The organism is Nitrospira sp. NS4 (assembly GCF_049546785.1).
Lineage (GTDB): Bacteria > Nitrospirota > Nitrospiria > Nitrospirales > Nitrospiraceae > Nitrospira_D.
In genome coordinates, this window is the sequence record NZ_JBMWAN010000003.1 from 392285 (window position 1) to 507627 (window position 115343).

General features: G+C 59.1%; 101 protein-coding genes, 3 tRNA genes and 1 riboswitch (2 of these 105 running past the window's edge). Of the genes, 74 read left to right on the top strand and 30 right to left on the bottom strand.

What is annotated here, in order from left to right; translation table 11 throughout:
* The 16 genes from ACO9S2_RS10605 to ACO9S2_RS10680 form a co-directional block, all read left to right on the top strand.
* Positions 1–359 carry the end of an eCIS core domain-containing protein gene (locus ACO9S2_RS10605; RefSeq protein ID WP_423722017.1) on the top strand. 820 nt of this gene lie to the left of the window's left edge, so the window shows 359 of its 1179 coding nt (coding positions 821–1179); its start codon lies beyond the left edge, outside the window; the stop codon is at positions 357–359.
* Positions 360–482: 123 nt separating this feature from the next.
* Positions 483–617 (top strand): hypothetical protein, encoded by a 135-nt coding sequence (locus ACO9S2_RS10610; protein WP_423722018.1) that lies wholly within the window; start codon positions 483–485, stop codon positions 615–617.
* Positions 618–628: 11 nt separating this feature from the next.
* A complete protein-coding gene (locus tag ACO9S2_RS10615) occupies positions 629–3136 on the top strand; it encodes a DUF4157 domain-containing protein (RefSeq protein ID WP_423722021.1) in 2508 nt (835 codons plus the stop codon).
* A gap of 284 nt (positions 3137–3420) precedes the next feature.
* Positions 3421–4518, top strand: coding sequence for an eCIS core domain-containing protein (locus tag ACO9S2_RS10620; RefSeq protein WP_423722022.1), 1098 nt, complete (start codon positions 3421–3423; stop codon positions 4516–4518).
* Between the two features lie 65 nt (positions 4519–4583).
* Positions 4584–5612: a M12 family metallopeptidase gene (locus tag ACO9S2_RS10625; RefSeq protein ID WP_423722024.1), complete on the top strand. Its 1029-nt coding sequence runs from the start codon at positions 4584–4586 to the stop codon at positions 5610–5612.
* Between the two features lie 70 nt (positions 5613–5682).
* Complete coding sequence (locus tag ACO9S2_RS10630; protein ID WP_423722026.1) at positions 5683–6450, top strand: hypothetical protein; 768 nt, start codon at positions 5683–5685, stop codon at positions 6448–6450.
* Positions 6451–6663: 213 nt separating this feature from the next.
* Positions 6664–7428 (top strand): N-acetylmuramoyl-L-alanine amidase, encoded by a 765-nt coding sequence (locus ACO9S2_RS10635; RefSeq protein WP_423722028.1) that lies wholly within the window; start codon positions 6664–6666, stop codon positions 7426–7428.
* A 387-nt stretch (positions 7429–7815) separates the two neighbouring features.
* Complete coding sequence (locus ACO9S2_RS10640; protein ID WP_423722030.1) at positions 7816–9015, top strand: ATP citrate lyase citrate-binding domain-containing protein; 1200 nt, start codon at positions 7816–7818, stop codon at positions 9013–9015.
* 107 nt (positions 9016–9122) lie between these two features.
* A complete protein-coding gene (locus tag ACO9S2_RS10645) occupies positions 9123–10943 on the top strand; it encodes a citrate/2-methylcitrate synthase (RefSeq protein WP_423722032.1) in 1821 nt (606 codons plus the stop codon).
* Between the two features lie 112 nt (positions 10944–11055).
* A complete protein-coding gene (locus ACO9S2_RS10650; RefSeq protein WP_423722034.1) occupies positions 11056–13302 on the top strand; it encodes an aconitate hydratase in 2247 nt (748 codons plus the stop codon).
* 24 nt (positions 13303–13326) lie between these two features.
* Positions 13327–15558: an NADP-dependent isocitrate dehydrogenase gene (locus ACO9S2_RS10655; protein ID WP_423722035.1), complete on the top strand. Its 2232-nt coding sequence runs from the start codon at positions 13327–13329 to the stop codon at positions 15556–15558.
* Between the two features lie 92 nt (positions 15559–15650).
* Entirely contained in the window at positions 15651–16361 is a 711-nt protein-coding gene (locus tag ACO9S2_RS10660; protein WP_423722037.1) for a 2Fe-2S iron-sulfur cluster-binding protein, read from the top strand.
* A 61-nt stretch (positions 16362–16422) separates the two neighbouring features.
* Positions 16423–18024 carry an FAD-binding protein gene (locus ACO9S2_RS10665; protein ID WP_423722038.1) on the top strand — a complete coding sequence of 534 codons (1602 nt, stop codon included), beginning with the start codon at positions 16423–16425 and terminating at the stop codon, positions 18022–18024.
* A 143-nt stretch (positions 18025–18167) separates the two neighbouring features.
* Positions 18168–19346, top strand: a complete 1179-nt coding sequence (gene sucC, locus ACO9S2_RS10670) for an ADP-forming succinate--CoA ligase subunit beta (protein WP_423722040.1) — start codon at positions 18168–18170, stop codon at positions 19344–19346.
* A 156-nt stretch (positions 19347–19502) separates the two neighbouring features.
* The gene (gene sucD / locus ACO9S2_RS10675) at positions 19503–20375 is read left to right on the top strand and encodes a succinate--CoA ligase subunit alpha (protein ID WP_423722042.1); all 873 of its coding nucleotides are present in this window, start codon (positions 19503–19505) and stop codon (positions 20373–20375) included.
* 169 nt (positions 20376–20544) lie between these two features.
* A complete protein-coding gene (locus tag ACO9S2_RS10680) occupies positions 20545–22179 on the top strand; it encodes a B12-binding domain-containing radical SAM protein (RefSeq protein WP_423722044.1) in 1635 nt (544 codons plus the stop codon).
* A gap of 5 nt (positions 22180–22184) precedes the next feature.
* On the opposite strand, the gene ACO9S2_RS10685 is transcribed toward ACO9S2_RS10680, so the two are convergent.
* Together ACO9S2_RS10685 and ACO9S2_RS10690 are read right to left on the bottom strand one after the other, a co-directional pair.
* Positions 22185–22931, bottom strand: coding sequence for an FkbM family methyltransferase (locus ACO9S2_RS10685; protein WP_423722046.1), 747 nt, complete (start codon positions 22929–22931; stop codon positions 22185–22187).
* 21 nt (positions 22932–22952) lie between these two features.
* Positions 22953–23915 (bottom strand): VIT1/CCC1 transporter family protein, encoded by a 963-nt coding sequence (locus tag ACO9S2_RS10690; protein ID WP_423722047.1) that lies wholly within the window; start codon positions 23913–23915, stop codon positions 22953–22955.
* Positions 23916–24321: 406 nt separating this feature from the next.
* Here ACO9S2_RS10690 and ACO9S2_RS10695 point away from each other — a divergent pair, with 406 nt between their 5' ends.
* Entirely contained in the window at positions 24322–25833 is a 1512-nt protein-coding gene (locus ACO9S2_RS10695) for a response regulator (protein WP_423722049.1), read from the top strand.
* A 33-nt stretch (positions 25834–25866) separates the two neighbouring features.
* On the opposite strand, the gene ACO9S2_RS10700 is transcribed toward ACO9S2_RS10695, so the two are convergent.
* From ACO9S2_RS10700 to metK, 5 genes are all read right to left on the bottom strand, one after another.
* Positions 25867–27069: a hypothetical protein gene (locus ACO9S2_RS10700; protein ID WP_423722051.1), complete on the bottom strand. Its 1203-nt coding sequence runs from the start codon at positions 27067–27069 to the stop codon at positions 25867–25869.
* A 172-nt stretch (positions 27070–27241) separates the two neighbouring features.
* Positions 27242–27445, bottom strand: a complete 204-nt coding sequence (locus ACO9S2_RS10705; RefSeq protein WP_423722053.1) for a hypothetical protein — start codon at positions 27443–27445, stop codon at positions 27242–27244.
* Between the two features lie 3 nt (positions 27446–27448).
* A complete protein-coding gene (locus ACO9S2_RS10710) occupies positions 27449–27706 on the bottom strand; it encodes a hypothetical protein (protein WP_423722055.1) in 258 nt (85 codons plus the stop codon).
* 213 nt (positions 27707–27919) lie between these two features.
* Positions 27920–29176 carry an adenosylhomocysteinase gene (gene ahcY, locus ACO9S2_RS10715; protein WP_423722057.1) on the bottom strand — a complete coding sequence of 419 codons (1257 nt, stop codon included), beginning with the start codon at positions 29174–29176 and terminating at the stop codon, positions 27920–27922.
* 120 nt (positions 29177–29296) lie between these two features.
* Positions 29297–30445 carry a methionine adenosyltransferase gene (gene metK / locus ACO9S2_RS10720; RefSeq protein WP_423722059.1) on the bottom strand — a complete coding sequence of 383 codons (1149 nt, stop codon included), beginning with the start codon at positions 30443–30445 and terminating at the stop codon, positions 29297–29299.
* 370 nt (positions 30446–30815) lie between these two features.
* On the opposite strand from metK, the gene resB reads away from it, so the two are divergent.
* The 5 genes from resB (at position 30816) to ACO9S2_RS10745 (ending at position 35335) form a co-directional block, all read left to right on the top strand.
* Complete coding sequence (resB, locus tag ACO9S2_RS10725; RefSeq protein WP_423722060.1) at positions 30816–32252, top strand: cytochrome c biogenesis protein ResB; 1437 nt, start codon at positions 30816–30818, stop codon at positions 32250–32252.
* A gap of 81 nt (positions 32253–32333) precedes the next feature.
* Positions 32334–33248: a c-type cytochrome biogenesis protein CcsB gene (gene ccsB, locus ACO9S2_RS10730; RefSeq protein ID WP_423722062.1), complete on the top strand. Its 915-nt coding sequence runs from the start codon at positions 32334–32336 to the stop codon at positions 33246–33248.
* Between the two features lie 145 nt (positions 33249–33393).
* Positions 33394–34032 (top strand): redoxin domain-containing protein, encoded by a 639-nt coding sequence (locus ACO9S2_RS10735; RefSeq protein ID WP_423722064.1) that lies wholly within the window; start codon positions 33394–33396, stop codon positions 34030–34032.
* Positions 34029–34586: a peroxiredoxin family protein gene (locus ACO9S2_RS10740; RefSeq protein ID WP_423722065.1), complete on the top strand. Its 558-nt coding sequence runs from the start codon at positions 34029–34031 to the stop codon at positions 34584–34586. Before ACO9S2_RS10735 ends, ACO9S2_RS10740 begins: the two co-directional genes overlap by 4 nt.
* A gap of 14 nt (positions 34587–34600) precedes the next feature.
* Complete coding sequence (locus ACO9S2_RS10745) at positions 34601–35335, top strand: cytochrome c biogenesis CcdA family protein (protein ID WP_423722067.1); 735 nt, start codon at positions 34601–34603, stop codon at positions 35333–35335.
* 99 nt (positions 35336–35434) lie between these two features.
* On the opposite strand, the gene ACO9S2_RS10750 is transcribed toward ACO9S2_RS10745, so the two are convergent.
* Positions 35435–36319 carry an outer membrane protein assembly factor BamD gene (locus tag ACO9S2_RS10750; RefSeq protein ID WP_423722068.1) on the bottom strand — a complete coding sequence of 295 codons (885 nt, stop codon included), beginning with the start codon at positions 36317–36319 and terminating at the stop codon, positions 35435–35437.
* Positions 36320–36533: 214 nt separating this feature from the next.
* On the opposite strand from ACO9S2_RS10750, the gene ACO9S2_RS10755 reads away from it, so the two are divergent.
* The 3 genes from ACO9S2_RS10755 to ACO9S2_RS10765 all read left to right on the top strand — a co-directional run bounded on the left by ACO9S2_RS10755 (position 36534) and on the right by ACO9S2_RS10765 (position 39354).
* Entirely contained in the window at positions 36534–37526 is a 993-nt protein-coding gene (locus ACO9S2_RS10755) for a 3-oxoacyl-ACP synthase III family protein (RefSeq protein WP_423722070.1), read from the top strand.
* A 99-nt stretch (positions 37527–37625) separates the two neighbouring features.
* Entirely contained in the window at positions 37626–38243 is a 618-nt protein-coding gene (locus ACO9S2_RS10760; protein WP_423722072.1) for a DUF47 domain-containing protein, read from the top strand.
* 118 nt (positions 38244–38361) lie between these two features.
* Positions 38362–39354, top strand: a complete 993-nt coding sequence (locus ACO9S2_RS10765; protein WP_423722073.1) for an anion permease — start codon at positions 38362–38364, stop codon at positions 39352–39354.
* Here the strand turns inward: ACO9S2_RS10765 and pnpS are convergent.
* Both pnpS and ACO9S2_RS10775 read right to left on the bottom strand, forming a co-directional pair.
* Positions 39351–41171 carry a two-component system histidine kinase PnpS gene (gene pnpS, locus ACO9S2_RS10770; protein ID WP_423722075.1) on the bottom strand — a complete coding sequence of 607 codons (1821 nt, stop codon included), beginning with the start codon at positions 41169–41171 and terminating at the stop codon, positions 39351–39353. The genes ACO9S2_RS10765 and pnpS overlap by 4 nt on opposite strands.
* A gap of 111 nt (positions 41172–41282) precedes the next feature.
* On the bottom strand, positions 41283–41981 hold the full coding sequence (locus ACO9S2_RS10775) for a response regulator transcription factor (RefSeq protein ID WP_423722077.1): 699 nt from the start codon (positions 41979–41981) through the stop codon (positions 41283–41285).
* A gap of 180 nt (positions 41982–42161) precedes the next feature.
* On the opposite strand from ACO9S2_RS10775, the gene ispH reads away from it, so the two are divergent.
* The 26 genes from ispH (at position 42162) to ACO9S2_RS10905 (ending at position 72151) form a co-directional block, all read left to right on the top strand.
* Positions 42162–43127 (top strand): 4-hydroxy-3-methylbut-2-enyl diphosphate reductase, encoded by a 966-nt coding sequence (ispH, locus tag ACO9S2_RS10780; RefSeq protein WP_423722079.1) that lies wholly within the window; start codon positions 42162–42164, stop codon positions 43125–43127.
* A 152-nt stretch (positions 43128–43279) separates the two neighbouring features.
* Positions 43280–46969, top strand: a complete 3690-nt coding sequence (smc, locus tag ACO9S2_RS10785; RefSeq protein ID WP_423722081.1) for a chromosome segregation protein SMC — start codon at positions 43280–43282, stop codon at positions 46967–46969.
* 191 nt (positions 46970–47160) lie between these two features.
* The gene (gene shc, locus ACO9S2_RS10790) at positions 47161–49338 is read left to right on the top strand and encodes a squalene--hopene cyclase (RefSeq protein ID WP_423722083.1); all 2178 of its coding nucleotides are present in this window, start codon (positions 47161–47163) and stop codon (positions 49336–49338) included.
* Positions 49335–50180, top strand: coding sequence for a hypothetical protein (locus tag ACO9S2_RS10795; protein ID WP_423722085.1), 846 nt, complete (start codon positions 49335–49337; stop codon positions 50178–50180). Before shc ends, ACO9S2_RS10795 begins: the two co-directional genes overlap by 4 nt.
* Complete coding sequence (locus ACO9S2_RS10800) at positions 50177–50944, top strand: MlaE family ABC transporter permease (RefSeq protein ID WP_423722086.1); 768 nt, start codon at positions 50177–50179, stop codon at positions 50942–50944. The genes ACO9S2_RS10795 and ACO9S2_RS10800 overlap by 4 nt, the downstream gene beginning before the upstream one ends.
* Before the next feature lie 2 nt (positions 50945–50946).
* Positions 50947–51705: an ABC transporter ATP-binding protein gene (locus ACO9S2_RS10805; RefSeq protein ID WP_423722088.1), complete on the top strand. Its 759-nt coding sequence runs from the start codon at positions 50947–50949 to the stop codon at positions 51703–51705.
* A gap of 13 nt (positions 51706–51718) precedes the next feature.
* Entirely contained in the window at positions 51719–52162 is a 444-nt protein-coding gene (mlaD, locus tag ACO9S2_RS10810) for an outer membrane lipid asymmetry maintenance protein MlaD (protein ID WP_423722090.1), read from the top strand.
* 108 nt (positions 52163–52270) lie between these two features.
* Entirely contained in the window at positions 52271–52864 is a 594-nt protein-coding gene (locus ACO9S2_RS10815) for an MlaC/ttg2D family ABC transporter substrate-binding protein (protein ID WP_423722092.1), read from the top strand.
* A gap of 174 nt (positions 52865–53038) precedes the next feature.
* Positions 53039–54088: a BamA/TamA family outer membrane protein gene (locus ACO9S2_RS10820; protein WP_423722094.1), complete on the top strand. Its 1050-nt coding sequence runs from the start codon at positions 53039–53041 to the stop codon at positions 54086–54088.
* Positions 54089–54771: 683 nt separating this feature from the next.
* Positions 54772–56721, top strand: coding sequence for a 1-deoxy-D-xylulose-5-phosphate synthase (dxs, locus tag ACO9S2_RS10825; RefSeq protein WP_423722096.1), 1950 nt, complete (start codon positions 54772–54774; stop codon positions 56719–56721).
* 13 nt (positions 56722–56734) lie between these two features.
* Positions 56735–57919, top strand: a complete 1185-nt coding sequence (ispG, locus tag ACO9S2_RS10830) for a flavodoxin-dependent (E)-4-hydroxy-3-methylbut-2-enyl-diphosphate synthase (RefSeq protein ID WP_423722097.1) — start codon at positions 56735–56737, stop codon at positions 57917–57919.
* 60 nt (positions 57920–57979) lie between these two features.
* Positions 57980–58054, top strand: a tRNA-Cys gene (locus tag ACO9S2_RS10835).
* A gap of 267 nt (positions 58055–58321) precedes the next feature.
* A complete protein-coding gene (hpnH, locus tag ACO9S2_RS10840) occupies positions 58322–59338 on the top strand; it encodes an adenosyl-hopene transferase HpnH (protein ID WP_423722099.1) in 1017 nt (338 codons plus the stop codon).
* A 19-nt stretch (positions 59339–59357) separates the two neighbouring features.
* Positions 59358–59753 carry a hypothetical protein gene (locus ACO9S2_RS10845; protein WP_423722101.1) on the top strand — a complete coding sequence of 132 codons (396 nt, stop codon included), beginning with the start codon at positions 59358–59360 and terminating at the stop codon, positions 59751–59753.
* A 273-nt stretch (positions 59754–60026) separates the two neighbouring features.
* A complete protein-coding gene (locus ACO9S2_RS10850) occupies positions 60027–60572 on the top strand; it encodes a carboxypeptidase-like regulatory domain-containing protein (protein WP_423722103.1) in 546 nt (181 codons plus the stop codon).
* Between the two features lie 215 nt (positions 60573–60787).
* A complete protein-coding gene (locus tag ACO9S2_RS10855) occupies positions 60788–61306 on the top strand; it encodes a c-type cytochrome (protein ID WP_423722105.1) in 519 nt (172 codons plus the stop codon).
* A gap of 38 nt (positions 61307–61344) precedes the next feature.
* Positions 61345–63048: a cytochrome ubiquinol oxidase subunit I gene (locus ACO9S2_RS10860; protein WP_423722106.1), complete on the top strand. Its 1704-nt coding sequence runs from the start codon at positions 61345–61347 to the stop codon at positions 63046–63048.
* A 50-nt stretch (positions 63049–63098) separates the two neighbouring features.
* Positions 63099–63905 (top strand): c-type cytochrome, encoded by an 807-nt coding sequence (locus tag ACO9S2_RS10865; RefSeq protein WP_423722108.1) that lies wholly within the window; start codon positions 63099–63101, stop codon positions 63903–63905.
* Entirely contained in the window at positions 63905–64840 is a 936-nt protein-coding gene (locus ACO9S2_RS10870; RefSeq protein WP_423722109.1) for a ubiquinol-cytochrome c reductase iron-sulfur subunit, read from the top strand. Before ACO9S2_RS10865 ends, ACO9S2_RS10870 begins: the two co-directional genes overlap by 1 nt.
* Positions 64841–64842: 2 nt before the next feature.
* Positions 64843–65958, top strand: a complete 1116-nt coding sequence (locus tag ACO9S2_RS10875; protein WP_423722111.1) for a cytochrome b — start codon at positions 64843–64845, stop codon at positions 65956–65958.
* A 37-nt stretch (positions 65959–65995) separates the two neighbouring features.
* Positions 65996–67000, top strand: a complete 1005-nt coding sequence (locus tag ACO9S2_RS10880) for a hypothetical protein (protein WP_423722112.1) — start codon at positions 65996–65998, stop codon at positions 66998–67000.
* A gap of 26 nt (positions 67001–67026) precedes the next feature.
* A complete protein-coding gene (locus ACO9S2_RS10885) occupies positions 67027–68886 on the top strand; it encodes a cytochrome ubiquinol oxidase subunit I (protein WP_423722114.1) in 1860 nt (619 codons plus the stop codon).
* Between the two features lie 27 nt (positions 68887–68913).
* Positions 68914–69537, top strand: coding sequence for a c-type cytochrome (locus ACO9S2_RS10890; RefSeq protein ID WP_423722116.1), 624 nt, complete (start codon positions 68914–68916; stop codon positions 69535–69537).
* Between the two features lie 10 nt (positions 69538–69547).
* Positions 69548–70267 (top strand): c-type cytochrome, encoded by a 720-nt coding sequence (locus ACO9S2_RS10895; protein WP_423722118.1) that lies wholly within the window; start codon positions 69548–69550, stop codon positions 70265–70267.
* Positions 70268–70319: 52 nt separating this feature from the next.
* Positions 70320–71153, top strand: coding sequence for an ethylbenzene dehydrogenase-related protein (locus ACO9S2_RS10900; protein ID WP_423722121.1), 834 nt, complete (start codon positions 70320–70322; stop codon positions 71151–71153).
* The gene (locus ACO9S2_RS10905) at positions 71150–72151 is read left to right on the top strand and encodes a c-type cytochrome (protein ID WP_423722122.1); all 1002 of its coding nucleotides are present in this window, start codon (positions 71150–71152) and stop codon (positions 72149–72151) included. The genes ACO9S2_RS10900 and ACO9S2_RS10905 overlap by 4 nt, the downstream gene beginning before the upstream one ends.
* A gap of 8 nt (positions 72152–72159) precedes the next feature.
* Here the strand turns inward: ACO9S2_RS10905 and ubiA are convergent, their stop codons facing one another.
* Positions 72160–73053 carry a 4-hydroxybenzoate octaprenyltransferase gene (gene ubiA, locus ACO9S2_RS10910; protein WP_423722124.1) on the bottom strand — a complete coding sequence of 298 codons (894 nt, stop codon included), beginning with the start codon at positions 73051–73053 and terminating at the stop codon, positions 72160–72162.
* A gap of 112 nt (positions 73054–73165) precedes the next feature.
* On the opposite strand from ubiA, the gene ACO9S2_RS10915 reads away from it, so the two are divergent.
* From ACO9S2_RS10915 to ACO9S2_RS10925, 3 genes are all read left to right on the top strand, one after another.
* Positions 73166–75232, top strand: a complete 2067-nt coding sequence (locus ACO9S2_RS10915) for a hypothetical protein (RefSeq protein ID WP_423722126.1) — start codon at positions 73166–73168, stop codon at positions 75230–75232.
* A 123-nt stretch (positions 75233–75355) separates the two neighbouring features.
* Positions 75356–75431 (top strand) — tRNA-Thr (locus ACO9S2_RS10920).
* 277 nt (positions 75432–75708) lie between these two features.
* On the top strand, positions 75709–76197 hold the full coding sequence (locus ACO9S2_RS10925; RefSeq protein WP_423722128.1) for a thermonuclease family protein: 489 nt from the start codon (positions 75709–75711) through the stop codon (positions 76195–76197).
* A 33-nt stretch (positions 76198–76230) separates the two neighbouring features.
* Here ACO9S2_RS10925 and ACO9S2_RS10930 read toward each other — a convergent pair whose 3' ends face one another.
* The 3 genes from ACO9S2_RS10930 to ACO9S2_RS10940 form a co-directional block, all read right to left on the bottom strand.
* The gene (locus tag ACO9S2_RS10930) at positions 76231–76824 is read right to left on the bottom strand and encodes a class GN sortase (RefSeq protein ID WP_423722130.1); all 594 of its coding nucleotides are present in this window, start codon (positions 76822–76824) and stop codon (positions 76231–76233) included.
* 134 nt (positions 76825–76958) lie between these two features.
* Positions 76959–79043, bottom strand: a complete 2085-nt coding sequence (locus ACO9S2_RS10935) for a marine proteobacterial sortase target protein (RefSeq protein WP_423722131.1) — start codon at positions 79041–79043, stop codon at positions 76959–76961.
* An 89-nt stretch (positions 79044–79132) separates the two neighbouring features.
* Complete coding sequence (locus tag ACO9S2_RS10940; RefSeq protein WP_423722133.1) at positions 79133–79933, bottom strand: OmpA family protein; 801 nt, start codon at positions 79931–79933, stop codon at positions 79133–79135.
* A gap of 899 nt (positions 79934–80832) precedes the next feature.
* On the opposite strand from ACO9S2_RS10940, the gene ACO9S2_RS10945 reads away from it, so the two are divergent.
* The 10 genes from ACO9S2_RS10945 to ACO9S2_RS10990 all read left to right on the top strand — a co-directional run bounded on the left by ACO9S2_RS10945 (position 80833) and on the right by ACO9S2_RS10990 (position 88484).
* Entirely contained in the window at positions 80833–81114 is a 282-nt protein-coding gene (locus tag ACO9S2_RS10945; RefSeq protein WP_423722136.1) for a toxin, read from the top strand.
* Complete coding sequence (locus ACO9S2_RS10950; RefSeq protein ID WP_423722137.1) at positions 81111–81437, top strand: hypothetical protein; 327 nt, start codon at positions 81111–81113, stop codon at positions 81435–81437. The genes ACO9S2_RS10945 and ACO9S2_RS10950 overlap by 4 nt, the downstream gene beginning before the upstream one ends.
* 359 nt (positions 81438–81796) lie before the next feature.
* The gene (locus ACO9S2_RS10955) at positions 81797–82525 is read left to right on the top strand and encodes a hypothetical protein (RefSeq protein ID WP_423722139.1); all 729 of its coding nucleotides are present in this window, start codon (positions 81797–81799) and stop codon (positions 82523–82525) included.
* A gap of 357 nt (positions 82526–82882) precedes the next feature.
* The gene (locus ACO9S2_RS10960) at positions 82883–84631 is read left to right on the top strand and encodes a zinc-ribbon domain-containing protein (RefSeq protein ID WP_423722497.1); all 1749 of its coding nucleotides are present in this window, start codon (positions 82883–82885) and stop codon (positions 84629–84631) included.
* A 259-nt stretch (positions 84632–84890) separates the two neighbouring features.
* On the top strand, positions 84891–85463 hold the full coding sequence (locus ACO9S2_RS10965; protein ID WP_423722141.1) for a dihydrofolate reductase family protein: 573 nt from the start codon (positions 84891–84893) through the stop codon (positions 85461–85463).
* 184 nt (positions 85464–85647) lie between these two features.
* Positions 85648–86001, top strand: a complete 354-nt coding sequence (locus ACO9S2_RS10970; protein ID WP_423722143.1) for a nuclear transport factor 2 family protein — start codon at positions 85648–85650, stop codon at positions 85999–86001.
* Positions 86002–86209: 208 nt separating this feature from the next.
* On the top strand, positions 86210–86596 hold the full coding sequence (locus ACO9S2_RS10975; RefSeq protein ID WP_423722145.1) for a nitroreductase family deazaflavin-dependent oxidoreductase: 387 nt from the start codon (positions 86210–86212) through the stop codon (positions 86594–86596).
* A 183-nt stretch (positions 86597–86779) separates the two neighbouring features.
* Positions 86780–87223 (top strand): hypothetical protein, encoded by a 444-nt coding sequence (locus tag ACO9S2_RS10980; protein WP_423722146.1) that lies wholly within the window; start codon positions 86780–86782, stop codon positions 87221–87223.
* 114 nt (positions 87224–87337) lie between these two features.
* Positions 87338–87919, top strand: coding sequence for a methyltransferase domain-containing protein (locus tag ACO9S2_RS10985; protein WP_423722148.1), 582 nt, complete (start codon positions 87338–87340; stop codon positions 87917–87919).
* 58 nt (positions 87920–87977) lie between these two features.
* A complete protein-coding gene (locus tag ACO9S2_RS10990) occupies positions 87978–88484 on the top strand; it encodes an NUDIX domain-containing protein (RefSeq protein WP_423722150.1) in 507 nt (168 codons plus the stop codon).
* A 26-nt stretch (positions 88485–88510) separates the two neighbouring features.
* On the opposite strand, the gene ACO9S2_RS10995 is transcribed toward ACO9S2_RS10990, so the two are convergent.
* The 4 genes from ACO9S2_RS10995 to ACO9S2_RS11010 all read right to left on the bottom strand — a co-directional run bounded on the left by ACO9S2_RS10995 (position 88511) and on the right by ACO9S2_RS11010 (position 92857).
* The gene (locus tag ACO9S2_RS10995) at positions 88511–88870 is read right to left on the bottom strand and encodes a helix-turn-helix domain-containing protein (RefSeq protein ID WP_423722152.1); all 360 of its coding nucleotides are present in this window, start codon (positions 88868–88870) and stop codon (positions 88511–88513) included.
* Between the two features lie 15 nt (positions 88871–88885).
* Positions 88886–89179, bottom strand: coding sequence for a type II toxin-antitoxin system HigB family toxin (locus tag ACO9S2_RS11000; protein ID WP_423722154.1), 294 nt, complete (start codon positions 89177–89179; stop codon positions 88886–88888).
* Between the two features lie 97 nt (positions 89180–89276).
* On the bottom strand, positions 89277–90365 hold the full coding sequence (locus tag ACO9S2_RS11005) for an acyltransferase (protein WP_423722155.1): 1089 nt from the start codon (positions 90363–90365) through the stop codon (positions 89277–89279).
* A gap of 98 nt (positions 90366–90463) precedes the next feature.
* Entirely contained in the window at positions 90464–92857 is a 2394-nt protein-coding gene (locus tag ACO9S2_RS11010) for a glycosyltransferase family 2 protein (RefSeq protein WP_423722156.1), read from the bottom strand.
* A 315-nt stretch (positions 92858–93172) separates the two neighbouring features.
* Positions 93173–93237: riboswitch (Fluoride riboswitch) on the top strand.
* 80 nt (positions 93238–93317) lie between these two features.
* Between ACO9S2_RS11010 and ACO9S2_RS11015 the strand changes: the two genes are divergently transcribed.
* Positions 93318–94523, top strand: coding sequence for a cation:proton antiporter (locus ACO9S2_RS11015; RefSeq protein WP_423722158.1), 1206 nt, complete (start codon positions 93318–93320; stop codon positions 94521–94523).
* 44 nt (positions 94524–94567) lie between these two features.
* Here the strand turns inward: ACO9S2_RS11015 and ACO9S2_RS11020 are convergent, their stop codons facing one another.
* The 3 genes from ACO9S2_RS11020 to ACO9S2_RS11030 all read right to left on the bottom strand — a co-directional run bounded on the left by ACO9S2_RS11020 (position 94568) and on the right by ACO9S2_RS11030 (position 99007).
* Positions 94568–97198, bottom strand: a complete 2631-nt coding sequence (locus ACO9S2_RS11020) for a sigma 54-interacting transcriptional regulator (RefSeq protein ID WP_423722159.1) — start codon at positions 97196–97198, stop codon at positions 94568–94570.
* 9 nt (positions 97199–97207) lie between these two features.
* The gene (locus tag ACO9S2_RS11025) at positions 97208–98467 is read right to left on the bottom strand and encodes a tetratricopeptide repeat protein (RefSeq protein ID WP_423722161.1); all 1260 of its coding nucleotides are present in this window, start codon (positions 98465–98467) and stop codon (positions 97208–97210) included.
* 111 nt (positions 98468–98578) lie between these two features.
* Entirely contained in the window at positions 98579–99007 is a 429-nt protein-coding gene (locus ACO9S2_RS11030) for an HIT family protein (RefSeq protein WP_423722163.1), read from the bottom strand.
* Positions 99008–99153: 146 nt separating this feature from the next.
* Between ACO9S2_RS11030 and ACO9S2_RS11035 the strand changes: the two genes are divergently transcribed.
* From ACO9S2_RS11035 to ACO9S2_RS11075, 9 genes are all read left to right on the top strand, one after another.
* On the top strand, positions 99154–100020 hold the full coding sequence (locus ACO9S2_RS11035) for a hypothetical protein (protein WP_423722165.1): 867 nt from the start codon (positions 99154–99156) through the stop codon (positions 100018–100020).
* Between the two features lies 1 nt (position 100021).
* On the top strand, positions 100022–100444 hold the full coding sequence (locus tag ACO9S2_RS11040) for a secondary thiamine-phosphate synthase enzyme YjbQ (protein WP_423722166.1): 423 nt from the start codon (positions 100022–100024) through the stop codon (positions 100442–100444).
* Positions 100445–100448: 4 nt separating this feature from the next.
* Positions 100449–101579 carry a S1C family serine protease gene (locus ACO9S2_RS11045; RefSeq protein ID WP_423722167.1) on the top strand — a complete coding sequence of 377 codons (1131 nt, stop codon included), beginning with the start codon at positions 100449–100451 and terminating at the stop codon, positions 101577–101579.
* 165 nt (positions 101580–101744) lie between these two features.
* A complete protein-coding gene (locus ACO9S2_RS11050; protein WP_423722169.1) occupies positions 101745–103487 on the top strand; it encodes an AAA family ATPase in 1743 nt (580 codons plus the stop codon).
* A 2-nt stretch (positions 103488–103489) separates the two neighbouring features.
* Entirely contained in the window at positions 103490–105016 is a 1527-nt protein-coding gene (locus ACO9S2_RS11055; protein ID WP_423722171.1) for a proteasome accessory factor PafA2 family protein, read from the top strand.
* Positions 105013–105207 carry a ubiquitin-like protein UBact gene (locus ACO9S2_RS11060; RefSeq protein ID WP_423722172.1) on the top strand — a complete coding sequence of 65 codons (195 nt, stop codon included), beginning with the start codon at positions 105013–105015 and terminating at the stop codon, positions 105205–105207. Before ACO9S2_RS11055 ends, ACO9S2_RS11060 begins: the two co-directional genes overlap by 4 nt.
* Positions 105208–105280: 73 nt before the next feature.
* Positions 105281–106054 (top strand): proteasome subunit alpha, encoded by a 774-nt coding sequence (locus ACO9S2_RS11065; RefSeq protein WP_423722174.1) that lies wholly within the window; start codon positions 105281–105283, stop codon positions 106052–106054.
* Positions 106047–106871, top strand: coding sequence for a hypothetical protein (locus tag ACO9S2_RS11070; protein WP_423722176.1), 825 nt, complete (start codon positions 106047–106049; stop codon positions 106869–106871). Before ACO9S2_RS11065 ends, ACO9S2_RS11070 begins: the two co-directional genes overlap by 8 nt.
* 1 nt (position 106872) lies before the next feature.
* On the top strand, positions 106873–108357 hold the full coding sequence (locus ACO9S2_RS11075; RefSeq protein ID WP_423722178.1) for a proteasome accessory factor PafA2 family protein: 1485 nt from the start codon (positions 106873–106875) through the stop codon (positions 108355–108357).
* Between the two features lie 310 nt (positions 108358–108667).
* Here ACO9S2_RS11075 and ACO9S2_RS11080 read toward each other — a convergent pair whose 3' ends face one another.
* The 9 genes from ACO9S2_RS11080 to ACO9S2_RS11120 all read right to left on the bottom strand — a co-directional run.
* A complete protein-coding gene (locus ACO9S2_RS11080) occupies positions 108668–109774 on the bottom strand; it encodes a YheT family hydrolase (RefSeq protein ID WP_423722180.1) in 1107 nt (368 codons plus the stop codon).
* A gap of 174 nt (positions 109775–109948) precedes the next feature.
* Positions 109949–110024 (bottom strand) — tRNA-Asn (locus ACO9S2_RS11085).
* A 92-nt stretch (positions 110025–110116) separates the two neighbouring features.
* The gene (locus ACO9S2_RS11090) at positions 110117–110386 is read right to left on the bottom strand and encodes a hypothetical protein (RefSeq protein WP_423722182.1); all 270 of its coding nucleotides are present in this window, start codon (positions 110384–110386) and stop codon (positions 110117–110119) included.
* Between the two features lie 76 nt (positions 110387–110462).
* Complete coding sequence (locus tag ACO9S2_RS11095; RefSeq protein WP_423722184.1) at positions 110463–110744, bottom strand: pyruvate ferredoxin oxidoreductase; 282 nt, start codon at positions 110742–110744, stop codon at positions 110463–110465.
* Positions 110745–110771: 27 nt separating this feature from the next.
* On the bottom strand, positions 110772–111479 hold the full coding sequence (locus ACO9S2_RS11100; protein WP_423722185.1) for a 2-oxoacid:acceptor oxidoreductase family protein: 708 nt from the start codon (positions 111477–111479) through the stop codon (positions 110772–110774).
* 22 nt (positions 111480–111501) lie between these two features.
* Complete coding sequence (locus ACO9S2_RS11105; protein WP_423722188.1) at positions 111502–112407, bottom strand: thiamine pyrophosphate-dependent enzyme; 906 nt, start codon at positions 112405–112407, stop codon at positions 111502–111504.
* Positions 112408–112466: 59 nt separating this feature from the next.
* Complete coding sequence (locus ACO9S2_RS11110; protein ID WP_423722190.1) at positions 112467–113678, bottom strand: transketolase C-terminal domain-containing protein; 1212 nt, start codon at positions 113676–113678, stop codon at positions 112467–112469.
* Between the two features lie 40 nt (positions 113679–113718).
* Positions 113719–114354 (bottom strand): carbon monoxide dehydrogenase beta subunit family protein, encoded by a 636-nt coding sequence (locus ACO9S2_RS11115; protein ID WP_423722193.1) that lies wholly within the window; start codon positions 114352–114354, stop codon positions 113719–113721.
* 315 nt (positions 114355–114669) lie between these two features.
* Positions 114670–115343: the 3' portion of a tetratricopeptide repeat protein gene (locus tag ACO9S2_RS11120; RefSeq protein ID WP_423722195.1), read on the bottom strand. Its footprint extends 592 nt past the window's final position; 674 of the gene's 1266 nt are visible here — the last part of the coding sequence; the start codon falls outside the window, past its right edge; its stop codon occupies positions 114670–114672.

The window sequence follows — 115343 nt, forward strand, 5'->3', positions numbered from 1 at the left end:
CCGCGAAGTTGCCTGATATTGGTCTGAATCTTTCCGGTGGGCCGGTAGGTGGGGGGAAAACGAAAAGCGGAACGTTTACGGTTAAGCGAATTGAGGGGATCGGTTATATGAGTAGCAAGTATTCAGATGAATATGAACCTGCCGCTACAAAAGGAAAGGGCCGGAGATATTCAAAGGACAAACAAGGCAATATGAATTTTGCGGTGTTTTTCTACGGCGGCCAAGCGCTGCATTCAGGCCCGGTAGATTTAAGTTCTCATGGCTGCGTTCATGTTGATTGGACCGATGAGACGAACATGCAACAGTTGAACTATCACAGCGTGGTTGGTCTCACAAAAGTGAAAGTGAAATATTCCTGATCCTATTCCAGATCGCTTGGCAGGTATTACCCGTTGTCAGAGATAGCGACCTTTAAGTCCGAATCCACATGTTGACAAAAATAGCTGGCCAATGAGAAGTGCCGTCCCCCCATTTAAAATGTTGTGGCCCAGCAGGCCGGCCGTTCGATCGGCTTTGCCGATCTCGTGGTGGGGCTTCCCGCCGAATATCGCGAGCTGGGGCGGCAGGTGCCGGTCGAATGGCAGCAGGTGTTGAGCAACTCGTCGGATTATGAGTGAAGGGGGTTGCAATGAGCCTTGGATTTGAATCCCGTGAGAGAGCCTGCGGGTGTCAGCGCGGCGGAACTGTCGTGCCGCCTCCACGGACGGGGAATGGTACTGCGCTATCTCTTGCGCAGAGGGCCGGCCGGCTTCCGCTCTTTCTTCAAGCCAAGCTGGCGATCAGCCAACCGAAGGATCCGGCCGAAGTTGAAGCTGATCGGGTGGCCGATCACGTGATGCGGAGGCCGGAGCCCGCAGTGCAGCAGAAATCTTCGGCCTGTGCTGCCGGCGGCCGATCCTGTCCGGTACGTGAGAAAGAGCAGCCGGGGATGGTGTCACGAAAGGCGCAGGGTGACAGGCTGGGCGATGCGCCCGCGTCGGTCCACTCCGTCATTCGCTCACCGGGGCAGCCGCTGGGTTCGGACGCCTGTGCCTTTTTTGAGCCGCGTTTCGGGCGGGAGTTCGGCCATGTCCGTGTGCATGCCGATGGAGAGGCTCAGCAGTCGGCCCGGGCCGTGAATGCCCTGGCCTATACGGTCGGCTCTCACGTTGTCTTCGGTCGTGGCGTCCCGAACATCGGCCAAGCTGCTGGCAGAGCCCTTTGGGCGCACGAGCTTGCGCACACGGTGCAGCAAGGGCCCGAGGGGGATCGACTTCAGCCCCTCAGCGTCGGTCCATCGGGCGACGTGCTGGAACGGGAGGCCGACGCCGCAGCGCTGTCGGTGATCTCCGGGCGCAGTGCACAGGTCCGTGCCGGCAGTGCCCGGACTGGCACTCGGCGCCTACAGCGCGTCGAATACGGCACGTACATCTCGACGCTCACGGATCCGCCACTGAAGATCTTTCTCGACAATGCCGAGGTCTATTACCGAGGCTGGGGATACCCCAATGTCAAACGCATTTCCACGGTGGATGAGGTTCTCAAAGACTTGGAGAAAGCCAAGAATCACATTGATACATTCCGCATTGTGACTCACGCTGGCCCCGGGCATTTGCAGGTGGGGCTGACATCGGCGATCTCCACCGAGGAGGTGTCGCAGGAGGAAATGGGCATGACCACGGCCCAGAGCTTCCGCCCCCTCCTCACCAAGAACAAAGTGGTGAGCAATGCTGCCTTTGCGAGGGAGATGGGCCTCTTGCGCGCGGACGCCACCACTGGCGCATTGCTCACGCGGATCGGCGTCCCCGCGACCAACCCCGGAGACGCCACGCCGCTCGGCATCCTGCTTCGGGCCATTCTGGATGCCGACCTGGTGTCGAGCGCCACTCTCGATGATGGTTCGAAGCTGGTCCTCAAGAACAAGGCGGTTCTCGACCTTTGGAACAGTCAACGCATCCGGGAGTACCGCGCCGTCGTTGAGGATGCCGCCGCGCCGGCACAACAGGCGGCGGTGAAGCAGGCTATCACCGACCTCATTGCCGCTGCGCCAGGGGTGCTGCGGGCCGGCGGAATCGATTGGAGTTTCAACCAGACCCAGGCCGACACCATCGGCAGCGATCTCCTCGATCCTAACAAGCAGCCCGCTACCCTCAAACCTGAGCTGGGTGCCGCCATCACTGAAGGTGCAGGCAAAGGAACCTTTGTGCCCCGGCTGGCCAGGGTTCGCACCCATATCGATGCGAACACACATATCGAGATCCGCGGCTGCAACGCCGGTTCGGACAAGAAGTTTCTGAACAGCGTTCGGTCCTTCTTCGGTCCCGCCGGCAATCTGCCGTCGATCTCTGCGCCGGACCTGTTCCAGGCGTTCTTCAAACTGGGCTTCGAGAGTTACAACTTGTCTGTGCCGGCCGATCAAAAACGGCTACAAGATACGTGGGACGATCCGACCTCGGGAATGGCTGCGGCGTTCGACGATGCCCATCGAACGCGTAACGGCGAGATGATACGGGTGGTATCGGATACGAAGCTGAGCGATCTGCGCTCGCGCTACGGTCTTTCGCAGACAGTGCAGGAACTCACGGACCTGAATCCGGAGCTTAAGCCCGATGCCATTCATGCGGGAGACGTGGTTTGGCTCGTCGGGCACCAGCTGCCGGCCGGCCAGAGCACGAACCTCGAAGACTTCTGTGAGCGCGTCCTCGGCAACAAATACTTGTGGCCCAAGATCTGGAGCTACAATGACCACTGGTCGAAGCCGCCTGTCTTGAAGCCGACCGACATGGTATGGGTGGTATCGGCCGCGATGCGCAAGCGCGTGGCATCGGCGACACGCTCGCTTGCGGATCTCCAGGCGGACCTGCAGCAAGGCAACGCGTTCGGCATGAAGACGCCGACCAACCAGTTTAAGCTCCACGTCGATCACACTCAGCGTGCTGCGAGCGTTGGGTCCTGGTTGGAAAAGCAGGGGTATGATTTCAAAGGTCGGAGTGCGGCAGACTTGAGCAAAATATTTGCCGGAGACTTTCAGAAGAAGTTCTCTCCGGCCATGAGTGGCCACGGAGGCCAGTTCCTGACGCGCGGATTCCCAGACGTGGAGGATCCGATCTTCCCCGACGATCCGCGCTACGCCGGCCACATCATCCGCCAACCGTGAGGCCGGCATCTCAACGATTCCGAGGCAAACAACGGGATCGAGAGTTTGTATGTCGTGCCGGTTTCGGAGGATCCTAAGTGCAGGCGATGAAAATGATGATGGCAGTTGCCTCAACGGGCAGGCACGTACCAGAGGGTCGGCGAAAGCAGACGATCACGTCGTCACTTGCTGCCTTTTCAAAAGGATCTGCATCGAGCGCAACCGCCGCTGGCCTTCCGCTTTTTCTCCAACCCAAACTGGCCATCAGTGAACCAGGCGATGCTTATGAGCAGGAGGCCGACCGGGTGGCAGAGCGGATCATGCGGATGCCGGGGCCCGTGATGCAGCGGCAATGTACGGCCTGTGCGGCGGGGGGACCACCTTGCCCAGCCTGCGACGAAGAGAAGGCGATGCCGGTGTCGCGGAAGGCAGGCGGTGCTACGGGTGGCGAGGCACCTGTCTCAGTCGATTCAGCCATTGGTTCGCCGGGGCAGCCGTTGGCGGCATCGGTGCGCGCGTTCTTTGAACCACGGTTTGGGCAGGATCTTAGTCATGTCCGCGTGCATACGGATGGAGTGGCCCAACAATCGGCGCGAGATGTGAACGCGCTGGCGTACACAGTCGGGTCTCACGTCGTGTTCGATGCCGGGCGCTATGCCCCAGGGACTCCTGATGGACAGCGACTGCTGGCGCATGAGCTGACGCATGTAATGCAACAGTCCGGCACCGGTACCGGTGGAGGGGCGCAGGTTCAACGCACGGTTGCGAGCACGAACTGCCGCGGGGGTGTAAGCAGCGCGCCCGCCGATCCAACAGCCACGCTGACAACCCTTGAGGAGCGGGCGGTCGGGCTCGCGCAAGCGGCGGCGATTCTGGCGGCGGTGGGGTCCGCCGCTGCGACGATGGACATCGACGTGACCACGCATCCGGTCGGACAGTCCTTTGCCGCGCGATTCGGTCTGCCGCCTGCGGTGCGGGGTGGATTTCAGAACCGGTTTACCGGCCGCGTGCATCCCACCCTCAACGAAGCCCTGTCAAAGGAACTGGAGCGATTGTCTGACCGCTTGCAGTCGATCGCGGACTTGTATGCCGGGCCGGTGCGGTACCGGTGCATTACGGGGGCGACGACGTTTGCCGATTGTGATACACATTGCCGGGGGCGAGCCGCCTCTGCCTGTGAAGGAGTGCGCGTGATTTTCCTGTGCCCGACATTCTGGGGTATCACCGGTCCGGAACGGCAGGCCCTCCTGCTGATTCATGAGGGCGCGCATGTGCGTTTCGGCAATCCCAGTCACAGCGTGAGCGGCCGGTTGCATAATTTCCGGCATCCCGAATGCCTGGCGAGCTTTGTGGCCGATTTGTTCGGACATGGGACGAACACGCCTGCGTGCCCGGCGCCATAAACGATCGCAAGGCCTGTCGGCTCACGGCAGTACCACTTAAGACCGTCTTGAAAGGAGAGATGATCATGGCAAAGCGTCCCAAGGTGTGTATCGACCGGATTTTACCCAGAGATCTCATGCGGCTGCAGCAGACGAAGCCGGTGCGAAACGGCATAAGGCGTGCTATTTCGCCGATTGGGAAAACCTGGATGAACGGCTCAACGCTCAGAGTGCGTTTTGTGGGAGGCACTCCGACTGAGCAGACCGTCGCGCGGCAACAGGCCGAGTGGTGGTCGCGGGTGGCGAACCTGAAATTTGACTTCAATAACGCCCTGAATGCCGAGATTCGTATTGCGTTCGATCATGACGACGGGGCCTGGTCCTACGTCGGTACCGATTGCCGCAGTATCCCGTTGGACCAACCGACGATGAATCTGGGATTTCTGGATGGCGGCACGGCGGCGCATGAGTTCGGCCACGCGATCGGGTTGGCTCATGAACACCAAAATCCGGCCGGCGGGATCCAGTGGAACGAAGCGGTGGTGATTCGTGAGGCCGCGAAATCGCCGAATTTCTGGGATGAGGCAACCGCGCGCCACAATATCCTTCGAAAGTACAGCGCGAATCAAATAAACGGTACTGCCTTTGATCCGGACTCCATCATGCTCTATTTCTTTCCTGCGTCCTGGACACTCAACGGAATCGCCACCAAAGCCAATGAGGTGTTGTCTGCGATGGACAAGGCCTTCGTCGCCGGCGCCAAAATGTATCCGAAGGCGGGGGGGACGACAACGAACGCCGTTGAGCTGCTTGTGAATGCCAAGCGCCGCAAGCAGGCATCGATCGGAAAAGTGGGAGAAGAGGACCTGTATCGGTTTACGGCTGCGGCGGACGGGCGCTATGTCATTGACACCCTAGGTCCGACGGATGTGGTGATGAAGCTGTTCGGGCCGAACAGCGAGACCGCATTGATTGCGGAAGATGACGATTCCGGGCTCGATACCAATGCCAGCATTGCAGGTGATTTGATTGCCGGGGAGTATTTCGTGCAGGTCCGTCATTATAGTCGTCAGAGCGGGACCGGAAAGTACTCGATCAAAGTGCGAAAACTGTGAGGGCCTGTGACTGGCCGCAAAGCCATGTTGTGGTCCCTGGGGTGTGCCTTGGGGAGAAGGAGGAAGATCGATGCTTATTTCCATAATCAATCACACCAACGGCAAGATTTCAGATGAGGAGTTGCAAGGAGCTATTCGGGCGATCAATCGCCAGATCAGAGAGGATTACGAGCCGTATTGGAATATTGGAGCGGAACTGCGGCTCGAAGGGCGTAGCGAGAAGAAGCCGTCGAAGCAGAAGATTGCAGACATGCGGGGCGATGCGGTGTTGTATCTCTGGGATTCGGTAGATGTCGAAGACGCGCTCGGCTATCACGATATGACGAATGCCGGGATTCCCTACGGTTTCGTCTTTACTGAACTTGCAAAACAAATGAAAGAAGACTGGACCGTCACCTTGTCGCATGAGGCGCTGGAGCTTGTGGGGGATTCGGAGGTCAATCTCCTGGTGCAAGGGCCCCATCCCGCGGATCCCAAACGGACGGTCTTTCATTGGTATGAAATGTGCGATGCGGTGCAAGCGGAAACCTACGAGATCGATGGAGTCAAGGTCTCGAATTTTCTGCTTCCCTTATACTTCACGGGCGGAGAGGAAAAAGGCGGGCGGAACGATTTTCTCGGGCGCGCCTATAAAGGGAAAACTTTGAGGTCGTTTGGGGTAAACCCCGGTGGGTATGTTGGATTCTTCGATCCTCAAAAGGGAGACCATGAAACCTTTACGGCGCCAGGTGATGCCATGGCGGCGAGACGGTTGAAAATTAAGTCTCAGATGAAAGGCGCGCGGCGCGGGATTCGCTATCAACGCTATGCGAATCAGCAGGCAAAGAAACGCGGCTGATGGGGTTCGGTCATTGACTTATCAGCCTGACGAAAAAACGAGATCGATTGTCGGGAGCGGAGGGATTCGATAATGGCGCGGACAGGATCTTCAAGAAAGCGCAGTGCTCCGAGAAAGAAAAAGACAGCGTTGTCTACAGCCACGATGCGCGCTGCCGCGGTGGCCCCAAGGCCGGGCCTTTCGATCGAAAACGATCGGCTGGTGGGAGATGACGTGTCATTTGTCGAAACTCCGAACAAAGGAGGCGATCTTGCTCCACGCTATCTCGTTTTTCACTATACAGCCGGGAAAAGTGCTCAGAGTTCGATTGATTGGCTGACGAACCCGGAGGCGAAGGCGTCAGCGCATCTCATCCTGGCTCGGGATGGCTCGATTTGCCAGCTTGCGCCATTTAACGTCAAGACCTGGCACGCGGGTGTCAGCAATTGGGAAGGATTGAGCGGGCTGAATAGCTATTCCATCGGCATCGAGATGGACAATGCGGGGCCGCTCAAGAAAGTGGGTGATCAGTATCAGGCCTGGTTCGGGACGCTGTATGCGGAGGACCAAGTCATCTACGCCAAGCACCGGCTCGACGAGGAGCCTCGCTGGTGGCAGGCCTACACGGAAGTGCAGATCCAGCGGGCCTTGGAACTGGCTCAGCTCCTGGTCCGGCATTACGGTCTCAAGGACGTGGTGGGACATGAAGATATCGCTCCTGACCGGAAGAGGGATCCAGGGCCGGCCTTTCCTCTGGAACATGTCCGCGCCATGGTGCTGGGCCGCTCCGAAGAGGAGGAAGAGCACTATGAAGTGACGGCATCGTCGCTGAATATCCGAAGCGGGCCCGGCGTGGAATTCCCGGCGGTTGCTGAACCGCTGAAGAAAGGCACTGCGGTGGTGCTTCTGGAAAAGCGTGACCGATGGAGTAAAGTGGAGTTGGCCGAGAACGGGGACATTGAAGGCTGGGTGCATAATAAGTTTCTCGAAAAAGTCTAAGCCATTGATGAAAGGGGGAGCCGGGGCACCCGTTTCCCCTTTTGCGGAGAGGGATCTGCCACGTTTGCTTCCAGGAGATTTGGAAGGCACCGGCTTGTCCACCGTACAGGCCCTTTGTCCAGGAGCGGTATTCACCCTCACGGAGATTCAATTATTATGCGTATTGTGAGGAGGCGAGCCGCATACGGGACCTAAACTGGGTTGATGACTCATGCCCTTCTTCTGAAGTTTCAGCTAGTTATGTGATGCACTCTCGTCTCGGGCCACGCCGCTAGGTCTTTTGAGCCCCAGGGAGTTAGTTCCTCTGGTGTATTGTGTCACCCGATTGATTTCGCTAGAATCCTGCTCCCTTATCGCTGGTGTGCGCTACGTTGAAGGAGTGATGTCATGGCCAAGGTGCTCGAAGGCCCCGGGATGGGGCTCATGAAGAAGTGGGGCATCAATGTCCCCAACTATGTCGTCGTAACTTCTGTTGATGAACTGACCAAGCTCGGCCAAGCCAATGAGTGGCTGAAGAAATCCAAGCTTGTCGCTAAGGCGCATGAGGCCCTTGGGTCCCGCTTTAAGCTTGGACTCGTCAAGGTGGATCTGGATTTCAAAGCCGCCGAAGCCGCGACGAAGGAAATGATCGGCCGGCAGGTGGGCAGCATCACGGTCACACAGGTGATCGTCTCGGAAATGATTCCCCACAAAGAAGAATATTATTGCGCGGTGAAGTCAACCCGTGAGGGCAGTGAAGTGCTGGTCGCCAACTGCGGCGGCATCGAAGTTGAGTCGAACTGGGAGCGCGTCAAGCGTCTCTGTCTCGAAGTCGGGCAGTCTCCCTCGGCGGAATCCCTCGAAAAGCTCTCGAAAGAAGCGGGGTTTACCGGTCCGCTGGCCAAGAAGATGGCGGATTTTGCCGGCAAGATGTTCGCGTGCTTCGATAATGAAGATGCCCAGTATCTGGAAGTGAATCCGGTCGTCGTTCGCGAGAGCGATGGTGAACTGGTGGCCCTCGACGCGGTTACTCTGCTCGACGGCGACGCGAAGTTCCGTCATCCGGACTGGAATTTTGCCTTTGCCGCGGAGTTCGGCCGGGCCTATTCCAAGAACGAAATGGAAGTGATGGCCGTCGATTCCAAGATCAAAGGGTCGGTCAAGTTTATCGAAATCCCCGGCGGCGATACGGCGATGTTGCCCGCGGGCGGCGGAGCCAGCGTGTATTATTCCGATGCGGTCGTGGCGCGCGGCGGCAAGCTTGCGAACTATGCCGAATATTCAGGCGATCCGCCTGATTGGGCCGTGGAAGTGCTCACCGAAAAAGTCTGCTCGCTGCCCGGCATCAAGAACATCATCGTCGGCGGCGCCATCGCCAATTTCACCGACGTGAAGAAGACCTTCGGCGGCATCATCAACGGGTTCCGCAAGGCCAAGTCGGAAGGGAAGCTGAACGGCGTCAAGATTTGGGTGCGCCGCGGCGGTCCGCGTGAGAAGGAAGGGCTCGACGCCATGCGCGCGCTCAAGGACGAAGGCTTCGATATCAACGTCTTCGACCGCAACACACCGCTGACCGACATTGTCGACAAAGCGCTTCAAGCGAAATGATGCGTAACGAGTGACGCGTTGCGCGTGACAGGACTTCAGGGGCACCCGACCCTTCTCGTCACTTGTCACCCGTCACTCATTCACGGATTTTAAAGAGGGAGATCCTGATGAGTATTCTGGCAAACAAAGACACCCGCGTAGTGATCCAGGGTGGTCAAGCCGGTGTCAACGCCGCCCGCCGCATGGCCGAGTTCTGCTACTTGATCAAGCGCCCGCTGAACGTCGAGGCGTTTGTGTATCCGCCCGACGCCGGCAAGACCAACGAAATTCCCTACGGCAGCGGCCTCATCGCCATTCCGGTCTATAAGACTATCGCCGAAGCCACGAAGAATCATCCGACGATCAATACCAGCCTCGTGTACATCGGCGCCGATCGCGCGATGAAGGGCGGCATGGAAGCGCTCGACGATTCGCACATTAAGGTCGTGTCGATGATCACCGAAGGCGTGCCGGAAAAGGATGCCAAGCTGCTCGGCGCCCATGCGCGCAAGCTGGGCAAGGTGTTCAACGGTCCCTCCTCCATCGGCATCATCTCCGCGGGCGCCTGCCGCCTGGGCGTGATCGGCGGCGCGTTCGACAATCTCGTGCTCTCGAAGCTCTATCGCGAAGGATCGTTCGGCGTCATCACCAAGTCGGGCGGCCTCTCCAACGAAATCATCTGGATCTGTTCGCAGTTTGCGGACGGCATCACGACCGCGATCGGCATCGGCGGCGACGCCTATCCCGGCACCGACTACGTCAGCTATCTCGAAATGTTCGAGAACGATCCGCAGACGAAGGCCGTGGTCATTGTCGGTGAAATGGGCGGCGATCTCGAAGAGCGTGCAGCCGAGTGGTACGGGGCCAAGAAGCGCCGGGTGAAGCTGATTGCCGTGGTGTCCGGCTTCTGTCAGGAAAGTCTCCCGAAGGGTATGAAGTTCGGTCATGCCGGCGCCAAGGAAGGGATGAAGGGCGAGGGTTCGGCCCGTTCCAAGTCGGATGCGTTGAAGAAGGCTGGCGCGCTGGTCCCGGCGACGTTCGGCGCCCTCGGTCCTGCCATCAAGGAAACGTATGAAGAGTTGCTCAAGTCCGGGCAAGTGAAAGCCCCGGTCGAGCCGGCTTCCTTGCCGAAGCTGCCGAAGACCGTCGAAGAAGCGATGAAGGCCGATGAAGTGATGGTGGCTCCGCTGATCCGCACCACGATCAGCGATGACCGCGGCGACGAGCCCTGCTACGACGGGTATCCCGCTTCCGAGCTGATCAACAAGGGCTACGAAATCCCCCATGTCATCGGACTCTTGTGGGACAAACGGCTGATCTCGAAGCAGGAAGCTGAAATCATCAAGCGCATCATGATGCTCTCCGCCGATCACGGCCCTTGTGTCAGCGGCGCCTACGCAACGATTCTCGCGGCCTGTGCCGGAATCGGTCTCTCGCAGTCCGTCGCTGCCGGCATGATCATGATCGGACCTCGCTTCGGCGGTGCCGTCACCGACGCCGGCCGGTTCTTCAAGTATGCCGTGGACAACAAGATGTCGGTGGACGAATTCCTGACCTACATGAAGAAGAACCATGGCCCGGTGCCCGGGATCGGCCATCGTGTGAAGAGCTTGCGGAATCCGGACAAGCGCGTGAAGGAGCTGGTCGGCTATGTGAAGAGCTTGAATATCAAGACCCCGTGCCTCGACTTCGCATTACAGGTGGAGCAGGTCACGGCGGCGAAGAAGGATAACCTGATCCTCAACGTGGACGGAACGATGGCCGCCGTGCTCGTCGATATCGGATTCCCGGTCGATAGCTTGAACGGCTTCTTCATCCTCTCGCGCACGATCGGATTGATCGGCCATTGGGTCGATCAGAAGCGTCAGGAAAGCCGCTTGATCCGGCTGTTCGATTACCTGGTCAACTATGCCGCCCCTAAACGGCGGGAGGTCCCGCCGCTGAAATAGTCGCGGGAAGTGCCGCCATTACAGTAGGCAAGTGGCGAGAGGCGCGCGGCGAGAGGTTCTTCCCTCTAGCCCCTAGCCTCGTGCCTCTAGTCTGAGAGTAAGGAGAGAAGACATGTCGATGGATCTCGCGAAAAATCTCTACAAGAAGATGCCGGATGTGTTTACCAAGGCCAGAAAGAAATTCGGCCGCGGCCTGACACTGGCGGAAAAAGTGCTGGTTTCGCACGCCGACAATTTCGATGCGCAGACCTGGGAGCGGGGCAAGGCGATGCTGGCCCTGCGTCCGGATCGCGTGGCGATGCAGGACGCGACAGCGCAGATGGCCATGCTGCAGTTCATGCAGGCCAATAAGAAGAAAGCGGCCGTGCCCAGCACGATCCACTGCGATCACCTGATCCGTGCCGAAATGGGTTCCGAGAAGGACCTGCTGCGCGCGATGGACGAGAATAAGGAAGTCTACAACTTCCTCGCCTCGGCTGCGAAGAAGTACGGCATTGGCTTCTGGAAGCCGGGCGCCGGCATCATCCACCAAGTCGTGTTGGAAAATTACGCGTTTCCCGGCGGTCTGATCATCGGCACCGACTCGCACACGCCGAACGGCGGCGGATTGGGCATGCTGGCAATCGGTGTCGGCGGCGCTGATGCCGGCGAAGTCATGGCCGGGCTGCTCTGGGAAGTGCTCCATCCGAAGCTGATCGGCATCCGCTTGACCGGCAAGTTGAACGGCTGGGCGTCCCCTAAAGACGTGATTCTTTATCTCTGCGGTCTGCTCACGGTGAAGGGCGGAACCAACAAGATCGTCGAATACTTCGGCCCAGGAGCAGAAACCATCAGTGCGACCGGCAAGGGCACCATTTGCAACATGGGCGCAGAGCTCGGCGCCACGACCTCAGTATTCCCCTTCGATCAGAAGATGGTGGCCTATCTGAACATCACCGATCGTGCGGATCTTGCCAATCTGGCGATCTCCAATAAAGAGCTGCTGGTGGCGGATCCCGAGGTCTATCAGTCGCCGGAGAAGTACTACGATCAGATCGTCGAGGTGGACCTGTCGAAGCTGGAGCCTCATGTGGTAGGCCCTCACACGCCGGATCTCGCCCGGCCCATCTCCAAGATGGCCGCCGAAGCGAAGGAAAAGGGTTATCCGATCGAGGTGAAGGCGGCGCTCATCGGCAGCTGTACGAATTCCTCGTATGAAGACATCAGCCGGTCGGCTCACATTGCGAAGCAGGGCATGAAGGCCGGCTTGAAGGCGAAGGCCTCGTTCCTGGTCTCGCCGGGCTCCGAGCGGATCTATCACACGATGAAGCGCGATGGATTCCTGGAGACCTTTGAGAAAATGGGCGGCACGGTCCTGTCAAACTCCTGCGGCCCCTGCATCGGTCAGTGGAAGCGTGCGGACGGGGTGAAGGGCAAGGCGGATTCGATCGTCAGCTCCTTCAATCGCAATTTCCCGGGCCGCAATGACGGCATCAACGAAACCCTGTCGTTCCTCGCCAGCCCGGAAGTCGTGACGGCCTATGCGCTCTCGGGCGATCTGGGGTTCGATCCGGTCAACGGCACCCTCAAGGGCGCGGACGGAAAGGAATTCAAGCTGGAGCCGCCGCAGGGCGAAGAACTCCCCGCGAAGGGGTTTGCCAAGGGCGAAGAAGGGTTTGTCGCGCCGGCCGAGAACGGCGAGGGGCTCACCGTCGATATTCCGCCGACCAGCGAGCGGTTGCAGCTCTTGCAGCCGTTCCCGCGCTGGGACGGCAAGGATTTCGAGAAGCTGCCGCTCTTGATCAAGACCAAGGGCAAGACCACGACCGACCACATTTCGCCGGCCGGTCCCTGGCTCAAGTTCCGCGGTCACCTCGACAAGATTAGCGACAACATGTTCCTGGGCGCGAACAATGCGTTCTCATCAGAACCGGGCAAGGGCACCAATGTGCTTACCGGCGAGTCGAATCTGACCATTGCGCAGATTGCCCGGGCTTACAAGGCCCAGGGGATCGGCTCGGTCGTGGTCGGCGACGAGAACTACGGCGAGGGCAGCAGCCGCGAGCATGCGGCGATGTCGCCCCGCTTCCTGAACGTGCGCGTCGTAATCACGAAGAGCTTTGCCCGCATTCACGAGACCAATTTGAAGAAGCAGGGGATCTTGGCGTTGACCTTCGCGGATCCGAGGGATTACGAGAAGATCGAGCAGCAGGACCGCATCAGTGTGACGGGGCTGAACAGTCTGGCTCCCGGCAAGCCGGTGCAGGTGACGATACACAAGGCGGATGGGAACGCGCTCACCATCCAGGCGAACCACAGCATCACCGAACAGCAGATCGCGTGGTTCAAGGCTGGTTCGGCGTTGAACGCGCTGAACTAACAAGTCGATACAAGAGGGAGAACCATGAGCACGAACGCGAACAAGATTATCTACACCAAGACGGATGAAGCGCCGATGTTTGCGACCTATTCGTTCTTGCCGATCATCAACGCCTTCTCCAAGGCGGCGGGTGTCACGGTGGAACTGCGGGATATATCGCTGGCCGGCCGCATTCTCGCGGTGTTTCCGGAATACCTGACGCCGGAGCAGAGGCAGCCGGACGCGCTGTCCGAATTGGGCGAACTGGCCAAAAAGCCGGAAGCAAATATCATCAAGTTGCCCAATATCAGCGCCTCCCTGCCACAGCTGCAGGCGGCCATCAAGGAATTGCAGAGCCAGGGCTACAAACTGCCGGAGTATCCGGAAAATCCGAAGGACGACAAGGAAAAGGACATCAAGGCCCGCTACGACCGGGTCAAGGGCAGCGCCGTCAATCCGGTGCTGCGCGAAGGTAACTCCGACCGCCGCGCGCCGCTCTCCGTGAAGGCTCATACGAGAAAGCATCCTCATAAGATGGGAGCTTGGAGTTCGGACTCCAAGACGCACGTCGCCCACATGACGAGCGGGGATTTCCGATCCAACGAAAAGTCGATGACGCTCGCCGCGGCGACCGACGCAAGGATCGAGTTCGTCGGCCAGGACGGCAAGACGACCGTCCTCAAGCCGAAAGTGGCGTTGCAGGCAGGGGAAGTGATCGATGCCACCTACATGAGCGCGAAGGCCCTGCGCAAGTTCCTTGAGGAGCAGATCGAGGATGCCAAGAAGCAGGGCGTCTTGTTTTCGCTCCATATGAAAGCCACCATGATGAAGGTCTCGGACCCCAAGATCTTCGGTCATGCCGTGACGGTGTTCTATAAGGATGTGTTCGAGAAGCACGGGGAGACGCTCAAGAAGCTGGGCGTGGATCCAGACAACGGCATCGGCGACCTCTATGCGAAGATCAAGGCCTTGCCGGACGATCAGCGCAAGGCGATCGAAGCCGACATCCAGGCCGTCTATCAGAAGCGGCCGCCGATGGCGATGGTGAATTCTGACAAGGGCATCACCAACCTCCATGTGCCCAGCGATATCATCATTGATGCCTCCATGCCGCCGGTCATTCGGGATTCGGGCAAGATGTGGAATCCGGAAGGCAAGCTGCAGGACACCAAGTGCGTGATCCCTGACTCCAGTTACGCGCCGGTCTATCGAGAAGTCATCGACTTCTGCAAGAAACACGGCGCGCTCGATCCGAAGACGATGGGCAGCGTGCCCAACGTCGGGCTCATGGCGCAGGCGGCTGAAGAATATGGTTCGCACGACAAGACCTTCAAGGCGCCCGGAAACGGGACGATCCGCGTGGTCGATGCCTCAGGAAAGACGCTTCTCGAGCACCAGGTCGAAGAAGGCGACATCTGGCGCATGTGCCAGGTGAAGGATGCCCCGATTCGCGACTGGGTCAAGCTCGCGGTGAATCGCGCCAAGGCGACCGGTGCCCCGGCGATTTTCTGGCTGGACAAGACCAGAGCGCACGATGCCCAATTGATCGCGAAGGTCGAAACCTACTTGAAGGATCATGACACCAAGGGGCTCGACATCCGGATCATGACCCCGGCCGATGCGACGCGCCTCTCATTGGAGCGGATTAAGGAAGGCAAGGATACGATCTCTGTGACGGGCAACGTGTTGCGTGACTACCTGACCGACCTGTTCCCGATTCTCGAAATCGGGACCAGCGCCAAGATGCTCTCGATCGTGCCCCTGCTGAACGGCGGCGGCCTCTTCGAGACCGGTGCGGGCGGATCAGCGCCGAAGCATGTGCAGCAGTTCCAGGAAGAAGGCTATCTGCGGTGGGATTCGCTCGGTGAATTTCTCGCGCTGGCCGCCTCCTTGGAGCACCTTGCCAAGGTCGGGAACAACCAGGCGGCCAAAATTCTGGCGGACACGCTCGATCAGGCCAATGCGAAGTTCCTGGAGAGCAATAAGTCTCCGGCGCGCAAGGTCGGGGAAATCGACAACCGCGGCAGCCATTTCTATCTGGCGCTGTATTGGGCGCAAGCCTTGGCCCAGCAGACGCAGGACAAGAACCTGGCGGCGCGCTTCGCCAGGATTGCCAAGGAGATGGCGGACAACGAAGCCAAGATTTCCGGCGAGTTGCTCGCGGCTCAAGGCAAGCCGGTCGATACGGGGGGGTACTATCATCCCGATGACATCAAGGCGTCGAAGGCCATGCGTCCCAGCGCGACGTTGAACGCGATCATCGACGCGATTGCATAACAGAGCTACGGGGTGAGAGGCTAGGGGCGAGGGGTTGAACTCCTGATCCTCTAGCCGCTTGCCCAGTGCCTCTAGCCTTCCAGGGGAAATAGATGGCCGAAGAAAACACCAATGTGATCGATCAGCCGGAAGTGGCCAAGCCTCGGATGGTCTCGATCGAAATTTCCGGCAAGAAATACGAAGTGCCGGAAGGCATCACCGTTATCAAGGCCTTGTGGTACACGGGCCAGGAAGTGGTGCGTGGTGCCGGTTGTCTCGGCGGGTTCTGCGGCGCCTGCGCGACCTACTACCGCACGAAAGACGATCCCAAGGTGCGGACCTGCCTGGCCTGTCAAATGGCCGTGCAAGACGGGATGTCCTTCACCATCATGCCGCCTTTCCCCGCGCGGAAGGCGACGTACGACATTCAAGCGCTCAAGGATCCCAAGCAGGACCTCTTCAACCTCTATCCCGAGGCGCCGCTCTGCCGGAATTGCAACGCCTGCACCGAGGCCTGCCCGCAGAAAATCGATGTGCGCGAGGGCGTCTGGAAAGCGGTGTTCGGCGACTTCAAGAGCGTGTCCGAGATGTTCATGGACTGCGTGATGTGCGGCATGTGCACGCCGGTCTGTATCGCCGACATCGCCCCGAATCTCGTGGCCCTGTATGTGAGCCGGGCCCAGGGCGCGCATTTTACCGAGAAGCCGTTGGGATTGGATGCGCGGATCAAGGAAATTCAGGACGGCCGGTACAACGACGAATGGAAGAAGATCCTCAAGATGAGCGAGAAGGAATTAGCCGACCACTGTGCGACGGTGAAATAGCACAACAAGCGGTCAGCCGTCAGCCCTCAGCTTCCGAAGTTGAGGTGGAAGCTGAGGGCTGGTGGCTGAAAGTAAATTCATGGACATTCACGCGCTGCAACAAATCGTTCACCAGACCCGGGATGCTCGACGCAAGCAAACCATTCCGAAATTTTCCCCCGACGATCGCGATCAGCTGATTCATAGATATCACCCCGACTATCGCGCCAGCGCCTATCGCCCGATTCGATTCGGCCCCAATAGCGACGAGAAGACGGCCGTGGAGTTGGCGACGCTACTCGAGGGGGACAGCCTCATTACGGATGACGTCGATCTGACCCCGCACTATACGACCGATGTGCTCGTCATCGGCGGCGGCGGCGCAGGCTGCGCAGCGGCATTGCACGCGCATCATGCCGGGGCCAAAGTGATTCTGGCGACCAAGCTGCGATTAGGCGACTCCAACAGTGTCATGGCGCAGGGCGGGATGCAGATTTCCGTTGCGCCCGAGGATTCGCCGGTCACCCACTTCATTGACACGCTCAAGGGCGGCCACATGCACAATGATCATGACCTGCTTAAGGTCATGGTCGAAGAAGGGCCGTCGATTGCGAAGTGGCTGATCGAGCTGGGCGTGTTGTTCGACCGGCAAGCCGACGGCAACCTCCATGTCAAGAAAGGCGGCGGGAGTTCCAAGCCGCGCCTCGTGACCTGCTCCGACTACACGGGGCTGGAAATCATGCGGGTGCTCAAGGACGAAGTCCTGAATCAAAAGATCCAGCTGCTCGAATTCTGCGCGGCGGTCGAGCTCCTCAGTGATGAACAGGGGCAGTGCACCGGGGCGATCTTCAAGGACCTCGATAACCACCGGCTCGTCGTCGTTGCAGCCAAGTCGGTCATCCTCGCGACCGGCGGAATCGGCCGGCTGCATATTCAAGGCTTTCCAACAAGCAACCACTACGGCGCGACCGGTGATGGACTCTGCCTCTCCTATCGTATGGGCGCCAAGCTGGCCCATATCGATACGTTCCAATATCACCCGTCGGGAGCCGTCTATCCTGAACAGTTGATCGGCGCCTTGGTGACGGAAGGGATTCGTTCCGAAGGCGGGCACTTGGTCAACGCCAAGGGCGAGCGGTTCGTGAATGAACTCGATACGCGCGACGTGGTGTCCTCTTCGATCATTCGCGAATGCGAAGAGGGGCGCGGCATCCGCACGATGTCCGGACGTGTCGGTGTGTGGCTGGATACCCCGCTCCTGGATGCGGAGCATGGACCGGGGACGGTCGAAAAACATTTCCCGGCCATGATGATGCAGTTTGAACGGTTCGGCATCGATATCAGCAAAGATCCCGTGTTGATCTACCCGACGCTGCACTATCAGAACGGCGGCGTGAAAATCGATACCAACTCTGAAACCAACGTGAAGAATTTGTTCGTTGCGGGCGAAGCCTCGGGCGGGTTGCACGGACGGAACCGCCTGATGGGTAATTCGCTTTTGGATCTGATGGTGTTCGGCAAGCGCTCCGGCCTCACGGCGGCATCACGGGCGAGCTCAATGCCGCAAGGGAAACTCACGGTGCAGCATCTGCAGCGGTTCCGTGCCGAAGCCAAGAAGCACGGCAACGTCAGTGGCGTCACCTCTCCGATGATCCTGCCGGCCTACACGAGGAAGGTGGGATAGAGGGCGCCGACGAGAGCGTTTCTTGTGCTCGCCCACCGCGCACACAAGAATCATTGAGATTGTCAGGAAATCGGGCGGTGCTCGGTGGACGCGCGCAGTGAGAAACGTCCCCCTCGTCGTCCTCATACATGAAGAGGTAGAGAATGAACGTGCATGAGTTTCAGGCGAAGCAGCTGTTTGCGCAATTCGGCGTGCCGGTTCCCCGCGGAAAAGAGATTACCTCTCCGGAAGCGGCGACGGCGTGGGCCAACGAATTGAATACACCCGTTTTTGTGGTGAAGGCCCAGATCCATGCGGGCGGACGAGGGAAAGCCGGCGGCGTCAAGATCACCAAGGACAAGGGCGCGGTGGCCGGAATCGCCAAGGAATTGATCGGGAGGACGCTCGTCACCCATCAGACCGGCCCCAAAGGGCGGACCGTGCATCGTCTGTTGCTGGAGGAGGGCGCCAATATCGCGAAGGAGTTGTATCTCTCCATTCTCGTCGATCGCGACTCCGGCTGGCCTGTGTTCATTGCCAGCACCGAAGGCGGAATGGAAATTGAAGAGGTGGCGGAAAAGACACCTGAGAAGATTATCAAGGAATTGATCGATCCCGCCGTGGGATTCCAAGGCTACAACGGGCGCAACATTGCCTTTGGCCTTGGCCTCAATACGATCGAGCCGGCGGTGATGAATCCCTTTATTCAGATGCTGGGCAATCTCTATCGATTGTTCATGGAGAAACACGCGGCGATGGTTGAAATCAACCCGCTCATCATCACCAAGGAAAAATCGCTCGTCGCACTCGACGGCAAGGTGTCCTTCGATGATAACGGTCTGTTCAAACATCCCGATGTCCAGCAGATGCGCGATCTCAATGAAGAAGAGCCGCTGGAGATTGAAGCAACTGCCAGCAATCTGAACTATGTGAAGCTGGACGGTAACATCGGTTGCATGGTGAACGGCGCGGGCCTTGCCATGGCGACGATGGACGTGATCAAGCTGGCCGGCAGCGAGCCGGCGAACTTCCTGGATGTCGGCGGTGGGGCGACGAAGGACACGGTGGCGGCCGGATTCAGGATTCTGCTGAAGGACCCGAACGTGAAGGGCATCTTCATCAATATCTTCGGCGGCATCGTGCGGTGCGAACGCATCGCGCATGGGGTGATTGAAGCGGCCAAAGAAGTGAAGATTACGGTCCCGCTCGTGGTTCGTCTGCAAGGAACGAATGCAGACGAAGGCCGCAAGCTGCTGGCTGAGTCCGGCTTGAAGCTGGAAGTCGCCAACGATTTGTGGGAAGCGGCGCAGAAGATTGTGAAGCTGACCGGAAAAGCAGCGTGAGAGGAAGGTGTGCTGGGCCGGACTCAGTGCTCGCCCACCGCGCACACGGGATTGATTGGAACGTGATCACTAAGGGCGGTGCTCGGTGGATGCGCGCAGTATGAGGCTCAGCCCGGCACCCTTCCAAGAGAGAGAAGATAAGAAAAGAGGTTAATCGTGAGCATTCTCGTCAATAAGAACACGCGGGTGGTGGTGCAGGGGATCACGGGTAAAGAGGGTTCGTTCCACGCGACCCAGTGCAAAGCCTACGGGACGAAGGTGGTCGCCGGGGTGACGCCGGGAAAGGCCGGGCAGGACGTCGAAGGCATTCCGGTCTTCAACACGGTGGCCGACGCGGTCAGGAAAGAGCAGTGCGATACGTCCCTCATCTTCGTGCCGCCGCCATTTTGCGCCGATGCGATTTTGGAAGCCGCCGATGCCGGCGTGAAGTTGATCATCTGTATTACCGAAGGCATTCCGGTGAACGATATGGTGAAGGTCAAGCGTGCCCTCTATGGCCGTGATGTCAGATTGATCGGTCCGAACTGTCCTGGCGTCATCACGGTCGATGAAGCGAAGATCGGCATCATGCCGGGCTTCATTCACAAGAAGGGTGTTGTCGGTGTCGTCTCCCGCAGCGGCACCCTCACCTATGAAGCGGTGCATCAACTCTCCACGTTAGGCCTTGGCGAAACGACTTGCGTCGGCATCGGTGGCGATCCGGTCAACGGCACCGGTTTTGTCGATGTACTGCCGTTGTTCGAAAAAGATCCCGAGACGCATGCCATTGTCATGATCGGCGAAATCGGTGGCGATGCGGAGGAAAAAGCAGCGGAGTTCATCAAAAAGAACGTCAAGAAGCCGGTCGTCAGCTTTATCGCCGGAATCACGGCTCCTCCAGGCCGCCGTATGGGCCACGCCGGGGCGATCATCTCCGGTGGCAAGGGTACGGCGACTGAAAAGATGAAGGCGCTTGAAACGGCCGGTGTGAAAGTGGTCAAGAATCCGGCAGAAATCGGTAACGCAGTGAAAGCGGCTCTCGGGCGCTAGCCCGGGGGCCCCTCCCTCTCCCACGCATTCCATTTATCCCCTTCCCACGTCCTTCCCGGCGTGGTACTCTCTCTACATACATATCAAAGATAGGATCGGCTTCTCCGTCGGAGACACGGTGGCGAGTAGTGGAGCCCCGGTTGCTGTCTACCACCAAGAGAGGCTGCCTATGCTCGTGTTCCTGGTACACGTCCGCGACCCCCAGTTCTACGCACATCCGGCAAAAACCCGCGCCCAAAACGGCAATATTCGTGTCATGGGCTTTCCGCCCATCGGGATCATGTCGCTCTCGTCCGTTCTGAAAGAGGCCGGTCATGATTGCGTGATGTTCGACCAGGCCAATCCTGACACGCCGAACGACGTCATCGTCGATGCCATCAAGAAGCAAAAGCCCGCCCTCGTGGGCCTGAGCTTCTTAAGTACGACGAGTTATCCCTATGCCAAGATACTTGCGCGCCAGATTCGTGCGGCCGATTCCACCGTCAAGCTGGCCTTCGGCGGTGTCTTTGCCAGCCTGAACGCCGGACTCGTGAAGTTGCAATGTCAGGAGGTGGATTTCGTGTGCCGCGGCGACGGTGAACAGCTGTTGCTGGATCTGCTGGATCATCTGGAAGACCCGGGAACGGTTGCGGGTGTGACCTGGATGAAGGATGGGCAGGTCATCAACAATCCGGGTCGTCCGATGGAGCGGCATTTGGATCAATGGCCTTTCCCGGATCGCGAAAGCCTCAAGCTCGATTTTGTCGAATCGATGCCGCTCGATGTCCCGGCTGTTCTCTCGATGGAGCGCTTCACGACGATGCAGACGTCGCGCGGTTGTCCGTGGCCCTGCGTGTTCTGCGATATTCCGGTGTTCAATGAGGGCAAGTGGCGGGCACGGAGCGCGCAACATGTCGTCAATGAACTGAAGTACCTCGAAGATCACGGGTATGGGTCGGTCTACTTCGTGGATGACCATTTTCTCCTCCAGCCCAAGCGCATCGAAGCGATTTGCAACGGTGTGAGCGACGCGGGCCTCAAGATCCAATGGGGAATCGAGGGGCGTGTCGATTCCGTCGCCCAGCATCTGTTTCCTGCCATGGCCAGGGCGCACTGCCGCACCGTCATGTTCGGGATTGAGAGCGGGAGCCAAAGAGTGCTCGATCGTCTGAAGAAAGAGCAGACCCTGGCCGAGGTGACCACGGCGGTGAAGAATGCCAAGAAGGCTGGCATCGAAATCGTGCACGGGTTCTTTACGGTCGGAAATCCCGACGAGACGGTCAGGGACATGCAGGCCACCTTTGACTTTGCGTCGAAGCTGCCGCTCGATACGTTCGGCTTCAACCGGCTCTGCGTCTATCGGGGCACACCCTTGTGGCAGGAATATGTGAAGCGTGGATTAGTCAGCGATGCGACGGATTGGTACAAGTATTTCAAGTGCTCGGAGATCGATCCCACCTGTCTGCCCGGTGAAGTCATCAACGACGTTCGGCAGCAGGGCCTCAAGAAGTTGTTTCTCTACAAACTCACGCACTATCCCCTCCAGACCTATCGGCTGCTGCGCCGGTTTCTCCGCTTCATGCCTGTGCGCGACGTAGCCTATCTGATCGCCAAGCCGTTCATGGGCAAGAAGACAGGCGCGACCAAAGCCGAAGTGCTCTCGCGCGCGGTGGAACATGCCGAGACGAAGGATGCGGCCGCGCAGTTCACCCAGCTCAGCGACGACATGCTGCATGATGTGCTGGAAGCGTCACGGGTCGAGCGACTGCGGATTCAGCAGGAAGCGGAAGACCGGCGCGAACTCCCGATGTTCCAAACGCGCTAGCCTGATCAGAAAGAAGAATCTCGTATGAATAGGATATTCTCTCCTCTCTGTGAGCGGCTGAAATTCTGACCGGTAAGCGCTTGTTCCACTGCTGTCGTGCAGCCAGGTTTAAATCGATCATGGAGTTCCACGATCAAAGCACGTGTCCTTGAGATCCAGCGATTTCTCGCAGGATCCTCAAGCAACTCTTTTTCCGATCCCTCGATGTCGAGTTTGAGCAAGTCGAGCTGATCCATACTTGTTTCTTGCAGCAAATCGTTAATGGTGGTGGTTGGGATGGTCGAATCATCTGCGGAGGGACTTTCTCGCACACGAAATGCATCGGGTTGCCCCGTGGTGTTTTCGATCGCCAGATGAGTGACTCTTGGCCATAAGGCCTTTTGAACGGGACGAATATTCTTATAGCCAACGGTGTTCTGAACCAGAAGACGGAAGTTTTCGGGTTCTGGTTCTATGGCGATGATGAGGGCCTCAGGGAATTGGTGTGCGAAGAACAGTGCTGAATAGCCGACATTGGCACCGCCGTCTAGAATGATACGCGGAGTGAAGCCGAGATCGAAGGCATATTCTCCCTCAACAAAGACCTTCCTGAATGCCTGGTGGTCTGAGGTTTTTCCACGCAAGCTAACCGGATGGCGAAGGCCTGGAACGGTTAAGCAATGCTCTTGCCGAGAATACTTACCTTTTATATATAGCTCCGCCCCTTTCAAGAGTCCAAATTTCTTTACGTATAGATGGAATTTAGATTTCATAATTTGAATCCGCCAGACGTGCTAGGTCGAGATGCCCCATACGAGTTTGGCCAGGATCCCGATACCGTAGCTCACGCCTACAGCAACGGTGATGATGATGAGGTTGAGAGCGATGCGCCGTTTGATGTCCATCCCGGATAAGAACGAGAGTATCGTCGAGACCAGCACCACCATCAAACCCGCAGTGAGGACGGAAAACAAGGCATCCGTTGCTCCGATCAGGACAGGCAGGACCGGGACGACGGCTCCGATCAGGTAGGCCGATCCTACCACGAGGGCCGACGACAAGGGTAGTTCTTCCATCGGCGGCTCGCCAGGTGCTTCCCCCAGGAATTTCTTCCTGGCCGCCTCGGTCGATTTGACTTCTTTCTCAGAATTGAGGGCCAGGAATGCGCCGGCCCCCATTGACAGCGCGCCGGCGACCGCCGTCGTCGAGGCGGCGATCAGCACCATGGTGGCGCTCCCGAACGCGCCGAAGAAACCGCTGACCGCGCCGAGGATCTCCACCAGCCCGTCGTTCAAACCCAGAAAGATGTTGCGGATTTTCTCGGCGTTGATTTTCCGCTGAGTCAGCGCGGTCACGAGGGTATCTTCATGCTTGAATTCATCCATCAGGATGCCTCGTAACGCCTCTGCCAACGGCTGGCCTTGATACTCCCGCCAGATGGCCAGGTATTTTCGTACGCCATGGACTTCGATGGCTTCGAGCACGAGGTGGACGGCGGTCGAGCCGAATAGCCTGCAGACCAGCATCATCACGGTCAATTTGATGCGGCGGCCAAGATCGAGGCGCGTGAGTGTCAGCTGGAAGAACTTCTGCCAGAAGGCTAAGTGCCCTGTTTCCACCTTGATCAACTCGTCCAGCGTCTCATGGACATCCGGCTGAGTCACGTCCCTCAACGCTTTATAGAGCAAGAGGTCGAACAGTTCGTCGAGGATCAGTGTTCGTGCCAGGTCAGGGTCGTGGGGAGAGAAAGATTCCACGTGATCGCCCTCGCAAGCGAGTGAGCGTGTATGCATGAGCGGAAAGTAGCGCCCGGATTATAGCAAACAATCCGATCGGACAGGAGGCTGGAGAGCCGGTGGTCTGATCAGGAACGAGAACTCCAGTGTTATCGGACCGGTCGACGCCCGCTGATCCTTGCGCGATACACGTATCAGATTCAATGCAAGGTGGATCTACGTAGATTCAGTTTTCCAGTGACCGAGGCCTCCCCCTACGAACGTGCTCAAGCCATTAAGCACTGGATATTGCAGGGAGAGAGCAGGTTTGTGCCCCAGCCCGATGGTCCTGGTACGGTGTATGCTCATTTCCAGGGGATGTAGATTCCTGAAGCCTGCGCCTGGCTGCATGGAGTGTTCTTGATGATGATGTGGATTGGAGAGCCCGATGCGGGAGCCTGCAGACTTATCTCAACCCTCCTACGATCCCCGGGAACTCCTAAATGCTCAGCCCGTGATTATCACGGTCGTTGATCCCGCAACTTTTACCGTGCAATTTCAGAACGCGACAGGGCTCAACAAGTTTGGCGACATTGCGGGCCAGACCTGTCACGAGAAAATTGCCGGATGCCCCGCACCCTGCTCCTTCTGCAAGATGCCTGAAGCCCTCAGTACGGGGGCCGTTACGATGAATGAGGTGATGCTACCTAATCAGCAATGGTTGCTCGTTCAATGGTCTAAAGCCGTGACGGTAGACGGGCGCAGCCATGTCATCGAAACAATCACCGATGTCACCGATCGCAAGCGGCTGGAAGAGGCGGCGAACAGGGCCGAAAAGATCGAGGCATTAAGCCGGTTGGCCGGTGGAGTGGCTCATGATCTCAATAATCTATTGACGGTCATCACCGGGGCCAGCGAACAGGTCTCCCGTCAGTTGGCAGACTGTCGGCAGGACCAGGCTTCGATCAGGCAGATACAAGATGCGGTCGGGCATGCGGCGGATTTGACACATAACCTGGTGGCGTTTAGTCATCACCAGGTGGTTGAGGCGACCGTGCTGGACGTGAATCTGACCCTGAGAGAGATGGAGCCGAAGATCCGCCAACTCGCCGGCGACAGCGTCACGACGACGATGGCTTTGGGAGGCTCCTGCGGGTCAGTCCTTATGGCGCATCAGCAGATCGAGGACATTATCCGGCACTTGGTGGCCAATGCCCGGGAGGCGATGCCGCACGGAGGCAAACTGAGGGTGTCTACCTCGCAGAGGATCGTGACAGTGCTCGCGGCCCAGGAGCATGGGGTGAAACCGGGGATCTACGCGGAGATCGCCGTGTGTGACACAGGATGCGGGATTGAACCGGCGATGCAGGTGCATTTGTTCGAGCCCTTTTATTCCAGAGGGCGTGTTCGAACCGGGCGGGGGTTAGGGCTGGCCAGCCTCTATGGCATCGTTCGGCAAATCGGCGGATTTGTCGAGGTGTCGAGCACGCAAGGCACCGGATCGTTGTTTGAGATCTGTCTCCCGCAAAGCGACCAGACGCAGGCGCTATATCGCGCGAATACTCAGCCTGAGGTTGTGAGCGACTCCGGAACCATCTTGCTCGTAGAGGACAATGCGGACGTCCGGTTAGCGGTGGGGGATATGTTGCGGGGGGTCGGGTACCGGGTGTATGAAGCCGACGATGGACTTGAAGCGCTTCGCTTCATGGGAAATTCCGGGGTGTATCCTCAGCTGGTTCTCACCGATGTCATGATGCCCCGCATGACAGGCCCTCAGCTGGCCAGGAGGATTCACATGATGTTACCCGGGGTCAAAGTACTCTTAATGTCGGCCTACACCGATGGCGCGCTTGAGTTGGTTCGCGGAGAGCGCCTGGCCTTTATTCCAAAGCCGTTCAGCTCGTCCGATCTGATTCGAAAGATCCGCGAAACGCTGACGAATGAATCGCCAATTTCCTGATCGTCGGGATTTGCCGTTCCCGGCAGCGCCGCGCTACTCGACGATCGCCTGCTTCGTTTCATCCAGATGCTTCTGCAGATACGTCATGAAGGGAGTGCCGCCAGTCCCGACGGCGGTCGGGTTGCTCGCATGGGCCTGGTGCTGGCGCTGGATATAACTGTCGGCATAGCCGATATGGATCTCGCGAAACTGCGCCAGCAGATCCACGCAGGTGCAATAGGCTACCCATAGATCCCGATGGCGGGCTTTCCGGTCGCGGACATAGCCGGAAAGCAACGGCCGGCCGAGATGATCGGTGGCATTTCCCAGGGCACCCAGGAGTGAACGGTGGCGGGGAGGCATGTACTCGCGCATCTCTTGCAGGTACACGGTCAAAGGATCCGGCGCATGGGCGATCCCGAGCCCGGCATCTAGACAGGGGACGATGGTGCTCTGCGCGCCGGTTTCACCTCTAAACTGCTGCGGCTGTCCGGCATAAGCGGTGACGCCCTCATACAGGAGGCCGTCGGGAAGTGCGGGACTGTTCTTCCAGCCGTGAATGTAGGGCCGTACCCGGTTGTAATACATATAGGGATCGCACCGTTCCTTCATGCGCAGTAGCGTGTCGCGCATCGCGGTTTGAGCGGCAGCGAGCGATTGAAGCCCGGTCAGTACCTCGCCCACTTTGTCGTTGGCCGCTCCCTTCATGGCCCGAAGCAGTCCTGCCAATCCAGGTCCTGCCTGGCGTTCGATCTGAACATGGACCACGACAAACCACTCTTCATCCAAGCCGCCGAGAAAATTCTGGAGCAGCACAATGTTGTCGAGTTGGACGGGCTTGGTAGAATCGAGCCGCCGCCAGTTGTCGAGTGCGTAAGAGGCGTAGGAGAGCACCGGAGGACGCCCAAGCTTATGGGCAACTTCGTGCCAGGGTTTTGCCAGTTGGGGTGGCAATTTGGTAGCAGGCAGGTCTGGGATCTCCCAGACATAGGCATGACCGGTGAACGACAAGATGCGCATCGCTGCCCGATAGTCCTGATCCTGCCACGTGGCAGGAATCGAGGAGAGTAGTTGCGGCTGCTCATCGATAAATTGCCGGACCATTCGAGCACTGAGCAACTTCGGCAGCTCGTGCCCAAGATGGTTCAGTGTGGCCGAGTCCGGAAGCTGTTCAAGCGGGTCTTGCGGGAGAAACCCCTGTTCAGGCGAAATGTCGTAATCGGAAAGCGAGGAGGGGAGGATTGTTGTCGATCGCATTGGAGCCTCCGGTGTTCATCACCTCCGCGCCCGTCTTCACTCTACTCTTCTGTAAGAATTTGATCCAATGAAGCCCGCTCGTTTGCGGTGGGCAGGCCGGCTGCTTCCTGATGTCTTCGCGGGCGACGAGGGAAAAGAGACTCGTGGCTGGATCCGGCGACTAAGTCTTGATTCATTCGCCCCCTCCGTGGCGCGAGATGGTAAAGACGCCAAAGACGATGATGACGGCTGCAGCAATCCCATACCAGGGCATGATAGCCCATGGATCGGTGTTCTTCACGTAGCTGACGATCCAGTGCCCGGCAAACACAAGGCCTAGCACGATCAGCGCGGCAACAACGAGACTCCCTTCTCGAGGTGGCTTCTCACCGGGCATTCGTCAGCTCTTTAGATTCCGCATCTTCGCTTGATAGTCCTGATCCCCCCATGGCTCAGGCATAGACTGGAGTAGTTGGCGCTGCTCGTCGATGAATCGCCCGACCCTTCGCGCACTGAGCTGTTTGGGCAGCTCGTATCCAAGCTGGTTCAGCGTGGCTGAATCCGGAAGATCTTCAAGCGGGCCCTGCGGGAGAAAGCCCTGTTCAGGAGAAATATCGTAATCGGAAAGGTCGAGGGGAGTGAAGGTCGTTGGTCTCATAGGAGACTCCGATCTGTAAGACCTCAGCGCCTGCCGTCACTCTACCATACCTGAGCTGAATCACGATCACTTATATGTGATCATTGTTCCCTGACTCTTACTGAGCCGGCTGTCTTGAAAGCTTGGTCGGGGAGGTTTGCAGAGAACAGAAAGGCCGCCTCAGTTGAGGCGGCCTTTCTTCTTCTCTCTTCGCAGGTGCTGTATGCGTGTGCTCTATGTGCCCATCTCCCAGCTTGCCAAATACTTCTCCTGCTCCTTCGTCAGCTTGTCGATGTTCACGCCCATGCCGGCGAGTTTGAGCCGCGAGATTTCTTTGTCGATCACAGCGGGAACCGGGTAGACCTTCTTCTCCAGCATCTTGTAATTCTTCACGATGTATTCCGCGCTGAGCGCCTGGTTGGCGAAACTCATATCCATGACGCTGGAAGGATGGCCTTCGGCGGTCGCGAGATTAACCAACCGGCCTTCGCCGAGGAGGCTCACGCGGTGGCCATTCTTCAGTGTGAACTGCTCGACGCCGGTGCGGACAACCTTCCGCTTCTTGCTCAGCTTTTCCAGCGCCGGAATGTCCAGTTCCACGTTGAAGTGACCGCTATTGCAGACGATGGCGCCGTCTTTCATCTTGGCGAAGTGCTCGCCACGGATGACTTTCAGGTTGCCGGTCACGGTCACGAAGAAATCGCCGATCGGAGCAGCTTGTTCCATGGGCATGACGCGGTAACCGTCCATGACGGCTTCGAGACCCTTCAACGGATCGACTTCGGTCACCACCACATCGGCGCCCATGCCCTTGGCTCTCATGGCAATGCCGCGTCCGCACCAGCCATAGCCGGCGACGACGACGACGGAACCGCAGACCAACCGGTTGGTCGCGCGGATGATGCCGTCCATGGTGGACTGGCCGGTGCCGTAGCGGTTGTCGAACATGTGCTTGGTATCGGCGTCGTTCACGGAGATGACCGGGAATTTGAGCACTTTCTTCTCGGCCATACTGCGGAGCCGGATGACGCCGGTCGTGGTTTCCTCGGTGCCGCCGATCACATTGCGCAACAACTCTTTGCGCTTGGAATGCAGATGCGAGACGACGTCGGCGCCGTCATCCATCGACAGGTGTGGCCGGTGGGCGATGGCCGACTCGATATGGCGGTAGTAGGTCGCGTTGTCCTCGCCCTTGATGGCGAAGGTCGGAATGCCCTCATGCTGGACGAGGGCGGCGGCCACGTCGTCCTGGGTGCTGAGGGGATTCGACGCGCAGAGGCGGACATCGGCTCCGCCAGCCTTCAGGGTCATGGCCAGATTGGCCGTTTCCGTGGTGACGTGGAGGCAGGCGGTGACCCGTACACCCTTCAGCGGCTGCTGCCGCTTGAATCGCGCGCGAATGAGGCGCAGCACCGGCATAGTGGCCTCGGCCCATTCGATTTTGAGTTTGCCCTGGTCGGCCAGCTTAATGTCTTTCACATCGTAATCCACGGAGCCCTCCTTAATCAGAAAGAAGGCCCAGGTTAAGGTCGAGGTTAAGTGTAAGACCCAACCTCATTCCTTAGCCTGAGCCGCAGTTTGCGTAACCTGAACCTTGGCCTCAGCCTGTCTTTACAGGCCGGCGTCCTTTTGCAACGCCTTCGCCTTGTCGGTCTTTTCCCAGGTGAACTCCGGTTCGTTCCGGCCGAAGTGTCCGTAGGCCGCGGTCTTGCGGAAGATCGGTCGGCGAAGCTTGAGGTGATCGATGATGCCGCGCGGGGTCAGCGGGAAATGCTTCCGCACGAGCTTGTCGAGGCTCTCCACGGCCATCTTCTCGGTGTTCTTGGTATCGACGAGCACAGAGACAGGGTCCGCCACGCCGATGGCATAGGCCAGCTGGACTTCGCATTTATCAGCGAGTCCGGCGGCGACGATGTTCTTGGCGATGTAGCGCGCCATATAGGAGGCCGAGCGGTCCACCTTTGTCGGGTCCTTGCCGGAAAATGCGCCGCCTCCATGGCTGCCATGGCCGCCGTAGGTATCGACGATGATCTTGCGCCCGGTGAGGCCGGTATCGCCCATGGGCCCGCCGACGACAAAGCGTCCGGTCGGGTTGATGTGATGCTTCACGCTGGCCGGATCGTAGAGTCCCTTCGGCATAACGGGCTTGATGACCTTTTCCATGATGTCGCGTTCGATCTGCTTGTTCGTGACATCGGGGCTGTGCTGGGTGGAGACGACGATGGTGTCGATGCGAACCGGTTTGCCGTTCTTATATTCGACCGTGACCTGGGATTTGCCGTCCGGGCGCACCCAGCCGAGAATTTTCTTTTTCCGCACTTCCGCCAGTCGCTTGGTCAGGCGATGGGCCAGGACGATCGGCATCGGCATCAATTCCGTGGTTTCATTGGTGGCGTAGCCGAACATCAGGCCCTGGTCGCCGGCGCCGCCGGAATCCACGCCCATGGCGATGTCGCTGGATTGCTGGTGAATGGCGGTCAGGACTGAGCAGGTGTGGGAATCGAATCCCCAGGACGCGTCGTTATAGCCGACATCCTTGATGACATCGCGGATAATATCAGGAATTTCGACGTAGGCTTTGGTGGAGATTTCTCCGGCAACGAAGGCGATTCCGGTGGTAAGGATGGTTTCGCAGGCGACGCGAGAATACTTATCTTTTGCTAGAATCGCATCCAGGATCCCGTCGGAAATCTGGTCGGCAATTTTGTCGGGGTGTCCTTCGGTCACTGATTCGGACGTAAATAGGTAATTGTTTCTCATTGCCCCCTCTAGATTCTGGTTGTCGAAATCCGTCCGTGGTATCGGCTCAGGTGTGCTGGTTGCCGGGTGACGGGTCCTTCTCGTATAACCGTCGAATTTTAACGGAGATGGCCATCTTTGTCTATCTCTTCCATAGGAAGGGGGATTCCTCTCCGCACTGGCCAGGCTTGCTTGACACTCAAGGAAACCCACTTGTAAGATGACCAAATTTTCGCGGACTTAGGAATACCTCAGCAATACACGCACCCCCGCAGCGACAACGCGAGGCGGAGACCGATCAGCGATGAAGCCCAGGGCTTCACGGGCATGGCAGGCGCTGAACCTTCTTCGCGCAAGGACGCGATCGTTGGGGGAGAAACATACATCCAACATGAATGGTCAATCTGATGCCGTTCCCACGGAACCAGCCGCTCCACGCCCGTCGACTCCCGGCTTAGGCTGGGACGAATTCTCTCGCGAGTTAGTCGACTTTTTTGCGTCGGTCAAGCTCGCGATTTTTCTCTTCCTCTTTATCGCCATTACCGCCACGATCGGGACTGTGATCCAGCAAGGTGAGCGGGCCGAGGTCTATATCCAGGAATACGGGGAGAACGCCTACCGGTGGTTTCTCCGGCTCGGGTTCACCGACGTCTATCACACCTGGTGGTTTACCAGCCTGCTCGGTCTCTTGTGCGTCAATTCCCTGACCTGCTTCTACAAGCGGTTCCCCTCCGTCTGGCGGTCGATGAAACAGGACAAGGTGGGCGTCACGATGGCGTTCATCAAGAACCTGAAGCAGCAGGCGGAGATTCCCGTCGAGAATACTAAGGAGTCCGTCGCCCAGAGCCTGGTGCAGCATTTCGTCTCGAAGGGCTATCGGGTCCTGGCCAAGAACGAGCCGGGCGAGGTCACGGTCTATGCGACCAAAGGCGTGATGGGGCGGGTCGGCGCCCATATGGCCCATCTCAGCGCGACGGTCATCGTGCTGGGCGGGCTGTTAGGCAGCTATTACGGATTCCAGGAATTCGGCGTCTGTCTCGAAGGCCAGACGTACCACATCCCCCGGGGCAACTTCGATCTGAAGGTCGACAAATTTTGGATCGACTATCACGAGAACGGCTCGGTCAAATCCTACAACAGCACATTGACGGTGTTGGAGGGCGGGCAGGCGAAGGCCACCAAGACCATTACCGTGAACGATCCGCTGGTCTACAACGGCATTTGGTTTTATCAATCCAGTTATGGTGATGCCTGGGATCAGGTGGAGGTCGCCCGCATCAACATCAAGGAGAAGGAAACCGACAAGGTCCTGAAGACGATCGACCTCGAATGGCAGAAGGAGCAGGCGCTGGCCGATCTCAAGCTGAAGCTCTCGATTACCGATTTCGTGGCGGACTTCGCCTTCAATTCCACCGAGAAAAAAGTCTATTCCAAGACCATCGAGCACGCCAATCCGGCGGTGAAGCTCGTCATCAACGAGGGGGATTCCGTGCAGGCGACCCCCTGGCTTTTCCAGCAGTTCCCGGACCTCTTTGAAATCAAGGATTCCAAGTACCAGTTCGAGTTGGTCGGGTATAAGCCGAGAAAGTTCACCGGATTGCAGATCGCCAAAAATCCGGGGATCAATGTTGTCTGGACCGGGTGCACGATGATTGTCGTGGGGATTACCCTCTCCTCATTCATCTTCCATCGGCGCATCTGGGCGAAGATCGTGCCTGCGCCGACCGGAGTCACGGTGCACATCGGCGGGACGACCCATAAGAGCCAGATCGATTTCAACAAGGAGTTCAGGAAGCTGACGGAGAAGATTCAAACGTTCAAGGCGTGAGCGAGTGGCGGCTGAGGCCCATGCTTGGGTATGATAGGCAGGCGCAGGCGGCTGCGCGGACGATAGACGGAGGACGTGATCATGATGCGATCGTTGTTCTTGTTCGATATGACCTTTTGGCTCTACCTGGCAGCGCTCGTGCTGTATATCGGCTATCTGTTTGCGCGCCGTCCGGCCATGGCGTTGGCCCCGGCCGGGCATCCCAGCGACGACTTCGACGAGCGCGACGGCGCCTGGGCGACTCAGCTCGGTCAGGTGGCCACGCTTGTGACGGTCTTTGGATGGATGGTGAATACCGGGGCGCTGCTGACCCGTGCCTTCGAGCGCATGGAACATTCAGGAACCTTCGCGCCCTGGTCGAATCAGTTCGAAGCGATGGCCTATGTTTCCTGGGCGATCATCCTCGGGTACGTGCTGCTGGAACTGCGCTACAAGATCAAGGCGATCGGGGCCTTTGTCGTCGGCATCGGGTTCATCGCGATGGGGGCCGCGTCGCTGCTGCCCTATCGGTATCAGACGGCCGAGCCGCTGGTCCCGGCCCTCAACAGCTACTGGATTTACATTCATGTGTCGGTGACGTTAACGAGCTACGCGGCCTTTGCCATGGCCGGCGGGCTCGGGCTGATGTATCTTTTCAAGGAACGGGCGGAGAAACAAGGAAAGACGACCGGGTTCTATGCCGCATTTCCGGACCTCGAAACGATCGATGAGCTGGGCTACAAGGCCATCACCATCGGGTTTCCCCTGCTAGCCTTCGGGATTATTCTCGGCGCCATGTGGGCGAATTACGCCTGGGGCGGCTACTGGAGCTGGGATCCCAAGGAAACCTGGTCGCTGATCGTCTGGCTGATTTATGGCGCCTATATTCACGCGCGGATGACGCGCGGGTGGGAAGGCCGAAAAGCGGCGATCTATGCCGTATTTGGATTCTTGATGGTTATTTTCTGTTTCTGGGGCGTGAATTTCTTGCTCTCCGGCTTGCACGCCTACGCCTAGCGTCAAGCTGAAAATGGCTTCCAGCTGCGTTCTCAGTCATGTGAACGCCTCAACGTACTGGGAGTACGCCTCGGCCTTCACATGCTTTGCGGCCTTGCCGGAAGACCAATTTGAGCATGACGCAAGGTGTTAAGGAGGATTAGGTTTGGCTGATCAGGCAACTTCTTCTCAAACCGCTGCCCAAGAACGACCGAAGGGCGGTTCGCGTGCGGTGATTCTTATCGCCGGGGCGATTGTGCTGGCTGCCACCTTCGTTATCGTGTGGCTGCAAAGCTCCAAGTATGAGCCGCTCGTCGTCGGCAAGGAAGCGCCGGATTTTGCGCTCACCGATCTGAACGAAAAGCCCTACCGTCTGTCGGACTTTCGAGGGAAAGTCGTCTTCTTGAATTTCTGGGCCACCTGGTGCGCACCCTGCCGCGAAGAAATGCCTTCGATGGAGGTGCTCAATAAGAATTTCGAGAAAGACGGTCTCGTGATTCTGGCGGTGAGCATCGATCGCGTTACGACGGCCAAAGACATTCCTCCGTTTGTGAAGGGCCTCAATTTGACGTTTCCCGTGCTGCTTGATTCTTGGGGGAAGACGGACAAGCCCTATAAGCGGATGGGGGTGCCCGAGACCTTCATTATCGACCAGCAGGGCATCATTCGAGAAATTGTTATCGGACCGAAAGATTGGACGAGAGTTGACAATCTCAAGACGCTCACGACCTTGCTCAATGTCACGCCAAAGACGGCGCAAGGAAGCAGTGGGGCTGTACCGGGCTCCAATGGGGGCGGTCTATGAAACGGCTGCTGGCGATCATCGTTATTATCGGAACCAGCGCGCTGGAGTTTACGAGTCTATCGCTGGCCTCCGCGCTTGAATTGATCGGGGCGCGCCCGGAACCTATCGCCGAGCGCGGGATTGTGAAGGTGGGGGACGAAGCGCCGAACTTTCAATTGCGGGATCTCAACGGTAACGTCGTATCCCTCTCGCAGTTGCGGGGGAAGGTGGTGTTGCTGAACTTCTGGGCGACCTGGTGCGGACCCTGCCGGATCGAGATGCCGGCCATGGAGCAGTTGTACCGCAGTTATTCCCGCAAAGACTTTGAGATTCTCGCCGTCTCCACCGACGCGCAAGGGGCGGCGGTCACCAGGCCATTTCAGCAGGAAATGGGCTTCACGTTTCCCATTTTACATGATGCCGAGTATCGTGTCGGTTTGATGTACGGGGCGCGGACATTGCCGATGACGTTCATGGTGGACCGCAAGGGAATCGTCAGGCAGAAGGTGCCGGGAGCCAGAAATTGGGATGCTCCTGAGGCGCGCGAGCTGGTTCAGGCCATGCTGAAATTTTAACGATGCTGCAATCGATGCCACAGATTTCTCTCGTGGCCGCATTTTCGGCGGGACTGTTGTCGTTCGTCTCGCCCTGCGTGCTGCCCCTGGTGCCCTCCTACATTTCCTATATTACCGGCTTGTCGGTGGAGCAACTCACCGATGCCGGCGAGCGCAGCAAATTCAAGACCGCCATCGTGGTGAATGCGCTGCTGTTCATCGCAGGGTTCTCGTCCGTGTTCATCGCGTTCGGCGCGTCGGCCAGTTTTATCGGACAGATGCTGATCACGTACCAGGATCATATCCGCCGCATCGGCGGCATTATGATTATTGTGTTCGGTCTCTATCTGTTGGGCATCTTGAACCTGAACTTTTTGAAGATGGAGCACCGGTATCAGTTTCGCAATCGCCCTGCCGGGTATCTGGGATCGTTCCTGATCGGGGTGGCATTCGCGGCCGGATGGACGCCCTGTGTCGGGCCGGTACTGGGGACGATTCTGCTGTACGCCAGCACAACAGACTCTCTCCTGAACGGCATTGTGCTCCTGGCCTGCTACTCGCTTGGTCTCGGCCTGCCCTTGTTTATCACCGCCTTGGGTGTCGATCGCTTCCTGGCCTATTTTAAGGAAGTGCGGGCCTATCTCTGGGGCGTATCGACGGTGAGCGGGGTTTTCTTGATCGTGGTCGGCATCATGATCTACGCCAACTCGTTGACGCTCATCACGAGCTTCCTTGAGCAGCACGGGATCGGCTGGACCTTAGGACAATGAAGAGCTCTCGGCTCTTCACTGTCAACTCGTCAGGCAAGTCTTTCTGACACAGGTTTTTCCGCGCTCAGCAGGCAATTCTTCGCACTCGTTGCCAGCCGGTTAGCACCAGGCGCCGAGGCGGCAGGTTGTGAAGGCCTGACCGAGCGCGTTTGCCGAGGGGAGTCGCAGCCCGCCTAGTCCGGAAGCAGCATCGGAGGTATCGGGGAGCGAGTTCCCGTTTCCGGATGGGGCAGAGGGAGTGGCATTGAAGAGAGCCGGCGCGCCGGGGTCCTTGGCGGCTACCGTGCCAGATTTTGTTCCGCCGATCTTTGCCAGGAGTATGCGCCCTTCTTTGGCCACTTTGCTGTCGGGATATTTCTCAGCCAGCATGATCAGATAGTCGGCGGCCCAATCATCGGCGCCCATCTCATGATAGCTCATCGCCAGGAAGTAGAGGGCGTCGGGTGCAACCGGCTTGTCGGGATAGATCTTTAAAATCTGCTCGAATCGATGGGCGGCGGCGAGATAGGACTCGCGGCGATAATAGAACTGGCCGACAAGCAGATGGGTCTGGGCGAGCCAATCGTGACATTCCTGGATCTTTTGCTGCGCCTGGAGGTCATAACGGCTGCCGGGGAAATCCTTCCGCATGCGCTCCAATGCGGTGATCGCTTTCTGCAACGGTTCAGGGTCCCGATCGATGGACTTGGCCATCTTGAAGTGGGTTTCGCCGATTCGAAAAGCCGCATATGGCGCAAGGATGTGTGCTTTATGGAGATCGAGGAAGTGGTTATATTCCACCAGGGCTTCGGCGTATTCCTCCTTTTCGAAGAAGGCTTCGCCGCGCTTCATGATGACATTCGGGTCATAATTCTTCTCTGTCCCGAAGGCATCCCCCATAAAAATCTGCTCGTCCGTCCCCCCGATGGGCTTCTTAGCCGCAGTCTTTTCTTTCGAGGTGCTGGAACAGGCTGATATCATGAGAGAAATACAGATAACGCCCATCGCCAGCAGGCCTATGGAACGCCCGCTGTGTGAGCAGTGCCGAGGAGGGTGAGCTTGAGAGGATACCATCACTACGTAAGTTCATAGCAAGAGCTGCGGTGAAAAGCAATGCCGGAGGCTCATTGGTTGACCCGCCTCCAGATGCCCCCTATAATCCCGCCGCCATGAATAGTGTAGACGGTAGGGTCCGGTTTCGTGCCACTGGTTTAATTAGATGAAAAGTCTGAGAGTTATCGGCACCGGCAGCAGTCTTCCAGAACGGGTGGTGGGAAATAGTGAGGTGGCCGCCCCCCTGGGGATTTCTGCTGAACAGATCGAGCGTCTCACGGGGATTCGGGAGCGGCGCTGGGCGGCCGAGGGGCAGGCCTCTTCCGATCTCGCGCTCGATGCCAGCCGCAAGGCGCTGGATGCAGCCGGCTGCCAGGCGTCCTCGGTAGATGCGGTGATTCTCTCCACAACATCCCCTGACATGGCGTTCCCTTCGACCGCTTGTTTTGTCCAGCGGGGGCTTGGTTGCCGGGGAGTCGGCGCGTTTGATGTGTCTGCCTCCTGTTCCGGTTTTCTCTACGGGCTGTCGATGGCCGACGCCATGGTTCGAAGCGGGCAGGTTACGACCTGCCTGGTCGTGGCAGCCGAGGTGAAATCAAGATTCCTGGACCCGGCAGATGAAGCGACCGCGGTCTTATTCGGGGATGGGGCCGGTGCGGTAGTGGTACGGGGAGAGGATGATGGAACGGCGAAGCGCCGTGGTCTGCTGGGTATCCGGCTGCATGCGGATGGATCGAAGCATGACCTGATCCGTGTGCCTGCCGGTGGGTCGCGACGGCCTGCATCGGCAGAGACGGTGTTGAAGAATGAGCATGTGTTGCGGATGCGCGGAGCCTCGCTCTTTCGCATCGCGGTGCGCCGGGTCGAGCAGGCAGTGCAGGACATTCTGAAAGAATTCGGTATCGGGATCGAAGAGATCGGGCAGGTCGTGTTGCATCAGGCGAACGGGCGGATTCTGTCGCAGGTGGCGGGCCGGTTAGGGGTGCCTGCGGAACGGCTTACGTCGGTGATCGAGCGGTACGGCAACACCTCGTCCGCCTCCTTGCCGATCGCTATGGATGCCGCGGTGCGTGACGGCAAGATTGTCTCAGGCGATCTGGTGCTGCTGGGCAGCTTCGGGGGCGGCCTGACTTGGGCAACGGGCCTGGTACGATGGTAGCCGACGATGACGTATAGCCGGGTAATGCGTTCGTAACAATGTTCGCATATTTCGCATATACAGAGGGCGCCAGTTCACCTTTCAGGAGCGCGGATGGCCATGTTTAGTCTTATTCCTAAAGAAGAAGCCTTTTTCGAACTGTTCAAGAAGGCGGCCCACAACATGATCGAAGGGAGCCGCTTGCTTAAGGACATGGTGGAGCAATTTCACGATCCCGCCGCCATGGCTCGAAAGATCAAGGATGTCGAGCATGTGGGGGACGGCATTACCCACGACATTGCGACGCGCCTCAACCAGACCTTCATCACGCCGATCGATCGCGAGGACATTCACGACCTGGCCAGCGCGCTGGACGACATTCTCGATGCGGTTGAGGCCGTTGCCGACCGGTTCGTGATTTATAAAATCACCAAGCCGACGGAGTCGGCGATCCGGCTCGCGGATATTCTCTATCACGCCTCCGTGGCGGTCGGTGAGGCGGTCGATCGCGTCGGGATGTCGCATGCGCAGATCAACGAATGCAGCGTGCGGGTGAATAGTCTGGAGAATGAAGCCGACCGGGTGTCGCGCGATGCGATTTCCGGTTTGTTCGAAAAGGAAACCGACCCGATCGCCGTCATCAAGTGGAAGGAAATCTACGAAACCTTCGAGGCGGGAACCGATCGCTGCGAAGACGTGGCGAATATTCTTGAACGTATCGTGCTCAAGCACAACTAATTTGTGAGGTGGGCGAAGGGTGTGAGGCAAGGGGCGAGAGGCTGCCGGACTCATCTGGCGGTGCTCCTCGATTCAGGCCCCTCCCCTCGCCGCGCGCTTCTTACCACGAGCCTAAATTATGCCTGATCTGACCGGATTATTACTGTTGACTGTCGTGCTGGCGCTCTTGTTCGACTTTTCGAATGGATGGCACGACTGCGCCAATGCGGTGGCGACGGTGGTGTCTACCCGGGTGCTCAGTCCGCTCGCCGCGGTGATTCTGGCGGGCGTCCTGAATGTGGCGGGGGCGTTTTTCTCCACCGCGGTGGCGAAAATGATCGGCGGCGGGATTGTCTTTCATGAGGCGATCACCAGCGCCGTCGTGGCGGCGGCGTTGGCCGGCGCGATTCTCTGGAATCTGGTGACGCTGCTTCTGGGATTGCCGACCAGCTCGTCTCATGCGTTGATCGGGGGGCTCGTCGGTTCGGCGGTGGCCCATGGGGGCTGGGCGGTGGTGCAATTCAAAGGGCTGCGCGCGATTCTGGAGGCGATGGTGCTGTCGCCTCTGTTCGGGTTCGGGATCGGGTTTCTGGTCATGATCGCCATCAGCTGGATGTTCTTTCGTGTCCATCGGGGCGTCGCGACGAAGACGTTCAGCCGGCTCCAGCTGCTCTCGGCCAGCTTTATGGCCTTCAGCCATGGATCCAACGATGCGCAGAAGGCGATGGGGATTATCACGTTGGCGCTGGTCTCGTCCGGCCAGATCACGTCATCCGATGTGCCGACGTGGGTGATCGTGTCCTGCGCGTTGGCCATGGGGTTGGGCACGATGGTCGGCGGGTGGCGCATCATGCGCACCCTTGGGATGCGGATCGTAAAGCTGGAACCGGTGCATGGATTTGCGGCGGAGACGGGGGCGGCCAGCGTCCTGCTCTTCACCGCGCACTTCGGGCTGCCGGTCAGCACGACCCACACCATCACCTCGTCGATTCTGGGCGTTGGCGCCACCAGGCGCTTGTCGGCGGTGCGGTGGGGCGTGACGACCAAGATTCTCTCCGCCTGGCTCTTTACGCTCCCCGGCGCCGGGTTGCTGGGGGCGCTCGTCTACGGGCTGCTCACTTTCCTGAATTAAGCCGACCCGCGGGGTTTCCTGACCGGCAATCGGACGACGAAGCGGCTGCCTTGCGGCTGGTTGCCCTCGACCCACACCTGGCCTCCATGTCCCTCCACGATATGCTTCACAATGGCGAGGCCGAGTCCGGTTCCCCCTAATTCCCGCGAACGGGCCTTATCAACGCGGTAAAACCGCTCGAACACGCGCGGGCGGTCTTGTTCCGGGATGCCCATTCCCGTATCGGCGACGGTGAGCTCAATGGTGGGATTGAGCGACGTATCGGCCAGCTCCTGAGCGGCGACGGTGATGGTGCCTTTCTCGGGGGTGTACTTCACGGCATTGTCGAGCAGATTCGTTAAGACCTGCACGAGCCGGCCTTCGTCCCCGGCGATGGGGGGTAACCGGTCGCTGACGCGGGAGATGAGCTGATGGCCCTTCTTGTCGGCCATGGGTTTGATCATCGACAGGGTGCGCTCGATGAGATTGCGGAGATCCAGGGGTTCCTCCCTGAACGACACGCTGCCGGACTCGATTTTCGACAGCTCCAGGAGGTCTTCCAGAATGAGGTTCAACCGGTCGCTTTGCTTCAGAATGATGGAGAGAAAGTTGACGGCCGTTTCCGGGTCGTCCTTGCCGCCGTCCAAGAGCGCTTCAACGTAGCCTTTGATGGACGTGAGCGGCGTCCGCAGTTCATGCGAGACGTTCGCGACAAAGTCCTTCCTGATTTTTTCGAGCCGGCGCAGTTCGGTGATGTCGTGGAAGACGAGCACGGCGCAGGCTTCGTTCTCGCGTTCTCCTCCGGCGACGGAGGCTTCGATGTGCAGGCACCGGCCTGTGGGGGCCAGCACGATTTCATCTTCATGGTTCGCCCGAGTGCGAAGGATGGCGGCGACCAGATCGATCAATCGGCGATGGCGGAACACTTCCGCGCAGGGACGGCCCCGGGCTTCTGTCCGCGACACCCCGAACATCCGTTCGAGCGCCGGGTTCACTTGCAGGACATGACCCCGGTAGTCCAGCACCATGACGCCTTCGACCATGGAGGTCAGCATGGCAAGCAGTTGGGCGCGATCTTCGGAGAGTTCGTCGATTTTGGCGCGAAGCTGGTCCGTCATCCGATTGAGTGCGTCGCCGAGCTGTCCGACTTCGTCGCGGGAATGCGTCTTGATGCGGATCGTGGAATCCCCGGTGGCGAGCCGGCTGGCCACACCGGCCATATCGGAGAGCGGCTTCGTGATGCTGCGGGCCATCCAGACACTGAGGAGGACGGCCATGAGAAAGGCGGCGCCGAGGGCGATGGCGAGATTGCGCTGGAGCTTCGCGGTTTCCTGCTCGAGCATGGTCATCGGAAGCCCGAGGCGCAGAAAGACCGGCTTCCCCTCATGACGAGGGCCCATGGCGATCGCGCGATACATGGTGCGTTCGCCGGTGGTACGGCTGGCGCGAATGTCCTTGCCCTGTCCTGTGGCGAGCGCTTGCTGGATTTCCGGGCGGGACAGGTGCTTCTCCACCGCCGATAAGTCGGCGTCGGCGACGGCGCTGTCGGCGAGGACGGTGCCGTCCGCTGCGACGAGGGTGATACGGGCCGCGGATCTGGTTCCTAGGTCGCGGACAATCTCTTGGATCTGCCGGGGTAGAGGGGTGTCCGGCGGCGAGGGAAACACGGGTTTGAGCCCGTACTCCACCAGTTTGGTTCTGGCGTCGAGCATCTCGCTCAGCTGCGAGGCTTCTTGTTGTTCGAGTGCCTGGATGGCCAGCATGCCCGCCACGGCCAGTCCGCAGGTGACGGCCAGGAGACTACCGAGTGTGACTTTCCAGCGGATGGAGAGGGTCATGGTCGGCGTGATGAGTGATGGGTGATCGGTGATGAGAAAAAGACAGTCGACAAGAATTGCGGCCTGTTTCTGATCGTAGGGCCCCGCTCATCGCGCGTCACTGATCACCCCTCACAGGTCTTTCAGTTTGTAGCCCAGGGATTTCACCGACACGATGGCCTCATCCAAGAGGGGGAGTTTCTGCTTGAGCCGCCGGATATGAACATCGACTGTCCTGGTCGTGCCATAGTATTCATAACCCCAGACGGCATTCAGCAGGACTTCTCTTGTCAGGACTCGCCCGGGGTTTCGCAGAAGGTGTTCCAATAGTCCGAATTCCTTGGCCGTCAACGGAATTTCCTCTCCTTTGACGGTCAGTTCGTGACGAGTGAGGTCCATCACGAGGTCTCCGTAGACGTAGCGGGGCTGGCCTTGCTCGGGTTTTCGTTCGAGCCGCCGAAACAGGGCCTTCACCCGGGCGACAAGCGTTTTGGGGCTGAAGGGTTTGGTGACGTAGTCGTCAGCCCCGAGTTCCAGGCCGATGATGGTGTCCGACTCTTCCGCTTTGGCGGTGAGCATGATGATGGGGAGCATGGCTGTTTCCGGCGCCGATCGGAGCCGCTTGCAGACTTCAAGTCCGTCGATTTCCGGCAGCATCAGGTCGAGCACCACCAGATCCGGTTTTTCGGCTCGCACCTGCTTGAGCCCTTCCGACCCGGTCGATGCGGTGACGGTGCGATAGCCTTCTTTGTCGAGGTAGAGCTTGACGAGCTGGAGGATATCCTTCTCGTCCTCGACGATGAGGATTTTCTTGGCCGATGAGGTGCTCATGGTAGCGGCCCCAGCCTACGGAGGAGGGGGCAGGCTGTCAAGCCGTCTCCGTGCGGACAGACAGAGGGGCCGAGAGGGCAAATCTGTTGACGGCCTTGGACGATCTGACGTAAGGTGAACCGTCCAAATCGAGTCGCGGGGGCGGGCGACCCCTCCGCCAAGCGTGAAGGAGAACAGCCGATGCTGAAGATATATCTTGCGAATCCTCGGGGGTTTTGCGCAGGGGTTGATCGGGCGATTGATATCGTCGATCTCTCGCTCAAGAAGTACGGGGCGCCCATTTATGTCCGGCATGAAATTGTCCACAGCCGTCACGTGGTGAACTCGCTCCGGCAAAAAGGGGCGGTGTTTGTGGAGGAGTTGAGCGAAGTGCCCGAGGGGTCTGTGGTGATCTTCAGCGCCCATGGTGTGGCCAAGTCCGTCTGGGAGGAGGCCAATCAGCGTCGGTTGCACGTGATCGACGCGACCTGCCCGTTGGTCATCAAGGTTCATAACGAAGTGAACCGGGACTATACTCAGGGCTATGAATTGATCCTGATCGGCCACGCCGGCCACCCGGAAGTGATCGGCACGTTGGGGCAGATCCCCGACAAGTTCCATTTGGTGTCGTCGGTTGAGGATGTTGAAAAGCTCGAGGTGGATAACACCATCAACCTGTCCTATGTCACGCAGACAACGCTGAGCGTGGATGAGTGCCGCGACATTGTCGGCGCGCTCCACAAGCGGTTTCCGAGCATCAAAGGTCCGCATCAGGAAGACATCTGTTATGCGACGCAAAACCGTCAGAATGCGGTGAAGGAGTTGTCCCGGCTGGTCGATGTCATTCTGGTCATCGGCTCGCCGAACAGTTCCAATTCCAACCGCCTGCGCGAGTTGGGCGAGCAATGCGGGATTCCGTCCTACCTGATCGACTCGGCCAGTGACATCAACCCGGACTGGTTGAAGAACGCAAAGGCGGTCGGCATCGCCGCCGGCGCGTCTGCGCCTGAAGTCCTGGTCACGGAAGTGGTGGCCTTTCTGAGAAGCTCAGGTCCCTCTGAGCTGGAAGAGCTCACAGTGATCGAAGAAGACGTGGAATTCCTCCTGCCGAAAGAACTGGTCCAGATCGATTCTTCCAGCAAGCCCGCAGCCACCATTGCCGGCTAATCTGTAAATCCAGCAACGCCATATATCTAGTAGGGGGTCAACTGGCTCCCTACTACCAGCAGTATTTTGGTTTTGATTTCCTCGGTCCCCTATGTTACAAGGGCCGAGCGTTCGCGGGAGTCTTTTTCACTGGCTCAACGAAGGGTGAATCGATGTATCTGAAATCGCTGGACATGCTGGGTTTCAAGTCCTTTGCCGAGTCGAGGATCACGTTCCCCGAGGGGGTCACGGCGATTGTCGGACCCAATGGAAGCGGAAAGAGTAATGTCGTCGACGCCATTCTCTGGGTGCTCGGCGAGCAAAGCACCAAGACCCTGCGAAGCGAAAAAATGGAAGACGTAATTTTCAACGGGACCGAGGTGCGGAAACCGTTGGGGATGGCGGAGGTGTCGCTGATTATCGGCGGGCTCGATCAAACCGCGCTCAAGTTTGAGAGCGGGGCGGGATTGCCGAATCAGTTGACCGAGTTTCAAGAGTTGATGATTACCCGCCGCTTGTATCGCAACGGCGACAGCGAATATCTGATCAATAAGACCGCGTGCCGGCTCAAGGACATTCGCAGTGTGCTGATGGACACCAGGGCCGGCAGCAAAGGGCATACGGTCATTGCGCAGGGGCAGATCGATCAGATCCTGAACGCCTCGCCTCAAGATCGGCGTGAGTTGATCGAGGAAACAGCCGGAATTGTCCGTTACAAGAAGCAGAAGGCCGAGGCGCTTCGCAAGCTCGACGCCACGCAGCAGAATCTCCTCCGGGTGCGCGACATCATTGCCGAAGTGAAGAAGCAGCTGAATTCGCTCGAACGGCAGGCGCGCCAGGCCCGTACCTATCAGACGTTGCAGCAGGAAGCCCGGGGGGTGGAGATCGAATTGCTTACCCGAGAATTCAGAGCCTTGCGCAACGGGCTGCATGAGGTTGAAGCCGAGGTGGTGTCTCTCGATCAGCAGGAATCGGAAACGGCCGCTGAACAAGCGCGCTCGACGACCGATTTGGAGCAGTCCCGGCTGCAGGCGATTACGACCAGCGAAGCGATTGGCAAGATCCGTGAAGAATTGTCGGGGGTCGAGCATCAGCAGGCACAGGCATTGACGGCCGCCGAGGTCGCGCGGAATCGGAGCCAGCTGTTCGATCAGCAGCAACAACAGGAAGCCGGCGAACTGGAGGATTTGGCGCGGGCGCAGGGGGATCTGGCCCAGTCGCTCGGGGGTCTTGAGGCATCGCTGGCGGCGATCGAGCGGGAATTGGCGGAGCGGGAATCGACGTTTGCCGAACTTGATCGTGAGATGGAGCGGTTGCTGGAGCAGCGGGCTGCGGCCGTCGCGGAAGAAGAGCGCGGGCGTCTCGATATCCTGCAACTGGCCGTGCAGGTGGCGAACACCGAGCAGACGGCGGTGCAGTTGACGATTCGGATGAAGGAAGTGACGGAGCGGGGCGCTCGCCTCTCCGCGGAGCAGGACGAGTTGCAGGGGCAGCGGGCCACGGCCGTGACCCGGCATGAAGCGTTGCGCCAGGAGTATGGCGAAGCGGGTCGAATGGTCGTGAGCATTCGCGCTCAGCAGGAGGCGGTGCAAGGAGAATCCGCTCGAGTGGCGGAAGAGCTGCAGGCGCTTGATGTTCAGATTCTCCATCGATCGGAGGAACTGGCCGGAGTCGATTCGCGCCTCCAGGCTTTGCAGGGCGTGGTCCTTGAAGAAATGGGGTATGGACGGGCGGGAAGCGACGAGACCACCGCGCTGAAGTCGTGCGATGGAGTTCGCGATGCCATCGCTGAATGGCTGGTGATTCCACCTGGGATGGATCGCGCGGTGGAGTCGATCTTGGGCGAGCGGGTACACGGGTGGTTCGTCGATGAGCCCTCGGTCGCTCAGCGCGCCATCGGTTTTCTGCAGGAGAAAGCCCTTGGGCGCGGGACATTTATTCCCCAGCAGCCCCGCTGGGAGAGTGCAGGGATTGGAACCCGGTCATGGTGGTCCGCATTGGCGGGTCAGCCCGGCGTGGTCGGTCGCGCGGTGGACCTGGTTCAGACGGATGCGTCCCGGGTCGCGGCCAGGGATTGTCTCTTCGATCGCGTCGTCATTGTCGAGTCGCTGGAGCATGCCGTTCGTTTGTGGGGGCAACAACTCTGGACGGGGCAGGACGGACCCATCCTGGTGACGCTGGCGGGCGAAGTGATGGATGCCTCCGGCGTGATCAGCGGCGGGCATGTCGGCGACGGCCAGGGATTATTGGAACGGCGGCGGGAAGTGGTCAGTTTGGAAGCCAGGCGCGCCGAGTTCACGACCTTGTTGGAGCAAGAGAAGCAGCGCCGGATTGAGTTGCAGGCGTTGGCGCAGGAGCTTGGCCACCAGGCCAGACAGCTGGCCGACTCGTTGCGGGATACGGAGATGCAGGATCTCTCGCTGAGAAAAGACGAAGAAAAGTTGCGGCAATTTCTCGCCGATCTCGATGTGAAGCTAACGGGGATCGAGGCTGAGATTCAAAAAGGGCTTGCCGACCGGCAGCGGTTTGAAGAAGAGGCTCGTTCGGCCGAGGCTCAGCTGGAACAGGTGGCGAACGAAAAGGCGAATCGGGAAGCCGGCCTTCTCACGGTAAGGGAACGGCTGGCGGCCATCGATCAGGAAGGCCGTGCGTTCCAGGAACGGGTGACGGAAGCGCGCCTGCTGTCCGAGGGGCTGCGGGCGAAACGGGGACATGAGCAGGCGAACCGGACGCGCGTGATGCAGCAGCAGGTGGAAACCGAACAGCGCCGGCAGTCTCTGGCGGATCACCTTGAGGGGCTGGTTCAGGCCATTCAGGAAAACCGTGAAGAACAGGCCCGCCAGGAGGCATTGTGCCAGGAGTTTGGCCTTGTTGCCAGCCGCATCAAGGCGGATCTGGTCACGGCACAAGAACAGCAGGCGCAGGATGTGGCGTCGAGCCAGGCGCTTGAGGCGAGGCTGGATGAGATCCGTCGCAGGATGTCGTCGGTGCGGGATGCACGGATGGCCGTCGAAGTCAGGCGGGCTGAATTGCGAACCCAGCTGAGCACGGTCGAGAGCACCCTGTCCGGCACGTATCAGCTCGACCCCGCGACGCTGACCCGCGAGGTTCCGGCGAGCGCCGAGCCTTCGGAGTCGGGAGAGGACACGGTCCGGCCCAATCCGCTGGCCCAGTCGCCCGATGCCGAATTGAAAGAGCAGCTTCAGAAGTTGCGCGACCGCCTCGATCGGATGGGGCCGATCAATCTGGCGGCGATCAGCGAGCACCAGGAGTTGGATCAGCGCTATACCTTCCTCTCCACGCAGGAGCAGGACTTGTCCAATTCCATCAGCTCGCTGAAAGAAATCATTCAACGGATCAATCGCACGACGAAAGACATGTTTGCGATGACCTTCGCGGAGCTGCAACAGAAGTTTACCGAGGTCTTCGGTCAGTTCTTCCCCGGCGGGCGGGCTGAATTGCAGCTGGTCGAGGAGCCGGTGGGGGAAAACGGAGAAAGTGACGGGCGCCAGGAACCGGGCGTTGAAATTGTCGCCCAACCGCCAGGTAAGCGGCTCAAGAGCATTACGATGCTGTCCGGCGGAGAAAAGACTCTGACCGCCATGGCCCTCCTGTTCGCGAGTTTTTTGATCCGGCCGACACCGTTCTGCCTGCTGGACGAAATCGATGCGCCGCTCGATGAAGAAAACATCGGGCGCTTTACCAGTGTGTTGAGAACCATGGCGCAGAGCGCGCAGTTCCTTGTTATCACGCACAACAAGCGTACCATGTCGATCGCCGATTCCTTATTCGGGGTGACGATGGAGGAGCCGGGGGTGTCGAAAATCGTATCGGTGAGGCTCGGCGACTTGCAGCCGGCCTAAGCCGGTCGTAACGCGCGAATATTCAAGAGGACTTTCATCCTTCTTCATCCTCCTTCTCTTGACTCATCTAGAGGCGTCTGTTATAAGCCCAGCGATGGGCTGCTCGCCAAGCAGTGTGGTGCTGACGATGCCGTGAGTGTGCCGTGCACCCTTCCGTCTCTCCGTCCATCTCATAGGTTCACTAGAAATCGATGAAGCTTTTTCGCACACTGTTTTCCCGACTTTCTGACAGTTTCCTCGCCAATATTCCAGGGAAATTCACCCCGGCGGCAGAGCCTGCGACCGCGCCTCCGCTTCGGCTGGTTTCTGACAAGGCCGCATCCCTGTCCTCCGTCGATTCGGCATCGCGCCGGTCCCAGAGCCATGCGGTGAGTCAGCCGGACGCCATTGACGATGCGATCCGCCGAAGCCAGGCCTGGTTTCTCTCGAAGCAGGATCCCGTCGAGGGCTATTGGGTCGCGGAACTGGAGGCCGATACGACGCTGACTTCGGAGTATGTGATGCTCCGGCGGTTTCTCGATTGTGTGGATCCTGTCCGCCAGGAACAGGCCGTCCGGTACCTGAGGTCGATGCAGCTCCCGGATGGCGGCTGGCCGATTTACTATGGCGGACCGGCTGAAATCAGCGCATCGGTGAAGGCCTACTTTGCGCTCAAGTTAAGCGGAGTCCCGGCATCGGAGCCGTTCATGTTGCGGGCCCGCGACCGCATCCTCGCGATGGGCGGCGTGGTGCAGGCGAACGTCTTTACGAAAATCGCGCTGGCGTTGTTCGATCAGTATGACTGGGAAGGTGTCCCCCACATGCCGGTCGAACTCATGCTGCTGCCGAAGCGATTCTATTTTAGCATTTACGCGATCTCCTATTGGTCCCGCGCGGTGTTGATTCCCCTGCTGATCGTGTTTGCCCATCAACCGGTCTGCCGCATCCCGAATGAGCAGGGCATCGATGAGCTCTATACCGTTCCGCGGGCGCAAGTGCGTTTCTGGAAATATCCGCCCTTCAACAAGGATCAAGACTGGTTCACGCCGCATAACCTGTTCGTCATGCTGGACGTGGTACTGAAGCTCTATGACCGGATGCCGCTTATGTGGCTGCGTGAGAAAGCCCTCCATAAGGCGGCGACCTGGATGCTGGAGCATTTAAAAGGCAGCGGCGGACTGGGCGCGATCTACCCCGCGATGGCGAACTCGGTCATGGCGCTGCGCTGCCTGGGCTATGAGATGGACGATCCCCTGGTGCAGAAAGCCCTCCGGGAAATCGAGGAGCTTGAGGTGTATGAGACCGCGACGGTCGATGGCCAGCGGGTGTCCACGCTCCACCTGCAACCCTGTTTTTCGCCGATCTGGGACACGGCGCTGCTGACGAATGCGTTGATCGAGGCGGGCATGCCGCAGGATCATCCTGCGCTGGTCAAGGCCGGGGCCTATCTCATGTCCCGACAGACCAAGACGGTCGGCGACTGGACGATTTCCTCTTCTCATACCGAACCGGGCGGGTGGTACTTCCAGTTTGAAAACGAATTGTATCCGGACGTCGATGACTCCGCCGTGGTGCTGATGGCGTTGTCCAAGCTGAAGATGCCGCAGCCGGCCGAGCAGCGGGAATCGATTCGTCGGGGAATGCAGTGGGTTCTGGCGATGCAGAGTTCCGACGGGGGGTGGGGTGCGTACGACAAGGACAACAACCGCGTCGTCTTCAACTATATCCCGTTCGCCGATCATAAGGCGTTGTTAGATCCGAGTACGGCGGATCTCGCCGGGCGCTGTTTGGAAATGCTGGCGGCGCTGGGCTACGATCGGACTCATCCGGCCGTGCAACCCGCACTGGCGTTTTTGAAAAGAGATCAGGAAGAGGACGGCAGCTGGTTTGGCCGGTGGGGGGTCAATTACATCTATGGCACCTGGTCGGTTCTCGCCGGGCTCCGGGCGATCGGCGAAGACCTATCTGCCCCCTATATTCGCCGGGCCGTGTCCTGGCTGGAATCAAAGCAGAATCCCGATGGGGGCTGGGGAGAATCCTGCCTGTCCTATGCAGAGGCTGCGCATAGCGGGAAAGGGGAGAGCACGCCGTCGCAAACCGCCTGGGCGTTGATGGCCTTGATGTCGGCCGGCGTCACGGATTCGTTCAGCGTCGCGCGGGGGATCCAATTTCTCCTGCGACATCAACTCAAGGATGGATCATGGGAAGAAGTGGCCCACACCGGCACCGGTTTCCCGCGGGTCTTCTATCTCCGTTATCACTGGTACTGCCAATACTTCCCGTTATGGGCGCTCGCGATGTACCGCAACCTTCGATCCCGGGGCCGCATGCGGGCAGAAGAAGTCCGCCAGCAAGTGGAATCGGCCGGGTCCTATCGGTTTGATCGTTGACGGACACGCACCCTTCGTCCGCCCGTGCTCCCCTAGGTTCCGGCTCGACCCCATGCACGCGTATTGCCATCTTTGTTGCAACTGTCTGGGAGTTTGCCGCGGTGCGAGCCGCGTTGCCTGGCGGCAGGGCCGAGCGATGTCTCGGCAAGCCGGTGTATGTCGCCACGGTGGGTTCCGGGGAATGCTGGGTGGTGCAAACCGGTGTGGGGTTAAAGAAGGCCGGCGCAAGCGCGCGCGCGTTGTTTCAGAAGCAGACATTTGCGCTGAGCCTTTCGGCCGGGTTTGCCTGCGCCTTGACGGCCGCGGAGATCGGCGATGTCCTGACGGGGACGGAAGTGGCCGTCGTCGATGCCGGAAGCCCTGGGCCGCTGGAGTATTGTGATGTCGCGGGGCCGTCACGGGACCGTTTCTATGCAGTCCTGGGCGGGATCCGTCCGGCCTTCCGCTGTATCACCGGCCGATTTGTTTCAATCGACCGCATTGTGGGGCGGGCTTCCGACAAGGAGGCGTTGGCTCAACGCACCGGGGCTATCGGGCTGGATATGGAGAGTGCGGCGTTGGCGCGCGAATCCGCCGCAGTGCAGATTCCCTTTGTGATCGTGCGGACCGTATCGGATCTGCTCGAAGAGGATCTTCCTCTTGACTTCAATTTGTTTCTCAGGCCCACTGGGTGGCTCAAAGGGGTCGCTGCAGTATTGGCAAATCCCATGAGCCTGATGGGCCTGGCGAGGCTTCGACGACAAAGCGCGGCGGCCGCGCACAGTCTGACACGTGCGTTGGGCACCTCGATCGAGACGTTTTTCGCGGAGAGGCCGGATCTACACGGACAGACAATGCGATGACGATTCTGCGCTACATCGGACGACCGGTGCTGACATCTGTGCGGGAAATGGGCCGTATGCTCATCTTTCTGCTGTCCTCATTCGGCTGGCTCGCACGCCCGCCGCTGCGCCCGGCACAATTCGTCAAACAGTTGCACTTCATCGGCTATAAATCGACGTTTGTCGTCGTGCTGACGGCCGGGTTTACCGGCATGGTGCTGGCGCTGCAGGGCTATTACACGTTGCGGAAATTTGGCTCCGAAGGGTTGCTCGGATCTGCCGTGGCCTTGAGCATGATTCGCGAACTCGGGCCGGTGCTGGCCGCGCTCATGGTGACGGCTCGGGCCGGGTCGGCCATGACGGCCGAAATCGGCATCATGCGGATTACCGAGCAGATCGACGCGCTCGATACGATGGCCATCAATCCGCTTCAATATCTCATCGCTCCCAAGCTGGTCGCGGGCTTGATCGGGGTGCCGCTCTTGGTGGCGATTTTCGACGTCGTCGGGATTTATGGAGGCTACATCGTTGGTGTCGACCTGCTGGGAGTCAATGCGGGATCGTACTGGAACTCGATCGAGTCGGCGGTCGAGTGGAAAGATGTGTACGGCGGCATTCTCAAATCGATCAGCTTCGGCCTGATCGTCAGCTGGGTCTGTTGTTTCAAGGGGTTCTACACCCGCATGAGCGCCGAGGGCCTGGGAACGGCCACGACGGAAGCGGTTGTCCTGTCGTCCGTGCTGATTCTGGTGTGGGACTATTTCCTGACGTCGGTGTTGCTGTAATCATGCTGAGGCTGGTGGGCGTCAAGAAGCGGTTAGGCGGTCAGCCTGTCCTCCAGGGAGTGGACCTCACAATCCCTCCGGGGAAGCTGACAACCATTATCGGTCCCAGTGGAGAAGGAAAGAGCGTGTTGCTGAAGCATATGATCGGTTTGCTTCAGCCTGATGAGGGGCAGGTGTGGGTCGGCGATGTCGATATTTCCCATCTCCATGGCCAGCCGCTTAACGAAGTGCGCAAGCGGTTTGCGATGCTGTTTCAGGGCGCGGCCTTGTTCGATTCGATGACGGTGTTCGATAATGTGGCGTTCCCGTTGAGGGAAAAGCTGAGGATGAAGGGCCCCGAGGTGGCGGCACGGGTGAACGGCATGCTTGAGCAGGTGGGGCTGGCCGGAATGGGGCATAAGTTTCCAGCCGAACTCAGCGGAGGGATGAGGAAACGCGCCGGTCTGGCGCGCGCCCTCGTGATGCGTCCGGAGATTGTGTTGTTCGACGAACCGACGACGGGATTGGATCCGCTCATGGCCAGATCCATCCACGAGCTCATCACCAGCACCCAGCGGACTTTCGGATTTACCGCGGTGATGGTCAGTCACGAGATTCCCGAGATCTTCGGGATTTCGGATTATGTGGCGATGTTAAAGCGCGGGCGAATTGCAGCCATGGCCCCTGCCGCAGAATTCCAGCGGACGACCGATCCGGAGATCAGGGAATTCATCTCTGTCGGAGGAGCGGAGGCGGTGTCCGGCGTGTCAGCCGGTCTGTAGAAGGAGTCTGGCGATGGAAAGTACGAAGTTGGAATTGGTGGTCGGCGCCTTTGTGCTGGCGGGGATTGTGTGCCTGGGCTACCTCTCCATTAAGCTCGGCAAGCTTGAGGTCATCGGCGGGGACCTGTACGAGGTCGCGGCGCAATTCAATTCGGCGTCCGGCTTGAAGTCCGGGGCGACGATTGAGATTGCCGGGGTCGAGGTCGGACGGGTGCGGGGGATTACCCTCAAGGAAGATCGCGCCGTGGTCACGCTTGCCGTGGGAAACGGGGTGAAGCTGTATACGGACACCATCGCCTCGATCAAGACGCGGGGAATTATCGGCGAGAAGTATCTCTCGCTGTCGCCCGGTGGAGGCGGTGATCCGCTGAAGCCGGGGGATATCATTCGCGATACCGAGTCCGGTCTCGACTTGGAGGAATTGGTCAGCCAGTATGTGCACGGGAAAGTGAACTGATACTGCCTGTGACGTGTCGGGGGATCTGGTGAGGAGGGGCATGATCGGGGGGGGCGAATGATGAACATGCGAAGTGGACAGCCGGGCGGCAGAGGGATTCGGAGAGTGATGGTCGCGCTTTGTGCCGCAATGCTTTCTGTCGGATTGGGCATCGGTACCGCGGTGGCGGGGCCGCCGACGGATTCGATGAAGGTCACAATCGACGAAGTGCTCCGGATCGTGCAGGATAAGGAGTTGAAGCAGCCGGCAAAGGCGGAGGAGCGCCGCTCACGACTGGAGAAAGTGGTGGCCGACCGATTCGATTATCAGGAAATGTCCCGCCGGGCTCTGGGGGCTCCGTGGAATACGTTGTCGGATCAGGAGAAGCAGGAGTTTGTCACGCTCTTTCGAACGCTCCTGACCAATTCGTATGCGGAAAAAGTGGAGACCTATTCCGGCGAAGGGGTGCAATACCTCAATGAACGGACGGAAAAAGAATACGCGGAAGTGCGGACGAAAATCTTGTCCGGCAAGACCGAAATCCCGCTGGATTATCGTCTGGTGAATCGGGGCACCGAATGGCGGGTCTACGATGTGGTCGTTGACGGGGTGAGTTTGGTCAGCAACTATCGCGGGCAGTTCACGAAGATCATCCGTGCGTCGTCCTATTCCGATTTGGTCGATCAACTCCGCAAGAAATCCGATAAGCTCAAAGCCCCGTAACACCATCCAGGCAAAACGTTCATGTCGGCCCTGTCTCGCGTCCTCATTATCGTCGGGTGTCTGTGTGCAGGGGCGGGGGCCGCATGCCTTCCTCCCGCGCGGGCGGATACGCAGGTTTTCCCGGTTCCCGCCGTGTCCACGACACGCAACGACGGAAACGAGGCGGGTTTGATCATGCCGATCATGCTCACGGATCCGGACGGCGAACTGAAGTATTTGATGGCGCCGATGGTCATTCACAATTCGATTGTCGGGACGAGGGGGGTGTTTAATCTCTTCCGGTACGAGCCTGGCGGGCGTGAGACGCGTTTTATCGCATCCCTCACGGAGAAGATCGAGCGGAAAATCCTGTTTTCCTATACCGATCCCGCCTTCAGTAACGGGCGATACTTCCTGCAATTTGGCGGGACGTATTTTAAGAACGCGACCTCGCGGTTTTTCGGGATCGGGCAGGATTCTGTTGCAGCGGACGAAACCAACTATACGGCGCGAGAATATCGGGCCAACTGGCGGTTCGGGATCTATGTCAACGAAGTGACGCAGATTTCGGTGGGACAGCGGTTTCGCGATGTGCAGCTGCAGCCAGGGGCGACGGATCTGCCCTATACCGTCGAGCGGTTCGGTGATGTTCCAGGTGTCAACGGGGAATCCACCATCATCGGCCATCGGGCGAGTTTCCACTACGACACGCGCAACAATCTCGTGACGCCGACGGATGGCATGGCGGTGACGGCCTATGCGGAGTTAGGTCAGAACCTCAGGAACGGCGATCATCCGGTGTACTCACGCTATGAGCTTGAGGTGAAGCAGCTGTTCCCCAGCGAATCGAAGCGGGCGATACTGGTGGTTCGGGCGGACTTGCAGGCGACCATTGGCACCCAGGTGCCGTTTTTTGAGCAGAGTTCGTTGGGGGGGCAGAATAACCTGCGGGGGTTCGGCGTCGATCGCTTTATCGACAAACACCTGGTGGCGTTCAGCATCGAAGAGCGGATTCATATCGCCAGGATGAGAGTGGCCGGCGTGATGGCCGATTTCGAAGTGGCGCCGTTCATCGATTCGGGACAAGTGTTCGGGGACTTTAAAGACGTGAGCTTTAAGGATTACCGGTTTACGCCGGGTGCAGGGTTCCGGGGGATTGTGCGTCCGAATGTGGTCGGGCGTGTTGACTATGGCTATAGCCGCGAGGGCGGCGCGGTTTTCGCGGGGCTTGATTTCCCCTATTGATAGATGTGCCGGGTCGTGACCGAAGGCCTGGCGCGGGTGTCGCTGATCGGCGATCGTTGTGTCGCTGATGTGGTGTGCCGGAGGACATCGAATCGGGTCTCCGCTGAAGGCTTGGGCGTTCAGCCGTCCGCCACTGTCACCCGATTCATGAATAGAGAAACGTCTGGCGCCCGAAGGGGTGCCGTGGGGGAATCCGAAATGAGTCGTGCCTACGCGAAGAATCGCAGGAGTTCTGTGCTGCCGGAGGTTTCGGCTCTGTGGCGGTCGAAGGTCTCTGGGTGGAAAATTTCTCGATCGCAGCACAATGTGAGCATGTCTCTTCGCCGGGCTCTGGAAGAGGGACTCCTGTGCTCGATCGAGGCGTGCCCGAAGTGGTCGGGATTCAGTTATTGGCCCAAGCCCCATCTGTTTTGGGAGGTGCAGGGCGGTGAGAACGTGGGCTTCATTGCCGGTAGTGCAGGCGACTGTACCCTGTCAACGCCGGTCACCTATCATTTCATTTCGGGTCTAGAGTATGGGAGGGAATACAAAATGATGATTGAGCCCGAAGTGCTTGACATGAATGCCACTGTATGTGAGACTGAAATTTAAAGTGGTTGATCTGCGCAAATACCCTGGCAGTCCCTCTCTGAACAGTGTTCTGTTGAAACCAATCCAGCACGTGAGATAAGGGAGACGCTTCTATGTCGATCTTGAAGACTATCCAGAGCCCGGACGATCTCAAGCGGTTGTCGCCCAGTGAGTTTCCCGCCTTGTGCGAGGAAATCCGGGAGCAGATCATCACCACCGTGTCGACTGTCGGAGGGCATCTCGCCTCGAATCTGGGCGTCGTCGAGCTCACTGTGGCATTGCACTACCTCCTCAAAACACCCACAGACAAGATCGTGTGGGACACCAGCAATCAGGCGTACACACATAAGCTCCTTACCGCGCGCCGTGAACAGTTCCATACCTTGCGTCAGTACGGGGGACTCAGCGGCTTCACCAAACGCGAAGAGAGCGAATACGATACGTTTAACGCCGGTCACGCGGGAACGGGCGTGTCGGCCGCATTCGGCATGGTCGCAGCCAGGGAGCAGTTGGGACAGAAGCATAAGGTAGTCTGCCTCGTTGGCGACGGAGCGATGACCGCCGGTATGACGCTCGAAGGTCTGCATCATGCCGGGGGCATGGGGAAAGATTTCCTGGTGATTTTGAACGACAACCAGATGTCGATTTCCAAAAATGTCGGGGCGATTTCTGCCTATCTCAGCCGGACCATTACCGGAGAGTTTTACGGAAAGGTGCGTGAAGAGACTGGGCACTTGCTGGCGAAAATCCCGCATATCGGCCCGGACATGCAGAAACTGGCGCGGCGCGCAGAGGAACTCGCCAAGGGAGCGATTCTTCCGGGATTGCTGTTTGAAGAATTGGGCTTCCAATACAGTGGACCTATCGACGGCCACAATTTCGAGCATCTGCTCCCCACGCTGGAAAACGTGCTCAAGATGAAGGGGCCGGTGCTGCTGCACGTGATCACGAAGAAGGGGCTTGGTTATGAGCCGGCCATGAAGAATCCCGTGTGGTTCCATGCCTGCCCCCCCTTCGTGCGTGAGACCGGCGTGCCGGCGAAGAAGGCCGTCCGCCCGTCCTATACCCAAATTGCCATGGAGTCGCTCACGAAGCTGGCGCGTGAAGATAAGCGGGTGGTGGCGATTACCGCGGCCATGTGCGAAGGGACCGGCCTTACGGCGTTTGAAAAGGAATTTCCTGATCGCCTCTACGATGTCGGGATTGCCGAGCAGCATGCGGTGACCTTTGCCGCAGGGCTTGCGACCCAAGGATTGAAGCCCGTCGTCGCCATGTATTCCACATTCCTGCAGCGGGCCTATGACCAGGTGGTGCATGACGTCGCCACGCAGAATCTGCCGGTCGTGTTCTGCATCGACCGCGGCGGGCTGGTGGCGGAGGACGGCACCACGCACCATGGCGCGTTCGATTACGCGTTCCTGCGCCATGCTCCGAACATGACGGTGATGGCTCCGAAGGACGAAAACGAATTGCAGCATATGATGAAGACCTGTCTGCAGCATGAGGGACCGGTGTCCCTCCGCTATCCGCGGGGAGTCAGTCTCGGGGTGCAGATTGATGCGGCGCCCGCAGCGCTCCCGGTCGGGAAGGGCGAGTTGATGAAGGATGGTTCGGAAGTCGCGATCATCGCCATCGGTGTCTCGGTATGGCAGGCCATGCAGGCGGCCGAGCGGTTGACTCAGGAAGGCGTATCGACAGCTGTGGTCAACGCCCGGTTCGTGAAGCCGCTGGATCACGAGTTGATTGCGGACGTGGCCAAGCGAGTCCGGTATGTGGTGACCGTGGAAGAGGGCTGCAAGATGGGCGGCTTCGGTTCGGCGGTCTTGGAGTCGTTGTCCGATGCCGGGATTACCGATGTGACGACGAAGGTGCTCGGGTTGCCGGATTGGTATATTGAGCAGGGGCCGCAGGATTTGCTGCGTGAGCGGTACGGCCTGACCGCCGAGGGGATTTATCAAAGCGTGAAAGAACTCATCGGGAAGACTCCGGTTGCGAATCGGGAGCGGTTCAGCGTCGGGTCCGTGATGGACCATCTCCCGCACGGAGATGAACAGGGGAGCTAGGCGGGCTCGGACGATGCACATTTCAAGGCGGAAAACCCGGCAGATTACGGTGGGCACGGTAAAGGTGGGCGGCGATGCGCCGGTCTCCGTGCAGTCGATGTGTTCGACTGACACGCGCGATGTCGCGGCGACGGTCGAACAGATCCGTCAACTGGAAACCGCCGGGTGTGAAATCATTCGTGTCGCGGTGCCTGACGAAGAGGCCGCGAAGGCCCTGCCCAAGATTAAAGCGGCGATGACGGTCCCGCTGATTGCCGACATCCACTTCGATCACCGGCTCGCGCTTCAGGCGGCGCAGGTGGTGGATTGTGTGCGCATCAATCCGGGGAACATTGGCGCCTGGTGGAAGGTCGAGGAAGTCATCAAGGCCGTCAATGAGCGCGGGATTCCCTTGCGCGTGGGCGTGAACGGCGGCTCCCTGGAACGACACGTGCTCGAAAAGTATGGTTGGCCTTCACCCGAGGCGCTGACCGAATCGGCCTTAAGCGCGGTTCATGCGCTGGAGGATGTCGGCTTCACCAACATGAAGGTGTCGCTCAAAGCCTCGGATGTGCATCACGCGATTGATGCCTATTGGCTGTTTGCCCACCAGTCCGACTATCCGTTGCATATCGGGATTACCGAAGCCGGTACAGCGATGACCGGAGCCGTGAAGTCTTCCATTGGACTCGGCTACCTCTTGTCCCAGGGTATCGGGGATACGCTGCGCGTCTCCCTTGCTGCCGATCCGGTGGAAGAGGTGAAGGTCGGTTTTGAGATATTGAAATCGCTGGAGCTACGCCATCGGGGCATCAATGTGATTGCGTGTCCGACCTGCGGGCGGGTTGAAATCGATGTAGTCCGGATGGCGAACGAATTGGAAAAGAAGCTGGGGCACATCAAGACCCCGCTCAACGTGTCTGTGCTGGGCTGCGTCGTGAATGGCATCGGCGAAGGGAAAGAAGCCGATATCGGCATCGCCGGCGGAGAGGGGAAGGGCATCCTCTTCAAAAAAGGGAAGCTGGTCAGAAAAGTGCCGATGGAAGAATTGATGGATACCCTCATTCAAGAGGTTGAGCAGCTCGCCAAAGAAAAAGAAGCGGAAGGCAACGGAGCGGCCGTTGCCCACAACGATGGTGAGTGGGAACCTCTCGTGCCTGAATCAGGCCAGCGCTCGACGCTCGGGAAAGAAATTCCTGTCCTCTCAAATAAACAGTAAGTTTTTCCTCCCGCCCCTAGCCTCTTGCCCCTTGCCCGGACTATAATGCCCCCTTCGCGAGGCGCCGTACCCAAGTGGTAAGGGAGCAGTCTGCAAAACTGCGATGCAGCGGTTCGAACCCGCTCGGCGCCTCCAAACGGAACTCGCTCGACCAGGAGCCTGGAGGATGGTTTCCGGCAAGAGGGGCACGCATTCAGTGGACGTCTTTTTCGATTGGTCCGCCGACTCAGCATCGTTGCCTCGCCGAACTTCGAGGATCATCAACGAGGCGCCGTTTTTCAGGTCATGGAAAATTGACGGGGTCTGGGGTAGATGTTAAAATCTGCCGAAGTTTCTATTGCTTCCATCTCCGGCTATTCTAAATAGCCGTTCACGATACAATTTCATCGGAAGGAGAGAGGGATGGCCGTACCGCTTTCCCAGATGTATACAGTGTCGAAGTATGTGCTCACCCAGAAATTCAGGGGGGTGAAGCGCTATCCGCTTGTGTTGATGTTGGAACCGCTGTTCCGCTGCAATTTGGCCTGTGCCGGTTGCGGCAAGATCCAATACCCGGATCATGTCCTCGACAAGCATCTGACGCCCGAGCAGTGCTGGGCTGCGGCGGAGGAGTGTGGCGCGCCGATCGTCAGCATTCCTGGCGGCGAGCCGCTGATCCATCCGCAGATGGCCAAGATCGTTGGCGGGCTGGTCGCGCAAAAGCGGTATGTTTATCTTTGCACCAATGCGATTTTGATGGAGCGCAAGCTCGATGAATACAGGCCGTCCCAGTTTCTGACGTTCAGCGTTCATATGGACGGATTGCGCGACGAGCACGATCTGGCTGTCTGCCGCGACGGGGTTTATGATGTGGCGGTCAAGGCGATCAAGGCGGCGCTGAAGCGCGGACATCGTGTGACGACCAATACGACATTGTTTGATGACGCGAATCCGGAGCGTGTAAGAAAGTTTTTTGATGAAATGATGGCCCTGGGCGTCGAGGGAATGATGATCTCGCCCGGCTACAGCTATCAGAAGGCCCCGGACCAGCAGCATTTTTTAAAGCGTGAGCGCACGCGGGAATTGTTCTCGCGCATTCTGGGCCGCCCCAAGCGCGGCTGGCAATTCAATCAGTCTCCGCTGTTTCTTGATTTCCTGATGGGGCGTCGCGAGTATCAGTGCACACCCTGGGGAAACCCGACCTATAACGTGTTCGGCTGGCAAAAGCCCTGCTACCTGCTGCAGGAGGGCTATACGAAAACCTTCCGCGAGTTGATGGAACTCACCGAGTGGGACAACTACGGGACGGGCCGCAATGAAAAGTGCGCGGACTGCATGGTCCATTGCGGATATGAGGCGTCGGCTGTCGAGGATACGTTTGGTACGGTGTCGGGGTTCAGCCGGACTGTAAAACTGACACTCCTGCCGACGAGCCGCTAGGCGCACCGGCGATATACTCATGACGGACACCAAGACTCACAGCGGATCTATCGGCTCGGGTCCTCTGCAGGGGCGCCGGTTCAGCCCCCAATCATTCAATGAAACGGTTGAAGCGATCGAGTTAGCGTTCGACTATCGCGGGGATGTGACGGTTGGCCTCAAGTCCGGCGAGCAGGTCGGCGGCTATCTGTACAATCGTGAGTTGAAGGGGGCTGATTCCAGCTTCGACCTCTTTCCCGCGGACAGCGCCGAGAGCCGGCGAATTCGCTATGATGAAGTCGCAATGGTGGCATTTTCAGGCGAGGATACGGCATCGGGTAAGTCGTGGGAAAATTGGGTGGCCAAAAAAGAGTCTGAGCGCAAGGCCGAAGCGGACCGAGTTGCAGCCGACGCGAAAGCGCGTGGCTACCTGTAGCGGTCAATCTATCGCTCTTCTCTCCTCCTGCAGTTCAAATATTTCCCGCCGGGCGCGTTCACCTTTCTCGAAGATTCCACGTGCATGCTGTGCAGGCGGTCCTGCCTGAAATTCTGTTTCCCCACGTGGGATTCCACGTGTCCTGTAATTGACAAAGGATAGGGGCTATGTTAGAAGAGTCGGCCTTAAAATCGGCTGATGGCGCATGCGGGAACGCACTGCGCCGCAGCAGGGTCGGTTCGTTCGACGCAATGAGGGGATTGGCGCAGACGAGTGGATTGGAAGCAGATCAGGCAGTCCGGCTCTCGGTGGAATTTCACTGCCGCATTAGTCGGTATCGGTGCCTTCCTGATTCAGCCTGCCATTCTCTATGCGACTCATGAAGCGGACCATCGATTTACAGTCGAAGGATTTGTGTGCGGGGCCGACGGGAAGCCGAGTGCGAATATAGAGGTTCTTGTTAAGGATACGAGAATCTCCTACGGGCAGACCGTTACGACGGGAGAAGACGGGTACTACAAAGCTGCGTTTCACCTGCATAACGATAATTTAGGTGATCCGCTTCTTGTCGAAGCCCGGGGAGAGCAGCAGAATCTCAAGGTTCAGTTCGATCCCAAGGACCTTGAGGCCGAGCGAAAAGTTCAGGTCAATTTCGGGTCGGGATGCGTGCATGATCGAGCTGCCCCTCCGGCCTGGTTGCTGATCGGGTTGGGGCTGTCGGCCGCGGCGGCCGGTCTCTTTGTCGGGCTGAAAGTGATGAAGTCCAGGAGAAAAAAAGCGGCTCAGCGGGAGAGCGGACCGGGGAGGCGGAGAAAATAGGCTGACGGTTCGTATGGGCCCGTCGATGTTGAGTTCGGATCCGATGCTGGTCAGGTAAGGATGTGCATGGCTGGGATGCATTGCGGTGAACGTATGTTGGCGCTTTTGTCGAGGGGGCGGTAATCCTCTGCGGGAGCGTCTTTTTTCTGTCTTTTTACTGCGCGTACGCGACATTGAAAAGAAGACGGGCTGATGGAAAGGAGTGGTGAATTGATATGAAGATGACATGGCACTTGATGTTGGCGCTGGGGATGGGGTTGGCGATCGCCGGTTGCGGCGGCGGCGAAGGCGGCGGTGAAGGTCCGGTTGTTCCTCCGCCCCCTGCTCCGGCTGAATATGCGGACAAGCATATGCCCGCTGGCTGGTGGACCGATGCGGCGAAGCTTGAGGAGGGCCGGAAGCTGTTCATCGGTGAGACCAATCCGGATGTCAACTGCGCCAGCTGTCACGGTAAAGACGGGAAGCCGGTCAAGGCGGGCGCGCGTGACTTCCGCGTCAGCGACCGCATGAAGTTGTATTCTGACTCGGTCTGGTTCTGGCGTATTTCCGAGGGCGTGCCCAACACCAAGATGAAGGCCTGGAAGAGCAAGCTGTCCGATGAGGACCGCTGGAAGCTGGTTTTGTTTGAGCGCAGCTTCGGATTGGCGGGCAAGGGCTGGGATGAAGGGAAGAAGGCGTGGGTCGATGCGGCCAGCGTGGCGGCGGCACCTGCAGCCCCGGAAGCCGGAAAGTAAGTAGGGATTAATCTAGTTAGGAGGAGCGGCGAGGCATCATGAAAACATGGCAGCGCAGTCTCATGGTTCTCTTTGCGCTTCTGGCGCTGTTCGGCGGGGCGGCCTATGCGCAGGCACCGGGTACGCCTTCGGTTGAATTTCCCTACACGGGGAATCGGACGGCAGTCTGGATCGTCGCTCAGCTCCATATCCTTTTTGCGGGTTTCATTCTCGGGGCCCCGATCTTTGTCGTGATCTCGGAGTGGCTGGGGTATCGCAAGCAGGACCCTCGCTATGATCGGCTGGCAAAGGAAGTGACCAAGGTCACCGTCATCCTGTACAGCATGACGGCGCTGACCGGCGGCCTTTTCATTTTCGTGCTGCTGGCCACCTATCCACAGTTTACGACCTGGCTGATCAATCACTTCTTCATGGTCTTCGCCGTCATCTACCCCTTGCTGTTCATCGGCGAAACCATCGTCCTCTACATGTATTTCTATACGTGGGATGCCTGGAAGGGTAATAAGAAGGCCCGCCATATTGCCTTGGGCGTGCTATTGAACTTGATCGGTTCGATCACCTTGTTTGTCATCGACGGTCCGACGTCGTTCATGAATACCCCAGTCAAGGCCGAGGGTGTGTCGCCTGCTGAATTCCTGGCGACGGCTACGATCTGGGACAAGATGTTCAATTACAGCTGGATGCCGCTCAACCTGCACCGGCTGGTTGGAAATGTAACCTTCGGCGGATTCGTGGCTGGGTTGATCGCGGCGTACATGTATATGGGGGCCACCAAGGACGAAGAGCGCTCCTATTATGATTGGATGGGGTTTGTCGGAAACATGATCGGGGTCGGCGCCCTGCTCTTCCTCCCGTTCATGGGTTATCTGCTGGCCTACGAACTCTGCGACTACGATGCGTCGATCTGCCCCTACATGATGGCCGACCAGCTTTCGATGTTCTTCGAAATGCAGGGCGCGATGATCGGGCTGATCTTCCTGGCCAGTAATTATTACATCTGGCTGAGCATGAAGCGGATCGAGGGGGTCGAAAAGGTTCGTATGACCATCCTTGCGCCGATCGTGATGGTGGCCCTGCCGATCGTCATGACCAAGGTGCTCACCGATTATCCGGCGCCCGATCCCAAGTCGCTCATGTTCCTTTTGCCGATGCTGCTGGCGCCGGCGGTTCTCGGTCGTTTCATTCCGATCACTGTTTCTTCCAGGACCGTCATCAAGATCGGTTTCTTGATGGTCGTCGTGGGGAATGCGATCTGGATGACGCCGCATGGATTTGTTCCGACCGGCGCGAAGCTGGTCGCCGAGCTCGAACTCCCGTCCGACTGGAACTTCCTGGCCCTGATGCCGGCGAAAAATTCCGCCGCCTTTACGCTGGTGTTTGTGACGGTCGTGAACTACATCATCTACAACCGTGCGGTCACGCAAGGCACCATCGTCTGGGGGAAGATCGATTACGCCTCCCAGTTTGTGTTGATCTTCCTGGCCTTCAGCGCGATCTGGACCATGGGTCTGATGGGGGCGGTTCGCTCGCTCCTCCGGAAGTACTTCCATACGTATAACCTGCTGCCGGACTTCACGGCGGAATCCTTTACTCCGACGCTGGCCTATTCGGCCTGGTGGATCACGGGAATCACCGTCGTGTTCTATGCGGTCGTCAGTTTTGCGATCGTCGTCACGTTGCGCGCCTCCCATCCGAAAGATCATGCGCACGAGGGCGAGCCTGTTCCGGCGGGGGCAAAGTAGGGCTTCAATTATTCCTGCTGCATTCATAGGGATCTAGTACGAGGAGCACTATGGGCAAGGCAATCGTCAAGATTATCGTCGGATTAGTGATCGGCGCCGGGCTGTGGGTGGCGACGATGGCGTTTGATTTTCCACCCGTGTTCCGATGGCTGTTCTTCGGATATGCCGCTCTCGGCACTGTTGTGTTCTTGATCCTGGATGCGCCGACGATGAAGGTCATGAGCGGCGGCAAGGCGCTCGTCTCCCTTCTCGTGTTCTACGCCATTCTCTGTACGGTCTATATCTCCGGCGCCTCGCTCTGGCCGCAATATGATCCGGAAGACGAGAAGGGGAAAATCGCCAAGCTTCTGAAGGGGAAGCCGAATCTTCTGGATCCCTGGAAGGCCGAGGAAGTGATTGCCAGGGCAAAAGAGCTTGATCAGAAGGCGAAGGAGTTGACCGAGCGCATTAAAGCGCTCGGCGCGGCTCAAGCTCCGGCCGGTCAGGACGCCGGTGGGCCCGGGGCGCCTCCTGCCACGACGGGAGCTGCTGGCGGGGATTTCTTGAAGCTCGGGGAAGAGCAATGGCAGCTGCAGGAGTGCTACAACTGCCACAAGCTCAAGGGCGAGGGCGGCAAGAAGCGCGGTCCTGAGCTCGATAACATCGGCACCTTGCTGCCGCAGGACGAAATCGCGAGAAAGATTCTTGATCCCAAGTCTTATAAGGCCGAAGGCTTCGATGCCGAGTACGAAAAGGGCAAGATGCCTGACAAGTACAAGGATCTCATGGAGCCGAAGGATGTGCAGGCGCTGGCGGCGTGGCTTGCAACGTTCAAGAACACGTCCGTGAACACACCTAAACCCATCAAGATGAAGTAATGATGCAGCCGAAGCTGAAATCCAAGGTCCGTGCAACGGACCGTGAAATCGGAGAAGTGACGCGAGTCATCGTCGATCCGCTCTCGCACGAGATCAGCCATATCGTGGTCTCGATGAACGGCAGCGGAGAGCGTCAGGTGGCGATGACCTTTGTGCAGTCGGTCACCGACGGGCTCGTCGAGCTTCGCGCTGCGGCTGGCGACATTCTGGACCTGCCGCCGTTCAAGCGCGATGAATACGTCACCACGCACGAAGTCGAAATCGCGCATCTCGAAGAGAAAGTGCACGTGACTCCCGGAGAGGTGCTCGTCCCGTTCCCGGAGTTGGAGAAGAGCGTCAAGCGTCGCACCTTCTTCATGAATTTTACCCATGTCATCGGGTTCCTGATCGGTCTTCCGATCGCGTTCCCCGTCCTGCGCTATCTGATGAAGCCGATGTATTCCCCCTTCGACAATGGATGGCTGAAGGTCGGCAATGTCAGCAAGATCAAGCAGGACGATATCGGCTTCCAGTTCAAGTATAAGCGCAAGGTCAAGGAAGCCTACATGCCGGAGTCTGAAATCGAGAAGAACGTGTGGATTCTTAAGGCCACACCGGCGGTCCTGGACAAGGTCTATCAGGGCAAGGACCTGGAGTTTAAGGACGCCTCCGGCAAGGCGGTCTGGACGAACAAGAAGGACATGCCCTACGTCGCGTTTTCGGGGAAGTGCCCTCACTTAGGCTGTGGGTATAAGTGGCGTCAACATAAGGTTCTCGGCCAGGTGTTCCTCTGCCCCTGCCATTTGAGCATCTACGACGCTTCCGGGAAAGTGCTCGATGGGCCGGCTCCCAGGCCGCTCGACTCCCTGCCGATCAGGGTGTCGGCCACGGGAGAGGTGGAAATCATCGACATGGAATTCAAGGCCGGCACTAAAACTCAAATTCGGATCATCTGAGCATGATGGAACAGACACCGCCTTCAGCGACAGGGCTCACCGCACTTGAAAAGGTCATCGCGTTTGTCGATGAGCGGGTTGGTCTTAAGACCATCCAGGCGAAGATGCTCAATGAGCCGGTCCCCGGGGGATCCCGATGGGCCTATGTGTTCGGCTCGATTCTTCTGTTCATCTTCATTATGCAGGCCGTCACCGGCATTTTGTTGATGTTCTATTATGTGCCGACCGCCGACCACGCCTTTGCCAGCACCCAGTACATCATCCATGAGGTCGATTACGGGTGGTTCCTGCTGAGTTACCATTTCTGGGGATCGACGGCGATGGTCGTGTGCGTGTTCGCGCACATGTCCCAGGTCTTTCTCTGGGGGGCATACAAGAGCCCTCGCGAGTTGATCTGGCTTGTTGGTCTGGCTCTCTTCGGCCTGGTCATGGGCTTCGGGTTTACCGGGTATCTGCTGCCGTGGGACCAGCGGGCTTATTGGGCGACAACCGTCGGTGTCGAAATCATGGACAAGACGCCGGTCATCGGGGACTTCATGGCGCGATTCCTCAAGGGGGGCGCCACGCCGGGCCAGATGACCTTGAGCCGTTTCTTCGTGATTCACGTCATGATTCTCCCTGCGGCTCTGATGGGGCTCGCAGGACTCCACATTTTCCTGTTCAGAGCCGCGGGCCCGGCCGGTCCGTTCCGGGGGACGCCGGAGGAAATCAAGGCGAAAACCGACTACTTTTTCCCGCGGCAAATTTGGAAAGACATCGTGGGCATGGTGACCGTGTTCCTCACCATTTGCGCCCTGGCCTTCTGGGAGCCGGTTGTCCTTCTGGAGGAGGCCACCCCAGACCCCGGCGATTATCACCCTGAGCCGGAGTGGTATTTCCTGTTCCTCTTTCAATTGCTGCGTCTCAAGATGTTCGGCGGTGAGTTCGGCCAGTTCGTGGGCGCAATGGCGCTGCCAGGCGCATTCATGGCGCTCCTGGCCGCGTTGCCCTTTATCGACCGCGACCCCGAACGGAATATTTTCAAGCGTCCCATCGCCCTGATCGGGTGGATCGTGGTCATGGCGATGATTCTGCTGTTCACTGTGGCAGCTATTATCAACCGAGAATTTCTGGATTAAACGAGCGAGGCGAAAGCTCCGCGCCTCTGGTTACACTATGACCGATCGAGAATCATCGTCTCCATTGAAGCTGGGATTGAATGTTCTCTGGTCCGCGTTCTGGACCGGGTTCCCTCTCAAACTGGCGTTTGCCCTTCTCTTTCTAGCCCTGGGCATGATGCACTTCGAGGGGCGGATCGGTCTGGCCATGCTCATGTATCTCGCCAGTCCGGTGACCGTCTTCGCGATGCCGATCCTCAGCATGGCGTTCGAGCCGCACCTTGGAGAAGGGGTCGGAATTGCTCTGCTGTTCCTGCTCTGTATCCCCATTGATATTTGGGCAATGGGAGTCGTGTCCAGGACGGTCTTTCTTGAAAAGTTGCGGCTTGAGCCGCCCGATGGGCTTGGTCTTTCTCTCTGGATCAAGAGTGCGCTGGTCGGCGCAGTCTATATGCCGATTCTCTGGCTCGTTGTCGGGTTTGTGACCGAGACGTCGATCAGTCTGTCGCACGCGCTCTTTGAGACCGAAATGCTGAAGGCCGTTCCCGTCGCAGAAAAGATCGGGATCGAGTTGACTCTCTGGGGAAGCGTGTCCTTGGGAGTCCTGCTCGTCATGCTCCTCATCGGGGTCTCGCTGGTCGGACGTGTGATCCGGAGTGCCGCCAAAACCGCGCAACCAGCCGGAGAAAGCTACCAGGGGATCATCACCCGTTGGGATTTGATGCGGGTGCCGGCGGATCAGGGATTGATGCTGACGGCCATCACGCTGGTGGGCGTGGTGCTCTCGATGCTCTTCTGGTCGGCGCTGCCGGTCAGTACGCCACATCCCCACGAGTGCTGTAAAAAGCCGGAAGTTAAGGCGCAGGCTCCGTACAAGCCGGTCGATTCGCTGAATAAGAATGAAAAGGCGATCGGGATCCTGGCTGCCCAGGTTGAGTCGCTTGAGAAGCTCAAGGCGGAAGAAGAGGCAGCAGAGAAGGAAAAAGACAAGGATAAGGGAAAGGCCGTAAAGGCCAAGCCTGCCGATGCTAAAAATTCGGCGCCGGCTTCAGTGACACACTAAGACTGGGCGACGAAGAGGTGAGGGCCATGATACACCAGCGTGGAATAGTTCAACGGCTTGTTCGATCCGTGGCCGAGTCGCCGGCCGCGCTTGCCGCGATCGGCGCGACTTGCGGGCTGCTCAGTCTGCCGGACCTCAGCCTGGCGGCCGACGCCGGCGGGGGATCAGCGGCAGTCGCCTATCGGGACGTTCCCGGGATCGGAAGCCGGAATCTCGTCTGGATCATCGCGCAATTGCATCTCTTGCTTGCCGGCTTTGTGCTGGGTGTGCCAATTTTCGCCTGGCTCTGCGAAGTCGTCGGATGGAAGAGCGGAGAGAAGCGCTATGACAAGCTGGCCAAGGAATTCACGAAGCTCCTCAGCTCCGCCTATTCCACGACGGCGCTTTTCGGCGGGATCCTTTTATTTATCCTGATCGGGGCCTATCCCAAGCTGATGGCCTATCTCAGCGATATCTTCTTTCCCTCTTTCATGGTCTATTGCGCGCTCTTCCTGCTCGAGACGGCCACCCTCTATATGTATTGGTACGGGTGGGATGCGATGTCCGAGGGACGGAGCAAAGTCTTTCACATCTTCCTGGGCTTCATGCTCAATGTCTTCGCGTTCTTCATCATGATTATCCCGAACTCCTGGGCCACCTTCCAGGCCAGTCCCGTCGTCATTGCCGAAGGGTCTGATATGGCCAGAGCCTGGGCGGCCACATGGAATCCGACCTGGTGGCCGGTGAATATTCACCGGCTGATCGCCAACGTCGTGCTCGGCGGATATATTTGCGGCGCCTATGCCGGCATCCGTTATTTGTCCGCCAAGGGCCCTGAAGAGCGCGAGCATTATGATTGGATGGGCTACGTCGGCAACTTCATCGGCGTGTTCGGTCTCCTTCCTCTGCCGTTTGCCGGCTATTGGTTGATGCGCGAGATCTACCAGTATAACCAGCAGATGGGCATCACCTTGATGGGCGGATTCCTCTCGTGGCTCTTTATTCTTCAAGCCATGCTGATCGGGGTCCTGTTCCTCGGTTCGAACTACTATTTCTGGCTGGGTATTACCCATCGAATTCCCGGATCTGAACTGAAGTATCGCCGCCCGATGCTGGCCATGTTGATCATCCTCCTCCTCTGTCTTGGAGTCTGGATGACGCCGCACTCGCTGGTCGCGAGTCTTGAAGAGGCCAGAAAGATGGGTGGAACGCACCATCCGCTCCTGGGAGTCTTCGGGGTCATGTCGGCCAAGATGACGGTGTCGAACCTGATGATCCTGGTTACCTTCATGAGCTTTATCATGTACTGGCGCGCCGGGAAGGAAGACACCGCAACCTGGGCGAAGCTGGCGAAGGCGGTGATGGGCGGAGTGCTGGTCATTGCCGGCCTGGTCGTCATGGTGCTGGGCGTGTGGGGGTATTTCGTCCCCGCCATCGTCCGCATCAACTATTTCTCGACCTCTCAAGTGCTCATCGTCATCTTCGTCATGCTGACCATCACCCCGCTGACGGCCCTCTTGCTCAAGAGTGCCAAAACCACCACGGAAATGGTGTGGGGCAAGATGCCGCCGCGCGCCGGCTACTCGCTCGTGCTGAACGCCATCATGGTCATCCTGTTGATGACGTTGATGGGCTATGCGCGCTCCTCCTCGCGCGTGCACTGGCACGTGTACGGGGTCATGCGGGATTCATCCCAGTACGCTTTTTCTCCCGCCCTCGGATATGCGGCCGCGTTGATGGCGGCGAACACATTTTTCTTCTGCATGATCGTCGCCTTCATCTTCTGGGTCGCCACGATGGGTGATAAGGCCAAGGGGCCCAAGGGCGGCCAGGAGAAGGGCGACCTGGGCCATGGGGCATTGCCAGCCATGGCCGGCGGTTCACCGACATTGGACAAGCAGAGCTAACGCGATCTTCTTGCTCAGAGGAGTCCTATGAGTGAAGTCGTTAAATTGCAGTTAATCGGTCTCTCGGTCATCGGGAGCGGCATCGTCATCCTGCTCTTTATCCGCTCGCAGTTCCTGCGGGTCATCGGATTTGTCGCCATCGTCCTTGGCCTGTTTTCGCTGGTGGCCCTGGCCGTTCCGCAGATGGCGTCGCTGCCGCCGGCCGAGGAGAGCATTGATATCGCCAGCATCAAAACTCCCGCTGACATGGCGTCGATCGGGCAGAAGATTTTCTTCAGCAAAGGCCAGTGCGCGCTCTGTCATACCATCGGTCCCAGCGAGTCCGCCCGCTGCCCGGACCTGAAGGGAATCGGCGCCAAGCTCAGCCGCGATTTCATCTTCGAAAGCCTGACCCAGCCCCAGGCCTACATCTATCTCGATTATCGTCATGAGGGTCCGCCGAAGGAATATCCGGCCAGGATGCCCTACATTAACAAGAATCCCATCGGGCTCTCGAAGAACGAAATTCTCTCCGTGATCGCGTTCCTGCAGCAGATGAGCGGTGAACCGATCTCGGTGAATCCGTCGGAGTTGGAGATGCCAGGGGCGGCCCCGGCGGCTCCCGTGAAGGCGGCACAAGCTGAAACCGTGACTGTCGCGCAAGCGCACTGAGGAGGAGTATATGGGAGGATCGCTGCTCAAGCCGGTCATTCTGATCGGGATCGTCTACGTCATCCTCAAGTTTATTGTGCCGAATATCCCTGGGTCTGCGCCGCTGCCCTCCAGCCTGATCTTCCTCTATCTCATGCTGACGACCACCGGGATAGTGATTTTCGCGACCCTGAGCGGCGAGTCCAAGGACGCCTTCTGGGGACCGATTCAGCGCTTCCTGACCGGCGAGAATATCGGAGGGTTGCAAGCCGTGCGCTATGCGGTCCTGATCATGTTCCCCTTGCTGGTCGGCTGGCAAACCTACGGGAGCACGGCCACCAGTGATGCGCCCCCGGGTGAAAACCGGACCATCCATCCGGCTCCTCCAGGAGAGTACACAGGATTATCGAACCCCGTGGCAAAGACACCGGAAAACATCATGCAGGGCAAAGGATTTTATGCCGCGTTCTGTTCTCCCTGCCACGGAGGGAACTTTGACGGCAAAGGGCCGGCGGCGAGGGGATTCAATCCTCCACCGGCTAACTTCGCCGATCCGACGACCATCGCCATGTTGCAGGAGAGCTATCTCTTCTGGCGCATCAAGAAGGGCGGCGTCGGGTTGCCCATTGAGGGGATGCCCTGGAAATCCGCCATGCCCCGCTGGGAAGTCGAATTGCCTGACGAATGGATCTGGAAGATTATTCTCGGCGAATACGATGGCGCCCATCAATCACCGCGGACGTGGGAATAATGCGATTGGACAGCGTGTTGTCGTCTAGTCGCACATTGAAAACGAGGCCAGCATGAAACCGGCTAATGAGATAAGGCAGTGGGTCGTACGGGGAGGGATCGCAGTTGTGACGGGGCTCCTCCTCGGTGGGACGACCCTGAGCATGGCGCAGGAGAGTGTCGCGGTTCGCGCGCCGATGGTGCAGGGCGCCCTGCCTGTCGATGATCCCAATGCGGCCGCGTGGAGCAGCGCGACTCCTGCCACGTTCCCGATGTCGCCCCAGGTGCATTGGCCGAATCGTATTCAGGAAGTGACCGTGAAGGATTTGTCCGTGCGGGCATTACATGACGGGACGCAAGTGGCCATCATGCTGGAGTATGCCGATCCGACCCAGGATCCCGATGATGCCGCCGCGCTTCAGTTTATGGTGGGAGATAAGAAGGCCCACTTTGCTCATGGGCAGCCCATGGCGCAGGTCGAAGGCGGTCCGGTCAATATCTGGTATTGGAAGAACAAGGACGGCAAGGGCGTGGATATGAACGCCCAGGGATTCGGGACCTTGAAAGTCCAGCCCCATCAAGACGTGAAGGCCAAGGCGGCCTATGCGAACGGGACCTGGAAAGTCGTGTTCTCCAGGCCGCTCTCGACGGAACATGCCGAGGAAGACACGCAGATTGTTCCCGGAGGCTTTATCAATATCTCGTTTGCCGTGTGGGACGGTCGAAAAGACGGAGCCGGAGACATCGTGGAAAAGGGCTCTCAGAAGGCCGTGTCCTCCTGGTGGTATTTCCGTGCCGAGGCCCCGCCCGATTATTCAGGGTACTATTATGCGGCCTTCGCTGCTGCGTTGGCCCTGGGGTTTCAGTTTGTCCTGATCCGCAAATTGAAGAAAGGGCAGGCAGCATGAAGGCGGCAAGACTACAAGTCATCGGGACGGTCGCCGGCCTGATTGGAATCTGGGCGATGACCGCGGGCGGTTGTGCCAACGAGCAGCAGAAGAAGGGCCAGGAGTTGTATGCCCACTACTGCATGCATTGTCACGGCGAGAACGGCCGGCAGAATGAGGGGTTCAACTGGTCCTCCATGCCGGATCCGAAGCCCAAGGATCTCTCGAATAAATCGGAAATGGGCACGTTCAAGGACGAGGATATTTTCAACACGATCTCCCGTGACATGAAGGATACCAGCCCGGGCGGGGATAAGATCGGGGACGACGACTTTGCCGTCCCGACCATGCCGACCTTCAAGTACACCCTCTCCGAGGATGAGATTTGGGCCATCGTCGGCTATGTCAGAACGCTTCACGGCATGAAGCTGGAGTTTAAGGTCGAGGAGCGCAAGAAAGAACTGACTGAAAGCCTGAAGGCGGCGCAGGAGAAGTTCGATCAAGCCAAGCAGACCTTTGAGGCGGCGGAAAAGAAAGCCAGCGAGGAAGCCGACAAGAAAGAAGTTGAAGTGGACGAATCGCTGTATGCCAAAGAGCAGGCGGCGATGGCGGCGGCCAAGAAGGAACTCGATGCCGCACAGGCGGGCCTCAATAACTTCTCCGCGCGTCCCGGCAAGGGCGTCAATGTCCCGCGTCCCGACTTGACGATGACGCCGGACGTGACCGCGCAGCAGGTCGAATTGGGCAAGCGGCTCTACCAGAACAAGTACGGCTGCAATGGCTGCCACAGCATCGGCGAAGAAGGCGGGAAGGTCGGTCCGGCCCTGGACCGTGCAGGGTTCCGCTTGAACGGCACCTGGATTTACCGCTGGCTCAAGAACCCGCAGTCCATGAAGCCGGAGACCCGGATGCCGGCTCTGGGGCTCAGCGATGCCGATGCGAAAGCTGTGACGACCTATCTCGGAACGTTGCGCGCTCCGAAGGCGGAAGAAGCGCCCGCCGAGAAACCGGCGAGCTGAGTCGCTGCTCAGAGCAGAAATCCTGCGATGAGGCCGGCCAGGATCGAAAGGCCGGCCCAGACGTGGGTCTGAAACATCCGGAACGCGTGAGACGGGCTGATCGTTCCTCGCAGGCTGCGCACCTGCGAGGCGAAAAACAGTCCCACCCCGCACAGCGCCAGAAAATACGCCCCGCCGATATCCGTCTGCAGTCCTGCTGCTCCAAGCAGCACCAGCATCATGCTCAGGGCCACGCCAACCGCCAGCCACGTTGACGAACCAAAGAACAACGCGGCCGATTTCACTCCGATGCGCCGGTCATCGTCGCGGTCCTGGAGGGCATAGATCGTATCGTAGGCGATGGCCCAGGCCACGGTGGCCGAAAAAATCAGCCATGCGGGTGCTTCGATCGTGCCGCGCGCTGCGGCCCAGGCCATGACCGCTCCCCAACCGAAGGCGATGCCCAGGACCGCTTGAGGAATGTGCAGGAAGCGTTTGCAGAACGGGTACAAGGCCGACAACAGCAGGGCGACCGGGGCCAGCCAGCGGGTCAGGTCGTTCAGCAGCAGGAGGAGTCCTGCGGCGGCAAGCAGCAGGACCAGGAGCATCGCCGCTGCTTGGGCCGGACTGACTTCGCCTGAGGCGATCGGCCGCGTTCTGGTGCGCGTGACCAGGCGATCAAAGGAGCGATCTGCGAGATCGTTCACGATGACGCCGGCGCTGCGCATGAGAAAGGAGCCGGCGAGAAAAATCAGCAGCAGCCGAAGGGAAGGCAGCCCCCGCTCCGCCAGGACTAACGACCAGAGTGTGGGGAGGACCAGCAGCCAGGTTCCGGTCTGGTTCCGCAGGCGGATCAGCCGGAAGAGCGCAGACCAGGGAATCTCCCGCTGGCGAAGTTGAGGCGGAGCCGGTCGATGGTCCATCCGACGAACCTTAGCCCAGCCGGCCCGTGAAAAACAATTCAGGATCGGGAACGCCGAGGTCGGGCCATGACCATATTGGTTGTGGTCGCCTGCGTGATTCCGCTATAACCCCATGGTGCAACAGCTATTTCGAGAATCATCGGGATACGGGCATGTCAGCTCCCGGCTCCGGAGTCTGCTGGCCGGGATCATGGTCTTATCATTGGCCGGATGCTCCTGGTTCAGCCAGGGGCAGAGCGCGCCGGTCTCTCCTCCTTACTCCTTGACTCCCGCCCTCCGCTTCCATCCTGCCATGCTGGACGCAGTGGGGACCTACCGGAACGCCTGCGGTGCCTCGCAGACGATCGCCATTGGCAGGCCCCTGGCCGCTGCCGTTCAACAGAAGCTCGGCGGTGTGTTCACGGGGATGAGGACGGATGCTGCTCCGAAGCCTGATGGAGTGCTCGAAACAGCGCTCGTGAGCCAGCGAGTCGACCTCGCCATTCCCCGCCAAGCGGCCGCGAACTATCCCGCCACGGTCACCATCGGCCTCGATCTGGCCTATCTCGCCTCGGACGGCGCGACCCTGTTCTCTAAAACGCTTGAACGGACCGGCCATGGCAAGGTCACGGTTCACGAGGGTTCTTGTGAGGTCGCAGGGCTGGACCTGATCGTCAAGGAAGCGGCGGAACTCGTGGCCGGGGCGGTGGTCAAGCCGCTTGCGGCGTCGCGCGAAGTGCGTCAGTTGGCCGCGGCGAAGCAGAGCGGGGAGGCCCCTGTCGGGAGCTCCGCGGTTATTCCGCCGGCCGGGTCAGTGGGGCAGGGCGAGGATCCGTCTCCTCAGGGACCGTCGGACATCAGTGCTTCACAAGGTGATGCACCGTCATCTCAGGCGAGTTCGCCCACACCCTCCGTACCCACGGATGTCGTGCCTTCCACGCTGACCTTCCGGGCGATCATGCGGGACGAGAGCCGGGATCAGATTCTCCAGCCAGACGAACCGCTGACGATCGAGATCGAAATCAAAAACGACGGTCCATCGGAGGTCCAGGCAGTCGAGGTGCTGGTCAGCGGAACCGGACTGTTGATCGCCCAGCTCCCTTCCACCATTGCAGTGGGGAATGTGCAGCCGGGAGAAATCAAACGGACCACCATTACAAAGCCGGTCGCCGGCGTCACGGAGCCGCTCCGCGGGGAAGTGTTGTTGAGCCTGCGCGCGGGAAGCCCGCTGGCCCAGGTGCCGCCGGTGAAGAAATTTGTGGTGCTGGTGAAGCCGGGAGCCGCCGCGGATGCCCAGGCCCTCATGGACCTGGATCAGCCGCCGAAGCCGGTGGCGGCACTCAAACAACCCAAGGCGGTCGTGCTGGCGATCGGGGTGGGCCATTTCCGGGACGAGCGGGTGTCGCCGCTCAAGTATGCCGGCCGCGATGCGGAGGTGATGGCCGCCTATCTCCAGGCGATCACCGGCGTCGGGAACCATCGGGTGCGGGTCCTGCGGGACGGCCAGGCATTGAAACAGGACCTGGCGGAGGCCTTCGAGGAGTGGCTACCGGCGCAGGTCGAGGCCAACAGCGTCGTCTATATCTTTTTCGCCGGCCGCGCGCAGGTGGACGGCGTGACGGGCGCGGTGTCTCTGATGCCGTTCGACGGGACCATGTCAGCGGCGGGGCGGCTCTATGCGGTCAGGCGTATTCAGGAATCGTTGTCGCGGCTCTCGTTGCAGCGGGCCATTCTCATGTTCGATGTGTCGTTGGAGTCGTCGCCCGGCACGGACCCCAAGGGGAGCGCGAGTCCTGTCTGGGATGCCGGAGCGTCAGACGAGAGCCCCCGGACGATGTGGATGATCGGGAACAAGGGACTCCAGGAGGCGCACGCCTATGAGCGGGCCCGGCACGGGCTGTTTACCTATCAGCTCCTCAAGGGGTTGCAAGGGCAGGCCGATCTCGACCGCGATGGAACGGTGGTTGCCGGCGAACTCTGCACCTATGCTCGCGGAGAAGTCGGACGCGCGGCACGCGAGCAATTCGGGAATGAACAGGAGGCCTTGTGCGTTCCCCCTGTCGGTCAAGAAGCGATGGTCCGGATGCAGCCGATGGCCAAGGGCAACAATCCCAAGCCTGCGTCTCCCGCGAAGCAAGACAGTCCCGGTTCCGGCGCATCCCCCACTGTGCCGGCCTTCGGGGTCTTTCCGAAACCATAAAATGGCGGTGGCGGACATCCTTGCGTTCCTTCGTTGACAGGCCGCGCCGTGGGCCGCTATCATGGCCCCCTGAATGTCGATCGGCCTCGAACAGGTCCGGTCCCCCTCCATCAGCCTCAGGATGCCGACGTAGCTCAGTTGGTAGAGCAGCTGTTTCGTAAACAGCAGGTCGCCCGTTCAATCCGGGTCGTCGGCTCCATCCTCACTTTTCAGATCATTGAACGGGCGACCTGGGGGGATTCGAAGGGGGTGTGCCCCCTTCGTGGGGATCGTACAAGGGGGCTGGGCTCCCTTAGTAGGAATCGGTGAGGCAGGTTTCAGGGCCGAACCGATGACAGGTTGCTCCGTTCAATCCGGGTCGCCGGCTCCATCCTGACTCCTTCCGTTGAATGCCTCAAGTCGTCCGCAGGGTCTCCGGGTTGCCGATTTTTACGAATCGTTTGGCGAAGCGGACAACTCCCGCTAAGATAGTCTCCATGATCAGGATAGCCATTGTTGCGCTAGTGACCGGCCTCTGCCTGCTGTCTTCGCTGGCGGAGGCATCGACCGTATTTCCCGCAAGGGTGGTGACCGTCCATGAAGGGGACCGCCTGCTGATCTACCACGACGGCAAGAAAGACACGATCTATCTTCAAGATGTCGATTGCCCGGAGCTCAAGCAGCCGTACGGGTTGCGGGCGAAGCACGTGACTGCAGCCTACGTGGGTGGACGCGAGGTAAACATTCGCTCCTTCCGCCGCGACAAGCAGGGCCGGGTGACCGCCGAAGTGATACTGGCCGACGGGCGCAATCTGGGCCATGAGCTGTTGAAGGAAGGCCTGGCCTGGTGGCGCAAGGCCGACTCGAACGATCCTCGCCTCGGCGAGATCGAGGTGCTGGTGCAAGCCGAGCGAAAAGGGCTCTGGGCCGACCCCAATCCCGTCCCGCCGTGGAAGTGGAAGCAGGCGAAGAAGACGCATCGGTAGTGGTGCCCGGTTCTCCGTCTTTCCAATCCTCTCTCAGTTGACCGGTTCCGACTCCCCTTCCGCCATCACGAGATAGCGCCACTGAGTCCCCGACATCGGGCTGGCGAATGGATAACAGGTCATCAGGGCCAGTTGGCGTCCCTCGTCTCGTAACGGAATGCTGTCCCGCGTGGCGTGGACGATGCGCCTGTCACGGACACGATAGCCCTTGTGCGTGCCGTCGGCGAATTGCAGGATGAGCCGGTCTGCCGCCTGAAGATCCTTCAAGAAGCTGAAGTGCGTATCCCGGTGGCCGGTGAGGATGGTGGTGCCGTTCTCTCCCGGTTGTGCGCTCGATTCGACATAGCCGGGTCCGAAGGCCAGGGTGCGGCCGTACGCGCCGTTCAATACGATCTGATCGACGCCAAGAGCGGGAACGGTCAGCCTTGCGACCGGCCAGGTGTCGGCCCAGGGCCAGGGTTTGAGGCCGGTTTCGCCTGCCAGCGTGCGGGACCAGGCCCGCTGCAGCAAGAGCTGCGCGAGCCCGGCCTTCGCATAGATCCACAATCCTTCCCCGATCTGCCAGAAGCCGACAGCGAGGAGGCACACCAGCAGCCTGTTGAAAAAGACCGCCAGCGGCGTTCTCACAGCGCGAACAGGCTCCACGTACGGCAGAGAGTACGCGTCGCCTCTTCGCTTGCTGTGGCCTTGCTGAACGGCCTTTTTGGACAGGCTGTGTACAGCAAATGCAAACAGAGCACGGGGAGTAGGCCGGATCGGGTTCATGCGACTCTGCCCCGCAGGGTCCACATGAGCCAGGCCGCCAGCAGTGCGGCAAGTCCCAGCAGAATCCGGAGCTGTCCGCTCGTGGCCGTCTGAGGCAAGCCGAAGATGGCCTGAAAGTCCTGCCCGTCAGGCAGATTCGTCTTCATCGCATGGGACTGCAGCGCCTTGTCGTGTGGCCGGATCGGAGTGACATCCACAGCGACCAGGCTGGTGTACTTGCTGACAAGATGATGGGCGAGCGCCACATCGAGGATTGCTTGTCTCGTTGCAGCCTCATTCTGCCCGTATCGCTGCCAGTCCATCAGAGATGCAATCTTCTGCCGCGCCCAGTAGACGGACAGCCCTTCACGAGCTTCGCGATTCTTCAGGGTGATCGACGTCGTCCATGGCGCGGCCCCGACCATGCCGCGAATGGTGACCGTGTCAGGAAGAGACCGGCCCTTCAGCACAACCACGACCGGCTCGCCCTCATAAAGATCGGGGATGCGCGAAGGAAACATCTCGACGTGATCGTCCATTCCATCAACGCGGAGATCCGTCAGCACCGGATGCTCCAGCTTGTGGAAGATCGCATCCATCCGGGCCTTCACTTCGCTCGTGTTGCCGATGTGGGTGAAGGTCCCGCGTCCGAACCCGGAGGCCTTCCGCATGAAGTGGCTGTTCGGCGCTGAGCCGATGCCGATGGTGAAGAGACGGCTCGTCCCCAGTTGCGACCGGATGATTTCAAGCAGTTCGTCCTCGTTGCCGACCTGCCCGTCCGTCAGGAAGATCACCTGGCGCAAGTGGGATGCCGGCGCGCTGCCTTTCAAGGCCATCTTCAGCGCGGGCAGAATCTCCGTGCCGCCGGTGGCTTTGAGGTTGTCGACGTAATGCACCGCCTTGCGAAGGGTCTGAGGGGTAACCGGCTGTGCTTGGGAAAACAACACATGGGTGATGCTGTTGAACTGGATCACGTTGAAGCGATCCTGCGCGGTCAGCCGATTCAGGGCGAGGAGCAGCGCGGCCTTGGCCTGTTCGATGGAGGTGCCGCTCATTGAACCGGACGTGTCGATGACGAAGATGGCCTCGCGAGGAACGGATGCGGCAGGTTGATCCGTTCCAGCAGGAGGCACGGCCATCAGGAAGACGTACTGGTCGTCCCCACGCTGTTCACGAAAAACAGATATGGTCGGAGCCTGGCCTGCTGCCGGTCTCCAAGTGAGAACAAAGTCCCGGTCGGCGGGCACGGTGTCCGCGCGCAATGTGATGGATCGGTGGCCATCCGGATCCGCGAGCGTGAGAATTTCGTGAGAGGGGGACTCGATTGTGCCAAGGGGGAATCCCGGCGCGAGATCGATGCTCAAGCTGAGGGGGTTGATAGGGCCTGCGTTCGGATGTTGGACCGGCGGGGTAATCCGTGACGCATCCGGCACACGATCCGTATCCAGCGCCCAGCCGATGCCAGGCGGCTGATCCTCCATCACAACCGGCGTGCCGGGGATATAGCGCGGGCCCACCACCATGGGAAAGCGCAGGGAGAAGGCGCCCTGGTCGTAGCGGATCGTTTCCTGATACTCGATCTCCACGGTGATGCGCTCCCCCGGGCCGATATTGGCGACGGAGGTGGTGAAGATGTTCGGGCGTTCCTGCTCGATGAGACTGGCCCGTTTACCCTCATGCTTGGCCTGCTCGTAGGCTTTCTTCGCCTCCGTCTTTTCCTTGATCTGGCCTTCGATGATCCGTTCGCCGACCTTCATGCGGAGATGATCGACCGCGGCGGTCTCAGGAAGCGGGAACACATAGAGGCCTTCAGCCCAGGCGTCTTGCTCCAGGGTCGGATTCAGAAACTCCTGCGTGATGGTGGCGCGGGCGATGAGTCCGGTCACGGAGATGCGGACATCGGTCTTAAGCGTGGGAGCGGGAAGAAAGCGGCCGGCGTGAGCCGTCTTGAAGAGCAGCCTGCCGCCTTTCACATCATTCAACGAGATGGTCTGGTTGGTCTGCTCCAGTTCATTGCCGAATGCCGGTGTGAGCAGCAGGTGAGCCAGGCTGACCCATAGCAGGATGGCGATGCTCGCGCGAAGGCAGCGTTGTCTGGTCATAGCGTCCTCGTCTGCGTCAGGAAGAGTGGTGGATGGAGGCAGTTTGCGCGGGGCATGCGCCCCGCGCAGAATCTGTCCCCGGCAATGCGTTAGCTGCCCGATGCCGGGTCAAACGTGGTGATGGCCGGATCGGACGAGGAAGGGGGGACGTTGCCGGTCGAGCCGTCGGCCTGGCCTGAGGCGTTCTGCTCGATGGTCGGTTCAGCCGGATCAACCGCCGTCGTGGCGACCGCCGGGATCACCAGATGCTCCTGGCCGATCTTGCGGATTTCGAGATGCACCCGCCGATTCAGGTGCCGGCAGACATCGCTGTTGTCCACACAGAGCACACCCTCTTCACCGAGGCTCACCACTTTCATCTGGTGTTCGGCGACCCCGGCCTTGAGCAGTTCGGCCTTCACCGTCTCAGCCCGCTTCATGCCCAGTTGCTTGTTGTAGCGTTCCGAGCCCTGCTGGTCGGTATAGCCCTGGATCAGCACCGCATAGTCCTGCTGCTGCTTGAGCAAGTCGCCCTGGGCCGAGAGTTGGGCCTTGGCTTCGTCCGTGAGGCCTTTGCGTCCCACCTCGAAGTAGATGTCGGAATGGATAATGTCTGCCGGGGGAGCCGCCGGGGCCGTGACCGGCGTGGAGTTGGTGGTCGAAGCCTCCGCCTGGTTCAAGGGACTGGCCTTCTTGAAGATGTCCGACACGCTGGCCGGATCGACCTTGTCCGGGGACGAGGTGAGCGCCTTCGGCTCATTGGTTCCGGAGTAGATCCAGGCCACGGCTGAGAGCCCGGCCAGGAGCAGGACCAGGCCGGAGAGGATGACGATGTCCTTGGTCTCCTTCTGGGGCCCCATGACGGCGGGGGTGATATTGCCTGACGAAACCTGTGATGGACCTTTCTGCATGATGGCTTCCTCCTTCATTCGTAAAACGTGAAAAGTGACAGGTGATACGTGATGGGCGCATGCGACTGATTCGGCCTGACCCTTGCGTCACCCCCTTTCCGGCCTGCTGCGCCGCGCGCCGACAGTCAGTTGCTTGAGCAACCGGAGTGCCGGTGGGGGAACGGGATGAAAGCGGTCAAGAGTTGAGGAAAATTCAGGGGTTCAGCGAAAGGCGCAAACTATAGAAGGATGCGGGGAAGCCGGGTCCAGCATGGGATGCGGGGATAGCCCCGCAAGAGGGGAGTGGGTCAGGTAAAGAGCGATCGCATTCTCGCCTCCAGGAGCGACCCTTTCGGACTCCGCCAGGCGGAAGATGCGCCTTGGCTGACGAAGCGGGGGCAGCTCCGGCTTCGCCATGATGCGATGGATCCAGACGCGACATGATCGTTGTCCTGTTGGCCGGGCGCCTCACAGGACGAGAAGAACGGCGCCACGGCATCTGGTTCGCCAATCGGCGGGCATAGTGCGCTATGTCGAAAGCCTCCATGCCCAACCCTTCCATCCGAGGCTGAGAAAAAGAGGGGGGCGGGGGATGGAGTCTGATGATCTTCTGTGCTCGCGCAACGCGCGGCCTCGGAAGGCCCTCGTTGGACGCGCGCAGTGGAAGATCACTCAGCCCCCATCCCTGAGGAGGTGGCGAGCTAGATTGGAGGGAGAGGGGGAGCCGTCAGACCATCCTTCTTGCTCGCCGAGCCTCCACGGTGAAACGGTGGTCGCTTAATGCGCGCAGTGCAGGACGGTCTGGCAGCTCCCTGGGAAAGAAGGTGTGGGGGGAAGAGGAATCAGGATGGCGGTAGACGAGATGATTGGCGTTCGCAGCCGGTGATGACAAAAGGCACACGTTCGGCTAGACTGGGCGCATGAAGCCGTTTCGTTGGAGCCATGAGAAGAATGCACAATTGAAGGCTGAGCGGGATATATCCTTTGAGGAAATCGTGCTGGCCATTGAAGCCGACGGATTGCTCGACATCGTTATGCACGCCAACCCCGGCAAATATCCGAATCAACGAATGTTTGTTGTCGCGATCGAGCACTATGCATACTTGGTCCCGTTTGTGGAAGAGGCGGACGCCTACTTTCTGAAAACGGTTATCCCGAATAGGAAAGCGACCCGTGATTATCTGAAAGGCGGTGGGAAATGAAAAAGCCGAAGCCTTCGTATGAAGAACAAATTTCCGAAGATTATGACAAGGGCCGGTTTACGTCCGTTGCGCCATCAACAGCCGAACTGAAACGCTTCAAGGAAGCGGCCCGGGCTACATTCATCAAGGACCGGAGGGTCAATGTGAGATTGTCCTCACCCGATCTGATGGATATTCAAGCCCGTGCGGCTGAAGAAGGCGTGCCGTACCAAACGCTCATTGCCAGTGTGCTGCATAAGTTCGTGACAGGTCGGTTGACGGAGAAAGCCTCACGCCTCACAACGCGTGCAAGCGGACGCGCCAAACGGCGGCGCGCAGCGTAGCGTCGCGCGAGGCGAGTCGGAGCGGAATGCGCGGCCTCAAGAAGGGAAGATGAGGAGCGGCCAGACCATCCTTCTTGCTCGCTGAGCCCCCACGATGAAACGGTGGTCGCTCAATGCGCGCAGTGAAGGACGGTTTGGCGATTCCCCTAGGGTTGAGATAGACCGCTTATACGGGTGTGGATATCGCCAGGTCTGAATAAAATTTTCTGATAAGAGGTTCAGAGGCGCAACGATTTGAAAGGGCATGGAACCTGGCGTATTGTTGCATGAGCATTGCCAGTTGGTTATACGGACCGCTTGCTGGTAATTGCTGTTCATTTGCCTATTAGTCTAAACATTGTTGGAGCGTTGGAGAGCTGATGGTGCCATTGCCGCCAGAGCAACGAGTCAAGTTCTTCGTGTTCGTCATCGAATCTCCTTCAGCTGTCGACCTTTACCACAGACGCAGCGAAGGCGAGATCGTTCGCCAAGCCGTTGAGCTCAATGGAATCAGTTGCATCGTCAAAACGGCGATTTCCCTTCAGGCCTTCAACGCATGCCTCAAGATCGGTCTATCGGAGGCAATGAGCCTGAGGCCTGGCTTCATACCCCTTCTCCACATCAGTGCACATGGCAATACTGATGGCATTCAGTTGTCAGATGGCTACGTAATGCCCTGGGCAGAGCTGAAGGAGCATCTTCGGCCCGTCAATCAAGCGCTTGGGGGATCACTTGTCGTCTGTATGTCGAGTTGTGAGGGTTACTCGGGCATCCGTATGGCCATGCATCCTGAAGAAAACGATCTCCCGTACCTTGCTCTCATTGGCTGCGGCGCTCAGCCGACGTGGGGTGAAACTGCGGTGGGTTACTCGACTCTTTACCATCATCTGTGGCGGGGCGTGCATATCGCCCAGGCTGTTGAAGCAATGCGTGTCGCTTCGGGGAATGACCATTTCTTCTTGGAACATGCAGAGAAGAGCAGGCAGAGTTATATGGAGTATCTTAGTAAGATAAATCCGGCTCAGGCGCAGGAGAATCTGGAACACATTGTCGCAAGCGAATCTCCGGATCATCAGGCGGATCTTAAGCGCTTGAGCGAGGTGCATTAACATGTCACGTGGGGAACAAAGGGGTCTGACCCCTTTGTTCCCTCCATTGGTTAAGACTCTTGAGGAGTTGGGTCTTTCGATGCCAAGTTTAAACTACTCGCTGTTTCAGGTGCCCTATAAGAAGAGGATCGTCGAAGATCTTCATGGGCGAATGGAGATCAGCGAAAGAGATTTATACGCATTCAACTTCCATGGTCTTTCATCCATGAAAGAGCTCATAAGAGCAATGGAGCCTGCCGTAGGTTGTGTGAAGTATAAGAATACATTAGGCAAATTATTCAGTTGAGTCGCAAAAGTTTATTTCGGATGGGTACGCATGCCCAGCTAGGCTACGCCACTATCCTTTTTTACTTGAATATGAATTACGGGTCCCAAACGAGGAGAGCCAAAAGCAAGGGTCTTTCTGATGATCTGCTAAGGTCCTGGCATACTCTGAAAAATGGTGAGTTTTCTCCTTTGAAGATTTCCCCCATGAGCAATAGGACGGTCTGGTGGACATGCGACAAAGGGCACGAGTGGCAAGCTGTTGTCGCCAACAGATCTGGGAAAAACAAGACTGGCTGCCCATTTTGTGCGGGCAAGAAGGCAACCGAAACCAATAATCTTGCGACGTTATTCCCTCAGCTTCTTGCTGAGTGGAATGTTGAAAAGAACGAGACGATCCGTCCTGAAGATCTGCTGCCCTATAGTCATAGGAAGGTTTGGTGGAAGTGTGAAAAGGGCCATGAGTGGGAAACTGGCATCGCATATCGAACCAAACAGGGGTCAGGATGTCCATATTGCTGTGGAAGGTCTGTTGGTTCTGATAATTCATTGGCCGCGCTGTATCCGTTGCTTGCACAGGAATGGCACGCAGAGAAAAACGGAGCCTTGTCCGCAAAAGATGTTCGGCCAGGTACCGATCAGAAAGTATGGTGGCTATGCAAAAAAGGGCATTGTTGGATGGCTGCCGTATGTCATCGGACACATAATTCAAAGGCAACTGGCTGTCCGTATTGTTCCGGGCGAACTGCTACAGAAGAAAATAATCTGGCCGTGGTTTGTCCTCAGCTTGTTGAGGAGTGGCATATTGAGAGAAATAGTCCGCTCAAACCAGAAATGTTTAAGCCAGGTAGTAACAGGAAAGTATGGTGGAGATGTATCAAAGGACATGAATGGCAAACTTCACCAAACAAGAGGACGGGAGTTGATAAGACCGGGTGTCCTTTCTGTAATCCGCAGACATCTCGTTTGGAGATACGTATCCTATGTGAACTCAGACATCTATTTGATGATGTCCGGTGGAGAGACAAGATAGGCGGTATTGAAGCGGACATTTATATTCCCGAGTATGCCTTTGCTGTGGAGGTGGATGGTTATCGCTGGCATATTGGTAAAGAAGCGAAGGATAGAGTTAAAGACGAGCAGCTAAAAGGAATGGGAGTTAAGCTGCTTCGCGTGCGAGACAAAAGACTTGTTTGCATATCAGACTGTGATGCCGAGTGCAGTGAAAGCGAAGATGATATTGTCATTATTCATCGGCTGTTAAAGAGCATCGCCAAACATATTCCATTGAACGAGCCGGATCTGAGAAAGCTCAAAATCTACTTGCAAGGCAATACGCTTCACAATAGTGAGGAGTATGAGAAGGTCTTGTCCTACCTGCCTTATCCGCCCCCGGAATACTCGCTAGCAGGACGATATAACCATCTGACTCAGGAGTGGCATTACGAAAAAAACGCCCCACTAACTCCGGAACATTTCACTCCTAGTGCGAGAGCAAATGTTTGGTGGAAATGTCCCGTCGGACATGAGTACAAGTCTTTTCTCTACAACAGGATCAAAGGGGTGGGTTGTCCTTATTGTGCAGGGAAAAAGGTGTCCTCCGACAACAACCTCGCGGTTAAGGACCCAAGATTGGCTATGGAATGGAACTTGTTGAGGAATGTTGTGGCGCCTGAGAGCATTTATTTTCGGTCAACAACAAAAGTGTGGTGGATGTGCAAGAAAGGTCATGAATGGTTGGCTACACCTCAGAAGCGAGCGATGGGGCGCGGTTGTCCGTATTGTGCAGGAAAGAGAAGATGGACTGATCTCAGCCAGACAGCTGAATTCTCGGTTGAATAAATCAAAGAGGCTTGACATCTCCGAAAACAAAGAGGGCAGACCTCTTAAATTATTCTCACTCAGTAGTTAGGCTGCGAGAAAACACGGACATGGAAATACGGCCGCTCGATGCGCAGTTTCCCAACGAGATTGTCGTGCGCGAAAGAGAAAACGGGGACATTCTACATTTCTGACGTTGGCGAGCGACGGGCAGGAGCCAGCACTTCTTGAGTGAGGGAATCAAGGTGGTCAGACCTCACGGCGTGCCGAAACTCAAATCATGAAAACTCAGTACTACACAGCCACAAGCCTTGACGGATTCATCGCTACCGAAGATGACTCGCTGGAGTGGCTGTTCCCTCTCGGTGAGCTGAATGATTCCAGCTATCCGGCATTCATAGCGGACGTTGGTGCGTTGGCGATGGGGTCGGCGACCTACGAATGGATGCTGCGCAACGCACACAAGGTTGCCGCTGAGACTGGTTCGCCGTGGCCGTACACCCAGCCGGTCTGGATCTTCTCCCGCCGAAAGCTTCCACTCACTGACGGTGCGAACATCCGATTCGTCAATGGCGATGTGCGCCCAGTCCATGCTGACATGCGAGCGGCCGCCGGCGGCAAAAATATCTGGATAGTCGGAGGCGGTGATCTCGCTGGTCAATTCTACGATGTTGGCCTGTTGGACGAGCTCATCATCCAGATGGGCTCAGTCACGCTTGGCAAGGGTAAGCCGTTATTCCCTCGCAGGGTGTTAAGCCCGCATCTGCGCTTAATGTCTGTTCGGCAGATCGGTACTGGTATGGCTGAGTTGCGCTATGAAGTACATAAAGGTGGCGCTGGCGATGCCGTCTAACGATTCATTCAAGCCGAAGTCGCTTGATGGAGCGGCTTAATTCAGCGGAAATAAGGGGTGCTGACTCCTTCGATTCATTTCGGCCTAACTATTGTTGGGCATAATGCGCAAAGGCATAGGCTGTTCAAAAAACTAAAGGGGAAAATATAGGGGGCAGTCCCCTTTATTTCTTGTGACGAGTCGTATGATCAGTCGAACATTCGGCGAAGCGTTCGCGAAAGAGTGGATCGAGGCGTGGAACAGCCATGACCTCGATCGCATCCTGTCTCACTATGCGGACGACTTCGCGATGTCTTCCCCCTACATCGCGCGGATCGCGGGCGTTGCGTCGGGAACGTTAACCGGAAAGGCCGCGGTCCGTGCCTATTGGGCTGCGGCGTTGGAGAAGATGCCTGGTCTCAAGTTTGACCACGTTCAGACGTTGATCGGTGCGGATTCGATTACGATCTACTACCGCGGAGTCACTGGCATGGCTGCCGAGGTGTTCTTCTTCGGCCCGGATCTCTTGGTCCATCGGGCCGCCGCCCATTATGAGTGAAGATCTCTAACGATCCGGCTCCCGCGCTTTGGGCAAGGAAAGGCTTCAGAGGAGATAATGGTCCCAGGCACTGTTATTCCTTCATGAGTACAGGGGCAGGGTGGGCAATCAATTACTGCCGCCGCACAAAGATCCGGCCGAACGAGGGTACCTGCGCTTCTTCTACCGAGATTGGCGCCCAACCCGATTCGGGAGATTGTGGAGCAGGGTGTTTGCCTGGGTGTCGGGACTTGGTCTGACCCCGCGAATCCTGCTTACCTTGCAGGTGAAGGACCGACGCACCGGTCGCTTCCACAAAACCATCCTCGCCGTCGCCAGCTATCAAGGCCAGCGTTATCTCGTCTCGATGCTCGGGAATAGTTCGGAGTGGGTGCAGGACGTGCGCGCGGCGGGCGGAAAGGCCTGTATCAAGCGCGGTCGGTCTCATCCGGTGATCCTGACGGAGATCCCGGCGAAGGAGCGCGCACCGATTCTCAAAGCCTGGTGCCAGGTTGCGACGAGTGGCCGCCAGCACCTCCCGGTCTCACCCCAGGCGCCGGTTGCCGACTTCGAAGCAATCGCAGACGACTACCCGGTGTTCCGCATCGACGAATGAGAGAAGATTGAAGGGGCTGGACACCGTCGCGTCGTCTCCCGCCGTTTCTCTCGCCTTGACGAGAATCATTCGTGGCGTTACTAATGGCCCAGAAGATACAGGGGGGTGACCCTTCATATTCTGAATGACGCGAGAAGATGCTGGCGGGCCATTTCTGCATCTGTGAGAGGTAGGAGCGTGGCTATGGCGAGTGAGGCGGCGAAGGAACATGCCAGGGGGGTATGGCGGGAATTGGGTTTCTTTTGCGGCAAGGACAAAGCGGCGAAGGAGTGGCGTATTGTCGGATCGGTGAAGGGGTTGAGGGGCTTCGCCGCGCTGATCCGGACGTATGCGTCGGATCCCGCGCACGATCGGCTTTCGGAATACATGCATCTGGGGCCGGCCACGAATCTGGAGATTGGAACCTGGGAGCAACCAGATATCACGGATCAGGGCATTGCCGGTTCGTTGCCGGACCTTTTGAATCTCGCCGGGCTGATCGAGTTGAACGTCAAAGCCAATGTGGTCGGCCGCCGGATCGCCTTGCGCTCGAGTTACTCTCCCCTGGCACCCTATGACCTGATCCTCGATGTGCGCGATGAGGCGTTTGACCCTGCGTCTGCCGATCCCACCTGCAGTGAGAGCTGAGATTGGCCAGCGCCGGCGAGCATCTGGCTCAATCCTGCTTGGGGAATGGCAAAGGGGCTGACTCCTTTGCTTCATGCAATTGAGACGATGCTGACGAAAGGATAACTGGGGCGCATGGACTGGGATGAGAAGTATCAAAAAGGCGAGGCGTTCTGGGATAAGGGCGCACCGGCGCCGGCGATGAAGCAGTATCTGGCGCGTCAGACAGTGCGCGGGCGCGCGCTGGTGCCGGGCTGCGGCCGCGGGCATGAGGTGGCGCTGGCGGTGGAGCATGGGCTGGATGCGACGGGGCTGGACATCGCGCCGACAGGGGTGGCGGAGGCGCGCGCGAAGTATCCCCATCTGGCGGAGCGCTTCGTGACGGGAAATTTGTTTGATCCGCCGGAAGAGATGCGCGGCGCCTATGATGTGGTGCTGGAGCATACCTGCATGAGCGCGTTACCACCGACGCTGCGCGCGGACTACCGGCGCGGGATCGATCTCACGCTGCGGCGCGGGGGCTTGCTGATCGGGGTATGGTTTATCAATCCGGCCCTCGATCCGGGTGAAGTGGGACCTCCCTTCCCCTTTAGCCTGCCTGATCTGACGGCGCTCTTTGCGGAGGGCTATGAAATCCTCGAAGATTATGTGCCGGATGTGGCTTTCCCCGGTCGCGAGGGCCGTGAGCGGGTGCGCGTGCTGCGGCGCGTGGTGTGATGAGGCAGGACTGCGCGCGACTTTCTTCCAGAATAACCATCAACAGATAATCACCAGAATGCCCATCCCAGACTTCATCAAATCCCTTCGCTCCAAGATCGGCACGGAGCTGCTGCAGGTTCCTACTGCGGCCGTCCTGGTCCATGACGACCAGGGGCGGCTCTTGCTCGTGCAGGACAACCGGTCAGGTCAGTGGGGTCTGCCGAGTGGCATCATCGACCCTCATGAGTTGCCGTCTGACGCGGCGGTGCGGGAGACCTGGGAGGAAGCGGGGGTATTCGTTCAATTAACCCATCTCCTCGGTGTCTTCGCAGGGGAGCACTTCTCCCATGTCTACGACAATGGCGATCAACTCGCCGTCGTCTCGACGGTCTTTGCCGCGCGGGTGGTTCGAGGGACACCTCATGGTGATGACGAGGAGACGTCGGACGCGCGGTTCTTCTCTCCCGCTGAAATCGACAGCCTGCCCTGTGCCCGCTATTTTCTCGTGATCCGCAAAGCCATCAGCCAGAACCAATCCCGAGCCTATTTCAAGCCCGCCACCTGGCAGCCGCCAGATGTCTGAGCATTCGCCTGGATTGGGAACGCCCTCTAGGCCGCCGTACCGACAAGGCTTTCGAGTGGGATGCGGAGTTCGCGGTGAAGACGGCGGATCATCTCCAGGGACAGTCCCCGTTTCTTGGTCAGGATTTCGGAGACCCGTCCCCTCCCCCCGAGCAGTGCCTCTAAATCCTTCCTTGTCATGCCCAGTTGATCCATCCGGAATTTAATAGCCTCGATGGGATCAGGCGGACAAATGGCATGATGCTTCGCTTCGAAGGCTTCAAGAAGGGTTGTTAAGACGTCCAGTTCGTCCCCGGCTTTGGTGCCCGGTTTGGCATCCATCAGTTCCTCAACTCGGCGCAAGGCGCGATCGTAATCTCGTGCAGTTTTGATCGGAGTAATTGTCATAACGCCTCCGCTGCTTCAAATGGTCGTGGCATCGATGGCATCGTAGTCTGCATGTGTGCCGATAAAACGAACATACACAATTCGGTACGGATAATTGATTTTCACGATTAAGCGGTACTGGTTTCCCGCAATATTGAACACCACCCGGCTTCCTTGCATCACGCTGGCAGACCTGAAACGGGCCTTCACGGCTGAAGGCGATGCCCAGTCGGCTTCGGCAACTTCTTGATGCCATGCTTCCGACGGCCCCTTCGACTTTGGATGCCGTGCCCAGAATGCACGCAGCGTTCGTTTGGCAATGATGCGCACCGGGTCAATCTACCACGATCCCAATATGGGATCAATTCACTATGGTTGGGAGCCGGAACCGTTAGAGGGGTTTGGCGAGGGCTTCGTCGGCCGGCGGCTAGACGATCCGCCGCAGGCAGGGAATCTTTTGCAGGAGTGCGATGAGTCCGAAGGTCAGGGCGCATGTGGCGAGGAAGGTGAGCAGAATGTAGTAGTGCGGTTGGAACATGATGGGGAGTCTGGTGTGGTAGACATGCCGCAAGAGTTCCACGACGAGTGGATGGGCGAGGTAGACCCCGAGCGTCCATGGCGCCAGCCGCTGTGCGAGGGCTTCGATGCGGGGGGAGATCGGGCCGCGCAGGATGAATGCGAACACGGCGATCGCCAGTGCGATGCCGGTGGGGCTGAAATCCTCAAACGGGTAGAAGCTCCATCGGTCGCCCAGCCCCAGGATCGAGACCAGGTAGATGGAGGTGACGGTCATGACGGCAATGGTTCCCCCGATGATCAGCCCATAGTGGCGAGGCCGGTTGTCCATCACGTGCACGCAATACCATCCGGCCAGGTAATAGGCGAGGTAGGGGACGAACATTGTAAAGGCACTGGATGCAAGAAAGTCGAACAGGTTGGCTGCCATGGCCAGGATCCCGATGATGACGATGGCTTGTCGGAGTTCTGCGGGGCTGAGACGGCTGACGATCGCGGCGAGCAACGGGGTGACGAGGTACAGCCCTGCGATGAGAAACAGAAAATACAGGTGGATGTAGGGTCTGCCGGCGAGGAGATCGTGCACGATGAGGCCCGGTGTGAGCGGTTGTTTCCAGAAAAAGACGCGCCAGGCAAAGTAGATGGCCGACCACACAATCAGCGCAGGCAGGAGACGGTTCAGCCGCTTTGTCCGGAACTCATTCGGGCGCGCATGTTTCTCGGGGTGGAGCAAGAGGGCGCCGCTCAACATGATGAAACCCACCACACACCAGCGCGTGGCGGCGTCTGCCATCACGGAGACGTACCAGCCCGTGGACCAGATCAACTCCCGATCCATCACGATCGTGGCGGAGAGGTGGAGCAGAATCACGGCCAGACAGGCGCCGACCCGCAGGACATCAAATCGGGCCGAGCGTGGATCCGGTCGATTCGCGTTGTCCTGCCGGGGTTCCGGCTCAAGGCTTGCCGGAGACGAAGCGTATGGCAGTGGGAGTATCATGGCCTCTCTGTGGGAGCGAATCGTTCTCGTCTGCGACAGAGGAGTCGATCAGGCCCTTATGGACGAGCCGAAGCTGTCTGCCCCTTGGCCCAATAGTGTTAGGGCTGGAATGTCGTGACGCCGGCCGTTGATGCGTCGCCTTCACTCTCGTGATTCTGCGCCAGCTTGGTCTGGCCCCGGTCGCCGGGGCCCGGCTCGCGATGTTCGATTTGGACCGGATTGCGCGGCGGGAGGGATTCACCGGATGCGAGTCCGGGAGAGACTGTCTCCAACGCCATCAAGAGGCTCCAGAGAACGTATCGGGACGGGAGCCACGCGCGCATGCGCGGGAGCACGAACCCTTTTCTCCACTCACTCACGGAGGCGAACCGGGCTGACGCCCGGCCTGTGAGTCGCGAGTAGGCCTCCAAAGGCCGGTCCGTCACGTTGCGGAGGAGTTCTGTGACACTCAGGCTGAGATCCTGCTGCATTTCGGCGAAGCCGATAAACTGGCGAATGCCGTACAGCAGGAGGCCGGCGTTGATGAGGGCAAAGGCTCCCGAGCTCCATCCCCCGTGGGAGACGTGGAAGAGTCCCATCAGTGTGCTCCCGAACAGCATGCCGAGCTGCATGGCCAGATCCAGCCCCGCCGTTCTGGTTCGTCCGGAGATCTTTGGCGTTCTCCGGAAGGGAATCTTCGTCCCGGCGATCGCCTGCCGTACAGAAGTGAGCGCGCCAGTCAGGTGCACGGGGAGCAGCAGCAAATTCAGGGCATAGAGGCGAAACAGATCCCGGAACGGCCGATACCCGATGTTCTCCAGATCTCGGGCATAGAGAGCGAAGTAGGGGAGCGCGGCTACCAGCATCCACGGAGTCATCAACTCTGATGGAAACGGGATCACAAACAGAAGGAGCACACTCAAAGGGACGAAGGCCAGCGAGGTCAAATAGTGAATCTGAAGCAGGGCTTGCGGCACGGTTCGCGCCTGCTTCGGCGTGCAGCGCAGGAAGGAGAGCAGTTTGGGCAGAATGATCAAGCCCCCGTTCGCCCACCGGGCCCGCTGGATGATCAGCGATCCGAAATCGGGCGGGGTGGCGCTATAGGCCAGCCGTTCGGGGTGGTTATGCAACGACCATCCTTTCGCCAGCAGATCGACGGTCGATTCCGTATCTTCAATGACTGTCCGGTCTTGAATGTAGCGGCGAACGAGGTGCCTTCCTTCGACGGATTCCGTGCAGATCTCTTCCAGCGCCGACTTTCTCAACAATGCATTGGCGCCGACCCAAAAGGTGGCGCCGAAGTGTGTGAAGCCCTGGTGGACCAGGTACTGAATGTCGGTGCTGGCTCCGGCGGTCCGCTCCAGCGCGCCCGGGGCGTTGGGAAAGGCGCTATAGGGAGTTTGGGCGACTGCCACCCGGGCGAATTCCGGCTGTTCCATCAGGCGGACCAGGGTGCTGGCGTAGTGAGGTTTCAATAGACTGTCCGCATCGAGCGTAATGACATAGGGCGTGTTCGGGATGAGGCGGCTGCCGGTCGGCAGGGAGGTTTCTTCCAGTGCGAGACCTGTCGGGTGCGTCATCGGGCGTACGCGTCTGCCCATCAGGCCCAGGTAGCTGTTCAAGTTCATGGCCTTGTTGGGCTCATGGGACAGGTTGCTGTATTGTTTCCGTTCGAAGACCTCGAGCTCCACCTGAAAGCGGGCGGCTAATTGGGCATAGGCGGCGTCGATCTCGTCCAGGAGCCGTTCGTCGGGGGGCAGCGCGCATTCCCTCCGCCGAGCGAACCACCGGGCTCCCGCTTCCCGGCATGCCTCGGCTGGTTGCCTGAGCACCTGCTCGACAAACCAAACATCGGTGTGTGAATCGGTCGGGGAGTCCTTGGCCAGGGTTTCGAACCACTGCGTGGCCAATCGGAAACAATCTGCGAGCCGGATACATTCGTCGGTCGCGGTCACGGCGCCCTTCGAGCGTCTGGCCAGAAATGCCGCGCGGGCATGGGTGATGCGGGTGGCCGGTTCATCGAGCAGCGTCTGTAATTCAACGGAGAGGTTTCGTGCGGCCCAGAGCGCGGCCCGGTCGGACGGGGTTGTGGGGGCAGGAGGATCGTCCAGCAGCAGCACAACCCGTTTATTCGGGTAGTCCTGGAGGGCGGCAGACAAGAGCGTTTGACGGATGACGGGGATTTCTTCCTTGTACGACGGCACCAGGACCGTGATGGCAGGGGCCTGCTGGAGACTGAATGGTGGATCAGACGGCGAGGCATCCATTTCATCGACCGGTCCCCGTTTCAGCCGTCCGAGTCGAGCCAATTCGTAGCAGAGGTTGCCATAGGCCAGGAATCCGGCGAGGGCTCCGAAGAGCATCGCTGCCAGCAGATGACCGATGTGGCCTTGATCCAGGGCCGTTTTGGCAAACGAACCGGTTGACCAGACTAGCAAGGCTGTGGCGGTTGCCGTGACAGCGAGGGAAGCCTGAGTGAAGCGTATTTCTGTGGTCCGGAAAGAGGGTGTCATAGAAAAGTCCAAGGAATAAAAAGATGGTCCAGGGAGCGTGGGGGACATGTGCAAGCCGGGTGCCGAGAAGTGCAATCAAGTTTCTTCATTAAAAGTACAAACTATCAATGACATAGCAGGACTCTGGATCGCCGATCCATTCGAGTTATAGGCAGGGGCCACCACAATGCCTCACGGCCTGTGGCGAATGTGTGAAGGGAAAGAACCGGTGTCCAGCCTCAATATCCGAGAGCAGGGAATCGGCTGGGACTTCCCGTGCAGGGATTTTCACCTCTGAATAGTCTGACTTGCTCCCGGGTATTTGGGCTATACTGTGCCTCACCAGGGGATGGAGTCCCCCGTTGAACCGCCTCGGCCAGGCTGATGACTCCTACGCTACCCTCACTGCCGTAGCCGTAGGATTATGCCAGCGTGGCGGCAACCGGTCTGTGACAACCCGGCCGAAACGGAGGACTCCCGGATGGAACCCATCTTCATCACCGCATCTCTCTGGCTCGCCCTCGCGGTCGTTTCCGCCCTCATTGCGTCTTCCCTGGGTCTCTCGATCGCGCTCGTCGAGATTTGTGTCGGCGTTGCTGCCGCCGCTGCCACGGACTGGTTCGGCCTGGGCGATGTGCTTGCCGCCAATTCCGAATGGGTGCGATTCCTTGCCGCCTCCGGTGCGGTCGTGCTGACGTTCCTGGCCGGGGCGGAACTGGACCCCGATGTGATCCGCACGAAGTTGACTGAGGTGAGCGTCGTCGGGCTGGTGGGCTTCCTGGCGCCGTTCTTGGGTTGCGCCGCCATCGCCCGTTATCTGTTGGGATGGGATGCGAATGCCAGTTGGCTCTGCGGCATCGCGCTTTCGACGACGTCCATGGCGGTCGTCTATGCCGTCATGCTGGAAACCGGCTTCAACAAGACGGAGTTCGGGAAAGGCATTCTCGGCTCCTGTTTCATCAATGACCTCGGAACAGTCATCGCTCTGGGCCTGCTCTTCGCGCCGTTCACCGATAAGACGATCGTGTTCCTTGTGGGAAGCCTTGCGGTGCTGGCGTTGTTACCGTCCATGACCGCGTGGCTGACCCGACACTACGCGCATCGGACGGCTGCGATCAGAACGAAATGGATCATGCTGATTCTGTTCGGGCTCGGCGGGCTGGCTTTGTGGTCGGGGAGCGAAGCGGTGTTGCCGGCGTACCTCGTCGGTATGGTGCTTGCGGGAGGCGCAGCGAGGGATGCGCATTGGATCCGCCGACTGCGGACGCTGACGGTGGGCTTCCTCACGCCCTTTTACTTTCTTCGCGCCGGCACACTCGTGTCTCTGCCGGCTCTGATCGCGGCTCCGTTGGTCTTCCTCATGCTGCTCATGGGCAAGGTGGCGTCCAAGATTTTCGGCCTCTATCCCTTTATCGGCCTCTTCCGGCAGGATCGCAACGAACGCTGGTACTACACGCTGCTGATGTCGACGGGACTGACATTCGGGACGATTTCTGCTCTCTATGGATTGTCCCATGGGTTGGTGACCCAGGAGCAATATTCTTTTCTCGTCGCCGCTGTGATTGCGAGCGCGGTGGTGCCGACCCTCATTGCGGGGATGGCCTTTGTCCCCAGGCACCTCCTGCCTCCAGGCGAGCATCCGGGCAAAGCCCTGCGGCATGGCGATGGCCTGAGCGACGAAGGCTAGGGCAGGTCTCTGTGAGACTCCTGCGCGGCGCCGGGGCTGACGTCTCAGATCTGATGAAAGTGCTGCCGCACCAGTGCCTCGACCGATGCGAAGTGGCGGTCGGGCAGGTTCTTAAAGCGCCGTTTGCAATCTGAAATGGCTTCGTCGGCGGTCTTGAAGGGTTCAATCACGGACAATAAGTGACTGTGGTAATCCATGAGTTTCAGTTCGACGGTTCGCAGGTGCCCCGGATCGCCCGCGATGGCGAGCGCCGCTTTGGCCAGGTCGCCGTTGGATTCAACCAGGGCTTGAAAGCAGAGGCCCTTGAGCCGTTGCGTCACGGTGCTGCGGTCCCAGCCGAGGGTTTTGGCCGTGGCTTGCATGTCGAAGCCGTGCTGCCTCAGGCAGTTCAACACCGCCGCATCGCCGGCCGGCTCGGGGAGCATCTGGCTCTGCTTCGCCCGGCCTGCGGTGAGCGCGGACCCGCTGCCGAGTCGAAGCGACTCTTTCGACAGCAGCGGCCCGTCGTTCAATGCGATGGCCTGTTCCAGGCAATGCCGGAGCTCCCGCACGTTGCCTTTCCACTCATGGTCAACTAAGGATCGTAACGCTTCGTTTGATAGTTGCGGCACCGGTTTGCCCATCTGGCCGGCGATCTCCGTCAGGAAGATGTCGGCAAGCAGCGGTACGTCGCCGGTCCGTTCGCGCAGCGGCGGGAGCCGGAACACGAGCCCGGTCAGCCGGAAATACAAATCTTCCCGAAACCAGCCTTCGGAGACGCCGCGCTGCAAGTCGCGATTGGTCGCGGCGACGATGCGGACGTCCACCGTGGTCGGCATGGTGGCCCCCACACGATAGAACGACTTTTCCTGGAGCACCCGCAGCAGCTTGCTCTGGTGGTCCAGCCGCAGGTCCCCGATTTCATCCAGGAAGATGGTCCCGTGATTGGCCAGCTCGAAGTAACCGCGCCGGTCTGCTGTGGCACCGGTGAAGCTGCCTTTGGTGTGGCCGAAGAGTTCGCTTTCGAACAGCTCCGGTGAAATGGCCGCCATGTTGACCGCGATGAAGGTCCTGCTCGTGCGAGGACTGAGCCGATGGACCGCGCGGGCAAAGAGTTCTTTCCCGGTACCCGGCTCGCCGAGCAGCAGGACGGTGAGGGGCGACTTGGCTCCTTTTTTGAGATCCCGATAGAGGCGCAGGAGTCCTGTGTCCCGGGTGACGATGCCCAGCTGGCGGCACTCGTCGCGGAGGCGATCGAGTTCCACGTCGCCTACCGCGGCCGGTTCCCTCGTGGCGGCGCGCAGACTGTGCAATTGCTGTTCGAGGCGTTCCAATTTTCCGCGCGCCTCTTCTTCCTGTGCCTGCGCCTCGGCAAGCTGGGCACGAAGGGCTTCGGCGGCTCCGGTTAACGCTTCCTGTTGGCCAGTGGATTGCGTGATGGCGGCCCGCGCGGCGGCGAGGTCTTCCTGCAGGCTTTCCGCGCGGGTCTCGCGCAGGACCAGGGCTTCACGCACGGCGGCGGCCTCCTGCTGCACGCGCAGCATGTTCTGCTCCGCCAGCATCAGCCGTTGGTGTGCAGTGAGGTGGCTCCAGATGATCGTGCCGGCCAGCACGAACGCAGCGGCGGTCAGAGGCAAGGCAAGGGGCAGCACCAGGTGGATTGCTGCGAGCGCGAGCAGCATGAGGAGGCCATAGGTTGCGATGGCTGTTCCGGCAAGGAACAGGCTGATGGTCCCCCGGAACCGGAACCGGAGCAGGAGCCAGCCAACCATGCTCGCCACGACCAGTGTCACCAACAACCGGCCGGTTGCGCCGGTCTGGCAGAGCCGATTGTCTGTCAGCAGCATGTTCAGGACATGGAGATGGATCACTTGGCTGGCGACGGTCTGCCCCGTGGGCAAGAGCCAGTTTCCCTCCGTGAGCTGGTTCGGCAGCAACACGACGACTTTCCCCCTGAACCACTCAGTGAGCCGGTCGTTCTCATGTTGCTCGATGGCGCTCCACAGGGCTGAAACCGGAACAGTCGGGAAGGAGGCGATCGTGCCATTGCCGGCATAATTGACCAGGAGCGATCCGCTGCCTGTCGGGGAAAGAGAAGGCTGTATCGGTGAGCCCTGTTTCTGAAACGCTTTGTAGAGCGCAACGCCGAAGGCCGGGGCGGCTTGGGTGTCATCGGTCGATGCCGCTGGTACCGTGCGTGCGACATGATCGGAATGGGGAGCGACCGATAAATGGCTCGCGATCGAGGCATCCGAGGCCAGCGTGGCGTCGGCGCTTTGCACGATGACGACGGGGGAGGCGGTACCGAGAGCCTCCAACAGCAGAGCATCGCTCGCCGCTCCGCCGCGCTGCGCGGGGCTGGCATGATCCAGACGATGGTCGAGGCCGATGGCCAGGGCTCCGGCTTCATGCGCGCTCGTCAGCAGGCGCGCGAGGATGGCCCGGTCCCATGGTCCTGTCCCGAACTCCGCTTCGCTGGCGGGATCGCGCGTGACGATGATGAGGGAGGGGCTGACGGGGATGGGAGCGCGGTAACTGAGCCAGACATCGTAGGCGCTCCAGTCCAGGGCCGCGAAGGTGGCCGGGGCAGCGGCCTGGAAGCCGAATGCCAGCCAAGTCGCGAACAGCCCCATGACGGAGGCTTGGAGCCGGGAGGAACCGAGAAACTGTCGCCACAGGCGTGCAGCATCGAGCATGGCTAATTGCTAACGTCCAACTATCTCGTCCAGAATCGCTGTTGTTTCCCGCTTGGGCAGGCCTTTAAGCATCGCTTTGGCTTTGCGCATATCCACTGTGACCCCGAGCCCTTTGCCGTAGATGCGCGCCAGCGCTTTCTTGGCGGGAATGAAACCGTCGGCGGCAGTCGTTTCAAAACAGGTCAGGATGCGTGTGTCGAACTGCGCGAGGCGGCTATCGAGGCCGCTCTCATAGAGGCGCGCCAGCTCCTCGTGCGCGGGTTCGCTCAGCGCAAAGGCTTCGTGAAACAGCGCGGTGACTCCGTTGGAGGATTCGCTGTTGTTGAGCAGGGCGATGCCCAATGAGTCACCCGGATCGTGTCCCGCGGCATCCGGGTAGTCGTTCCACAGTGCCTCGCGATATCGCCTGAACGCCTCGAGGGCTTCTTTCCGGCGGCGTTCAGGCTGTTCCGGCGAAAGGGCCTGGCGGCGCAGTTGCGACAGTGAGTCCGCCGCGCGCTGGTGGCCGAACTCCAGCGCCATCGTCCACCACCTGATCGCCAGCGCGGGATTCTTCTCCACCCCCTGTCCGTTGCGATAGGCATTGCCTGTGAAGAACTGCGCCTGCGGAATGCCGCCGACCGCCGCTTCCTCCATGAATCGGGCCGCCTCCTGATGCCGGTTCGTCAGCTTCAAGACCAGCGCGAGGCGATAGCGGGCGTCGGGAAAATGCGGCTGCAGCTCCAAGGCCCGCCGATAGGATTGAATCGCGGCGCTGAGGTTGCCCAGCGAGTACTGGACGCTGCCGAGGCTGTAATGGGCTTGCGTCAATGCGGGGTCGAGCAGGATGGCGTCCATCAAGGCGGCGGCCGCGGCGCGTCCATCCTGTTTGGCCATCAACGTGACGCCGAGTTGCAGATGGGCCGCGGCGCTCTCCGGCTCCAGCTTGATGGCGATCCGGCATTCGTCGAGCGCGGCATCCAGGTCGCCGATGCGGTAAAGCCCTTGGGCCAGCTTCAGCCGGTCGCCCGCATCGTCCGGCGACACACGGACTGCGCCACGCAGTTCTCCGAGCATCATGACGGCGTCCTCACGCTCCCGGGGAAGAAGTTCAGGACGCTGGTGCTCATCCTGCTGTGGTGGAGCAGGGGAAGCTTCCGGAGCCGGAGGCGGAGTCTCGATCAAGAGGGGCGGCTCGCTCTCAGGCGATTGGGCGAGGGATGAGTGGATGGGAGGCCGTGCGAGGCAGTAGAGGGACAGGAGGGCCGCAAGCACCAGTCGATGACGCATCGGAAACCTGTAACCCTCCGGATAAGTTGTCAAAATCGGGTTTTCATTATAGCACCGAATTGAGGCGGGTGGGCCCGGCGGAGGTCCCTGCCGGGAGCGGCGATGCGTGGGTCAGCGGGCCTGCTGAATGGCCTGTTGCAGGCGCTGGATCGTACTCAGGAGGTCGGGCCCTGAACGGAGCACCGGCTCATGCTGCACCCGCCACACCGGCTCGAGCGGGGCCGGGTCGGTCGCAAGGCGGGGGATGATGTGCCAGTGGATATGGGGGAGCTGATTGCCCAGCAGTTCGTAATTGATCTTCCTGGCCTCATAGACCCGGCCAAGAACTGTGGCGACCAGGTTTACTTCTTCCATCAGCTGTATCCGCTCCGTCGGCGCCAGGTGAAAGAGTTCCGTCGCATGCCGGCAAAAGACCAGCACCGTCCAGCCGGGAAAGAATTGATCGTCATGGAGATAGGCCCGTGTCAATCCGAGGTCGGCGATAAAGTGATCGGCTTTTGGCCAGGTGCCTGAACAGGCTTTGCAGGTGGAATCGTTCATGGCGGATGAATGAGGCGCAGCATAGCAAAGTTCGACCGATTGAGCGAGTGCCGCGCCGGTGCCGTCGCCTTGACACCCTGTTTCACGCGACGATATTCTGCCGGCCGGTCTTCGCGGCTCACGTGCGTGGCTGCTCGATTGTACGTATGTCAACCCATCGTTCGTCGGCACCGCTCCTGATCCCCCGCCCGCTGGTGGCGGGACTGATGCGGCTCTACGATTATCCCCACCCGAAACAGGAGGGGCGGATCATTCGCGGGTACGATCGTCCGCATGCGGTGCGGACCGCGCGGATGTGTGCGGCCGTGGCCGCGTCGTTAGGCCACGATCCGGAGCGGGTGCGTTCCTATCAGATCGCCTGTCTGTTGCACGACCTGGGACGGGCGGGGCTTGACCGAAAACTGTTTGGATCTATCTGGTCATGGGCCAGGGAGCGGGGCATTCCGACCAGGCCGCGCGAGTGGCGCGCCGTCCATGCCGATACGGCCTATGGCCGGGAAACCGAGGCGTTCCTTTCCTTGTATCGTCGCGATCTGAACGCGGCCGGGATCGAGATGGATCGGTGGGCGGCTGAGCAGGTGGAGATGCGGCTGGGCTATGCGCGACGGCTGGCGCGCCGCCTGCGGGCGGTCCGTCCCGCGATCAAGCAGATGGGGATCACGTGGGCTCCCTGGATGCAGCAGGTGATGCTTTACTACTATTACCCCGAGCGGCTGGCGTCGGCGAAGCCCTGGGTGAAACAGTTGGCGGAAATTCTGGTGGCCTGCGAACAGTTCGAGGCTTACAGCAATCAGCGGCGCGGGCGTGACTATTATGTGCGGAAGAAGGAAACGCTGGCTGATGCCTTCGCGTATCTCGACAAGCTGCAGCAGGAAGGCATTTTGAGCCGGACGGTAATGGGCGCGCTGCGTGGTCTGGCTGCTCAGGGTGCGTTTGACCGCGTCCTGGAAGAAGCGCGGGGATGCCGGCTCTCTTCTTCGGAACGCCGGTTCTTACGCCGGATGGAGCATTGAGATGGCCGTCAATACCGTCGCGTTGCGCGTGAACATGCGGGGGGACACGCAGATCGAGAACCTGACGCAGTCGGTGCGGTCCGCCCTGGCAGAGTCGGAGTTGGAGGCGGGGATCGTGACGGTGTTTGTCAAGCATACGACCGCCTCGATCATGATCATCGAAGATGAGCCGGGGATTCGCGCCGACACCAAAGCCTTCTGGGATCGGGTGGTGCCGGCTGATCCGGCGTGGCAGCACAATAGGAGAAATCCCGGCGAAGATAACGGACACAGCCACCTGCGCGGTCAGCTGCAAGGGCCGTCCGTGACCATTCCCTTCTCCGAGGGCACTCTGCATCTCGGCACCTGGCAGCAAGTCGTCGTCGTCGATTTCGATACGCGGTCCCGCACGCGCGATCTCATTATTCAAATCATGGGGGAGTAAGGCAATGACGCGGCAGTTCATGCGGAGGCTTGTTCGCATCGCGGTCGGAGCCTGTGCGCTCTCCCTCAGTCTCTCTCCCGTTGCCGCGGACTGGGGCAGGCCGCTGGGGGGCGCGTACGACGGCGCCGAAGGGCGGCCGAGGCCGGTGACGCCGCCTCCTGCCGAGTTGGGGCCGGATGAACGGGCGACCATGGCCGTCTTCGAGCGGGCAACCAAGTCGGTGGTCTTCATCGCCAACACGGCGATTCAGCGCGACTTCTGGTCCTTCGATATCATGGAGGTCCCGCAGGGGTCCGGTTCCGGCTTTGTCTGGAACAAGCAGGGCCACATCGTCACCAACTTTCACGTCATTTACGGAGCGGACTCGATCAAGGTGACCTTGGCCGACAGGAGCGAGCATCAGGCCAAAGTCGTCGGCGCCGATCCTGACCATGATCTGGCGGTCTTGCAGATTCAGGTTCCTGAGGGTGTCCTGGAGCCGCTGGCGGTGGGGACGTCGCATGACTTGCGGGTGGGGCAGAAGGTCCTGGCCATCGGAAATCCGTTCGGGCTGGACCATACATTGACGACCGGTGTCGTGAGCGCATTAGGTCGAACCATCAAGTCGATGTCGAACCGGACGATCGAAGGGGTCGTGCAAACCGATGCGGCCATCAATCCCGGCAATTCGGGCGGGCCGTTGCTGGACAGCAGCGGGCGGTTGATCGGCGTCAACACCCAGATCGTGAGTCCGAGCGGCGCCCATGCCGGTATCGGGTTTGCCGTGCCCGTCGATACCGTCAACCGGATTGTTCCCGAGTTGATCAAGCACGGCAAGCTGATCCGTCCCGGGCTGGGCGTGTCGCTGGTCCCCGATGCCATGGCCAAGCGCTGGGGTATCAAGGGGGTGATCATCGGGAAAGTGGCCCGCGGAGGGCCGGCCGATGCGGCCGGGCTCAAGGGAGCGCGGCAGACCTCAAGCGGTCGGATCGAACTTGGCGATATCATCGTGGCGGTCGCCGGCAAACCGGTGGCGACGATCGATGATCTGATGGATGTCATGGAAGCCCGCAAAGTCGGCGAGCAGGTGACGGTCGACATTCTGCGCGGGAACAAACGACAATCAGTGTCGGTCACGCTCCAAGCCGTCAATTAGCAGACTGCTGAAAAAGTCCGCCAGCAGGTTCTGTGCGAGCACTCTTTCAGTGGTCGGAACACACTCGTTCCTCCGTCCTAATAGTCTCCAATCTCCGCCATTTCACTGGTGGCGTCTCGCTCGGACATGTTGTTATGATGACGCCTGATTCGTTGGGAGGAACACATGAGCGACCATCGAGCGGACGACAAGGGGCCGGGAGGCCCTTCGGATACAGGGGCGGGGAAGCGGCCGGCTGCGACGACGGCAGACCCGCTGGAATTAATTGAGCAGTGCCTGGCGTCGTTTCCTGACAACGATCCCCGCCAGCAGATCCTCTACAAGCTCCGCCATTCCGTCATGCTGAATGCCGCCAGCCAGCAGCAGCGGGAGGCCGAATACAAAAAGATCAGCGAGGTGGTGGGGAAGTTGACGGCGCCGGCCAACCGGATCGGCACGTTGCTCGACCTCCCCGGCGAGGGATTGGCCCGGATCGTGGTGGGCGGCGCGGAGTATTACGCGAACGTCGACCCTCGGGTGCCGGCGGATGTGCTGAAGATCGGCACGCAGATCCTGGTCAATGAAGCCTATGCGGTCATCAAGACGCTGGGCTACGACCGGAGCGGGCCGGTGCTCAAGCTGGCCGAGGCCTTGCCGGACGGGCGGTTGCGTTTCGAACAGGACATGGGCCGGCAGTCCATGATTCTGCAACGGTCGAGCGACCTCGCGGGGGTGGACCTCAAGGCCGGCGATGAATTGCGGATCGATCCGGGGCATCGGATCGCCATCGAAAAGCTGGAAGACCGGAAAGGCAAGACCCACGTCCTGGATGAAGTGCCGACGGTCACATGGGAACAGATCGGCGGTCAGCAGGAGGCGATCAGCGCGATTCGCAAGGCGATCGAATATCCCCTGCTGCACGCGGAGACCTTCCAGCAATTCAAGTTCACGCAGCCTAAAGGGTTTCTGCTCTACGGTCCTCCCGGCTGCGGCAAGACCCTCATCGGTCAGGCGGCGGCGGCGAGCTTGTCGAAACTCGTCAGCGAATCGATGCCTGATGGCGGGAAGGGCGAGAAGCAGGTTCCCATCACCGGCGGCGCGTTTCTCCACATCAAGGGGCCTGAGATCTTGAACATGTGGCTCGGGGAATCCGAGCGGATGGTGCGTGACTTGTTTGCCAAAGCGCGAGCCAGGCGGCGGGAAGGGGCCTTGCCCTTCATTTTCATCGATGAGGCGGAATCGATTCTGGGGACGAGACGGGCGATGCGCTCGTTCAACATCTCCAACACGCTCGTGCCGATGTTCTGTTCGGAGATGGACGGGATCGAATCGTTGCGCGACGTGGTGATTATCCTGGCCTCGAATCGTCCGGACCTGATCGACCCGGCGGTTCTGCGTCCCGGTCGCATCGACCGCAAGATCAAGGTCAGCCGGCCGAATCGCGAATCGGCTGCGGAAATTTTGAAAGTGTATCTCAGAGAAGACCTGCCGCTGGATGCTGCCTGTGTCGCGGGGCGCGGCGGGGAGCCAGCGAAGGCGTTTCAGTCGCTCATCGGTGACGTGATCGACACGATCTTCAAGCGGACCGATGAAAACCGGGTGCTCTCGATCCGGCTCCGCAACGGACAGAGCAAGGTGCTGTATCGCGGCGATCTCGTCAGCGGCGCGATTCTTTCCTCCATCGTGCAGCGCGCGAAGGAGAAAGCGATCGACCGGACGATTCAGGCCGGGAAGCCTGCCGGCCTTGTTCCAAAAGATTTGCTGGATGCCGTGTCGGAAGAGTTCCGCGAAGGCGAGATGTTGCCGCCGGACGATGCGGCGGAAGAATGGTTGAAGCTGCTCGACCATCATCCGGACCAAGTGGTCGGCGTATCGTCGTTCCGTCATGGGCGGCAGACCGAGGAACGGTTGATCAATCAGATTATCTAGCGATGCGTTTGTTCGGCATTGAAACAGAGTACGGCATCACGCGCGAGGATCTCGACGTGGTGGATCCGGTCGTCGAGTCGATGGAACTGGTGCGGGCATACCTGACCGCCTCCTTCGAGCGGCGGTGGGACTACAGTGGCGAAGATCCGCATGAGGATTCGCGCGGGTTCCGGGTGTCCGGACTCCAGCAGGACAAGGAAGAGGACGAGTTTGCCAAGGTGGATGCCCACCGGCCCTTTTCGTTTCACGAGATGAAGAGCGACCTGGTGCTGCCCAATGGCGCCCGGTTCTACAACGACCATACGCACCCGGAATATTCCACGCCCGAGTGCCGGACCTTGCGCGATCTGCTGGCCCACGACCGGGCCGGCGAGCGGGTGGTACAACGCGCCGCCGAGCGCAGGAACCGGACGCTGGGCGGCCCGCATGTGCAGGTCTACAAGAACAACTCCGACTTCCATGGCCACAGCTATGGCTGTCACGACAACTATCTGGTCCCGCGCGCGGTTCCGTTTCCCGCGTTGGTGGAGGGGATGATCCCGTTCCTCATCAGCCGCCAGGTGATTACGGGGGCCGGCAAAGTCGGGGTGGAGGCGCAGGAAAGCGGCTTTGTGCCGGGATCGTATCAGCTCTCGCAACGATCCGACTTTATGGAAACGGATTTGAGCGTCGACACGATGCATAACCGGCCGATCCTGAATACGCGGGACGAGCCCCACGCCGATCCCAAGAAATACCGCCGGCTCCATTTGATCATCGGCGATGCGAATATGTGTGAATATGCCACTGCCTTGAAGGTGGGGACGACGCAGTTGGTCCTGGAGTTGATTGCTCTCAACCGCGCGCCGAAGATCGAGATCGACCAGCCGGTCGTGGCCGTGAAGCACATTTCGCGCGACAACGATCTCAAAGCGGCGGTGCGTCAGAAGAACGGCAAGACGCTGACGGGCGTGGAGATTCAGGAACAATACTGCGCGGCGGCGGAGACGCAGTTTGCCGGCTCAGATCCGGACACGGATTGGATCCTGCGCGAATGGCGGCAGACGCTGAGTTTGCTGACGACAGACCGCACAAAATTGGTGGGGCGCTTGGATTGGGTCACGAAGCTGTGGCTGTTGGACACATTCATGCGCGAGGAACGCATCGGGTGGGATGACCCCTGGTTGGCCAGTCTGGATCTTGAATATCACAATGTGAATGCCGAGCGCGGGCTCTATCTGGGGCTGGAAGCGGAAGGCAAAGCCTGGCGGATGACAACCGAGGCCGACATTGAACAGGCCTTGTCGGCCGGCCCCAGCGATACCCGCGGGGGGGTACGCGGATTGTGCGTGCGGCGGTTTCCCGACCAGATTAAGTCGATGCAATGGGAGCGCATTCAGTTTTCCGGCGGGTTGATGCCCAAGACGTTGGAGATGGGCGATCTGTTTGATCCCGAGGATGTGAAGGCCTGTGCGGCAGTGCTGGAGACGGCGACGTCTCCCGCCGATGCGATGACAGCCTGGAATCGACGAAAGGATGCACGATCATGACATACACGAGCATGCCGGAACGACGCGAAGGGCCCGGCGATCCGATGCCGAAAGCACCGAGCCCGTCGGACGAAGGCAGCGGACCCAAGCGGCCGGACACCGGTTCGCCGGACAAAGACAGTTTGATGAAACGGATGAAGAAGGTCGATCCGAAACAGGCCGAGCGGTATCGGCAAAGAACCGGGGAATAGGCACGAGGCAATAGGCTGGAGGCGAGGGGAAGGGGCAGGTGGGGCTCCTCGTGCCCCTAGCCTGGAGGTTTGAATGGGGATGCAAGGTGACTTCTATCAGTTGTTACGGGAGCAGGGGTACACACTCGGCAATCCGGCTCTGGTCGGAAACGGGCAGGAACTGACGAGCGCGACGACGATTCTGGCTTTCAAGTATCGCGACGGGGTGCTGGTCGCGGGCGATCGGCGGGCCACGGCCGGAAACATGGTGATGTATGACCGGACGGACAAGGTCTTGGAGATCGATCGCCATAGTGTGATGGCCATCGCCGGAGTGCCAGCCACCGCCTATGAAATGGTGCGGGTGCTGGAGCACTCCTTCAAATACTACCGGCGTACGCAACTTCAGGAATTGAGCTTCGAGGGCAAGCTGCGCGCGGTGTCCAAGCTCTTAAAGGAGAACGTGGCCGCGGCGTTGGCCGGCACGGGCGCGGTGGTGCCGGTGTTTGCCGGATACGATTTTGAACAGGGTACGGCGAAGATTTATTTTTACGACATTCTGGGAGCCGAGTTTGAAGGGGTCGAATATGCGGTATCCGGCTCAGGCTCTCCGACGATCAGGGGCATTCTCCATTACGTCAATACCTGGGGAGAACGTCCGCTCGTGGCATTGAACGAAGAAGAAGCCACGATTCAGGCGTTGCGACTGCTGACGAGTGCCGCCGAGTTTGATTCGGCGACCGGCGGGGTGAACCGCGAGTCCAACCTCTATCCGATAATCAAATTGATCACGCAGGATGGAGTGCGCGTGGTGCCGGATGACCGGCTGAAACCGCTCTTCGAGTCCAAGGTGGTGCGCCATGTATGAAGAACCGTATCGGTGGGTCGAAGCAGTCGGTAATCGCCGCACTTATCTCGATGAGCAGTTCAAGCAGGGCAGCCCGGTCGTGGCGATGGTCTACGAAGCCGGTATTCTGCTGACGACCGTCAGCAAGGGGACGTCCAAGCTCTACGAGATTTACGACCGGATCGCGCTGGCGGGCATGGGGCATCCGGCGGATCTGGAAAAGCTGCGGTTCAACCTGCTGGAGATGGCGCATGTCGAAGGCTTCAACCGCTCTCCGTCAGATGTGACCGGATCGCGCCTGGTGAAGTACGGTATCGCGCCGGTGATTAAGCAGGCGTTTGAAGAGGTGTACAAGGCGCCCTTCATCGTCCGGATCCTGCTGGCCGAGCTGGGGCAGAAGCCGGAGAAGGACGCGCTGCTCACGATCAACTATGACGGCACGTTTGAAGAGACGAAGAAACATGCGGTACTCGCGGCGACGAAGACAGCTCAGGCGCGCATGCTGGAATATCTGAAGGCGGAGATGCCTGCTCCCTGCTCGCTCGATCAAGGGTTGAGCCTGGCCCTCCGTACCTGGGCCATCGGATCTCTGGCGCATCGACAGGAATCGGCAGAGGAGACGGAGGAGTCCGGACACACCGCCGGCGATCAGAAGGCTGCAGCGGCTCCGGATCAGCCGGCGCTGCTCGCGCATCTGCGGGAGGTTCTCGCGGACAAGACTTTGGAGTGTGCCGTATTGGATCGTCAGCAGCCCGGTTCGTCCAAGTATCGAGCCATCAAGCCGGCCGAATTGGCCCGGTTGCTGCCGGGCGATTTTCAATCGGTCGTGACGGGCTGACATGTTGAACCGTATTTTCGGGCTTGAGACCGAGTATGGCCTCCTGGTCAATCAGGACCGCCCCGACCACACGCCGACTTGGTTTGCCCACCAGATCCGCGATCATCTCTTTCAATCCCAGCGTCGGGGCGTGCTCGATCTGCACCATCGCGGGCATGACGAGCCGCCGGGGAACGGCGGGTTTCTCACCAATGCCGGGCGTATGTACCTGGACATGGGGCATCTCGAATATGCCTCGCCCGAATGCCAATCGCTGGTGGATCTGGTGGCAGTCGATCGGGCGGGCGACCAGGTGCTGCAACAGGCGATTGAGGAACTCGGATTCGGGGAGACGATTTCGCTGATCAAGAACAATATCGATCACGAAACCGACGCCACGTTCGGATCGCACGAGAACTATCTGGTCACGCGGCGATTCCCGTTCAGCCGGCGCGGGTTGAGTCCGCTGGTGACGTTCCTGGTCACCCGTCAGATCTTTACCGGGTCCGGGCGGGTCGGCGCCGCCAGCCCGCAGGATGCCTGGATTCAGATGGACCGCCTGATCATCCCGCGTGCGGCGTTGCATCAGGGTTCGCCGCAGACGATGATCCCCTTTCAGATCTCGCAGCGGGCGGACCACATTGTGAACGACTTTTTCGAGTGGGTGCAGCAGAACCGCGCTATCGTCAATACCCGCGATGAACCCCTGGCCGATCCCAACCAGTACCGGCGCATCCATCTGCTCCTTGGCGATTCCAACATGGCCGAATTCGCGACGGCGCTGAAGATGGGCACGACCGGGCTGGTGTTGCAGTTGATCGAGGAGGGCAAGGCGCCGCGTGATCTGGATATCGACGAGCCGGTCGAAACGCTACAAGAAATTTCGCAGGATCAGGAGCGCCAATGGGTCGTGCGTCTGCTATCAGGCAAAAGCATCTCCGCCATCGATATTCAGGAACGGTTTCTCGCGGCAGCCCGGGACGCCTATGCCGGGCAGGATGAGGAAACCGACTGGGTGCTCGCGCAGTGGGAAGCGGTGCTGACGGACCTGCGCGGAGACTATACCAAGCTGGTGGGACGCGTGGATTGGGCGTCCAAGCTCTGGCTGCTGGAATCCTTCCGCGAGGCCGAACATCTGGAGTGGCACGATCCGACATTGAAGAGCCTGGATCTCGAATATCACAATCTGCGCCCCGATCGCGGGCTCTATTTCGGGTTGTTGGAAGAAGGCCGCGTGCCGCGGATGACGACGGACAAGGCCATTGCGCTAGCGACGGAACATCCACCCCGCAACACCCGCGCCTTCGGCCGTGGGGAACTGATCCGCCATCTGCTCGCGGCCGGCCCGATTGCTGAACCGGGTGACGCGGCTCCGGATGAGCGATACTTTCCCGCCTACGTCATAAATTGGTCGATCTTTCAGGTCCGCGGCCGCACGCCGTTTCCGATGCCGGACCCGTTCAAGACCTACGCGCAGGAAGTCCGCTCCCATCTCCAGTCTGTGTGAGGAAATCCCCGGGTCGGTTCCGGAGCGGATCAGCAGGGTGCGCGCATCGGATGTCGTGCCCTTTCTTGGCCATAGCGGCGCGCTGGTCGTTGCCTGGTTCGGGTCGTGTGGGTTGTCGGTTGATCTCCCGGAGGAGGGGAAGTGGCCGGCCCCTCTCGCGCCCTGATCCTTCACGTCGCCGTGTTGGCGATGGTCGCATTGGCCTACGGGCTGGTGCTCTAGCTCTGCGGGCCGTATCCGAGCAAGTTTGTCAAGGCCATTTATAATTGGGCGTTCATGGTCGGCATCGCGGCCGATGTGGCCTGGCTCATCAGGACCCGGGTGCAGAAGTGTGCGCCTCTGGTGGCTGCAATGACGCCTCGTTGTCTGAACAAAGGGGTAGGGCCGGGGTTCTTCCGAGGGCTGTCTCCCCTGTCGTGGCTGCCTGCCGCGCAGCCTCCTTTCCTTTAAGAAATTCCACAATTCGATTTTCCGCCCAGTAGGGATCTTCTCCGTTGCGGCTCCAGTGAAAAAACCCGCAATGGCCGCCATAGCGGGGATCGAGCAGGGTTATCGCGCGGTTGTTCCTGATCAGGGGCTGGGTGAACATGGAATAGGGGATGAAGGGATCGTCTTGAGCCGTGATGATCAATGTGGGAACGGTGATCTGTTGCAGCACGTGATGCGATCCTGCGCGGTTATAATAATCGGCGGCATCTCGAAAGCCGCCATCGGGGGCGGTGTAGTAATCGTCAAATTGGCTCATTGTCCGGATTGAGTTCAGGCGGGCCAAGTCCCATTTCCCCGGATAGAAGGCCGCCTTCCGTCGCATGCGGGCCTTCAGCCGCGGGAGGAAGTGCTCATGATAGATCCAATTCCGCGGCTGCTCTAATGCAGCCACGCATTGGGCGGGATCGATATTCGGACAGACTGCCACAACGCCCGCCAGCGCCGGATCCGATCCTCCCAGCTCTCCTGCTGCTTTCAGCACCAGATTGCCGCCCATCGAGTAGCCCACGAGCCAGATTCGGGTGAGGCGGTCAACGGTCGCCAATTCACGAACGATGGCCTGGTAGTCCCTGCTGAGGCCGCTGTTATACAGCGTCGGCGAGAGGTGTTCGGTGCCGCCGCAGTTTCGCTGGTTCATCCGTATCACATTAAACCCTGCGCGATAGGCTTTGGCCGCGATCCCGCGCATATAGTGCGACTCGGCGCAGCCTTCCAGCCCGTGCACGAGGATGACGGTTGAAGCGGCCTGTTGACGGTCTTGCCAATGACAGAGTCCCAGTAGTTGTGTGCCGGGTTCCACGGTGAAGAGGCGTGGTACTTGCGGCAGATGCTTCAGTGAGGTGTCTCTCGGCCAATAGCGGGGAAAGATCGTCATCAGGTGGGCATTCCGCAGCAGGCGCGGCGGGTTAAAGGGAGGAATCGCTTGCATAGATTGCCCTATCATAACCAATCAAGGCGCCGTTGCGTACTAGATCTTACTATCCGCTTGAACGGAAAAGGGCTTGGGGCAATGAGCCGCTTGCTTGCGTGACGGCGATAGAGGATCTAGAGGGTCAACAAAAGAGGGCTGGTGGCGTCTCTGCCACCAGCCCTCTTGTTATGTTGGCTCCCCGGGCAGGACTCGAACCTGCGACCAGCCGGTTAACAGCCGGCTGCTCTACCAACTGAGCTACCGGGGAACGTGGTGTGTTTGCTGAGCGGCGTATTCTAGCAAAAGTTTCCGGTTGAGGGGAGTTTTTTTTCAGCTCTTAGTCGTTCGCGGCGTTGCCGGTTAAATGTCGAAATCTTCGGTTTCGTCTTCGTCCGACGAGGCATCCGTGTTGCCCTCGGCCACGGCGGCGTAGTGCTTCGCCCAGGTGAGATAGAGGTTTCCGCTGTCTCTCATGGTATCAGCGGCTTTTACGAGCTTTTCCGCCAGCTCTGGATCCTTCCCCCCTGCATGGATAACAGCCGCACGCTGCTCCAGTGCTTTGGGGTAGGCCTGGGTCAGCCTGGCGATCTCGATCAGGAGTTCGTCGAGGACGTTGTCTTCGCGTTCCATTGGGGTCCTTCCGTTTGCCCGAACAAAAAACCCCATAGCGTGAAACGCTATGGGGCTCATGAAGCGTACCGGTTGGCTAGCCTTGGTAGGCTTGACCAAGGGCTGCGGATTCGGCCTTGTGATGGTGGATGAGCTCTCCCGTAGAGCTGACGGCCTGCATCTCGATGGCCATGTGCTTCGCGGCGTTGCAGACGACCACGCAGAGTTCGCAGCCCTTGCAACGATCGATGTTCACTTCGGCGACCATCTTGGTCGAATTGAGGTCCAAGCAGTTGGCCTCGGGACAGTACATGATACACAGGCGGCAGCCTTTTTTCGCCACGCATTTCTCGTCGATGACTTGCGCTACGTTATACATGCGGGGTGGTTCCTTCTCTTCCTCAGCTTACGCGGCGACGGCGGGATTGCCGACTCGCAGCTCAATCTTGTTCTTTTCAGCCCATTCGCTGGCAATCTCATACGCGCGCTTGACGGTCGCCAGATTCTTTGCAAGCAGCATTTCCTTTTTGGCGAACTTCTTCTTGATGGCTTCGTCCAGTGAGGCGGTACCGCCGGATGCGACGAACTTCTTGCCGAAACGTTCCTGCAACGCGCCATCCAAGGCTTCCATGGAGACGCATTTGGTGATACCGGCGACGGAGCCGATCATCGCCATGTTGGTCGAAAGTTCGGTGCCGGCGACTTCGATGGCCAGTTCGGTTGCCGCAATGTAAAACACGGCAACGTTCAGATCTTTGAGGCGTTGAATGTCTTCCTCCGACAACAGGGGTTGGTCGGAGTTGATGATGACGACGCCGCCTTCCTTGATGCCGGAATAGAACGGCATGGTATAGCTTTTCCCCATGGTGATGACCTGGGGATGAAACACCTGAATGACGTCGGGGAACACCAGCTCGCCGCGATCATAGATCCGCTCAATGCCGATCCGGCAGTAGCTCTCGGCCGGCGCCATGCGCTTCTCGGCGCCGAAGAAGGGATTGGAAATCGAAAACTTTCCGTCACGGTTGGCCGCCATCGCCATGACGTGGGCGGCGGTCACGGCGCCCTGTCCGCCGAGCCCTGACATCCGGATATTCAGTCTCTTCTTAATCATGATCGTCTCCTCAAGGTTCGAGCTAGGCTTCCTGTGAGGCCAATTGCTTGGCGGCGGCTTTCTTTTCCTTGTCCTTTGCGGCCAGCTCGGCCAGCAATTGCTTCGCCGGTTCGCTGACGTATTCTTTGTAGGCAAACCGCTCGGTCGGCTTTTCGGAGTCCCGCATTTCCTGGAGGCCTTCCATGCTGTTCTTGCCGATTTCAAGAATACAGGGGGTGTAGAGTTGGAGATAGGTCGGGCCGATTTCGCGCGCGATATGCACGGCGTTGCGGATGACCTTTTCAATCAGGGACGGCTTGCTGACCGTGCAGTTCACGACATAATGACAGCCGGACTCACGCGCGATTTCAGGCAGCCGGACCTTGTCGAAAAGCTTCCCGACCGGTGCCATTTTTGCCACGAAGCCCTTCTGCATCAGGCCGCTCTCCTGGCCGCCGGTGTTGGCGTAGAGTTCGTTGTCGAAGCAGATGGTGGTGAATTTCTCCTGGCGGAACCAGGCTTGAAGGGTCATATCGAGACCGATGTCGACCGTGGCTCCGTCGCCGGCAAGCACGACCACATCTTTTGTTCGACCCGGGAAACGCACGCTCAGGGCGCGCTTCAGGCCTGAGGCGATGGCGTTCTGGTTGCCGAACAGCGAGTGAATGTTGTGCACGGCCACCATGGGAAACACTAAGCTGGTGCAGCCGGTCGATCCGACCATGACGGTGTCTTCCGGGTTCGGGAGCGAGGCCAGGATGTATCGGAACGCCATGGACTCAGGGCAGCCGGCACAGAGCGAATGCTGCTCGATCAATTCCTTGCTGTTTCCGATATCTTTCCAGCCACGATCTTCTTTGCCGTAGGTGGCGCTCTTCACCAGGTCCTGATAATCCGACGGCATGATGTCGTAGAGCGCTTCTGAAATCTTGATCCGTTCCTTGCTCATATATGCCTCCTCAAGGGCTGTTCCTCGGAATTAAGTAGTTTTGACGCGATGCGATCCTCTCAGCTGCCGCGACCGGCCATAGAAACTGTCTTCATTCCAAGGACCGTCTTAATTTCCTGCACGATGACTTCCGGCGGCATGGTCATGCCACCGCAGACGTGCGGGCCGGCATGCACACGCTGGGGATTCGGAATCGTGGCGCGAATTTCTTTGGCCAGCCACCCCGTCACGTTGAATTCCGGCACGAAGATGTGCTTGGCATTCTTCGTCGCTTCGCGGATTTCTTCTTCCGGCCAGGGACGCAAGGTTTTCACCTTCACCAGCCCGCAACGGATTCCCTCGTCCTCGAGGAGGCGGATGGCCTCACGGCCTTGTGAGACCGCAGTGCCTGAGGCCACGATGACGATATCGGCATCGGTGTTCTCGGCATCGATCAGTCCGTTGAGCCAGTGGATGGAATGTTTACGGGACCGCTCAACCGCCGCCCACACTTCCTGCTGCCAGGAGGCATGCGTGGCGTAGCTGATGTAATTGCTCTTCATGACGAACGGATCGCGCATCATGCGGACCGGCGGGCATTCCATGTCCATACAGGGCACTGGTGAGCGGTATGGATCGTATGGAGGCAGGCACATATCTGCCGGAGTGAGGTTGACCACGTCCTTGGTATGCGTCACGAAAAATCCGTCACAACAGAGCGCCAACGGCAGGTGCACGTCAGGCTCTTCCGAGACCATATAGCCCTTGAGAATCCAGTCGAAAAAGTCCTGGGCAGTTTCGGCATGCCAGACGAGCATACCGGTATTCAAGAGATAGGCAATTTCCAGCGTGTCCGGCTGGATCGAGAGCGGCGAATTGATACCGCGGCAGGTCACGATCATCTGGATCGGGAGTCGCGCACCGGCCCACATGGGGAAGTTCTCCATGGCGCGCATGGTTCCGGGACCTGCGGTCGTGGTAAACACCCGGGCCCCGCCGAATGCGGCGCCGGCACATTGCGACATGACGGCGAATTCGCTTTCGCCCCTGAAGTAGTCGCCGATGTAGCCCTCTGCAAAGAGTTCACCGATCAGGGCCGCGGCTTCGCTCTGCGGGGTAATCGGATAGGCGATCATGACGTCGCAGCTGGCACGTCTGACGGCTTCCTTGATGACTTCGCTACCTGTATAGAACGACGGCGTGCGCGGCGCCTCGTTCATCATCTTCCAGGTATCGGTATAGGTTTGGCCCTTCTTATTCTTTGTGCCGATGACTGAGTGTATATCTGCCATGGACCCAGCCTCCTTTCAGGCTTTCAAGGATTTCAAACGACTAGTTTGAAGCCCCGCTCTTGGCTGACGTCAGCCGTGGTTGGACGGTTCCCTTCAACTTCTTCACCCAGTCAGCCAGCTTCATGATTTTCTCGACGGAGGCGTCACGGAAGGACAGCATTGCGTCCTCATGGCCGGCCTGAGCGCACATTGCGATCGTGTAGCAGGAGGTGCCGCCGCGAATGATCTTCAGGGACAGGTTGGCCTGATGGCAGTGCACTCCGATGAACATGCAGCAATCGATTTTGTTGTGCCAGATGGTCAGGTTCGGGTGGTTGGGGTTGATTTCGACTTCGGGGTTGATCTTGGGATACTTCGGCCGGTAATCGGGCATGGGGATCAGCATGGGAGTCTGCCCAGGCTGGACGCACTCTTTCAGCGTGTTGTAGAGGTGGCGAACTGCCGTGGCTTTCTTCGCGGCCTTTTCATTCCAGGCCCATAATACGAGCGGGCCTGGGAAAATCGTCGGGACTTTAGCCATCAGGAATTGCTTGGCGGCTTCCTCATAGGCCTTGTCTTCCGACACAATGACGCCGTTAATGTGCGCTTCCCCCGGGTTCGGCAGCTGGATTCCCATGCTGGCTGCAGCGGGCGGGAGGAAGTGTTCAGGTCCTGGGAGCACGCGATATTGACTCATTACGACCTACTCTCCGGCAAAAGGGTGAATGACCTAAAAGTGACGAGTATTCTAAGATTTGACCCTCCAAATACTCTATGCTTTTTCCTCTCTCTTCTGCAACCTCGCAGAAGGCCCACCCAGGAGCGATTTAGGGCTATCAGGGGTAATGAGGGTAGGCCTTTTGAACTAACAGCTTTTCAATAGAAAAGATCGTTCGGCATCATAAAGGTTGGCATTATAGGTAAGGGACTTTTTCCTTGTCAAACTGACCTTCTCGGGCTGGACGATCAGGATGAAGCGGCAACTCTTCCCTGTAACCAACGGGTTGGAGCCCTACGGCAACTGCTCGCAGGCTTCAGAGGATCCGAGTATGCAGGCGCGCTCGAAGTCGTTTTGAGCCAGTTGTCCCTCTAAATGTTCCCGGTGAAGTCTTGCTCGCGTCAGGAGTGCGGAGGTATGCGTGGGATCTATCCGAATGACGGTGTCTAAGTCTTGAATGGCATGGGCCGGCTGGTTGAGCTTTTGATAAATGCCGCTGCGGAGGAGATAGGCCTCTTTTTGATAGGGCATCCAACTGTCGGCAACGGGCTGATCGAGAATTTTGTTCAGAGTGGTCAGCGCCGATGTCCATTGTCTGGACTTTGCCAGCTTCCTGGCGTGCAACGTGGTGACGTTGATCAGCCGGTGGCGTGCGCTATCAAAGAACGGGTCAATATCGAGAGCCTGTGCATAAGACTGTGCGGCCTCCTCTGTATCCTTCAGCCAGGAGCTGACATCGCCTCGACCGAGGAGTGCCCATGTATTCCCGCCGTCCAGTATGAGGGCTCTATCAAAGTCCATTTTGGCGGTATCGACGTATTCCGAATACTCGCTTGGGCGAGCATGATTGGAATAGGAGAGCGAAACCAGCCGGAGATAGGTCTGTCCCCTGACGATCAGCGGGTCGATATATTGCGGATCAAGTGCAACGGCTTGCGATGTCAAATCGAGCTTGAGCCGCAGATCCT

Excerpts from the sequence above, each read along its gene's own strand:
- ACO9S2_RS10615 (WP_423722021.1), top strand. The coding sequence starts at position 629 with ATGAGCCTTGGATTTGAATCCCGTGAGAGAGCCTGCGGGTGTCAGCGC.
- ACO9S2_RS10625 (WP_423722024.1), top strand. The coding sequence starts at position 4,584 with ATGGCAAAGCGTCCCAAGGTGTGTATCGACCGGATTTTACCCAGAGAT.
- ACO9S2_RS10630 (WP_423722026.1), top strand. The coding sequence starts at position 5,683 with ATGCTTATTTCCATAATCAATCACACCAACGGCAAGATTTCAGATGAG.
- ACO9S2_RS10640 (WP_423722030.1), top strand. The coding sequence starts at position 7,816 with ATGGCCAAGGTGCTCGAAGGCCCCGGGATGGGGCTCATGAAGAAGTGG.
- ACO9S2_RS10645 (WP_423722032.1), top strand. The coding sequence starts at position 9,123 with ATGAGTATTCTGGCAAACAAAGACACCCGCGTAGTGATCCAGGGTGGT.
- ACO9S2_RS10650 (WP_423722034.1), top strand. The coding sequence starts at position 11,056 with ATGTCGATGGATCTCGCGAAAAATCTCTACAAGAAGATGCCGGATGTG.
- ACO9S2_RS10655 (WP_423722035.1), top strand. The coding sequence starts at position 13,327 with ATGAGCACGAACGCGAACAAGATTATCTACACCAAGACGGATGAAGCG.
- ACO9S2_RS10660 (WP_423722037.1), top strand. The coding sequence starts at position 15,651 with ATGGCCGAAGAAAACACCAATGTGATCGATCAGCCGGAAGTGGCCAAG.
- sucC (WP_423722040.1), top strand. The coding sequence starts at position 18,168 with ATGAACGTGCATGAGTTTCAGGCGAAGCAGCTGTTTGCGCAATTCGGC.
- ACO9S2_RS10680 (WP_423722044.1), top strand. The coding sequence starts at position 20,545 with ATGCTCGTGTTCCTGGTACACGTCCGCGACCCCCAGTTCTACGCACAT.
- ACO9S2_RS10685 (WP_423722046.1), bottom strand. The coding sequence starts at position 22,931 with ATGAAATCTAAATTCCATCTATACGTAAAGAAATTTGGACTCTTGAAA.
- ACO9S2_RS10695 (WP_423722049.1), top strand. The coding sequence starts at position 24,322 with ATGCGGGAGCCTGCAGACTTATCTCAACCCTCCTACGATCCCCGGGAA.
- ACO9S2_RS10700 (WP_423722051.1), bottom strand. The coding sequence starts at position 27,069 with ATGCGATCGACAACAATCCTCCCCTCCTCGCTTTCCGATTACGACATT.
- ACO9S2_RS10705 (WP_423722053.1), bottom strand. The coding sequence starts at position 27,445 with ATGCCCGGTGAGAAGCCACCTCGAGAAGGGAGTCTCGTTGTTGCCGCG.
- ACO9S2_RS10710 (WP_423722055.1), bottom strand. The coding sequence starts at position 27,706 with ATGAGACCAACGACCTTCACTCCCCTCGACCTTTCCGATTACGATATT.
- metK (WP_423722059.1), bottom strand. The coding sequence starts at position 30,445 with ATGAGAAACAATTACCTATTTACGTCCGAATCAGTGACCGAAGGACAC.
- resB (WP_423722060.1), top strand. The coding sequence starts at position 30,816 with ATGAATGGTCAATCTGATGCCGTTCCCACGGAACCAGCCGCTCCACGC.
- ccsB (WP_423722062.1), top strand. The coding sequence starts at position 32,334 with ATGATGCGATCGTTGTTCTTGTTCGATATGACCTTTTGGCTCTACCTG.
- ACO9S2_RS10740 (WP_423722065.1), top strand. The coding sequence starts at position 34,029 with ATGAAACGGCTGCTGGCGATCATCGTTATTATCGGAACCAGCGCGCTG.
- ACO9S2_RS10745 (WP_423722067.1), top strand. The coding sequence starts at position 34,601 with ATGCCACAGATTTCTCTCGTGGCCGCATTTTCGGCGGGACTGTTGTCG.
- ACO9S2_RS10750 (WP_423722068.1), bottom strand. The coding sequence starts at position 36,319 with ATGGGCGTTATCTGTATTTCTCTCATGATATCAGCCTGTTCCAGCACC.
- ACO9S2_RS10755 (WP_423722070.1), top strand. The coding sequence starts at position 36,534 with ATGAAAAGTCTGAGAGTTATCGGCACCGGCAGCAGTCTTCCAGAACGG.
- ACO9S2_RS10760 (WP_423722072.1), top strand. The coding sequence starts at position 37,626 with ATGTTTAGTCTTATTCCTAAAGAAGAAGCCTTTTTCGAACTGTTCAAG.
- ACO9S2_RS10765 (WP_423722073.1), top strand. The coding sequence starts at position 38,362 with ATGCCTGATCTGACCGGATTATTACTGTTGACTGTCGTGCTGGCGCTC.
- pnpS (WP_423722075.1), bottom strand. The coding sequence starts at position 41,171 with ATGACCCTCTCCATCCGCTGGAAAGTCACACTCGGTAGTCTCCTGGCC.
- ACO9S2_RS10775 (WP_423722077.1), bottom strand. The coding sequence starts at position 41,981 with ATGAGCACCTCATCGGCCAAGAAAATCCTCATCGTCGAGGACGAGAAG.
- ispH (WP_423722079.1), top strand. The coding sequence starts at position 42,162 with ATGCTGAAGATATATCTTGCGAATCCTCGGGGGTTTTGCGCAGGGGTT.
- smc (WP_423722081.1), top strand. The coding sequence starts at position 43,280 with ATGTATCTGAAATCGCTGGACATGCTGGGTTTCAAGTCCTTTGCCGAG.
- shc (WP_423722083.1), top strand. The coding sequence starts at position 47,161 with ATGAAGCTTTTTCGCACACTGTTTTCCCGACTTTCTGACAGTTTCCTC.
- ACO9S2_RS10800 (WP_423722086.1), top strand. The coding sequence starts at position 50,177 with ATGACGATTCTGCGCTACATCGGACGACCGGTGCTGACATCTGTGCGG.
- ACO9S2_RS10805 (WP_423722088.1), top strand. The coding sequence starts at position 50,947 with ATGCTGAGGCTGGTGGGCGTCAAGAAGCGGTTAGGCGGTCAGCCTGTC.
- mlaD (WP_423722090.1), top strand. The coding sequence starts at position 51,719 with ATGGAAAGTACGAAGTTGGAATTGGTGGTCGGCGCCTTTGTGCTGGCG.
- ACO9S2_RS10815 (WP_423722092.1), top strand. The coding sequence starts at position 52,271 with ATGGTCGCGCTTTGTGCCGCAATGCTTTCTGTCGGATTGGGCATCGGT.
- ACO9S2_RS10820 (WP_423722094.1), top strand. The coding sequence starts at position 53,039 with ATGCCGATCATGCTCACGGATCCGGACGGCGAACTGAAGTATTTGATG.
- dxs (WP_423722096.1), top strand. The coding sequence starts at position 54,772 with ATGTCGATCTTGAAGACTATCCAGAGCCCGGACGATCTCAAGCGGTTG.
- ispG (WP_423722097.1), top strand. The coding sequence starts at position 56,735 with ATGCACATTTCAAGGCGGAAAACCCGGCAGATTACGGTGGGCACGGTA.
- hpnH (WP_423722099.1), top strand. The coding sequence starts at position 58,322 with ATGGCCGTACCGCTTTCCCAGATGTATACAGTGTCGAAGTATGTGCTC.
- ACO9S2_RS10845 (WP_423722101.1), top strand. The coding sequence starts at position 59,358 with ATGACGGACACCAAGACTCACAGCGGATCTATCGGCTCGGGTCCTCTG.
- ACO9S2_RS10855 (WP_423722105.1), top strand. The coding sequence starts at position 60,788 with ATGAAGATGACATGGCACTTGATGTTGGCGCTGGGGATGGGGTTGGCG.
- ACO9S2_RS10860 (WP_423722106.1), top strand. The coding sequence starts at position 61,345 with ATGAAAACATGGCAGCGCAGTCTCATGGTTCTCTTTGCGCTTCTGGCG.
- ACO9S2_RS10865 (WP_423722108.1), top strand. The coding sequence starts at position 63,099 with ATGGGCAAGGCAATCGTCAAGATTATCGTCGGATTAGTGATCGGCGCC.
- ACO9S2_RS10870 (WP_423722109.1), top strand. The coding sequence starts at position 63,905 with ATGATGCAGCCGAAGCTGAAATCCAAGGTCCGTGCAACGGACCGTGAA.
- ACO9S2_RS10875 (WP_423722111.1), top strand. The coding sequence starts at position 64,843 with ATGATGGAACAGACACCGCCTTCAGCGACAGGGCTCACCGCACTTGAA.
- ACO9S2_RS10880 (WP_423722112.1), top strand. The coding sequence starts at position 65,996 with ATGACCGATCGAGAATCATCGTCTCCATTGAAGCTGGGATTGAATGTT.
- ACO9S2_RS10885 (WP_423722114.1), top strand. The coding sequence starts at position 67,027 with ATGATACACCAGCGTGGAATAGTTCAACGGCTTGTTCGATCCGTGGCC.
- ACO9S2_RS10890 (WP_423722116.1), top strand. The coding sequence starts at position 68,914 with ATGAGTGAAGTCGTTAAATTGCAGTTAATCGGTCTCTCGGTCATCGGG.
- ACO9S2_RS10895 (WP_423722118.1), top strand. The coding sequence starts at position 69,548 with ATGGGAGGATCGCTGCTCAAGCCGGTCATTCTGATCGGGATCGTCTAC.
- ACO9S2_RS10900 (WP_423722121.1), top strand. The coding sequence starts at position 70,320 with ATGAAACCGGCTAATGAGATAAGGCAGTGGGTCGTACGGGGAGGGATC.
- ACO9S2_RS10905 (WP_423722122.1), top strand. The coding sequence starts at position 71,150 with ATGAAGGCGGCAAGACTACAAGTCATCGGGACGGTCGCCGGCCTGATT.
- ubiA (WP_423722124.1), bottom strand. The coding sequence starts at position 73,053 with ATGGACCATCGACCGGCTCCGCCTCAACTTCGCCAGCGGGAGATTCCC.
- ACO9S2_RS10915 (WP_423722126.1), top strand. The coding sequence starts at position 73,166 with ATGGTGCAACAGCTATTTCGAGAATCATCGGGATACGGGCATGTCAGC.
- ACO9S2_RS10925 (WP_423722128.1), top strand. The coding sequence starts at position 75,709 with ATGATCAGGATAGCCATTGTTGCGCTAGTGACCGGCCTCTGCCTGCTG.
- ACO9S2_RS10935 (WP_423722131.1), bottom strand. The coding sequence starts at position 79,043 with ATGACCAGACAACGCTGCCTTCGCGCGAGCATCGCCATCCTGCTATGG.
- ACO9S2_RS10940 (WP_423722133.1), bottom strand. The coding sequence starts at position 79,933 with ATGCAGAAAGGTCCATCACAGGTTTCGTCAGGCAATATCACCCCCGCC.
- ACO9S2_RS10945 (WP_423722136.1), top strand. The coding sequence starts at position 80,833 with ATGAAGCCGTTTCGTTGGAGCCATGAGAAGAATGCACAATTGAAGGCT.
- ACO9S2_RS10950 (WP_423722137.1), top strand. The coding sequence starts at position 81,111 with ATGAAAAAGCCGAAGCCTTCGTATGAAGAACAAATTTCCGAAGATTAT.
- ACO9S2_RS10955 (WP_423722139.1), top strand. The coding sequence starts at position 81,797 with ATGGTGCCATTGCCGCCAGAGCAACGAGTCAAGTTCTTCGTGTTCGTC.
- ACO9S2_RS10960 (WP_423722497.1), top strand. The coding sequence starts at position 82,883 with ATGAATTACGGGTCCCAAACGAGGAGAGCCAAAAGCAAGGGTCTTTCT.
- ACO9S2_RS10965 (WP_423722141.1), top strand. The coding sequence starts at position 84,891 with ATGAAAACTCAGTACTACACAGCCACAAGCCTTGACGGATTCATCGCT.
- ACO9S2_RS10970 (WP_423722143.1), top strand. The coding sequence starts at position 85,648 with ATGATCAGTCGAACATTCGGCGAAGCGTTCGCGAAAGAGTGGATCGAG.
- ACO9S2_RS10980 (WP_423722146.1), top strand. The coding sequence starts at position 86,780 with ATGGCGAGTGAGGCGGCGAAGGAACATGCCAGGGGGGTATGGCGGGAA.
- ACO9S2_RS10985 (WP_423722148.1), top strand. The coding sequence starts at position 87,338 with ATGGACTGGGATGAGAAGTATCAAAAAGGCGAGGCGTTCTGGGATAAG.
- ACO9S2_RS10990 (WP_423722150.1), top strand. The coding sequence starts at position 87,978 with ATGCCCATCCCAGACTTCATCAAATCCCTTCGCTCCAAGATCGGCACG.
- ACO9S2_RS10995 (WP_423722152.1), bottom strand. The coding sequence starts at position 88,870 with ATGACAATTACTCCGATCAAAACTGCACGAGATTACGATCGCGCCTTG.
- ACO9S2_RS11005 (WP_423722155.1), bottom strand. The coding sequence starts at position 90,365 with ATGATACTCCCACTGCCATACGCTTCGTCTCCGGCAAGCCTTGAGCCG.
- ACO9S2_RS11010 (WP_423722156.1), bottom strand. The coding sequence starts at position 92,857 with ATGACACCCTCTTTCCGGACCACAGAAATACGCTTCACTCAGGCTTCC.
- ACO9S2_RS11015 (WP_423722158.1), top strand. The coding sequence starts at position 93,318 with ATGGAACCCATCTTCATCACCGCATCTCTCTGGCTCGCCCTCGCGGTC.
- ACO9S2_RS11020 (WP_423722159.1), bottom strand. The coding sequence starts at position 97,198 with ATGCTCGATGCTGCACGCCTGTGGCGACAGTTTCTCGGTTCCTCCCGG.
- ACO9S2_RS11025 (WP_423722161.1), bottom strand. The coding sequence starts at position 98,467 with ATGCGTCATCGACTGGTGCTTGCGGCCCTCCTGTCCCTCTACTGCCTC.
- ACO9S2_RS11030 (WP_423722163.1), bottom strand. The coding sequence starts at position 99,007 with ATGAACGATTCCACCTGCAAAGCCTGTTCAGGCACCTGGCCAAAAGCC.
- ACO9S2_RS11035 (WP_423722165.1), top strand. The coding sequence starts at position 99,154 with ATGTCAACCCATCGTTCGTCGGCACCGCTCCTGATCCCCCGCCCGCTG.
- ACO9S2_RS11040 (WP_423722166.1), top strand. The coding sequence starts at position 100,022 with ATGGCCGTCAATACCGTCGCGTTGCGCGTGAACATGCGGGGGGACACG.
- ACO9S2_RS11045 (WP_423722167.1), top strand. The coding sequence starts at position 100,449 with ATGACGCGGCAGTTCATGCGGAGGCTTGTTCGCATCGCGGTCGGAGCC.
- ACO9S2_RS11050 (WP_423722169.1), top strand. The coding sequence starts at position 101,745 with ATGAGCGACCATCGAGCGGACGACAAGGGGCCGGGAGGCCCTTCGGAT.
- ACO9S2_RS11055 (WP_423722171.1), top strand. The coding sequence starts at position 103,490 with ATGCGTTTGTTCGGCATTGAAACAGAGTACGGCATCACGCGCGAGGAT.
- ACO9S2_RS11060 (WP_423722172.1), top strand. The coding sequence starts at position 105,013 with ATGACATACACGAGCATGCCGGAACGACGCGAAGGGCCCGGCGATCCG.
- ACO9S2_RS11065 (WP_423722174.1), top strand. The coding sequence starts at position 105,281 with ATGGGGATGCAAGGTGACTTCTATCAGTTGTTACGGGAGCAGGGGTAC.
- ACO9S2_RS11070 (WP_423722176.1), top strand. The coding sequence starts at position 106,047 with ATGTATGAAGAACCGTATCGGTGGGTCGAAGCAGTCGGTAATCGCCGC.
- ACO9S2_RS11075 (WP_423722178.1), top strand. The coding sequence starts at position 106,873 with ATGTTGAACCGTATTTTCGGGCTTGAGACCGAGTATGGCCTCCTGGTC.
- ACO9S2_RS11080 (WP_423722180.1), bottom strand. The coding sequence starts at position 109,774 with ATGCAAGCGATTCCTCCCTTTAACCCGCCGCGCCTGCTGCGGAATGCC.
- ACO9S2_RS11090 (WP_423722182.1), bottom strand. The coding sequence starts at position 110,386 with ATGGAACGCGAAGACAACGTCCTCGACGAACTCCTGATCGAGATCGCC.
- ACO9S2_RS11095 (WP_423722184.1), bottom strand. The coding sequence starts at position 110,744 with ATGTATAACGTAGCGCAAGTCATCGACGAGAAATGCGTGGCGAAAAAA.
- ACO9S2_RS11100 (WP_423722185.1), bottom strand. The coding sequence starts at position 111,479 with ATGATTAAGAAGAGACTGAATATCCGGATGTCAGGGCTCGGCGGACAG.
- ACO9S2_RS11105 (WP_423722188.1), bottom strand. The coding sequence starts at position 112,407 with ATGAGCAAGGAACGGATCAAGATTTCAGAAGCGCTCTACGACATCATG.
- ACO9S2_RS11110 (WP_423722190.1), bottom strand. The coding sequence starts at position 113,678 with ATGGCAGATATACACTCAGTCATCGGCACAAAGAATAAGAAGGGCCAA.
- ACO9S2_RS11115 (WP_423722193.1), bottom strand. The coding sequence starts at position 114,354 with ATGAGTCAATATCGCGTGCTCCCAGGACCTGAACACTTCCTCCCGCCC.